The 115,343-nt window shown below is 34.0% G+C and carries 94 protein-coding genes, 1 tRNA gene, 3 rRNA genes and 1 pseudogene (2 of these 99 only partly in view); 24 read left to right on the plus strand and 75 right to left on the minus strand.

Going from position 1 to position 115,343, the window contains the following annotated elements; genetic code table 11:
- From trpA to SYNTR_RS07445, 12 genes are all read right to left on the minus strand, one after another.
- Positions 1-684: the 5' portion of a tryptophan synthase subunit alpha gene (gene trpA, locus SYNTR_RS07390; RefSeq protein WP_156203912.1), read on the minus strand. 99 nt of this gene lie to the left of the window's left edge; only the first 684 of its 783 coding nucleotides appear in the window; its start codon is at positions 682-684; its stop codon lies beyond the left edge, outside the window.
- The gene (gene trpB / locus SYNTR_RS07395) at positions 671-1,867 is read right to left on the minus strand and encodes a tryptophan synthase subunit beta (RefSeq protein ID WP_156203913.1); all 1,197 of its coding nucleotides are present in this window, start codon (positions 1,865-1,867) and stop codon (positions 671-673) included. The genes trpA and trpB overlap by 14 nt, the downstream gene beginning before the upstream one ends.
- The gene (locus SYNTR_RS07400; RefSeq protein ID WP_156203914.1) at positions 1,864-2,481 is read right to left on the minus strand and encodes a phosphoribosylanthranilate isomerase; all 618 of its coding nucleotides are present in this window, start codon (positions 2,479-2,481) and stop codon (positions 1,864-1,866) included. Before SYNTR_RS07400 ends, trpB begins: the two co-directional genes overlap by 4 nt.
- Positions 2,482-2,483: 2 nt before the next feature.
- On the minus strand, positions 2,484-3,257 hold the full coding sequence (gene trpC / locus SYNTR_RS07405) for an indole-3-glycerol phosphate synthase TrpC (RefSeq protein ID WP_156203915.1): 774 nt from the start codon (positions 3,255-3,257) through the stop codon (positions 2,484-2,486).
- Positions 3,251-4,273 (minus strand): anthranilate phosphoribosyltransferase, encoded by a 1,023-nt coding sequence (gene trpD, locus SYNTR_RS07410; RefSeq protein ID WP_156203916.1) that lies wholly within the window; start codon positions 4,271-4,273, stop codon positions 3,251-3,253. Before trpD ends, trpC begins: the two co-directional genes overlap by 7 nt.
- 61 nt (positions 4,274-4,334) lie before the next feature.
- Positions 4,335-4,928: an anthranilate synthase component II gene (locus SYNTR_RS07415; protein ID WP_156203917.1), complete on the minus strand. Its 594-nt coding sequence runs from the start codon at positions 4,926-4,928 to the stop codon at positions 4,335-4,337.
- Positions 4,925-6,397, minus strand: coding sequence for an anthranilate synthase component I family protein (locus SYNTR_RS07420; protein ID WP_156203918.1), 1,473 nt, complete (start codon positions 6,395-6,397; stop codon positions 4,925-4,927). Before SYNTR_RS07420 ends, SYNTR_RS07415 begins: the two co-directional genes overlap by 4 nt.
- Before the next feature lie 147 nt (positions 6,398-6,544).
- Positions 6,545-8,437 carry an aldehyde ferredoxin oxidoreductase family protein gene (locus SYNTR_RS07425; RefSeq protein ID WP_156203919.1) on the minus strand — a complete coding sequence of 631 codons (1,893 nt, stop codon included), beginning with the start codon at positions 8,435-8,437 and terminating at the stop codon, positions 6,545-6,547.
- A 217-nt stretch (positions 8,438-8,654) separates the two neighbouring features.
- A complete protein-coding gene (locus SYNTR_RS07430) occupies positions 8,655-8,864 on the minus strand; it encodes a hypothetical protein (RefSeq protein ID WP_156203920.1) in 210 nt (69 codons plus the stop codon).
- A gap of 208 nt (positions 8,865-9,072) precedes the next feature.
- Positions 9,073-9,187 (minus strand): 5S ribosomal RNA (gene rrf, locus SYNTR_RS07435).
- A gap of 182 nt (positions 9,188-9,369) precedes the next feature.
- Positions 9,370-12,353 (minus strand): 23S ribosomal RNA (locus SYNTR_RS07440).
- Between the two features lie 328 nt (positions 12,354-12,681).
- Positions 12,682-14,259: ribosomal RNA gene (locus SYNTR_RS07445) — 16S ribosomal RNA — on the minus strand.
- Together the 16S, 23S and 5S rRNA genes form the textbook arrangement of a ribosomal RNA operon.
- Positions 14,260-14,655: 396 nt before the next feature.
- Here SYNTR_RS07445 and SYNTR_RS07450 point away from each other — a divergent pair.
- A complete protein-coding gene (locus SYNTR_RS07450; protein ID WP_156203921.1) occupies positions 14,656-15,771 on the plus strand; it encodes an aromatic amino acid transport family protein in 1,116 nt (371 codons plus the stop codon).
- A gap of 95 nt (positions 15,772-15,866) precedes the next feature.
- On the opposite strand, the gene SYNTR_RS07455 is transcribed toward SYNTR_RS07450, so the two are convergent.
- From SYNTR_RS07455 to SYNTR_RS11615, 4 genes are all read right to left on the minus strand, one after another.
- Positions 15,867-17,210: an acetyl-CoA hydrolase/transferase family protein gene (locus tag SYNTR_RS07455; RefSeq protein WP_156203922.1), complete on the minus strand. Its 1,344-nt coding sequence runs from the start codon at positions 17,208-17,210 to the stop codon at positions 15,867-15,869.
- A 34-nt stretch (positions 17,211-17,244) separates the two neighbouring features.
- Complete coding sequence (locus SYNTR_RS07460) at positions 17,245-18,450, minus strand: thiolase family protein (RefSeq protein WP_243140156.1); 1,206 nt, start codon at positions 18,448-18,450, stop codon at positions 17,245-17,247.
- A gap of 857 nt (positions 18,451-19,307) precedes the next feature.
- Positions 19,308-20,699, minus strand: a complete 1,392-nt coding sequence (locus SYNTR_RS07465; protein WP_243140157.1) for a sigma-54 interaction domain-containing protein — start codon at positions 20,697-20,699, stop codon at positions 19,308-19,310.
- Positions 20,662-21,063: a PAS domain-containing protein gene (locus SYNTR_RS11615; protein WP_243140158.1), complete on the minus strand. Its 402-nt coding sequence runs from the start codon at positions 21,061-21,063 to the stop codon at positions 20,662-20,664. Before SYNTR_RS11615 ends, SYNTR_RS07465 begins: the two co-directional genes overlap by 38 nt.
- A 278-nt stretch (positions 21,064-21,341) precedes the next feature.
- Between SYNTR_RS11615 and typA the strand changes: the two genes are divergently transcribed.
- Entirely contained in the window at positions 21,342-23,162 is a 1,821-nt protein-coding gene (gene typA, locus SYNTR_RS07470) for a translational GTPase TypA (protein ID WP_156203923.1), read from the plus strand.
- Positions 23,163-23,177: 15 nt separating this feature from the next.
- Here the strand turns inward: typA and SYNTR_RS07475 are convergent, their stop codons facing one another.
- The 14 genes from SYNTR_RS07475 to SYNTR_RS07540 all read right to left on the minus strand — a co-directional run bounded on the left by SYNTR_RS07475 (position 23,178) and on the right by SYNTR_RS07540 (position 34,196).
- Positions 23,178-23,555, minus strand: coding sequence for a DUF192 domain-containing protein (locus tag SYNTR_RS07475; protein ID WP_156203924.1), 378 nt, complete (start codon positions 23,553-23,555; stop codon positions 23,178-23,180).
- A 4-nt stretch (positions 23,556-23,559) separates the two neighbouring features.
- Positions 23,560-24,729, minus strand: coding sequence for a CpaE/TadZ family protein (locus SYNTR_RS07480; RefSeq protein WP_197079056.1), 1,170 nt, complete (start codon positions 24,727-24,729; stop codon positions 23,560-23,562).
- 219 nt (positions 24,730-24,948) lie between these two features.
- A complete protein-coding gene (locus tag SYNTR_RS07485) occupies positions 24,949-25,110 on the minus strand; it encodes a Flp family type IVb pilin (RefSeq protein WP_156203925.1) in 162 nt (53 codons plus the stop codon).
- A gap of 44 nt (positions 25,111-25,154) precedes the next feature.
- Positions 25,155-26,042 carry a type II secretion system F family protein gene (locus SYNTR_RS07490; RefSeq protein ID WP_156203926.1) on the minus strand — a complete coding sequence of 296 codons (888 nt, stop codon included), beginning with the start codon at positions 26,040-26,042 and terminating at the stop codon, positions 25,155-25,157.
- A 21-nt stretch (positions 26,043-26,063) separates the two neighbouring features.
- On the minus strand, positions 26,064-27,020 hold the full coding sequence (locus SYNTR_RS07495) for a type II secretion system F family protein (RefSeq protein WP_156203927.1): 957 nt from the start codon (positions 27,018-27,020) through the stop codon (positions 26,064-26,066).
- 17 nt (positions 27,021-27,037) lie between these two features.
- Positions 27,038-28,405, minus strand: coding sequence for a TadA family conjugal transfer-associated ATPase (locus SYNTR_RS07500; protein WP_156203928.1), 1,368 nt, complete (start codon positions 28,403-28,405; stop codon positions 27,038-27,040).
- Between the two features lie 20 nt (positions 28,406-28,425).
- Entirely contained in the window at positions 28,426-29,931 is a 1,506-nt protein-coding gene (locus tag SYNTR_RS07505; RefSeq protein WP_156203929.1) for a CpaE/TadZ family protein, read from the minus strand.
- A 39-nt stretch (positions 29,932-29,970) separates the two neighbouring features.
- Positions 29,971-30,651 carry a Flp pilus assembly protein CpaB gene (cpaB, locus tag SYNTR_RS07510; RefSeq protein ID WP_156203930.1) on the minus strand — a complete coding sequence of 227 codons (681 nt, stop codon included), beginning with the start codon at positions 30,649-30,651 and terminating at the stop codon, positions 29,971-29,973.
- A gap of 15 nt (positions 30,652-30,666) precedes the next feature.
- Positions 30,667-31,578, minus strand: a complete 912-nt coding sequence (locus SYNTR_RS07515) for a pilus assembly protein TadG-related protein (protein WP_156203931.1) — start codon at positions 31,576-31,578, stop codon at positions 30,667-30,669.
- Between the two features lie 15 nt (positions 31,579-31,593).
- Complete coding sequence (locus SYNTR_RS07520; protein ID WP_156203932.1) at positions 31,594-32,004, minus strand: TadE/TadG family type IV pilus assembly protein; 411 nt, start codon at positions 32,002-32,004, stop codon at positions 31,594-31,596.
- Between the two features lies 1 nt (position 32,005).
- Positions 32,006-32,521, minus strand: a complete 516-nt coding sequence (locus tag SYNTR_RS07525; RefSeq protein ID WP_156203933.1) for an A24 family peptidase — start codon at positions 32,519-32,521, stop codon at positions 32,006-32,008.
- A gap of 63 nt (positions 32,522-32,584) precedes the next feature.
- Positions 32,585-32,761: a Flp family type IVb pilin gene (locus SYNTR_RS07530; RefSeq protein WP_156203934.1), complete on the minus strand. Its 177-nt coding sequence runs from the start codon at positions 32,759-32,761 to the stop codon at positions 32,585-32,587.
- 238 nt (positions 32,762-32,999) lie between these two features.
- Positions 33,000-33,899 (minus strand): YitT family protein, encoded by a 900-nt coding sequence (locus SYNTR_RS07535; protein ID WP_156203935.1) that lies wholly within the window; start codon positions 33,897-33,899, stop codon positions 33,000-33,002.
- A 48-nt stretch (positions 33,900-33,947) separates the two neighbouring features.
- Positions 33,948-34,196, minus strand: a complete 249-nt coding sequence (locus SYNTR_RS07540; RefSeq protein ID WP_156203936.1) for a hypothetical protein — start codon at positions 34,194-34,196, stop codon at positions 33,948-33,950.
- 217 nt (positions 34,197-34,413) lie between these two features.
- On the opposite strand from SYNTR_RS07540, the gene SYNTR_RS07545 reads away from it, so the two are divergent.
- From SYNTR_RS07545 to SYNTR_RS07570, 6 genes are all read left to right on the plus strand, one after another.
- Positions 34,414-35,805 (plus strand): MATE family efflux transporter, encoded by a 1,392-nt coding sequence (locus tag SYNTR_RS07545; RefSeq protein ID WP_156203937.1) that lies wholly within the window; start codon positions 34,414-34,416, stop codon positions 35,803-35,805.
- A 44-nt stretch (positions 35,806-35,849) separates the two neighbouring features.
- Complete coding sequence (locus SYNTR_RS07550; protein WP_156203938.1) at positions 35,850-37,010, plus strand: THUMP domain-containing class I SAM-dependent RNA methyltransferase; 1,161 nt, start codon at positions 35,850-35,852, stop codon at positions 37,008-37,010.
- A 270-nt stretch (positions 37,011-37,280) separates the two neighbouring features.
- The gene (locus SYNTR_RS07555) at positions 37,281-38,324 is read left to right on the plus strand and encodes a mannose-1-phosphate guanylyltransferase (RefSeq protein ID WP_156203939.1); all 1,044 of its coding nucleotides are present in this window, start codon (positions 37,281-37,283) and stop codon (positions 38,322-38,324) included.
- A 114-nt stretch (positions 38,325-38,438) separates the two neighbouring features.
- Positions 38,439-39,746 (plus strand): phosphomannomutase/phosphoglucomutase, encoded by a 1,308-nt coding sequence (locus tag SYNTR_RS07560; protein WP_320411461.1) that lies wholly within the window; start codon positions 38,439-38,441, stop codon positions 39,744-39,746.
- A gap of 85 nt (positions 39,747-39,831) precedes the next feature.
- The gene (locus SYNTR_RS07565) at positions 39,832-41,007 is read left to right on the plus strand and encodes a glycosyltransferase family 4 protein (protein ID WP_156203941.1); all 1,176 of its coding nucleotides are present in this window, start codon (positions 39,832-39,834) and stop codon (positions 41,005-41,007) included.
- The gene (locus tag SYNTR_RS07570) at positions 40,994-42,019 is read left to right on the plus strand and encodes a hypothetical protein (protein WP_156203942.1); all 1,026 of its coding nucleotides are present in this window, start codon (positions 40,994-40,996) and stop codon (positions 42,017-42,019) included. The genes SYNTR_RS07565 and SYNTR_RS07570 overlap by 14 nt, the downstream gene beginning before the upstream one ends.
- A gap of 163 nt (positions 42,020-42,182) precedes the next feature.
- On the opposite strand, the gene SYNTR_RS07575 is transcribed toward SYNTR_RS07570, so the two are convergent.
- Both SYNTR_RS07575 and pepF read right to left on the minus strand, forming a co-directional pair.
- Complete coding sequence (locus SYNTR_RS07575) at positions 42,183-45,728, minus strand: glycoside hydrolase family 130 protein (RefSeq protein WP_156203943.1); 3,546 nt, start codon at positions 45,726-45,728, stop codon at positions 42,183-42,185.
- A gap of 310 nt (positions 45,729-46,038) precedes the next feature.
- On the minus strand, positions 46,039-47,874 hold the full coding sequence (gene pepF, locus SYNTR_RS07580; RefSeq protein WP_156203944.1) for an oligoendopeptidase F: 1,836 nt from the start codon (positions 47,872-47,874) through the stop codon (positions 46,039-46,041).
- Between the two features lie 289 nt (positions 47,875-48,163).
- Here pepF and SYNTR_RS07585 point away from each other — a divergent pair, with 289 nt between their 5' ends.
- Positions 48,164-48,664 carry an NUDIX hydrolase gene (locus SYNTR_RS07585; RefSeq protein ID WP_156203945.1) on the plus strand — a complete coding sequence of 167 codons (501 nt, stop codon included), beginning with the start codon at positions 48,164-48,166 and terminating at the stop codon, positions 48,662-48,664.
- Between the two features lies 1 nt (position 48,665).
- Here the strand turns inward: SYNTR_RS07585 and SYNTR_RS07590 are convergent, their stop codons facing one another.
- The gene (locus tag SYNTR_RS07590) at positions 48,666-50,033 is read right to left on the minus strand and encodes a citrate/2-methylcitrate synthase (RefSeq protein WP_156203946.1); all 1,368 of its coding nucleotides are present in this window, start codon (positions 50,031-50,033) and stop codon (positions 48,666-48,668) included.
- A 286-nt stretch (positions 50,034-50,319) separates the two neighbouring features.
- On the opposite strand from SYNTR_RS07590, the gene SYNTR_RS07595 reads away from it, so the two are divergent.
- From SYNTR_RS07595 to SYNTR_RS07620, 6 genes are all read left to right on the plus strand, one after another.
- Positions 50,320-52,302 carry a peptidoglycan-binding protein gene (locus SYNTR_RS07595; protein WP_156203947.1) on the plus strand — a complete coding sequence of 661 codons (1,983 nt, stop codon included), beginning with the start codon at positions 50,320-50,322 and terminating at the stop codon, positions 52,300-52,302.
- A gap of 93 nt (positions 52,303-52,395) precedes the next feature.
- Positions 52,396-52,977 carry a DUF502 domain-containing protein gene (locus tag SYNTR_RS07600; protein WP_197079057.1) on the plus strand — a complete coding sequence of 194 codons (582 nt, stop codon included), beginning with the start codon at positions 52,396-52,398 and terminating at the stop codon, positions 52,975-52,977.
- A 112-nt stretch (positions 52,978-53,089) separates the two neighbouring features.
- The gene (locus SYNTR_RS07605; RefSeq protein ID WP_156203949.1) at positions 53,090-53,593 is read left to right on the plus strand and encodes a flavin reductase family protein; all 504 of its coding nucleotides are present in this window, start codon (positions 53,090-53,092) and stop codon (positions 53,591-53,593) included.
- A 181-nt stretch (positions 53,594-53,774) separates the two neighbouring features.
- Positions 53,775-55,319: a MutS-related protein gene (locus SYNTR_RS07610; protein ID WP_156203950.1), complete on the plus strand. Its 1,545-nt coding sequence runs from the start codon at positions 53,775-53,777 to the stop codon at positions 55,317-55,319.
- Entirely contained in the window at positions 55,316-56,809 is a 1,494-nt protein-coding gene (locus SYNTR_RS07615) for a MutS-related protein (protein ID WP_156203951.1), read from the plus strand. The genes SYNTR_RS07610 and SYNTR_RS07615 overlap by 4 nt, the downstream gene beginning before the upstream one ends.
- A gap of 313 nt (positions 56,810-57,122) precedes the next feature.
- Positions 57,123-57,536, plus strand: coding sequence for a CoA-binding protein (locus SYNTR_RS07620; RefSeq protein ID WP_156203952.1), 414 nt, complete (start codon positions 57,123-57,125; stop codon positions 57,534-57,536).
- Between the two features lie 26 nt (positions 57,537-57,562).
- On the opposite strand, the gene SYNTR_RS07625 is transcribed toward SYNTR_RS07620, so the two are convergent.
- From SYNTR_RS07625 to SYNTR_RS07635, 3 genes are all read right to left on the minus strand, one after another.
- Positions 57,563-58,732: a TraB/GumN family protein gene (locus SYNTR_RS07625; protein WP_156203953.1), complete on the minus strand. Its 1,170-nt coding sequence runs from the start codon at positions 58,730-58,732 to the stop codon at positions 57,563-57,565.
- A gap of 103 nt (positions 58,733-58,835) precedes the next feature.
- Positions 58,836-59,918, minus strand: coding sequence for a GTPase HflX (hflX, locus tag SYNTR_RS07630; protein WP_156203954.1), 1,083 nt, complete (start codon positions 59,916-59,918; stop codon positions 58,836-58,838).
- Positions 59,919-59,946: 28 nt separating this feature from the next.
- Positions 59,947-61,863, minus strand: coding sequence for an ABC transporter ATP-binding protein (locus SYNTR_RS07635; protein ID WP_156203955.1), 1,917 nt, complete (start codon positions 61,861-61,863; stop codon positions 59,947-59,949).
- Positions 61,864-61,973: 110 nt separating this feature from the next.
- Here SYNTR_RS07635 and pflB point away from each other — a divergent pair, with 110 nt between their 5' ends.
- Both pflB and pflA read left to right on the plus strand, forming a co-directional pair.
- Positions 61,974-64,202 (plus strand): formate C-acetyltransferase, encoded by a 2,229-nt coding sequence (gene pflB / locus SYNTR_RS07640; protein WP_478210247.1) that lies wholly within the window; start codon positions 61,974-61,976, stop codon positions 64,200-64,202.
- A gap of 2 nt (positions 64,203-64,204) precedes the next feature.
- Entirely contained in the window at positions 64,205-64,948 is a 744-nt protein-coding gene (pflA, locus tag SYNTR_RS07645; RefSeq protein WP_156203956.1) for a pyruvate formate-lyase-activating protein, read from the plus strand.
- A 46-nt stretch (positions 64,949-64,994) separates the two neighbouring features.
- Here the strand turns inward: pflA and SYNTR_RS07650 are convergent, their stop codons facing one another.
- The 10 genes from SYNTR_RS07650 to SYNTR_RS11725 form a co-directional block, all read right to left on the minus strand.
- Positions 64,995-65,237 (minus strand): thioredoxin family protein, encoded by a 243-nt coding sequence (locus SYNTR_RS07650; protein WP_156203957.1) that lies wholly within the window; start codon positions 65,235-65,237, stop codon positions 64,995-64,997.
- A 68-nt stretch (positions 65,238-65,305) separates the two neighbouring features.
- Positions 65,306-66,355 (minus strand): permease, encoded by a 1,050-nt coding sequence (locus SYNTR_RS07655; RefSeq protein WP_156203958.1) that lies wholly within the window; start codon positions 66,353-66,355, stop codon positions 65,306-65,308.
- Positions 66,356-66,571: 216 nt separating this feature from the next.
- Entirely contained in the window at positions 66,572-67,732 is a 1,161-nt protein-coding gene (locus tag SYNTR_RS07660; protein ID WP_156203959.1) for an efflux RND transporter periplasmic adaptor subunit, read from the minus strand.
- A 14-nt stretch (positions 67,733-67,746) separates the two neighbouring features.
- Positions 67,747-70,128, minus strand: a complete 2,382-nt coding sequence (locus tag SYNTR_RS07665) for an ABC transporter permease (RefSeq protein ID WP_156203960.1) — start codon at positions 70,126-70,128, stop codon at positions 67,747-67,749.
- Positions 70,128-70,838 (minus strand): ABC transporter ATP-binding protein, encoded by a 711-nt coding sequence (locus SYNTR_RS07670; protein ID WP_156203961.1) that lies wholly within the window; start codon positions 70,836-70,838, stop codon positions 70,128-70,130. The genes SYNTR_RS07665 and SYNTR_RS07670 overlap by 1 nt, the downstream gene beginning before the upstream one ends.
- Before the next feature lie 152 nt (positions 70,839-70,990).
- Positions 70,991-71,671, minus strand: coding sequence for a YIP1 family protein (locus SYNTR_RS07675; RefSeq protein WP_156203962.1), 681 nt, complete (start codon positions 71,669-71,671; stop codon positions 70,991-70,993).
- A gap of 114 nt (positions 71,672-71,785) precedes the next feature.
- Positions 71,786-72,601, minus strand: a complete 816-nt coding sequence (locus SYNTR_RS07680; RefSeq protein WP_156203963.1) for a slipin family protein — start codon at positions 72,599-72,601, stop codon at positions 71,786-71,788.
- A 19-nt stretch (positions 72,602-72,620) separates the two neighbouring features.
- Positions 72,621-73,958 (minus strand): NfeD family protein, encoded by a 1,338-nt coding sequence (locus SYNTR_RS07685; RefSeq protein ID WP_156203964.1) that lies wholly within the window; start codon positions 73,956-73,958, stop codon positions 72,621-72,623.
- Between the two features lie 115 nt (positions 73,959-74,073).
- Complete coding sequence (locus SYNTR_RS11720; RefSeq protein WP_279285945.1) at positions 74,074-74,208, minus strand: hypothetical protein; 135 nt, start codon at positions 74,206-74,208, stop codon at positions 74,074-74,076.
- A 332-nt stretch (positions 74,209-74,540) separates the two neighbouring features.
- Positions 74,541-74,669 carry a hypothetical protein gene (locus SYNTR_RS11725; protein WP_279285946.1) on the minus strand — a complete coding sequence of 43 codons (129 nt, stop codon included), beginning with the start codon at positions 74,667-74,669 and terminating at the stop codon, positions 74,541-74,543.
- Between the two features lie 196 nt (positions 74,670-74,865).
- Between SYNTR_RS11725 and SYNTR_RS07690 the strand changes: the two genes are divergently transcribed.
- Complete coding sequence (locus SYNTR_RS07690) at positions 74,866-75,063, plus strand: cold-shock protein (RefSeq protein ID WP_156203965.1); 198 nt, start codon at positions 74,866-74,868, stop codon at positions 75,061-75,063.
- Positions 75,064-75,222: 159 nt separating this feature from the next.
- Here the strand turns inward: SYNTR_RS07690 and SYNTR_RS07695 are convergent, their stop codons facing one another.
- The 13 genes and pseudogenes from SYNTR_RS07695 to SYNTR_RS07750 all read right to left on the minus strand — a co-directional run bounded on the left by SYNTR_RS07695 (position 75,223) and on the right by SYNTR_RS07750 (position 91,743).
- Entirely contained in the window at positions 75,223-75,768 is a 546-nt protein-coding gene (locus SYNTR_RS07695) for a GbsR/MarR family transcriptional regulator (protein WP_156203966.1), read from the minus strand.
- Between the two features lie 175 nt (positions 75,769-75,943).
- Positions 75,944-76,810 carry a glycine betaine ABC transporter substrate-binding protein gene (locus tag SYNTR_RS07700; protein WP_156203967.1) on the minus strand — a complete coding sequence of 289 codons (867 nt, stop codon included), beginning with the start codon at positions 76,808-76,810 and terminating at the stop codon, positions 75,944-75,946.
- Positions 76,811-76,910: 100 nt separating this feature from the next.
- Entirely contained in the window at positions 76,911-77,570 is a 660-nt protein-coding gene (locus tag SYNTR_RS07705; protein WP_156203968.1) for a cysteine hydrolase family protein, read from the minus strand.
- A gap of 223 nt (positions 77,571-77,793) precedes the next feature.
- A complete protein-coding gene (locus SYNTR_RS07710; protein ID WP_156203969.1) occupies positions 77,794-78,465 on the minus strand; it encodes an N-acetylmuramoyl-L-alanine amidase in 672 nt (223 codons plus the stop codon).
- 150 nt (positions 78,466-78,615) lie between these two features.
- Positions 78,616-79,590, minus strand: a complete 975-nt coding sequence (locus tag SYNTR_RS07715) for an arsenic resistance protein (RefSeq protein ID WP_156203970.1) — start codon at positions 79,588-79,590, stop codon at positions 78,616-78,618.
- 156 nt (positions 79,591-79,746) lie between these two features.
- Complete coding sequence (locus tag SYNTR_RS11620) at positions 79,747-80,826, minus strand: tetratricopeptide repeat-containing glycosyltransferase family 2 protein (protein ID WP_243140278.1); 1,080 nt, start codon at positions 80,824-80,826, stop codon at positions 79,747-79,749.
- A 225-nt stretch (positions 80,827-81,051) separates the two neighbouring features.
- Positions 81,052-81,564, minus strand: a pseudogene (locus SYNTR_RS11625) (glycosyltransferase family 2 protein); the annotation flags it as partial.
- Between the two features lie 159 nt (positions 81,565-81,723).
- Positions 81,724-82,002, minus strand: a complete 279-nt coding sequence (locus SYNTR_RS07725; RefSeq protein ID WP_156203972.1) for a hypothetical protein — start codon at positions 82,000-82,002, stop codon at positions 81,724-81,726.
- 25 nt (positions 82,003-82,027) lie between these two features.
- Positions 82,028-83,233 (minus strand): hypothetical protein, encoded by a 1,206-nt coding sequence (locus SYNTR_RS07730; protein ID WP_156203973.1) that lies wholly within the window; start codon positions 83,231-83,233, stop codon positions 82,028-82,030.
- A 38-nt stretch (positions 83,234-83,271) separates the two neighbouring features.
- The gene (locus SYNTR_RS07735) at positions 83,272-87,240 is read right to left on the minus strand and encodes a DNRLRE domain-containing protein (protein WP_156203974.1); all 3,969 of its coding nucleotides are present in this window, start codon (positions 87,238-87,240) and stop codon (positions 83,272-83,274) included.
- 300 nt (positions 87,241-87,540) lie between these two features.
- Complete coding sequence (locus SYNTR_RS07740) at positions 87,541-89,883, minus strand: DNRLRE domain-containing protein (protein ID WP_156203975.1); 2,343 nt, start codon at positions 89,881-89,883, stop codon at positions 87,541-87,543.
- 262 nt (positions 89,884-90,145) lie between these two features.
- Complete coding sequence (locus SYNTR_RS07745; protein ID WP_156203976.1) at positions 90,146-91,561, minus strand: ICP22 family protein; 1,416 nt, start codon at positions 91,559-91,561, stop codon at positions 90,146-90,148.
- A 41-nt stretch (positions 91,562-91,602) separates the two neighbouring features.
- Positions 91,603-91,743 (minus strand): hypothetical protein, encoded by a 141-nt coding sequence (locus tag SYNTR_RS07750; RefSeq protein ID WP_156203977.1) that lies wholly within the window; start codon positions 91,741-91,743, stop codon positions 91,603-91,605.
- Between the two features lie 144 nt (positions 91,744-91,887).
- Between SYNTR_RS07750 and SYNTR_RS07755 the strand changes: the two genes are divergently transcribed.
- Genes SYNTR_RS07755 through SYNTR_RS11560 form a run of 5 tightly spaced genes read left to right on the plus strand, consistent with a single transcriptional unit; the run spans position 91,888 to position 97,837 of the window.
- Positions 91,888-92,769, plus strand: coding sequence for a dTDP-4-dehydrorhamnose reductase family protein (locus SYNTR_RS07755; protein ID WP_156203978.1), 882 nt, complete (start codon positions 91,888-91,890; stop codon positions 92,767-92,769).
- Positions 92,770-92,781: 12 nt separating this feature from the next.
- Complete coding sequence (locus SYNTR_RS07760) at positions 92,782-93,846, plus strand: polysaccharide biosynthesis protein (RefSeq protein ID WP_156203979.1); 1,065 nt, start codon at positions 92,782-92,784, stop codon at positions 93,844-93,846.
- Positions 93,843-94,928 carry a non-hydrolyzing UDP-N-acetylglucosamine 2-epimerase gene (gene wecB / locus SYNTR_RS07765; RefSeq protein WP_156203980.1) on the plus strand — a complete coding sequence of 362 codons (1,086 nt, stop codon included), beginning with the start codon at positions 93,843-93,845 and terminating at the stop codon, positions 94,926-94,928. The genes SYNTR_RS07760 and wecB overlap by 4 nt, the downstream gene beginning before the upstream one ends.
- 16 nt (positions 94,929-94,944) lie before the next feature.
- Complete coding sequence (locus SYNTR_RS11630) at positions 94,945-97,041, plus strand: class I SAM-dependent methyltransferase (protein ID WP_243140159.1); 2,097 nt, start codon at positions 94,945-94,947, stop codon at positions 97,039-97,041.
- 25 nt (positions 97,042-97,066) lie between these two features.
- Complete coding sequence (locus tag SYNTR_RS11560) at positions 97,067-97,837, plus strand: glycosyltransferase family 2 protein (RefSeq protein WP_197079249.1); 771 nt, start codon at positions 97,067-97,069, stop codon at positions 97,835-97,837.
- Positions 97,838-97,851: 14 nt separating this feature from the next.
- On the opposite strand, the gene SYNTR_RS07775 is transcribed toward SYNTR_RS11560, so the two are convergent.
- The 6 genes from SYNTR_RS07775 to SYNTR_RS07800 form a co-directional block, all read right to left on the minus strand.
- Complete coding sequence (locus tag SYNTR_RS07775) at positions 97,852-99,831, minus strand: methyl-accepting chemotaxis protein (protein ID WP_156203981.1); 1,980 nt, start codon at positions 99,829-99,831, stop codon at positions 97,852-97,854.
- A 255-nt stretch (positions 99,832-100,086) separates the two neighbouring features.
- A complete protein-coding gene (locus tag SYNTR_RS07780; RefSeq protein WP_156203982.1) occupies positions 100,087-100,929 on the minus strand; it encodes an SDR family NAD(P)-dependent oxidoreductase in 843 nt (280 codons plus the stop codon).
- A gap of 22 nt (positions 100,930-100,951) precedes the next feature.
- A complete protein-coding gene (locus tag SYNTR_RS07785; protein ID WP_156203983.1) occupies positions 100,952-102,109 on the minus strand; it encodes an acyl-CoA dehydrogenase family protein in 1,158 nt (385 codons plus the stop codon).
- Between the two features lie 145 nt (positions 102,110-102,254).
- Positions 102,255-103,013 carry an IS21-like element helper ATPase IstB gene (gene istB / locus SYNTR_RS07790; protein WP_156203984.1) on the minus strand — a complete coding sequence of 253 codons (759 nt, stop codon included), beginning with the start codon at positions 103,011-103,013 and terminating at the stop codon, positions 102,255-102,257.
- On the minus strand, positions 102,988-104,280 hold the full coding sequence (gene istA / locus SYNTR_RS07795) for an IS21 family transposase (RefSeq protein ID WP_156203985.1): 1,293 nt from the start codon (positions 104,278-104,280) through the stop codon (positions 102,988-102,990). The genes istB and istA overlap by 26 nt, the downstream gene beginning before the upstream one ends.
- 156 nt (positions 104,281-104,436) lie before the next feature.
- Positions 104,437-104,853, minus strand: coding sequence for an alpha-helical endospore appendage domain-containing protein (locus SYNTR_RS07800; protein WP_197079058.1), 417 nt, complete (start codon positions 104,851-104,853; stop codon positions 104,437-104,439).
- 175 nt (positions 104,854-105,028) lie between these two features.
- Here SYNTR_RS07800 and SYNTR_RS07805 point away from each other — a divergent pair, with 175 nt between their 5' ends.
- Entirely contained in the window at positions 105,029-105,292 is a 264-nt protein-coding gene (locus SYNTR_RS07805) for a Smr/MutS family protein (RefSeq protein ID WP_156203986.1), read from the plus strand.
- Positions 105,293-105,312: 20 nt separating this feature from the next.
- Here the strand turns inward: SYNTR_RS07805 and SYNTR_RS07810 are convergent, their stop codons facing one another.
- From SYNTR_RS07810 to SYNTR_RS07855, 10 genes are all read right to left on the minus strand, one after another.
- Entirely contained in the window at positions 105,313-105,735 is a 423-nt protein-coding gene (locus tag SYNTR_RS07810) for a putative signal transducing protein (protein ID WP_156203987.1), read from the minus strand.
- 103 nt (positions 105,736-105,838) lie between these two features.
- The gene (locus tag SYNTR_RS07815; protein ID WP_156203988.1) at positions 105,839-106,705 is read right to left on the minus strand and encodes a glycine betaine ABC transporter substrate-binding protein; all 867 of its coding nucleotides are present in this window, start codon (positions 106,703-106,705) and stop codon (positions 105,839-105,841) included.
- Positions 106,706-107,020: 315 nt separating this feature from the next.
- Positions 107,021-107,106: transfer RNA gene (locus SYNTR_RS07820), tRNA-Leu, on the minus strand.
- Between the two features lie 83 nt (positions 107,107-107,189).
- Positions 107,190-108,833, minus strand: a complete 1,644-nt coding sequence (locus SYNTR_RS07825) for an ABC transporter substrate-binding protein (protein ID WP_156203989.1) — start codon at positions 108,831-108,833, stop codon at positions 107,190-107,192.
- 114 nt (positions 108,834-108,947) lie between these two features.
- Complete coding sequence (locus tag SYNTR_RS07830; protein ID WP_156203990.1) at positions 108,948-109,514, minus strand: lytic transglycosylase domain-containing protein; 567 nt, start codon at positions 109,512-109,514, stop codon at positions 108,948-108,950.
- Positions 109,515-109,566: 52 nt separating this feature from the next.
- Complete coding sequence (gene coaE, locus SYNTR_RS07835) at positions 109,567-110,160, minus strand: dephospho-CoA kinase (RefSeq protein WP_156203991.1); 594 nt, start codon at positions 110,158-110,160, stop codon at positions 109,567-109,569.
- A 25-nt stretch (positions 110,161-110,185) separates the two neighbouring features.
- Positions 110,186-110,821, minus strand: a complete 636-nt coding sequence (gene ytaF / locus SYNTR_RS07840) for a sporulation membrane protein YtaF (RefSeq protein ID WP_156203992.1) — start codon at positions 110,819-110,821, stop codon at positions 110,186-110,188.
- Positions 110,822-110,899: 78 nt separating this feature from the next.
- On the minus strand, positions 110,900-111,706 hold the full coding sequence (gene mutM, locus SYNTR_RS07845) for a bifunctional DNA-formamidopyrimidine glycosylase/DNA-(apurinic or apyrimidinic site) lyase (protein ID WP_156203993.1): 807 nt from the start codon (positions 111,704-111,706) through the stop codon (positions 110,900-110,902).
- A 13-nt stretch (positions 111,707-111,719) separates the two neighbouring features.
- Positions 111,720-114,326: a DNA polymerase I gene (polA, locus tag SYNTR_RS07850; RefSeq protein WP_243140160.1), complete on the minus strand. Its 2,607-nt coding sequence runs from the start codon at positions 114,324-114,326 to the stop codon at positions 111,720-111,722.
- A 99-nt stretch (positions 114,327-114,425) separates the two neighbouring features.
- Positions 114,426-115,343, minus strand: partial view of a zf-HC2 domain-containing protein gene (locus SYNTR_RS07855; RefSeq protein ID WP_156203994.1) — the 3' portion only. It continues 183 nt past the right edge of the window; the window shows 918 of its 1,101 coding nt (coding positions 184-1,101); its start codon lies beyond the right edge, outside the window; its stop codon occupies positions 114,426-114,428.

Here is a 115,343-nt window from a genome sequence, read left to right on the forward strand (position 1 = left end):
CCCTATTACAATTGCATCTGCTAAGTTTTTAAACTGTTTTGCTTGTTTAGGTTGTGAAATCCCAAATCCTAGTGCTAATGGAGAATCAGTATACATATTAACATTACTTAAATATTGTTTTATTTCCTCTTCTTCTAAAGATTTAACTCCTGTAGTTCCTCTACTAGAAACACAATATATAAAATCTGCATTTCGCTTACCCACTAACTCCATACGATCTTTTCTACTGCTTGGTGCTAGCATTGGAATAACCTCAACCCCAAACCCTTCTAAACGCGATAATTCATCTAACGGAAGATCTGGTACTATTACATTATTAATCCCTATATCTTTTAACTCGCTCATGCATTTATCTATACCCTTTTTATAAATAGGATTTAAGTATGAAAAAAGTATTATAGGAATATTGGTTGAATTTTTAACTTTATCTATAAAATCTAAACACCTATCTAAATCCAATCCATTATTAACTCCTTGATGATGAAAACGCTCTAGCACTTTACCGTCTGCCACTGGATCTGTAAACGGTACACCTAGCTCAAGTAAATCACAACCACCTTGTTCTAAAGCCTTTATACAGTCAAGACATAAATCCTCATTAGGTATTGCTGACATCATAAATGCTATTAATCCCATTTCTCCTTTATTTTTTAATTCTTTAAATTTATCTTTAATTATTGACATTAAAATCCTCCTCAATAATATTAGCTACTGATTCTACGTCTTTGTCACCTCTACCTGATAAGTTAACTATAATTATTTCATTATTTTTCATTGTAGGTGCCTTTTTTATTGCATATGCAACTGCATGGGCACTTTCTAAAGCCGGTATAATTCCCTCAGTTTGACTTAGAGTTTTAAAGGCTTCAAGTGCTTCCTTATCTGTTATACTTACATATTCAACTCTTTCTTGCTCTTTTAAAAAAGCATGCTCTGGACCAACTCCAGGATAATCTAAACCTGCTGAAATTGAGTGAGTTGGGAGTAAATGTCCGTTCTCTTCCTGAAGCAAAATACTAAGTGATCCATGCAATATTCCACTCGTACCTTTATTTAAAGTTGCACAGTGTTCTTTTGTCTCTATGCCTTTTCCTCCACCTTCAACTCCAATAAGCTCGGTATTATCATGTATAAAATCATAAAATATTCCTATTGAATTGCTACCTCCCCCAACACAAGCAATAATACTGTCAGGTAATCTATTTTCTACTTCTAATATTTGTTCACGGACCTCTTTTCCAATAATAGACTGCATATCACGTACAATCATTGGATAAGGATGTGGTCCTACTACTGAGCCAATCACAAAATAAGAATATTCAAAACTTGCTATATAGTCACGAAAAGCTTCGTTTGTAGCATCTTTAAGTGTTTGACTTCCACTGGAAACCGGTATTACTTCAGCACCAAGCATTTTCATTCTAAATACATTTAGTTTTTGTCTCTTAACATCCTTTGCTCCCATATATACTGTACACTCTAACCCTAGCACAGCCGCTGCTGTAGCTGTTGCTACTCCGTGCTGACCAGCTCCAGTTTCAGCTATTAAACGCTTTTTGCCTATTTTTTGGGCTAAAAGTGCTTGACCAATAGTATTATTAATTTTATGTGAACCAGTATGGTTTAGGTCTTCTCTTTTAAGATATATTTTTGCACCACCTATTTCGTTTGTTAACCGACTAGCGTAATAAAGTGGAGTCTTTCTGCCCACATAGTTAGCTAAATAATGTTTAACTGTATTTTTAAAATCATTATCTAAATTTACTTGCTTATATGCTTTGTCTAGTTGATCTAGAGCTGGTATTAATGTTTCTGGTACAAATCTACCACCATAATTTCCAAAATATCCTTTATTATTTGGCATCATAATTTTTGTGCCTCCTTTACCTTAAAAATAAATTCATCAATCCTTTGTGTATCCTTAATTCCTTGTATAGATTCAACACCACTAGAAACATCTACAGCATATGGTTTAAATTTTTTAACTACATACCCGATATTTGTTGGGGTTAAACCCCCAGCAATTATTACTCTATAACAACTAATAATATCCTCTATTAAACTCCAATCAAACGTTTTACCAGTACCACCTCGTTTATTCAAACTATACGTATCAAAAAGATAGGCAAATACTGACCAATCTTTTAAGTCTAATGGTGTTATTTTTTTATTAACTGCAAAAGCTTTAATAACAGGAATATTAAGCTCTTTTACATAATCTTTATTTTCATCGCCATGTAGCTGTACAAAATCAAGATTACACTCTTTAGCTACTGTATTGACATTATCAATTGACTCATTTACAAAAACTCCGACTTTAGCTATTCCATCACCTATCTTATGATTTATAAATGCTGCCTTCTCAATAGTGATTCTTCTAGAAGATGGTGCAAAAATTTCACCTATTGCCCAAGCACCTGCTTTTTTTGCTTTTAGAGCATCCTCATAGCATGTAATTCCGCAAATTTTAATTTTAGTCATAGCTACGCCTCCCGATAATAGGCTAGCTCTTTAACCTTTGCGGGGATATTATCAGCCACAACAATTGACTCACCAACTAAAACCGCATTTACTCCTGCTTTTTCTAAAAGAACCAAGTCTCTTTGGCTTTTGATTCCACTTTCACTGACTTTAACTATTGAATTTGGAATATATTCAATTAACTCTAAAGTTGAGTCTATACTTACTGTAAAATCTTTTAAATTTCTATTGTTTATTCCAATAACCTTTACTGGTGTATCCAAACATTTATTAATATCTGCTCTATCATGAACTTCTACAAAAGGTTCTACACCCAACTTAAAACATTTTTCAACTAGATTAAGTAGAACATTATAATCAAGAATACGAGATATTAATAATACTGCATCTGCCCCTAGTACTGCTGTTTCATAAAGCTGTAATTCATCAATAATAAAATCTTTACGCAGAATAGGTACATCAACAGTTTTTTTTACTAATGATAAATATTCTTTTTCACCTAAAAAATATTTATTATCAGTTATAACTGATATAGCTGTAGCTCCATTCTTTTCATATATATCAGCAAGTTCAACTGGATCAAATTGATTACATAAAACTCCCTTAACCGGTGAAGCCTTTTTTACTTCAGCTATAACTGATATAACGCCATTTTCTCTTTTTAGTGAATCTAAAAATTTTCTGTTATCTAAACCTGGAAAATATTTTTCTATCTTCAACTCTTTTTTTAAGAGTTTAATTTCTTCCCTTTTTATATTTATAATACTATCTAACATATGACCACCTGATCTCTGCTATAGGAAATCACTGATCTTAAGGTGCTTAAGGCCTTTCCTGAGTCGATAGCTTCTTGTGCAATTAAGATTGCTTCAGTCATGCTTTTTGCTTTATTAGCTATCATTAAAGAAGCAGCCGCATTCAGTAATACAACATCAAGACATGGTCCTTTTTCACCACTTAGTAATTTATAAATAATACTGGCATTTTGCTTTGCATTAGTGCCTTTGATGTCTTTTAATTGAATAGAATTTATTTTAAATTTTTGTGGATCTATATGATAAAATTTAAGCTTGTTTCCATGACACTCATAAACACGAGTTAATCCAGTTGGACTAATCTCATCCATCCCATTACATGCATGTATAACCATTGATCTTTTACGACCTAGCTTTTGTAAGGCTTTAGCCATGGTTTCTTGTAAGTTAACATCGGATACGCCTAATACTTGATAAGTAAGTTGAAATGGGTTTAAAAGTGGTCCAAGAAAATTAAATATAGTAGGAACTCCAATATGTTTCCGTAATGGAGCTAATTTTTTAAGAAGTGGATGATAATATGGGGCAAACAAAAATGTTATACCTGTCTTATCCAGTAATCGTTTGCTGTCATCAGGTGTAAGATCAATTTTAACACCCAAAGCCTCTAGAACATCAGCACTTCCACAAGCACTGCTGATAGCTCTATTGCCATGCTTAGCTACAGAAACTCCACAACTAGCAGTTACTAAAGCCGCTGCTGTAGAAATATTAAATGTGTTTAATCCATCTCCTCCCGTACCGCATGTATCAAGTAGTTCAAAATCAGTTTCTAGCTTTATGGAACGATCTTTTAATCCATTTACAAAGCCTATAATTTCATCTTCGCTTTCCTTGCGAGTTCGTAAAGCAATTAAAAATACTGCAGCCTCAACTGCATCAACATCATTATTTAGTAGTTGTTCAGCTACTTTATATGCATCATCACTTAAAAGATGCTCTCCGCTAATAATGCGTTTAGCATAGTCTCTAAACATATTTTTTCTCCTCTCATCTCTTCTTATCTGTTCTTTTCTCTTCTTCTGTTAAGAAATTTTTTTAAGCTAGTTTCTTAACATTCCAATCGTTCTTCACTTTAATAAAGTTGGCTAATAAGTTTTTTCCCTCTGTTGTCATAATCGATTCCGGATGAAATTGCACCCCCTCTACTGGATATTTGATATGTTTAATTCCCATAACCTCGCTAAATTCACTTCTAGATGTTATTTTTAGGCATTCAGGTAAATTGTTTTCATTAATTATTAGTGAATTATAGCGTGCTGCGGTAAAAGGATATGGCAAACTATGGTATAAGCCTGTTTTATTGTGATATATATTTGATGTTTTTCCATGCATTAATCTTTCATTCACAAATACTTCTGCACCAAACACATAACCTATACATTGGTGTCCTAAACACACACCTAAAATAGGAATCTGATTATAAAACCTAGCTATTACATCTAAGCAAACTCCAGATTGCTCAGGTCCAGAAGGACCAGGTGAAATAATAATAGCCTCTGGTTTAATTTCTTCTATCTCTTCAACACTAATTTCATCATTATATACAACCTTTAAATCTTCACCTAATTCCTCCATATACTGGACAATGTTATATGTGAAAGAATCATAATTATCAATCATTAAAATCATTTTATCTCCTCCGCCATCAAGATTGAAATCATTAGAACACGTGCTTTATGAAGTGTCTCTTCAAACTCCGCTTCAGGTACCGAATCAGCAACTATTCCCGCACCTGTTTGAAAATAATAAGTGCCCTTCTTATATAAAATAGCTCTTATAGTTATACAAGAATCTAGGTTTCCATTAAAATCAATATAACCAACTGAACCCCCATAAAGTCCTCTAGAGTCCTTTTCTATATCTTTAATGAGTTCAATTGCTTTTATCTTGGGCGCTCCTGTAAGAGTGCCAGCAGGAAAACAGGATTTAAATGCATCTAGGTTATCTAATCCCTGTTTTATTTCTCCTTCGACAGTTGAAACAATATGCACAACATGTGAATATGGCTCTAGAACCATAAACTTTTTTATTTCAACAGTACCTGTTTTACTTATACGACCAATGTCATTTCTTGAAAGATCAACTAACATTAGATGTTCAGCTCTTTCTTTTTCATCATTTAGTAATTCTTCTTTTATTATTTTATCTTGATCTTCATTTCCTGTGATTTTACGAGTACCTGCTATAGGTTTATTAATAACTTTATTATTCTCTACTTTAACCTGAGTCTCCGGTGACGCACCTATTAAAGTATAGTCTGAAAAATTGATATAGAACATATATGGAGATGGATTTATTTGTCGCATAATTCGGTAGACACTCCAAGGTAATGCATGGCTTTTTTTACTAAAACGTCTAGATAAAACTACTTGAAACACATCTCCTTGGTTAATGTGTTTTTTAGCTCGGTTTACAAAATTCATAAACTTACTTTTGCTTACATTGCTTTGAAATTTATCAACTATTTCATTATCGTTGTATCTAACATTAATTGAATATTTTTTTTTAAAACAACATTCTGAGTACGCTAAATTATAAATTTCATTTATCTCTTTTATAGCATTTTCATATTGTTCTGTGTTAATTTCTTGACCTTTAAACCAAAACATTATCCTCAGTTTTTGCTCTATACGATCATAAACAATAATTTTTCCAGGCAAGAAAAATTTTTGCCCATATATATAATTATTAATTACTTGGTTTGTGTATTTATATGATGTGTAATCATAATCCCACACTCCAATAAAACCACCTGTAAAGTGGTCAAAATCTAATTTTTTAATTTTGGAATTTTTAAGAAATGACCTTATTTGTTCTTGGGCCGTTGTAGATATGCTATTAGTAATTTCCTTTAATGAATGGAAAGCAATTATTGAGTACCTTCCATTTTCATCACCTATTAAACTTTCTAGTATACAGGAAGGAGAAGTTAAATTTAATTTCTCATATAATAATGAACTATCAAGCTCCTCAACCTTAAATTCACCATATATTGGTATATAATCATATGTTTTTGCTTGGTTATAAAAATCTAAAAATGACAAATAAAAACCAGTACCTACACGAGTACTGGTATTAGAATACATAAATCTACTCATCTCACTCTCTCCTCAACTCATCTCTTAACTCTTCTCATCTAGGTAAAAATTTATTCAATTGTTATTACAAACTCAAGTATATAAAAATATTATTAATCTGTCAAATAAGTTTCACAAATAGTTATATTTAAATTGAGACAGATACACTTAATTTAGGCCTAAGTAATTCAATAATTTTTCCGTAGGTTTGCCATTTTCATCCCATCCACGTTTCCGATAATACTCTTTTTTTAGTACGTCTAATGGAACTCGACTTCTTTTATCTGCTGGTACTTGACATTCTTTCACTAATCTATGTGGTAATCTGTCATCATTTTTAGTTAATCCCATTCTTATATTAAATAATCTTTCAATATTATATCCTCTTTCCCCAATTTTTTTTAGGATAGGAAAAGTAATATTAATTCCTGTTACTGCTGTTAATACCTTTGTATGTGGAAGGGTTGGAATGTGGATTGGCATATTATCAATAATTGAACTATTAATTATTGCTGCACTAAATCCAGAATGCTTTATAACTTTACCTGTGAAATCACTCAAAACAGAGCCACATTCATTTATCAAGCTACTAGGCATTGTAGCATAGGTTGTAAATATACAGGTTCCACCTGCTGATACAGCTTCTAATAAGTCTTGTTGAAGCATTGTAAATTCAGCTTTTGCTTTAGTGGTATAAGGATCCATCCCAAGTCCAAGTCCTTCAAGAAAAATTAAATATCCGCCATTAATATGACATCCTCCACGGTTACTAACTGCATAACCTAGACCCTGCCCTACTGCTCCTCTAGGTTCATAAGCAGCAAGTTCTAATCCTTTAGAATGGATAGCATAATTTTCACCACCCATTATTTCACTCAATCTTTTTACACCTTCAGCTAATAAATCTCCTATTCCTTTTCTATATGCTATGTCATACAATAATTCTTCTATATTCTCTACTTCACCAAATTTTAAATCACAATCCCATAAGCCATTTTCAGATAGTTCCATAGCAAAGCCAATAACCCCTCCGGTGCTTATTGTATCCATCCCTAATTCATCCAAAATATAATTCCATCTAATTATTAATTCTAAATTATTATTTTTTAAATTTGGTCCCAACAGACCAAGAGTTTCTAATTCTGGTCCTCTTACATGCTTTCCATTAAATTCAACTACTCTCGAGCATTTAATAGGACATCCAATACATCCAGTATTTCTTATCAAAAAGTTTTCTTTCATGTATTCACCTGATACTAAATGATAATCATTAAATCTACCATATCTATAGTTTCTTGTAGCCAGTTGCTTATTAGCTTGCATTTTTCTTATTAAATTCGCTGTTCCTAGTTCAGGTAATTCTTTTCCCGTTATAGAATGGTTTTTTAGCAATTTAACAAACTTTTTATTTAATTTTATAGCATCCTGTTTATTAGCTATAGGAGTTTTTTTATTTCCTTCTGCAGTTATAGCCTTCAAATTTTTAGAACCCATGACTGCACCTACACCACCACGTCCTGCAACTCGTTCTTGGCTAAAAATAGATGCATAGCGAACTTTATTCTCACCTGCAGGACCAATTACTATTTTTCCTTTAAATTTAGGAAGTACTGCCTGAGTCGAGCTAGTTGATTTACCCCATAATTCCGTAGCATCATGTATTTTTACAAAGTCTTCTTTTATTTCAATCCATACTGGAGTTTTAGATTTCCCCTTAATTATTAAACCATCATATCCTGCTTTTTTTAAATGTAAGCCAAAACTTCCACCACAATTAGATGAAGTAAGAAGTCCAGTAAGTGGCGATATAGTAGATATGTTAAATCTATTAGAGCTAGGTGTGCCTGAACCGTTAAGCGGGCTTGTAGTAATACATAATAAATTATCAGGTGAAAAAGCATCTATTGGGGTTTTTATATTATCGTATAATATCTTTGCTGCCATAATTTTTCCACCTAAATACATCTCTCTATCATTATCGCTCCATGGATAATCATTAATACTATTAGTTGTTAAATCCACTAGTAATACTTTACCCATGTAACCACCAAGTTTGTTCAATCATATCCCCCCAAAGTATTATTTGTGAATTAAATTTATAAAAACCTAACATCTTACCATTGTTTTATATTATTATTCTTTTAAAATTAAAAATAGTCTTACAGTAAGTAATGTTTAAAATAGGTAAGTACCATTGTAACACTTATTAACAAAATTAAAAATCAAGTTAGAAATATACTAACTTGATTTAAAAAATCATTCAAAATCATATTTATACTTACATATTAAAAGACCACGATGCACCACCAAATAGAATTGCAGCAATAAGAAGCAAACGAAAAGCCTGCCAAAAGGTAATTGTATTTAAATTAAACACATCAGGCATAGTTATGTTCCATAGCCACTGAAATACTGCTACTACTAGGAAAAATATGGCTATAATTAAAAGTAATGCTAAGATAAGATTAGGCATAAATAACATATTCATTTTTTCATCTCCTTATATAAAATATAAATATATATTCTTCACATAAAACAATTATTCTTCAATAATCCTCTTGCCAATAATCGTTGACAAGGAAGCACGGGGACGGTTCTTTTGCTTCCTAAAAAGGAAGCAAAAGAACCGTCCCCGCGCTTCCTTCCTCTTCCTTCTGTTTCTATAAAACTCCATAAAAGGTCAGAAAATAAATAAAACCTGGCGACGACCTACTCTCCCACAGCTTGAGCTGCAGTACCATCGGCGCTGGAGGACTTAACTACCGTGTTCGGGATGGGAACGGGTGTGGCCCCTCCGCCATTATCACCAGGAAATCTCATTTCGTTATTTAATTTTGAATTCTCAATTTTTAATTTTTAATTATGGTTAGGAAACGTAGTTTCCTTTTTATATATAGGCAAACTTGTTTGCCTTCCTTAATTAAGAATTAGCCTCGCTAGAGGCGTTAAAGTTCTTTGAAAACTGCAATACATGATAGGTTGTTCTTAATTTTTAGGTCAAGCCCTCGATCTATTAGTATCGGTCAGCTTAATGCATTGCTACACTTACACTCCCGACCTATCAACCACCTAATCTTGATGGGATCTTACTTCCTTGACGGAATGGGAAAATTTATCTTGAGGATGGCTTCGCGCTTAGATGCTTTCAGCGCTTATCCTTCCCAGACATAGCTACCCAGCTGTGCCTCTGGCGAGACAACTGGTACACCAGCGGTCTGTCCATCCCGGTCCTCTCGTACTAGGGACAGATCCTCTCAATTTTCCTACGCCTGCGATGGATAGGGACCGAACTGTCTCACGACGTTCTGAACCCAGCTCACGTACCACTTTAATGGGCGAACAGCCCAACCCTTGGGACCTTCTCCAGCCCCAGGATGTGATGAGCCGACATCGAGGTGCCAAACCTCCCCGTCGATATGGACTCTTGGGGGAGATAAGCCTGTTATCCCCGGGGTAGCTTTTATCCGATGAGCGACGGCCCTTCCACTCGGTACCGCCGGATCACTAAGCCCGACTTTCGTCCCTGCTCGAAATGTCTCTCTCGCAGTCAAGCTCCCTTTTGCCTTTACACTCTTCGCGCGATTTCCATCCGCGCTGAGGGAACCTTTGGGCGCCTCCGTTACTCTTTGGGAGGCGACCGCCCCAGTCAAACTGCCCACCTGACACTGTCCCTGCACCGGATTACGGTGCTAGGTTAGAATTCCAGCAGTACAAGAGTGGTATCCCACCAGTGACTCCAGTAAGCCTTGCGACCTACCTTCTTAGTCTCCCACCTATCCTGTACATGTACTACCAAAATCCAATATCAGGCTACAGTAAAGCTCCACGGGGTCTTTCTGTCCTATCGCAGGTAACCGGCATCTTCACCGGTACTACAATTTCACCGAGTCCCTCGTTGAGACAGTGCCCAGATCGTTACGCCTTTCGTGCGGGTCTGAACTTACCAGACAAGGAATTTCGCTACCTTAGGACCGTTATAGTTACGGCCGCCGTTCACCGGGGCTTCGGTTCATAGCTTCGCCCGAAAGCTAACCATTCCCCTTAACCTTCCGGCACCGGGCAGGCGTCAGCCTCTATACTTCATCTTTCGATTTTGCAGAGACCTGTGTTTTTGGTAAACAGTCGCCTGGGCCTGGTCACTGCGGCTCTCTCACGCTCATATATGGTTATATATTCACGCTAGCAGAGCACCCCTTCTCCCTAAGTTACGGGGTCATTTTGCCGAGTTCCTTAACGAGGGTTCTCTCGCGCGCCTTAGGATTCTCTCCTCACCTACCTGTGTCGGTTTTCGGTACGGGCACCTGTTTTCCTCACTAGAGGCTTTTCTTGGCAGTTTGGGCTCAGTGACTTCGGTACTATTTTTCCCTTCCCTTAACACCTCAGGCTTTTTGCCAGGCGGATTTGCCTACCTGGCACCCTACGTGCTTGGACGCACTCTTCCATCCGTGCGCTTCACCTACCCTCCTGCGTCACCCCTTCGCTGATAACGGCTTACAGGTGGCACTGGAATCTCAACCAGTTGTCCATCCCCTACGCCTTTCGGCCTCGGGTTAGGTCCCGGCTTACCCTGGGCGGACGAGCCTTCCCCAGGAATCCTTAGGTTTTCGGCGGGCAGGATTCTCACCTGCCTTCTCGTTACTTATGCCAGCATTCTCTCTTCCTAATTGTCCACTACTCCTCACGGTATAGCTTCTGCCTTTTAGGAATGCTCCCCTACCAACCTCTCGGTTCCGTAGCTTCGGTACTATGCTTAGCCCCGTTGAATTTTCGGCGCAGAGCCACTTGACCAGTGAGCTATTACGCACTCTTTAAATGGTGGCTGCTTCTAAGCCAACATCCTGGCTGTCTAAGCAACTCTACTTCCTTTCCCACTTAGCATAGATTTTGGGACCTTAGCTGACGGTCTGGGCTGTTTCCCTCTCGTCTATGAACCTTATCACCCATAGACTGACTGCCATTTTCTAACCTTATGGTATTCGGAGTTTGGGAAGGTTCGGTAACCTGGTAGGGCCCCTAGCCTATCCAGTGCTCTACCCCCATAAGGAATTCTTTGACGCTAGCCCTAAAGCTATTTCGGGGAGAACCAGCTATCTCTGAGTTCGATTAGCATTTCACCTCTATCCACAGCTCATCCACGCACTTTTCAACGTACTCTGGTTCGGACCTCCACGATGTGTTACCATCGCTTCATCCTGGCCATGGATAGGTCACTCAGTTTCGGGTCTACAGCATTAAACTCATCGCCCTTTTAAGACTCGCTTTCGCTACGGCTCCATCCTTTCTAGATTTAACCTTGCTTAATACCATAACTCGCTGGCCCATTATACAAAAGGTACGCAGTCACCCGTTTTAATCGGGCTCCTACTGCTTGTAGGCATACGGTTTCAGGTTCTGTTTCACTCCCCTTCCGGGGTGCTTTTCACCTTTCCCTCACGGTACTCTTCTCTATCGGTCGCTAAGGAGTATTTAGCCTTGGAAGGTGGTCCTCCCTGCTTCCTACCGGGTTCCACGTGTCCGGCAGTACTCGGGGTCTATTTTAAGCTCTAACTTGTTTTTAGCTACGAGACTTTCACTCTCTGTGGTCTATCTTTCCAGATACGTTCGCCTAACTAGTTAGTTTAAGCTTTGAACAACCTGCAAGTTGTTCCTAAATAGCCCCTCAACCCCTATTATGCAACGGTTGCAGCCTTACACATATTAGGTTTGGGCTCTTTCCCTTTCGCTCGCCGCTACTTAGGAAATCTCGTTTTGATTTCTCTTCCTCCGGTTACTTAGATGTTTCAGTTCACCGGGTCTTGCCTCCTTACCCTATGTTTTCAGGTAAGGATGTTAGAGGTTTGCCTCTAACGGGTTTCCCCATTCGGATATCCACGGTTCTACGCTCGCTTGCAGCTCCCCGTGGCGTTTCGCCGCTTGCCACGTCCTTCTTCGCCTCTTAGCGCCTAGGCATCCACCGTACGCCCTTAATATCTTGACCTAATTCACGCTATTAAGAACTTCTCTTCACTCGTTAAGTGAAATTGTTTTTACCTACTCATGTTTGCAGTTTTCAAAGAACTCTACGCACCTAAAGGTGCGAATTTTGAATTTTTAATTCTTAATTTTTAATTGTTATGAAAGCTAAAGCTTTCTTTTCTCAATATATTAGGGAAACTTGTTTCCCTACCTTAATTAAGAATTAAAAATTTAAAATTATTAATTATTTTATTAAAACTTCTAGTTTTAATAAAAGTAAAACGAACAGCTGAAAAGAATTAGCTTCGACCTAGGATATGAAGAACTATTTCATCTTCAGGTCTCCTTAGAAAGGAGGTGATCCATCCGCACCTTCCGGTACGGATACCTTGTTACGACTTCACCCCAATTACTAACCCCACCTTCGACGGTTGCTTCCTCATTTAAGAGGTTGGCTCACCGGCTTCGGGTGTTGCCAGCTTTCGTGGTGTGACGGGCGGTGTGTACAAGGCCCGGGAACGCATTCACCGCGACATGCTGATCCGCGATTACTAGCGATTCCGACTTCATGGAGTCGAGTTGCAGACTCCAATCCGAACTGAGAATGGCTTTTTGAGATTCGCTCCACCTCGCGGCCTCGCTTCTCTCTGTACCATCCATTGTAGCACGTGTGTAGCCCAGATCATAAAGGGCATGATGATTTGACGTCATCCCCACCTTCCTCCTGCTTGTCACAGGCAGTCCCATTAGAGTGCTCATCCGTATTGTTAGCAACTAATAGCAAGGGTTGCGCTCGTTGCGGGACTTAACCCAACATCTCACGACACGAGCTGACGACAACCATGCACCACCTGTCTCAACGCTCCCGTAGGCACTCTCTAGTTTCCTAAAGATTCGTTGGATGTCAAGACCTGGTAAGGTTCTTCGCGTTGCATCGAATTAAACCACATGCTCCACCGCTTGTGCGGGCCCCCGTCAATTCCTTTGAGTTTCAGCCTTGCGACCGTACTCCCCAGGCGGGATACTTATTGCGTTAGCTGCGGCACAGAAGGGGTCGATACCTCCTACACCTAGTATCCAACGTTTACGGCGTGGACTACCAGGGTATCTAATCCTGTTTGCTACCCACGCTTTCGCACCTCAGCGTCAGGGTCAGTCCAGACAGTCGCCTTCGCCACTGGTATTCCTCCTGATTTCTACGCATTTCACCGCTACACCAGGAATTCTACTGCCCTCTCCTGCCCTCAAGAAACCTAGTTTCAGTCGCAACCCCGAGGTTGAGCCCCGGTCTTTCACAACTGACTTAAGTTTCCGCCTACGCGCTCTTTACGCCCAGTAATTCCGGACAACGCTCGCCCCCTACGTCTTACCGCGGCTGCTGGCACGTAGTTAGCCGGGGCTTTCTATTAAGGTACCGTCACTACACCCATATGTTACTCAGGTGTATCTTCGTCCCTTAAAACAGAGCTTTACAACCCGAAGGCCTTCTTCGCTCACGCGGCGTCGCTGCGTCAGGGTTTCCCCCATTGCGCAATATTCCCCACTGCTGCCTCCCGTAGGAGTCTGGGCCGTGTCTCAGTCCCAGTGTGGCCGTCCACCCTCTCAGGCCGGCTACTGATCGTTGCCTTGGTGAGCCTCTACCTCACCAACTAGCTAATCAGACGCGGGTCCCTCCATAAGCGATAGCTTATATCAGAGGCCATCTTTACTATACAAGAGTTTCACTCGTATAGCTTATGCGGTATTAGCACCAGTTTCCCGGTGTTATCCCCCTCTTATGGGCAGGTTACCCACGCGTTACTCACCCGTCCGCCACTAAGTACATTAAACTTCCATCCGAAAATTTCCGTCTAATGACTCCGTTCGACTTGCATGTGTTAGGCACGCCGCCAGCGTTCGTCCTGAGCCAGGATCAAACTCTCCATTAAAATTATCTTTTAACCGTTTGATCGGCTTTAAACTCTTTTTATTAACTGGCCGGTCTTAATTACCTTAAGACCTTTTCGCACTAATTCTTTCAGCTGTTCAGTTTTATCAAGATCGCTGCCGCCTCTCTCTGGCGCGCAAGAATTATAATATCACCCTGCGCGAAGTTTGTCAACAAATAGTTCTTTGGTACATGCTTATAATTGCGGATTTGTATTCCATAAACTTAATTATTCTTTTATTTTCTACTTATCTTCCTTATATATAATAACTCAATATTTATGACTTAATTCAACTGAAACATAAATTAAAATCAAAAAAATTTAACTTCATTTATGTATTTTTCTATATATAAAATTGAAACACTAAAAAAGTAATTTATTAAGAAAGGACTGATTATGATAAATTATAAGAACTTATTTGGATCTTTATTATTTGGTGGTACTGTAATTGGAGCTGGTGTACTAGGACTACCTTTCGCTTTAGCGCAAGGTGGATTTTTTAGTGGGGCTATTCTTTTATTTCTTGGCGGTTTTTTTGCTTATATGACTTCAGCTTATATTGCAATATTAGCATACCAACAGGATAAAATATTGCCAGTACAATTAATATTAAAAAAATATCTAGGTAAAAACATCGGAATATTATCACTAGCTTCTGTAATGTTTATTTCTTATGGTGCTTTAATAGCATACCCTCTCGCGGCAGGTGAAATTTTCTCCACCCTTTTTGGTTGGCCGTTTTGGCTTGGAGCCCTTGGATTTATAGTTGTTATGACTGCTTTAGTTAGTCGAAGGCTTGGACAAAGTAATAAAATTAATTCTGCTGTAGCAATCACCTTAACCGTACTTTTACTATGGATTATTATTCGCTCTATTCCTTCTGTCGAAAATCAAAACCTAATGTTTTTTAGTCCAGGCGGTATTTTTGATGCTTGGGGAGTTGTAGTTTTTGCTTTTGCTGCACAAATGGTTATACCAAACGTTATTTATTATATTAATGCTCCTCTTAAAGATGCACTAAAAGTTATAAAAGGAGGATTAATCGGAGTAGGTGTTTTATATTTTGCTTTCTTTTTCGTAGCCATTGGTGCAATGGGAGAAAACGTTACTAGTGTTGCTACTTTAGGACTGGGAGCCGAAGTAGGAAGAGAAGTTATTGTCGTTGGGCAAATTTTCGCAATTTTAGCTTTAATGACTTCTTTTTTCGGTATTGCCCACTCATTACGTCTAACTTATGAAAGACAGTTCAAGTGTTCGCGCTTAGTTAGTCTAATGCTAATAGTTATTCCAGTTGTAATTTTTGATTATTTTCTTAGTGCAGGAGGAGGCGAAGCATTTGTGCGGGTTTTAGATTATGCAGGTGGAATCGGTTCAGCTCTATATGCTGGGATTATACCAGCAATAATAGTTTTACTTTTTAAAGATAATATTAAATTTCCTTTTGGTGTAATAGGTGCATATTTAACCATTATCTTTTATGGATTAACTTTAATATACACACTATTCTTTTAATTATTAATTTAATTATATTCAAACCAAAAAGGACGGCATAAGCTGCCGCCCAAGAATAATAAATTTGTTAAACGTGTTATCTAATCACAAGCCTTTTATACTAATTTATTGGACTTGCGCCAAATTTTCATTTTTTGAGCTTCCTTTATTAATTCATCTCGAAATTGTGGATGTGCAATATTTATTAATGCCTCAGCCCGCTGCCAGGTTGATTTTCCTTTAAGCATTGCCTTGCCATATTCGGTTATTACATAAAAGTTTATACTCCTAGGATCAGTAACAATCCCGCCGGGAGTTAGAGTTGGCTTTATGCGAGAAATAGTTTCACCATTTTTCCCTGTGGTAGTAGAACTCAAACAGACTAACCCTTTGCCAGCTTGGGACTTATACGAACCAAAAATAAAATCAAGTTGCCCGCCTGTTCCTGAAATATGCCTGACACCAGAAGATTCAGAACATGCCTGACCATATAAATCAACTTCAATAGCATTATTTATAGCAGTTACTTTATCATTTTGTCCAATCACAAAAGGATTATTAGTATAATTTACAGGGAATATAGCACAAACAGGATTCTCATCTAAAAATTCGTAAAGTTTATTACTTCCCATAGCAAAAGTATAAACCATCTTGCATTTATCTATCTGTTTGCGTCTTCCTGTAATACGCCCAGCCTCATACATATCTACATAAGAATCAACTAACATTTCTGTATGGACTCCTAAATCTTTTAGATCAGATTTTGCTATCATCGATCCAATTGCATTCGGCATAGCACCTATTCCTAATTGAATACAGGCACCATCTTCCAATTCTTCCATCACCAACTCAGCTACTTGGTTATCAACATCTGTTATTGGTAAATCAGGAAGCTGAATTAAAGGTTTGTTATCACCTTCAACTATATAATCAATTTCTGATACATGTATAGACTCTCTGTTCCCTCCTAAACATTTAGGAATTGATTCATTCACCTCAGCAATAACAATTTTTGCAGAATCACAAAAAGCCGGAGTCATTGAATTAGAAGTACCATGATTAAAAAAGCCCTGCTTATCCATAGGGGTTAATTTTATCAAAGCCACATCAACCGGAACATAACCTCTTTCATAAAAACTTGGGGCCTCATGATACGTAAGTGGAATATAAAAACAAAGTCCTTTATCATGTAATTTCCTGCTTGCACCACTAAAGTGCCAATCATTATATATAAAATGTTCCTGCTCCGGGTCCACTTCAACTGTCTTAGGAATAAAAGGACAAGTGGTAGTAATAATTTTTACATCATTCAATTCATCTTTGCGTTGAGCCAACGCCCAATCCAAGAAATGGGAAGCCATCACAAATTCACCATAATTAACTGTATCTCCTGATTTGACTGCTTTTAAAGCTTCGTTAGCAGAAACTAGCTTACTTTTATATTCAGCTAAATAACTCATTTATTTATCCTCCTCAATTTTTAAATACAAAGATTTATATATCTTTGCTCCATAAAGAGGCCATAGCAGGACCCCCACCAACACATAAAGAAGCTCCTCCAACTGTCAAACCAAGTCTTTCAATTTCATAGTATAGGCTTACTATGATACGCAAACCAGTACATCCAACTGGATGGCCTAATGCTATACCAGAACCATTATGATTAACTTTATCTAAATTAAGCTCTAAGCCGAAGTCTTCCTTAAGCATTTTACCTACACCCAGCCACTGGGCAGCAAATGCTTCATTAATTTCCCAATACTCTACGTCTTCAAATTTCATATCAGCCTGTTTTAGAGCTTTAGGTATAGCAACAGCAGGACCTAAGCCCATTACTTGTGGCTCTACCCCCTCACTACAGATATTTACTAATTTCATTATGGGCTTCACTCCTAATTCTTGGGCTTTTTCTTTAGCCATAAGAATTACAGCAGCTGCACCATCATTAATACCAGAAGCATTAGCAGCAGTTACCACGCCATCTTTTTTAAAGACTGGAGGTAATTTAGCCATTCCTTCTTGACTAGCATCTGGAATCATATGTTCATCAGTCACAAAATTCTTACTACCCTTTTTACTCTTAATTTCTACTGGTGTTATTTCACGCTCAAATATGCCATCTTGTACTGCTGCAGTAGCACGCTGATGACTCATTAATGCTAATTCATCACATTCTTCACGAGTAATCCCATATTTTTCAGCAATGTTTTCCGCAGTTATTCCCATATGTCCAGGAATTAGTTTGTCTATTAGTGCATCATGCAACATAGCATCTTCAATCTTGCCAGGTCCCATACGATAACCCATTCTTCCTTTTGGAAGAAGGTAAGGAGTATTAGTCATACTTTCAACACCTACTACCAGAGCAACATCGGTTTTACCTAGCATAATATTATGTGCTGCCACCTCTACAGCACGCATACCTGAAGCACAGTTTTGGTTAACATTAATTGCACTACTTCTAACCGGGAGTTCACATGCCATCCCAACTTGGCGCGCTGGCAGTGATCCAGACATATGAGGATAAACCTGCCCCATAGAAATCTCGTCAATAATTTCTGCTGAAATTCCTGCCCTCTTTATGGCATCTCTTCCTGCTGTAATTGCTAACTCATTGGCTGTTATATTTTTTAAACTTCCCATAAAACTGCCAATAGCCGTTCTACATGCACTTACCATTACAACTTCTTTAATCCCCACTACATAATCCCCCTCAAAACTTATTTTTAAAAATAAAGCCCCCTCTTTTTTATCACTACTCACCACCTCTCCATATCTCTTTATTAAAGGAAAGAAACTTGATATGTTATGATAGTTAGAAAAATGCACTAGCTTATCTTTAAAGCTTCATACCTAATTGATTTTCCTAAACTGTTGCAAGAAAGATGCCAGATTTTTTTCAATTTTATTTAAGCCCTGTTTTCCAATACATCTAGTGTAGTTTTGCTGCTAGGGTTGTAAGATATCAGATGGTACAATCGTTTCAATTTGCAACCCTATTTTTTAGCTTTGATGGATAAGAATGCTTTATATCCGATATTTTATTTTGCGTTGCAAACTGATACCTTGTTGTCCGTTAAAGACTAAAACACAAATTATTTTGTTTAACAGTAGCTATTAAAGTCTTGCTTTTATCTATAATTATTTTTTAGTTGCTTCACAAACATGGTTCCACTGCAAAAAGCTAAACTTAGAGTATGGAATCGGCTGAGCAAACATGTTTATCACGCCACTCATCGGTCTTAACCTCCATTTTAGCTAGCACTTATTATCTAAAATGATTTTTTATTTATACTTAGTCGTGATCTATGCACCACGCCTTGCTATTCGGGACTTAGATAAACATGTTTGCTCAGCCTTAAGTTTGTTGTAGTTACTTTTTGCAGCAAAATCAAACATGGTTTTTGCGTAAAAGCAGTAATAAAAAAAAAAATCTTTTATTTATCAAAAAGATTGTTTTTTTACTTAGTTATGTATTTTTAAGCACTTTAAATAATTTGGTCTTTATAAAATAGTGGGGGTACTTACAGACGTGAGGATTGAAAACTTTAAAGCAACTATTTTCGGCAAGAACCAATATTATACTTTTTCAGTTTTCTATAGAGAACAGATTTATTAACACCTAGGTTTTTTGCAGCCTGAGTCTTATTGTAATTACATTGTTGTAAAGCCCGTTTTATAGTTTCAATTTCTTGTTTCTCTACTGCCCGAGCAAGATTATTCTCACTATCATTAGCTTCCTGTTTTGAAACACCTTTAAATAAAGAAGGAAAATGTTCCTCGTTAAGACAAGTTTGTTTGCTCATGTTAGCTAAATTAATTGCTCTTTCTAACAAGTTTTCTAGTTCTCTAACATTACCTGGCCAAGAATAACTTTGTAACAACTCTATAGCCTTTTGTGAGCATTGGGTTACATTTGTTTCTATTTTTTTGTTAATCCTTAAAATTAAATCTTGTACTAGTAGGGGAAGGTCAGAAGGCCTCTTTCGTAAAGAGGGAATACTTACTCTAACAACATTTAGCCTATAATAAAGATCCTCGCGAAACTCCTCGTTTCTTACCATTTGCTCCAAATCCCTATTAGTGGCAGCTATAACTCTTACATCAATCTTAATAGGTTTTATTCCACCTACACGTTCGATTACTCTTTCCTGTAGAACCGAAAGCAATTTAGTCTGCATAGTCAAAGGCATATCACCTATTTCATCAAGAAAAATTGTCCCCCTTTTTGCCAGTTCAAACTTACCTGGCTTGCCACCTTTCTTTGCTCCAGTAAAGGCACCTTCTTCATAGCCAAACAATTCTGATTCCAATAGATTTTCCGGCAAAGATACACAATTTATTCTTACAAAAGGTTCTTTATTCCGCAGGCTAGCATGATGTATAGCCTGTGCAAATAATTCTTTTCCGGTTCCACTCTCACCAGTAATTAAAATTGTTGAAGTAGTATTAGACAACTGTTGAGCCATTGATTTAACCATGACAAACTCACTACTATTACCAATTAAATCTTTAAACTGCCATTTAGACTGGTGTATTTGATAAACTTCTTTTTTATATTTATTTAATTCTTTTTCTGTTTTCAATAATTTGGAAACTAGTATTTTAGCACTAGACATATCCATAAAAAGACTTCTACCTATGGCCCCAATAACTTTACCATTCTTAATAATTGGAGTACGTGTGATTATCGTATCATGTCCATTTATTGTCCATGTATCAACTTCATGCACTTCACCGGTTCTTATTATTTCTGGAAGCTTGGAATGGGGGGTTATTTCTAGAATATGTTTACCTACCACATCTTCTTTGCTCATATTAAGTACATTTAAGTAAGTTTGATTAATAAAGGTTATAACACCTTTTTCATTAACAATAACATATACCATATATGGACATTGGACGAGCGCTTCAGAAACAGCAGGAATTTGTTTTTCTTGTTCCTGCATTTTTTTTTATAAAAAATTTTTCTCTGTCCACATTTAAAAATAGGATCTTAGCTATAGCCCCTACAATTTCACCATCTTTAATAATTGGTATCCGTGATACTATTGTTTCCTGTCCATTAATCGTACAAACATCTATTTTTTCCATTTTTCTAGTTTTAAGTACTTCTAAAAGTTTTGAATTAGGTACTACATCTAGAATATATTTCCCCATTACATCTTCGAATTGTTTTCCTAACATATTAAGATAAGTTTGACTTGCTATTGTAATAATACCTTCTTTATTTACTACAACATAAGCAATGTATTGACTATGCATAAAAGCTTCAATTATAAAGTTATTTTCACGACTTTTTATATTTTTCAAAAGAATATACACCTCTAAGTTATATTTATTAGCATCTTATTATTGCTAATTTAGAATAATTCTTAAAAATATAAATACAAAAAAATTAAATCTTAGATAATAAGTGCTAAGCCAAAATGGAGAAATAAAGACCGATGAGTGGAGTGATAAACATATTTGCTCAGCTGATTCCATAGTCTAAGCTTAGCATTTTGCAGTAAAATCAAATTTGTATTATTTATAGTAGCACTGTTATAATATAAATGCTTTATAAATCTAAATAAGAAGGGAACTACAAAATGTTAAACCTCGAGTTAAGAAATATAGCTATTATTGCTCATGTTGACCATGGAAAGACTACTCTTGTTGATAAACTACTTAAGCAAAGTGGTTATTTTAGAAGTAACCAGGATATACCTGATAGAATTATGGATAGTAATGACCTAGAACGTGAAAGAGGTATTACAATCCTAGCTAAAAACACTAGCATTATATATAACGATATAAAAATAAATATTGTTGATACACCAGGTCACGCAGATTTCGGTGGTGAAGTTGAACGAATCGTAAAAATGGTCGATGGTGTACTTTTATTAGTAGATGCCTATGAAGGACCTATGCCCCAAACGCGTTTTGTACTAAAAAAAGCTTTAGATGCTAATTTATCTCCAGTAGTAGTAATAAACAAGATTGACCGTTCTGATGCTAGGCCTGAAGAAGTCATTGATGAACTTTTGGATTTATTCATTGATCTTGAAGCAGATGAAGATCAGCTAGATTTCCCAGTTGTCTTTGCATCTGCAAAGGCTGGATATGCCAAGCTTGATATAGACGCTGAACCTATGGATTTAAAACCTCTTTTAGATACTATTATAGATAATATCCCTGCTCCTACAGGTGATTCTAATGGTAACCTTCAAGCAATAATATCTTCTATAGATTATGATCCTTATGTTGGTCGTATTGGAGTAGGTAAAATCAATAGAGGTAGTATAGAAAAAAATCAAGAAGCAGTCTTATGTAATACTGAAGATAAAGAACTAACAGTTAAAATTAATAACCTATATACCTATGAAGGATTAAAGCGTAAAGAAGTACAAAACGCTTATACTGGTGATATAGTAGCAATATCAGGTATTGATAACATAAATATAGGAGATACTTTATGCTCAATAGATTTAGTTGATCCAGTATCTTTCGTGTCTATAGATGAACCAACTATTTCTATGAATTTTATAGTAAATGATAGTCCAATGGCTGGAAATGAAGGCACATATGTTACTAGTAGACATTTAAAAGACCGTCTAATGCGAGAGCTTTTATCCAATGTCTCTTTAAAAGTAGAAGAGATTAGTCCTGAAAGCTTTAAGGTGTCCGGACGTGGTGAACTGCATCTGTCTATTTTAATAGAAACAATGCGTCGAGAAGGTTATGAATTTGCAGTAACTAGACCAGAGGTTATTATGAAAAAAGAAGATGATCTTTTACTAGAACCTCTTGAAAGGCTATTTATTGAAGTGCCTGAAGAATATTCGGGGACTGTAATAGAAAGCGTAGGTAAACGCAAAGGTGAGCTTATGGCTATGCAAAATACGATTGGAAGTACTATTAAATTAGAGTTTTTAATACCCGCTAGGGGTTTAATTGGTTACAGATCCGATTTTTTAACAGAAACAAAAGGTAATGGCATAATGAATTATGTATTTGAGGGCTATGTACCACATAAAGGTGAAATCATTTCTAGAAACAAAGGGGCATTAGTTGCTTCGGAAGATGGTATTGCAATAGCTTATGGTCTTCATGGTGCACAAGAAAGGGGAAGCCTTTTTATTGAACCAGGTGTGCAAGTTTATGCCGGAATGATAGTGGGAGAAAACCTTAGAAGTGGTGACATAACTGTTAATGTATGTAAAAAGAAACAATTAACTAACACTCGGGCCGCTGGTGCTGATGATAGTTTGCGCTTAACTCCACCTATTATAATGTCATTAGAAAACTGTCTAGAATTTATAAATGATGATGAATTATTAGAGGTTACCCCCAAATCTCTCCGATTACGAAAAGTTATTTTAGATAAAACTATTCGCGAACGAACTGCAAAAAGACAAAAGATATCATAACTAAAACCGGCATTATTAAGCCGGTTTATTTTCTACCAATAACTCTATCTCGTCACCTATTTGGGTGTTAGTTTTTTGTATTGTGCCCGCTGGTAATTCTACAACCAATACACTTTTCTTTATAAGTGGGCTAATTTTTTGTGGTTTCATTTCATTAATAATATATAAAATCTCATTAGCTTCAGACAAAAAAAGAACATCAATATCAAAGCGCATTCCTATGGTATGAACCATATTACAAGGCTTTAAAACTAGACCTTCTCCTTCTTCCAAAGATTTTTTACCTAATAATCCTACTAACCTACTAAAAAAACTATCAGCATATACTGCAATTTTAGCTAAAAAATGTCCATTGGTTGCATTTATTATTTTAACAACTTTCTTTTTATTCATAATCCTATAAACTCTCAATTAACCGCATCAAATTTGCTATGCTTTTAGATATCGTAGCCCTAGGGTTAAGTTTTACAAGTGGTACTCCTTGATTAAGTGATGATATTACAAGTTTACCATCACTTGGTATTTCAGCATCTATTTTCATATCTAATACCTTTTCAACATCTCTAGGCTCTATACCTGCCACTCCTGATGATCTATTTAATATGAGTTTGGTTTTAGAAAGTAATTCTAATGGTTTGAGTAATTCTAAACCTTTTTTTACGTTTTTAATTGTTGGTAAATCAAGTGTTACTACTAATAAAATTGTATCAGCAGCTTCTAATGCAGCTAATGAATTTTCATCGATAAATGACGGCATATCAATAATAGTATAATGATGCATTTCTTTAAATAAATTAATAACATTACTAACACTATCGGGAGTAACTAGTTCTGCATATTCAGGTTTATTAGGTGCAGCTAAGATTTGCACCCCATTTCTCTCATATATATACTCTATCAAAAGCTCTTTACTTAATTTATCTTCCTGTACTAATTCTGAAATTGTTTTTCTAGGGTATATATTCATGATTACACTAACATCACCGAATTGAACATCAAGGTCAATAACCCCAACTTGTTCTTTATATTTTTGAGCTAATTCAACCGCTAAATTTGTACTAATTATACTCTTTCCTACTCCACCCTTAGCACCAAATACCGTTATCAACTTATTAATATCTTCATTAAGAGCACTAGTTATATTCTCTATTTCAACCTTTTCTTCTCTTGGGGGTGCAGTTGACAATCTTGCACGGTTAAACTCAGCTACGTTTTTAACCGTAGAAATAAGTTCATTAGGTGATATAGGTTTAATAAGGTATTCTTTGGCACCAGCAAGCATAGCCTGTTTAAAATTATGTTGCTCATCATTAACCGAAATCATAATAACACTTATTTGAGGATATTTAAAAGTAATTTGTTTTGTAGTTTCTATACCATCGATTGTAGGCATGTTTACATCCATTATTATAATTTCGGGTTCCATATTATCTATCTTATCAAGGACATCTTTTCCGTCCTTAGCTTCTCCCACAATATCAATAGAATCATCTAGTTCTAATAATTCTTTAAGACTAGCTCTCATATGTTCATTATCATCTGCGAGTAATAGCTTTATTTTCTTCATAGTGAAATTGCCTCCCAAAGTGGACTACACTAGATATTAAAATGAATATTATGTATTTTTTCAAAACTTCACTACTATAATATCACAACTCAAAATAATAAGTAGGTAGTTTTACCAGAAAAATAGAATTATTACAAATAGTATATTAAACAAAAATAAACACCCTACTTATTAAAAAGAAAAGCAGGGTTAGTTTTCATCAAATTATAAATTGTTAAATTAAAATCCATCAATAACTTCTACAAAAATATCATTCACAGCATCACCCAAAAAATTCAAAACACTAACAACTGCTAAAGCTATGAAGGCTAAAATAAAAGCATACTCTACCATTCCTTGTCCTTGTTCTTCATTGATAAATCTTTTTAACATTTCCAACATTTTTTCAACTCCTTTATTTTATAGATATATCCTACATTATTTACTTAAAGTGTTTCTATTAATTGAATTACTGCTGGTCCTAAAAGCACTATTAATATAGTTGGGAAAATAAATAATACTAGTGGTATTAATATTTTAATTGGTGCTTTTTGCGCTGCTTCTTCCGCTCTCATTCTTCGATTATTTCTCACTTGGTCTGCTTGTAGTTTCAAAACATTTCCTATACTAACTCCAAGCTGGTCTGCCTGAATAATCGAACCAATAAATGTTGATACATCATCAACTTCCACCCTATTAGCCATATCTCTTAACGCTTCTCTTCGCGGTTTACCAATATTTATTTCTTGTAAAACCTTTTCAAATTCCTTTTTTAAAGGACCACTAGTTTTTTCTACTACTTTTTGCATAGCACCATCAAAACCAAGTCCTGCTTCAACACTTACACTTAATAAATCCAAATTATCAGGGAGACTTTTAAGTATTTCTTTTTTCCTTTCTTTTTCCTTTGATCGCAAATACATTGAAGGTAAATAGATTCCTATCAACAGTAATAGAGCAATAGCAAATATACCCCCAATAATTACTCCTATTAGTAATGCTATAACTACAGATATAAACTTAAAAGCTATAAAACCTTCCACTGTTAATCCATTAGGATATCCGGCGTGCATTAACTGCTTTTCATATATCAGCTTTTTCTCTTGTGGAATAAAATTTTTAAAAACATTGGTTATAGACTCGGCAATAGGCTTAAACATTCTATCCTTTAATGGTTGATTTAGTTCAGGCGGAAAAAATTGATCGGCATCTTCTTCTACATAACTTTTCAATCTATCCATTGTAATTATTTTTTTATAATTAACATGGTACAATATGCCTATCACAATGCTAGAAACCATTATTGTTACTAATATAAGTATAAGTGCTTGCATAATAATCCCCCTGTCATTGACCTATATTTCAATATCAATCATTTTTCTTATCATAATAATCCCAACCACTTGGAAAAAGGCTGCTGCACCTATAATTACTAAACCCCTTGGGTCAGTAACTAAAACCATTAAATAATCGGGATTAATTGATAACATTGCTAGAATCAGCGCTACCGGAATTAAACCAATAATTATACCAGAAAGTCTTCCTTGAGCTGTTAGAACTTGCACTTCCCCTTTTATTCGCGCTCTTTCTCTAATAGTTGCCGCAATGTTATCAAGCACCTCTGCTAAGTTTCCTCCAACTTGCCTTTGAATCAATATACCTGTAACAACCATATTTAAATCATCACTTTGTACCCGCTTATCCATGTTTTGCAAAGATTCTTCATAGCTAACACCTAGATCCATTTCCCTTAATGTCCAGTTAAACTCAACTGAAATAGGATCGGGTAATTCTTTTCTAGCTGAATCCATTGCTTGTTGAAAGCCAAAACCAGCCCTTAAGGCATTAGACATAATAATTAGTGCATCTCCTAACTGTTGATTTATTTTTTGAATTCTAGCATTTTTTTTATAATTTAAATAAACCTTAGGAATAAACAAGCCAATTAAAAATAAAGAAAATGCAAACCAAAAGTTAGCAGTAATTAGCAATATCAGTAAAGGGATTACAAATATTAGTATAAGGCATATTGTTAGATACTCTTCACCTCTAAGTGGTATGCCTGCTCTCATTAGCTCAACTTGTATGTTTTGAGTATAGGAACGAGCTGCAAAAAGCTTAGAAACTCTTTCCAATAAAGCTAATAACAAAACTCTAGGTTCAGGAGATTTCTTAATGGGCTCTTTTTTTTCTTTTTCTACAAGTGATTCAAGTCGTTCCTGATAAATACTTTTACGAGTTACTACACTTACTATCCCCATTACTAGGCAACCAATCATAATAACAACTAAAATACTTATAAAACCTGCCATAAAAACACTTCCTCTAATTAGGCTAATTTATCTACATCAGGATTAAAGAAATCCATACTCAAGTTAATACCAGCTGCATTAAGCTGATCAACACATTTAGGTTTTATACCGGTAGGTCTATGCTTACCTCTAACCCTACCTTTTTCATCTATACCAGTTTTTTCAAATAAAAATATATCCTGAAGGGTAATTATATCTCCCTCCATACCTATAACCTCAGTTATATGAGTAATTTTTCTAGAACCATCTTGAAGACGGCTTTGATGAACAATTATATCAATAGCAGCAGCAATCTGTTCACGTATTGCTTTTACTGGTAGCTCTATACCTGCCATTAAAACCATAGTTTCAAGACGAGATATCATATCACGAGGTGAGTTGGAGTGACCAGTAGTTAATGAACCATCATGTCCGGTATTCATTGCCTGTAACATATCAAGTGCTTCACCACCACGAACCTCCCCTACTACCAGTCGGTCAGGGCGCATACGCAAAGAGTTACGAACTAAGTCCCTAATGTTAATTTCACCTTTATTGTCAATATTTGCAGGTCGTGTCTCTAACGATATTACGTGATCCTGATGAAGATCTAATTCTGCAGCATCCTCAATAGTAACTATTCGTTCATTTTTCGGAATAAATGATGAAATAATGTTTAGAGTACTAGTTTTACCTGCTCCTGTACCCCCTGATACTACTATATTTAATCTTCCTTCAACACAAGCCTCAAGAAATTTTGCCATAGAACTAGTCATGGTATTACCTCTAATTAGATCCTCAGCCTTTAAAAGCTTTGATGAAAACTTCCTTATAGTTAAAACACAGCCATTTAAAGCTAAGGGAGGAATTATTGCATTTACCCTTGATCCATCTGGAAGACGAGCATCAACCATTGGTGAACTTTCATCAATTCTTCTTCCTAAAGGTGATATTATTCTCTCAATGACTGTATATAAATGATCATTGTCTCTAAATATAACATTGGTTTTTTCAAGCTGACCATTTTTTTCTACATAGACATCTTTAGGCCCATTCACCATAACCTCAGAAATGGACTCATCCTTTAATAAAGGAGTTATAGGCCCAAACTCAAAAACTTCATTTAATACATGATCTATTATTTCCTCTTTTTCCTGTCTAGTAAAATGTCCTTGCTCTTTTTCTATACACAGTTCTGCTATTTTTTTTACTTCTTCCTCTGCTTTTTGACGATCTACCTCTTCATCCTTAATATTAAAAAAATCAGAATCAATATCATTTACTACTTCACGATGTATTTTATGAATTAAATCATAATGCTTTCTTATGCTAATTTCTTTTTTATTATTTTTTGATGATTGTTGTAAAGTAGTATTTTGATTTTGTAAGCGGCTTAAAAGTGACACATTCTCACCCCTTATTTAGTTTAATTATATCCTTCGACTATGGACATAAGGCTTTTAATATTTTTAGATATTTCTGCTTTAGGATTCATTCTTACAAATGGCACCCCTCGATTTAAGGAAGTAGTAACCAACTTACCATCACTAGCTATATCAGCCATAACTTCCATTTCTAATACTTTTTCAATTTCTACTGTGTCAATACCATTAGCACCCGTAGAACGATTAATAATTAATCTAGTTTTTGATAGTAATGATAAAGATTTAAGAATATCTATACTTTTTTTCATATTACTAATTGTTGGTAAATCTAGTGATACAACTAAAAGAATTAAATCTGAAGCCTCTAACGCAGCTAAGGTTTTATCATCTATAAATGAAGGAGTATCAATAAAAATATATTCGTGCATTTTTTTAAATAACTTAATAACCTGTTCAACTCCGTCTGGGGTTACCAAATCCGCAAATTCTGGTTTGTTAGGGGCAGCTAATAATTTTATTCTATTACTTTCATAAAGATATTCTTCTAATATCTCTTGAGTTAAATCCTCCTCTAGTACTAGTTCAGAAAATGTTTTTTTAGGGTTAACATTCAAAATTACACCTATATCACCAAATTGAATATCTAAGTCTATTAACCCTACTTTATTTTTATATTTTTGGGCTAGTGCTACAGCTAAATTAGAACAAACTATGCTTTTGCCTACCCCACCCTTAGTTCCAAATACACTTATCACCTTAGGATTTTCAATTTCTATATCAGGACTATTTAAATCTTCCTTACTATCTAAAAAGTCATTTTCTTGTTCCTCGATGTTATTTTCTAAAACACCATTAGTAGACTCTTCACTAATTTCAACCTCAGTAGAAAGCGAATTAGTTTCCTCCTCACGTTTGCCATTTAATCCGGTAATGTTTTTCACAGCAGATATTATACTGCTTTTAGAAATAGGATTTTTAAAATATCCCTTTTCTTCTTTAGTAGCAACATTTTCTTCAACTTGATTATCAGCATATATATGTTTGTTTTGTGGAATATTTTCCACAGTGTAATCAGGTATAGTCTTAATTGCTTCTTGGGTAGAGTTTGTAGGGGCATCCTTAGAAACACTTAATTCATCATCAAGTTGATTTATATCTACTCCTAGTCTTTTACGACTAAATGTTGCAACTGTTTTAATAGCCCTAATTAAATCATTTGGTACTATCGGCTTAATCAGATATTCTTTAGCCCCTGCCTGCATGGCCTCTTTAAAGTAGTGTCTTTCATCATTTATGGAGATTAATATAATGTTTATATCAGAATAATACTGACTAATTAATCGAGTAGCTTCTAAGCCATCAATAACAGGCATGCCCACATCCATTACAATTACCTCTGGCTTTATAACCTTTATTGTTTCTAAAACTTCCTTACCATCTTGGGCTTCACCGATAACACGGATAGCATTATCTGATTGAAGCATTTCTTTAATAACAAATCTCATATACTCATTGTCATCAGCTAGTAATAATGTTATTTTTTCCATTTTAAAAATGCCCTCCCAAATGAATCACTACCTTAACTACTAGTTTAATAATTCTTCTAATTCAAATGCCGGTAAGGTTACTGTTGAATCATCAACTGGTGAACGTAGTAATAATCTTAAACTTCCTCTTTCAGACGCTATTACAAGTTGCTGGGCATCTGTAGGTAAAACTGCTAATGTAATAGTTTCCTCAGAGCCCTGAGAACCATCAATGCCTGTAGCTAAAACTTCAATATCCTGTAATGTAAAAACACTATAAGTAGTAGGTTCTATATCTACTGTAGCTAATATATCTACACTGTCTCCTGGTCTAATAAAACCAGATACACCACTAATACTATTTATAGGGATGGAAACAGCACGCTTAGATTCCGGAACTGTATAGGAAAGTCTATCTACCTTGTCTGTAGATGATAAAAGCTTACCACTAAGCACATGCTCTCCAGTAAATATGTCATTTACTGCTATCATTCCTACAACTGAATCTTTATCTGCAACTACATCGGAATGAGTAAATTTAGCTGGCACCTGCTCTACAGTGACTTGTGAGCTGTTTATTACTGTATCCTTTTCGATGTTTTCTACAGCTGTTACTACATCTATTAAATCATCTGGTTCATAACGCACCTTTACTTCTTGAATATATTGATAAGTTAGAATTGCGGCTAAAAATCCGCACACAGCTGCAATTATCCAATATTTTTTCGATCCTTTTAACAACTTGTTTCCCTCCCTTTATTTATAAAGCTCAACTCCATATAGTCCAAAATCCAATCCATTAGGATCTATATCTCCAAGTGTTACATAATCTATAAAAGTCCCTCTTATTTCCTTAGGTCCATGATGATATTGTTCAACAAAAAACGCGGCAAAGCTTAAAACTCTAACTTTTTCAACTTGCCCTGAGGAATTAACTTGCTGTATATCAACTACAGGAACAATCATAATACGTGAACAGCCAGGTTTATGTGATTCGGGTGTACATCCATGATTACAATCAGCAACTAAAGTTTCCACACTTTTCATTGTTGACATATTTACTCCTCGTTCTCCATCTATAACATCAGCAACCTCTATTGTTCCTGGATATCCCTCTTCAATATTTTGTTTAATTACTGAAGTTCCCGTTCCACCTAGTTCTAATAAATAACACCATGAACCTTCACTCGCATTATCAGGCCTTAAAACTGTGGGTTCTCCTTTTTGAATATTAGACCATAATACACCAAAGGGTCTAATACCAGCTGTTCCTACCAAGGGTCCTGTTCTCGCTGTTGCTGTAGCTGGAACTTCAGCAGAATCATAGCCTAATACCCTTGCAAATAGCAGATTAACATCTCGATTTGCTGTCCCTGTAATTTTTTCATCTCCATCTAACTCAAATGTAAATTCACCATCAGATAACCCATTACTACGTGCATAGTTTTCTGCAACTTGCAGAGCACTAGATGTATTATTGGGGAGTTCTTGTGCTCCCGCTAGTACGGCACTATCCAAAGCATTTACTAATTTAGCCCGATTAACATATAGTAACCCTGCATCAGTTACTAATGCAGCAAAGCCACAAAAAGTCATCATAGCTGCAGCAACCAACACCAACACTGTACCCTTTTCTTCTTTTACTAGTCTTAAAAAAATGCTCTTCACTTTATACACCTCACTCTAACGCTCTACTCGCATAGTATAGTTTGCTGATAGTGGAAAAGGATTAGGTAATACCCCAGAAATAAATGGCATTATAATAGGAACTGTATAATCTACATTAACTTCTAATGCTTCCCCTTTGCTTCTCTGAGAATAGGTAGGAGTTATAGTTATGGTCACGTTTTCTTCATCTAACCAAGTAATGTTTTCATATATAAGCTCTTCTATTTGGGTATCGTTATTACCAACAACACCATGCCTTACTCCATCACGAGCTAAGTTGTTTATAACCATTAAAGAGCCAAATATTCTGCCAAACTCAAAAATACCCATAAAGAATAACAACAATATGGGTATAACTAATGCCATTTCTACTAAAGCCTGACCTTCTTCTCTTTTTGTAAATTTTTTTCTTATCTTTTGTATCATTTTACCACCAGCCTTTAAAAAAGGTTGCTAGTACACCTAACCCTATAACTACACCGTAGGGAAAGTAAATTCTATTTTGTTCTTCCCCATTTATATCTGTTATTTTGGCAACACCAGCACGAGCTAAAATAGCTCCTCGATAGATTCTATTTAATGTTTCCTTCAATCGATTTTTAAAGAGTAATAGTATGATAGCTACTACTCCACCAAATAATGCAGTCCATAAAAATACGTTAAAAGCAAAAACACTACCCATTATAGCTCCTATCATGCCTAAAAGCTTTACATCACCAGCCCCCATACCACCCATAGCAAAGGGCAAAAACATTAAAACAATACCCGCCGCAAATCCTTTTAGGCAAAACAGGAACCCAGCTAAGCCATCTGTATATATATGAAAAGACAACGCAAAAACCAAACCAATAACTATTAACCAGTTAGGTATACGTCGTTCTTTAATATCAAAAATCATCGCTATTATAACTAAAGCTGCTAATACATAAATCAGCATCATCATTCCCCCAAAAGAGAAAAATAAAGCCCTACTTTAGGTGAAGCAGGGCAAGAACATAATTTAACTCTATTCTCCTTCTCCTGATAAAGTTTCTGCTACTCCAGTAAATGTGTCTAAGACTCCATCACCAATCAATTCTAGTGCTCCAATAGCAACTATCGCTACCAACGCCAAAATCAACCCATACTCAACCATACCCTGACCTTCTTCTTCTTTAAATAATCTTTTAATTATTTCCAACATTTTGTCGCCTCCTCAAAATAAATGGTATTTTTTATCTTGATTTAATGATAATTGTAAATAGATGAAAAAACTATCAACTAGAAGTTTCATTTTTTAACCCAAAATAGTCTCTATTAACACAAAGGAACATGGTCCTGTATTGTTAAACAATACAGGACCATGTTCCTTTGTGTTGTTTTATTATTAATCTTGTACTGAAAGGAAATTTGGTAGTTTGCACTATAAGTAAACTACTTTACTAAAAATCAAAATCCGATGATTTAAAACCTTGTCCAAACACTTCAGAAGATTCACTTATAATCATAAATGCTTCATCATCAACTTGTAAAACCATTTCTTTTAAACGGGGTAGTTGGCTCCTACCTATAGTCACCATTATAATATGTTTTTGGTCTCCTGTGTAAGCTCCACTTCCAGAAATGTATGTACAGCCTCGATTGATATTTTTAATTATTGTATTAGCAATATATTCATATTGTTCAGAAATAATAAAAACTGTTTTGGATTTTGCTGGACCTGCCTCAACCGAATCTATTACTTTTGAGGTGACTAAAATTGATATAGCTGAAAAAAGGGTTAGCTCTAGACTAGCAGTAAATAAGAAAAGTAATATAACTAATAGATTAGTTACAAAAAAAGTATCACCTATAGCATAACCTCTAAAGCGTTTAAATAGTACAGCTATAATTTCTAAGCCACCTAAGGAGCCTTTGCTACGAAAAGCTAATCCGATACCTAAACCTGCTAATGCACCTCCAAAAATAGAAGCTAGAAAAAGGTCGGTTATGTTAAAGCTAAAGGGTTCGGTTAGCGGTAAGAACAATGATAAAGATAAAGTTCCAATAAGACTATATAATGCAAATCGCCTACTTACATATTTATATCCAGCAATAAAAATAGGTACATTCAGGATTATATACCCTAACCATACACTTAATCCGGTTATATATTGAAGTATAATAGCTACTCCTGATATACCTCCGGTTAATAATCCTGCAGGTATTATTATGGTTTGAATAGCTACTGCTAATAATAAAGCACCAGCTATTATTAGCAATATGTCTTGCCAATATATTCTTTCTATATATACTCTACTTTTTATAATTGTTGTTATCTCCTTTCTATAAAAGTACAACAATTATAAATAGTATTTTAAAAAACTTATATTTTTACACCGTTAATTTGTCTATTTATCGTTTTTTTGTGCGTGCTCCCCTAATTCCTGCAGTAGTTTATTCATTTTATTTTCTAAATTCTCTAGTCGCTTGTAATTTTTGCTCAACCTTACCTTTTGTTTTTCAATAAACAATGGATCTGCTTTTTTAGCCTTTAGTTTTTCTATATTTTCTAAAGCAACAGGAATATTATATTGCTTTAAATCTTCTATTTTTTTATGTGTTTGTCTTAACACTTCCAGTTTTTCTTCTTTGTTCATTTATATCACCTCGATAATTATAACATTTAGTTAAAAAACTAATTCTATAGTTATATTGTTTTTCTTATCAATAGGTTTTATATTAGATAAAGCATTTTATTATTAAAAATTTACCATAACTACTTAGCATTTGCTATTAGTTTTAGATTTTCTAAACCATGAAAGTTATGCTTTAATCGTAAAATGTAAATTTATTTACATAATATAAGGTGTTAATATGAGGTTTAAAGGTGATTTGGAAAAAGATAATATAGGAAAACTTCTACTTACATTATCCTTACCAGCAATGATAGGTATGACAGTTAATGCATTATATAATGTTGTGGACACCTTTTGGGTAGGAAAGTTAGGTCCTGAAGCTATAGCTGCATTAACTATTGTTTTCCCCATCCAAATGATTATGGTAGCAATCGCTTCTGGTACTGGTATAGGGCTTACTTCATTAATCTCGCGCCGTTTAGGTGAAGGTAGAAAAAATGATGCTAGTAACATTGCAGAACACGGAATTTTATTGATTATTATATATGGATTGATTATACCTATTTTAGCAATACCTAACGCAGAAAATTTAGTAATATTTTTTGGCGCCACTCCAGAATTAATAGAACTTGCTTCAGATTATGTTGCAATTGTTTTAGCAGGTAGTGTTTTTCTTTTTTTTGCTATAATGTCAGGCTCTATGATACAAGCAGAGGGTAATGCAGGAACACCTATGAAATCAATGGTAGTTGGTGCAACAACCAATATGATTTTAGATCCTTTTTTAATTTTTGGTATAGGTCCCTTTCCTGCTTTAGGTGTGCAAGGTGCAGCTACTGCCACTATTATTAGTCAATTCATAGCATGTTCAGTTAACTTTAAATATTTATTCTTTAATGAAAGCCATGTTAGGCCAGCATTACTAACCCTTAGGTTAAATCCATACATTATATTAGATATATATAAGGTTGGTTTCCCTTCAATGGTAATGCAAATAATGAATAGCGTAATTGTCGTAATACTAAATTGGATACTTGGTGCTTATGGTTTTATTGCTATAGGTGCAATGGGTATATTTTTTAGAGTACAAGCATTAATTTTTATGCCTATAATGGGATTAGTTCAAGGTTTTCTCCCTATTGTCGGGTATGCCTACGGTGCAAAAAGACTAGATCGAATGAAGCAAGCTATCAAAAAAGCTTCCACTGTAGCTTTCATTATTATGACTATAGGTTTTTTAGCATTTCAATTAATACCTGAAACTTTAGTTACTATTTTTAATGATGATCCCAATTTAGTAGATATTGGGGTTGAATGCATGCACTATATTAGTATTTTGTTACCATTAGTTGGTCCAGCAATAATTTTATCAAGTACATTCCAAGCTGTAGGTAAAGGATTTACTGCTATGTGGCTTTCTCTTTTAAGACAGGTAGTACTCTTAATACCATTTCTATTTATATTACCAAATTACTTTGGATTAAAAGGTGTGTGGATATCATTTCCGGCATCAGATATAATTTCAATAGCAGTAACTGTACTAGTAATATATCTTTTCCTAAATAAATTAGAAACTAAAGGTTTTGAAAAAGTCCAAAACACAAAAACTATTACAGTACCTAAACGTTGATCACATAAACAAACGATAAATTTAAAAATATAAAGGGGTATTCCATGAGTAAAATAGAATTTATTGCAACTGCTGCATTTGGATTAGAATCAATAGTAGCTCTTGAACTTAAAGAACTCGGCTATAATGATACAATAGTCGAAAATGGAAAGGTTACCTTTACTGCAAATAAAGATGCTATCGCTCGTTGTAATCTATGGCTTCGATCTGCTGATAGGTTACTAATCAAAATAGGAGAATTCAAAGCAACCTCTTTTGATGAACTATTTGAAAAAAACCGAAAACTACCATGGTCTGATTGGATTCCGGAAAACGCCAAATTTCCAGTAGAGGGTAAATCTATTCAATCTCAGTTGTTTAGTGTTTCAGATTGTCAAGCTATAGTTAAAAAATCTATAGTAGAAAAGATGAAAGAAAAATATAAACGAAAGTGGTTTAAAGAAAACGGACCTGTTTATAAAGTCCAAGTAGCACTATTAAAAGATGTGGTTACATTAACTATAGATACTAGTGGGATGGGACTTCATAAAAGAGGTTATAGAAAGCTTTCAGCAGAAGCACCTTTAAAAGAAACACTAGCAGCAGCCTTGGTTAGAATTAGCCGTTGGAAGCCAGATAGAGCATTAATTGATCCATTTTGCGGTTCTGGCACTATTCCTATTGAAGCTGCAATGATAGGCCGAAATATAGCACCTGGAATTAATCGGACATTTGCTGCTGAATCCTGGAACCAAATACCTTTAAAAATATGGAAAACTGCCCGAGAAGAAGCAAAAGACTCAATAGATAATTCACAGCCACTAGGCATCCTAGGTTTTGATATAAATAAATCAGTATTAGATTTGGCTCGATACCACGCACAACAAGTTGGCCTTAAAAATGTTTTAACTTTTCAACATCAATCAGTTAATGATCTAAAATCTAAATATAATTATGGATATATAATTAGTAACCCTCCTTATGGGGAAAGACTTTCAGAAAAGAAGGATGTTGAAAAAACTTATGCACAAATGGGTAAGGTTTTTGAAAGTTTAGAAACATGGTCATACTATATTCTTACAGCACATGAAGGTTTTGAAAAACATTTTAGAAGAAAGGCAAATAAGAAAAGAAAGCTTTATAATGGTAGAATACAATGCTACTATTATCAATTTTATGGACCTAAACCTACTGTATTAAAAGGGCCTTTTGCTAAAAAAGACTAAAGTTTATTTAATAATATGGTTCTGCTAAAAAATTTAACTATACTTTTTGCAGCAGAACCATAATCAAATTTTTTCTCCTCAATTTGCATATCAATAATTTAACAATTCTTAAATTTTATCTCCAAACTTATAGAAATCTTCTTTTATAGCCATACTAATAAACAAATTATAAATATATTAATTTAAATATCACTTAATTATTTATTCCTAAGGAATAAGGTTATACAACAAGGCATAAAATAATTTGACCAGTATTGTGGAGGTAAAAATATGATTTCAGTTATACTTGCTGGTGGCAAGGGTCTTAGATTATGGCCTGAAAGTCGACAAGTTCGACCTAAGCAGCTTTGTAAATTTATTGATAATCGTTCTATGTTAGACCATACAATTGACAGATTAACATATGCTGGCTCTGACAAAATAATAATCATAACTAGTGAAGACCTTCAGGAGAGTATTGAAAGTGTAATAAATCAAAGACCCGATTCACACAAAATAGAAGTTTTAAGTGAACCGGAAGGTAGAAATACTGCTCCGGCTGTTGGTCTTGCCCTTTCAAAATATGCCACTATGACTGATGAAGTTATGGGTATATTTCCAGCCGATCATCATGTTATGGATTCTGATGGATTTAAAGACACACTACAAAAAGCAATTGAAGCTGCTAGAAAAGGCCATTTAGCTACTGTAGGAATATCACCAAATCGGCCAGAAACAGGTTATGGCTATATTGAAAAAACCAAGTGGGAAATTGGACAGATACCAGATGTATATGAAGTAAAATCCTTTTGTGAAAAACCCGATATTGAAACAGCTCAATCGTACCTATCAAACGGAAAACATCTATGGAATGCCGGTATATATATCGGCTTAGTTGACACTTTTGTTAAAGAATTTGAAAATCACCTACCTGATATCTATGGCAGATTTTCTTCTGGGTTAGATAATTATTTGCAATCCTATTCAAACTTACCAGATATAAGTATAGATTATGGGATAGCTGAAAAATGTAAGCGTATGGCCGTAGTTTCAGGAAATTTTGGTTGGTGTGATTTAGGCAGTTGGACCGCTTTAAGCGAATTATACGAACCGGATAATGATCAAAATATATGTACAGGTGAAGACATTATTGTTTTGAATAGCAAAAATTGTATAGTTAAGCAGCAGGAGAAAACAGTTGTATTATATGGGGTAAATGACCTTTTGTTAGTTGAAACAGATGATGTCATTTTTATATCAGATAAAAATAAATCTCAAGAGGTACGTTCCATTGTTAACAACCTTCAAGAACAAATGCGACACGACTTAATTTAAAATAGTCGTGTCTAAATTTTTTATTCCAATTTATAGGAGGCGATTTTTATTAAGAACATTTTTAGGCAATATGATATAAGAGGAATAATTGATCAAGAGCTTACTGATGAAACAATACGTAAAATTGCTAAAGCTTTTACTTCATATGCCAAAAAACATGGACAAAACACTATATTATTAGGAATGGATAATCGTTTCTCATCTCCTCACGTAAAAAATTTAATTTGTGATGAAATAATAAATTTGGGTTCTGATGTTATAGATTTAGGACTTGTAGTTACACCTATATTTTATTTTGCTTCCAAACACCTTAATATTGAAGCGGGAATTATGATTACAGCTAGCCATAATCCTTCTGAATATAATGGATTTAAAATGCTACTTGGAGATGGAACTATACACGGCGACCAAATTCAAGAACTTAGAAATATGGTTGAAAATGAGATTTTCATTTCATCAACTACAAAAGGAACATATAAAGAACATGATATTAGTCCTGCATACTTTGAAATGATAAAAAACAAAATTAGCTTAGGCCCGAATATTCCAAAAATAGTCGTCGATTGTGGTAATGGAGCTGCTTCTTTTTTTGCACCAGAAGTATATCGAAGTCTAGGTTGTGAAGTTGTAGAACTATATTGTAAGTCAGATCCCTCATTCCCTAATCATCATCCTGATCCAGTTAAACCAGAAAATATGACTGACTTAATAGATACTGTACAAAAGCATAATGCTGATATAGGAATAGGTATTGATGGTGACGGAGATAGAATAGGGGTTGTTGATGCAGAAGGCAACCTAATCTGGGGTGATATGTTAATGATTTTATTCTGGCGTGATATCTTACCTCGTTACCCTGGGTCAAAAGCAATTGTAGAAGTAAAATGTTCTCAAAGTCTAATCGATGAAATTGAAAGATTAGGGGGAGAGCCAATAATATTTAAAACTGGCCACTCGTTAATTAAAGCAAAAATGAAGGAAATTGATGCAATATTCACAGGTGAAATGTCTGGACATATGTTTTTTGCTGATGAATATTATGGTTTTGATGATGCTTTATATGCCGGTGCTCGTTTAATTTCTTTACTTTCTTATAGTGATCAAACAATAACTCAGATGCTGTCTGATGTTCCTAAATATTTTTCAACCCCTGAAATTAGAGTAAAAAGTACTGATGAAGAAAAATTTGAAATAGTAGATAAAGTATTAAAACATTTTAAAAATAAATACGAAATTATTGATGTAGATGGAGCTAGAATACTTTTCCCTGAAGGATGGGGATTAGTAAGAGCTTCAAATACTGGACCAGAACTTATTGTTAGATGCGAAGGCAAAACACCAGAAGCACTAGAAAGTATTAAGGAAGAACTTTTTTCATTATTAGATAATTTGCTAAAAGTACCTATGACTGCTAGTAAATAGTTTGGCATTATATGGTAAATATATGTATGAATTATATTAGCAGGTGGAACAATAATTGTTAGAACAAAAAACAAGGAGTGATTATATGGCAATTGTTAATCTAGGAACTTATCCTCCTAAACAATGTGGTATTGCAACTTTTTCAAATGACTTACGAAACAGCCTTACTATACATGATAACGATGTAAAGGTAATTGCAATATCTGATAACAGTTATTCCTATCAATATTCCGAAGAAGTTATTTTTGAAATTAACCAAAATCAAAAAAAAGACTATATTAATGCAGCTCACATGGTTAATAGATCAGATGATATCGAATTAGTAATTTTACAACATGAATATGGCATTTTTGGAGGAAAAAGTGGTCAATATATCTTAGAATTCACTAAACTACTCAGAAAACCATATGTTTTAGTTACTCATACAGTACTACCAAAACCAGAACGCCATAGAAAACAAGTGCTTAAGCAAATATCTCGCAAGGCTTCAGGAATTGTATGTATGACCGAGCAGTCAAAAGAATTATTAGTAAATTTATATGGAGCAACACCTGAAGTAATTAGTGTTATAGGTCATGGAGTTCCAGAATTTAAAGGTGGCTCTCAAGCAGAGTTAAAAGAAAAATATAACCTTACAGGAAAGCAAGTGATAAGTACCTTTGGACTAATCGGTCCAGGAAAAGGACTAGAATTAGGCATCAAAGCTGTTAAAAAGGTAACACAACAATATCCCGATGTATTATTCTTAATTTTGGGTCAAACTCATCCAATGCTTAAGAAAACTGAAGGAGAAAAGTATCGTGAAATGCTAGAAGATTTAGTTGAAAAGCTTGATCTAAAAGATAATGTAAGATTCGTTAATAAATATTTAACAGATGATGAAATAGGCGAATATTTATATGCTACTGATATATATTTAAGTCCATATCCAAATAAAGACCAAGCAGTTAGTGGAACTTTAGCTTTTGCTGTAGGTTGTGGTCGGGCAATAGTTGCAACAGCCTATTCTTACGCTAAAGAGGTTCTTTCTGATAATCGAGGTTTAATGGATGAAAAAATAGACCCAGATAATTTAGCTAGATTAATGGTACAAATTTTAAGTGATGAGGAGCTTAAAGAAACATTACAAAACAATGCATTAGCACTTGGCAAGGAATGGACATGGCCAAGCATAGGGATGAAATATACGGATATGTTCCATCAGATAATTAATGGTGGTAATAGACAGGAGGGTTACCGATACAATTATGCAGAATTATAGACATTTACTAGAAATGACCGATGAAACAGGTATGCTTCAATTTTCAAATATAGACATACCTAATCCAGCTAGTGGCTATACTCTAGATGACAATGCTCGTGCATTAATGGTTGCTATAAATATGGGGCCTTCTGGAAAAGAGTATGCCCTAAGATATGCCAACTTCTTATTTAATGCACAACAACAAGATGGAAGCTGGTCTAACTTTTATATTCACGGTCAATTTCTTCCCTATTTTGATTCACAGGATAGTGTAGGACGCGCACTTTTAGCATGTGCTTTAGGTAGATTAAGTAAAATTCCTGAGATTAAAAAGTTATGTGGTAAAATGCTAGAAAATAATATTCCGAAGGTGCATGAATTTAATTCACCAAGAGCAATTTCTTATGCTCTTATCGGATTATGCAAAGGAAAAATTCCAGGCTATTCAAAGAAAAAGCTTAATGATTTAGTATTACAGCTTTCTGATCAGCTTATAGCGATGTACCAAAAAAATAACACCGATGAGTGGCATTGGTTTGAAAACTATTTAACCTATTGTAATGGTATCTTGCCCAATGCAATGTTTAGCGTATATGGTTTTAACGGAGATAAGAGAGCATTAAAAATTGGACATGAATCTTTAAGTTTTCTAAATAACATCCTATTTGAAGAAGGTTATTTAAATATAGTAGGTAATAATGGGTGGTATCACAAAGGCCAAGAATTGCCTAGGTTTGATCAACAACCAGTAGATGCCGCTTCTATAGCATTTGCCTGTTTAGAAGCTTACGAAACTATAGGAAAAAAAGAATATCTTGATTTAGCTAAATTAGCCCATCAATGGTATTACGGCAAAAACTACCATAATATCCCTCTATTTAATGAAAAAACAGGAGGCTGCTATGATGCCCTTACTGAAGAGGGAGTAAATCTAAATCAAGGAGCCGAAGCTGTATTATCACTACTTTTAACCGATTTAGCTATAGAAAAAGCACAAAATGTTCAATTAAGCGAAGAACAACCAGGGTAAATTTTTCTTAATTGTAGTAGGGAGACATTCGTTTCCCTTTTTATTTTTATGAAAGTATAAAATACGCAGACAACACAGATGAGTATTTTATTAGAAAGGTTGTTCCTAATAGCAAAAAAATAACCCCGTAACCTTAAAATGTTACGGGGTTTGTTTTTTAGCGTTATATTTGAGGTATTCTAAATTTTTCTGGTATCATGTCTGCTACAGTTCCGGTAGCTACACCTATACTTGTATCAGCAGCACCATAATAAACTAATACTAAATCATCATCTTCGAGTATTTCCTTATCAGTACCGGGCACTGCACCACAAGTATATACAACGTTTGGAACCCATGCTCCACTTAATCCTATTTCATAATCCTCTTCAGGCTCTAAAATAGGATTTGGTGATCTATATAGAATCTTTTCAGGATCATTTATATCTGTAAGTAGAACACCTAGCCTATATACATAGTTATGGTCTACTCCATGATATACTAATAACCAGCCATACTTAGTTTTAATTGGTTGTGCACCAGCTCCAATTTTCAACGAATCCCACATGCGACCTGGGCGTGGGCCTATGATTATAGCATGTTTTTCAGTACATGGGAATTTTACTTCATCCATATAAGTTACCCATATACTTGGATCAATTCTATGATATATAGCATATTTACTACCATTAACCCTTTCAGGGAAAATAATAGCATTTTTATCCCAAATATTTTTAAAAGCAAGACCTTTTCTTTCCCATTTATCATAGTATCCAGCTTCAAAATCTTTCACCTTTATAGAGGCGGCTGCTATTTGTGCAATAGTTCCATCATAAGCTGTATATAACATATATATATCATCTTCAACAATTACTAATCTGGGATCTTCACATCCCATACTTTCCTCTGGAGTTTCAGGTGATAATACAGGATATGGTAACCTTTCTAAGACTTTATATCCATCAGTTATAGCTAACCCTATATATGAAATATCATCATCACCAACAGCTCTATATAAGAGATATACTTTATCTTTTATTCTAAGTGCACCAGGGTTAAGAACATATTTACATTCCCAGCTATGTTCAGGAATTACTTCAAGCATCGGGTTTCCTTCATATCTTTTTAATGTTCTACTTGGCTCACTTGTAGTTTCCTGAATTACCACAGTTACATCTTTAGGTCGTGCTGGTAACAAAGTATCTAGTAAATTGGTATTACTTTTACCTGCTTGAATTAGTCTCCAAACTGTGTGTATTATTTCATCTAGATCATACCCTAACTCTTGATATAGGGCTTCTAAAAACTCATGATTAAACCATCTGGCTTCAACGCTCGTTGTTGCTGGTGTTGGTATTTTTAGTCCACCCTTAAAACTGTAACTTGCCCAACTCCATGCTGTACAAGTTAAGAATTTTTCATTTTCAAGTAGTTGACTTACTCCATATCCATCTGCCATTAACCTGAATAGTTGTGCTTGTTCTCTGTTGTTGTTTTTATCTAATTTGTCAGCAACTGCCCTTAATCTGTCAACAAGAATACGATGATTGTAATTTTCGAAAACGTTATGAGCGGAAAAGTCATCTCCTTTTTGTAAACTAAGAAGTGAATTCCTAACCTTTTGACCGATGTTTTTCCTCTCTCTAACAGTTAGTCTGAATAATTCTGAATAGTTTTCCGCTACTATTAGTCTTCTAAGAATATTCAAAAAGTATCTAAGTTTTGGATATTTTCCACCTTTATCTCCATCTAGTGGTTTTATCGCTATTCTAGCTGTAATTCTATTTAAGTTTGAGATTTTAGTATAAGATAAAACTCCGAACCTTAAATCATCTTTTAAAATAATTGGCTTAATCTCTACTTCTTCGAAGCTTTCTGGTTTAAGATTGTCCACTAACCATAACAAATCACGATCTGAATACGTCCAGCTTTCTACCAAATTAGCATAGGTTACTGCATCACGTGGATTCATGTTTTCTATTAAATCATTAGGACTATAATAACCCATAGGAATCATTAAATTAATTGGTGGAAATCTCATTAGCATTTCACGTAAAATATCTGATTTTATAGTAAACATTTTTTCATGTGGAACTAATTCTAACAAATTATTTACAAATTGCTCTAAACCTTCTTCTGTATACAAGTCTCCAGGAAGTAGACTATCTAAAGATTCTTCAATATTTGCCATAAAACTTTCCATAGAATCTATTATCTGTGCAGGCTTAGAGTCAAATGGGAGATGTAACCCTTCAGTTAAAAATTGATTAAATCTATTTTCATAACGTTGACGTAGCACTTTAAATATTCCATCTGTATGAACTATTCTTTTATCCTTACCCACAATTTGCTTAGGAATTACTACTGGCTTGTTAGGCACATATTCCATATAAGCTAATGGTACTAGTGGTGGTTTAGTTTGTTCTTTTTTGGTTAGCCAAGCCTCACTAAAATGACCTTTCATACTCCAAAACTTATTTGTTAAACGCTTATTAATAGTTTCCATTTTATTTACTAAGAATTCATCTTTTTCTTCATGAGAAAATTTATTTATAACATCATTTATAGACGTCATTTCTAATGCATAGCTAGCTACTCTTCCATTATAAACTGCAGTAAGTGCTTCGGTTATATTTTCATGTGACTCGGAATGATAAGTATAAGCCAAAGCTAAATTGTAAATACAAGATATCCATAGCTCATCACTAAGATAAAAGCCTTCATTAGGAAATTTTTTTATACGGTCTAACTCTAATCGATGTTTTAGAGGAAGATATTCGTTTAATAACCTGCTATGTTTTTCACAGCCAGATCTAAAGCTTGTCAGTAAATCATCTATAGAATAATGAACTATATCCGGTTTTTCTATATCACTTTTTGCTAATATATCCGCTACTTTAACTATCAATCTATCCTGAAGCCATATTGCACTATCGCGTTTAATTCCTTCAAAAACAGTTAGAGCAATTTCTGAAAATTTTTGATTTCTTTTTTCTAAGTCATAAGGATTTATAGAGCCCCCCAAATTCACTTCACAGATAGATTTGTTTAAGCATACAGCTCGTGTAATAAGCCAAAAATCAATTCCATATCCCATAATCTTATCTGTCCAAAACTTTGTTTCACTAGCAAGCTCTTCGACAAAATCATGAGTAATAGCATAAATTCCACCTAATGGATCAGTAACCTTGCTTCCATAAAAAGCTTCCAGTATAGGAGCAGCAAACATATGCGTTATACTATCAACTGCCATATGACGCCTTCTACTACCTATTACTAAATCATACTGACCTTGAATAGGACTTAATAGGCTATCTAACCATAAGTAATCAATCCCCGTTCCTGTTTCACTAACCATATTAGCATCAAAAAGCAAAACATCTGCTTCTATTTTTTTAGCTATATTAAGTATAGCTTTAATACTCATACCTCTACCCGATGCTTCTGCAGGCATATTAAATGCAATGTGTGGATGCCTTAACTTTAAATCTTTTACGATATTTAAGGTTTCCTCCCCACATCTTCCATCCCCAACTCCAACAATCAATTGCCTTGTACCAATCCAAGATTGTAATACTTCATCAATAGAATTTAAAAGTTTAGCTAAGTTTTCTTTTTCATCACAAAAAGGGATGCCAATTACAATATCATAATCACTGTATTGGTCTACTTGTGGACTAATCTCTCTTATTTTGTCATCAAATATAGATTCAATATTTGAATGGGTCACTTATTAAAACCCCCTTAAAACTTTGTGTTCTTTAATAATTATGCTCAATATCCAATCATTATATTTAAGGAGATTTATATTTTATTAAAAAATAAATTTTTGCATTAAACTAAACTTTGATTCCACTGCAAAAAGCTAAACTTAGACTATGGAATCGGATGAGCAAACATGTTTATCACGCCACTCATCAGTCTTTACCTCGATTTTAGCTTAGCACTTATTATCTAAAATGATTTTTTATTTATACTTAGCTGTGATCTATGCACCACGCCTTGCTATTCGGGACTTAGATAAACATGTTTGCTCAGCCTTAAGCTTGTTTGTAGTTACTTTTTGCAGCAGAATCAACTTTGATAAACATTTCATCTAATTCCTCAACCAAATTTCCAAATTGCTCTAAAGCAAGCTCAATAGGTTCGGGTGTAGTTAAGTCTACTCCGGTGTTTTTCAAAAGGTTCAAAGGATAATCAGAGCCTCCTGCTTTCAAGAAGTTAATATAATCTCTTAAAATATTAGGTTCACCTTCAATTATCTTTTGTTTTATAGCACTAGCAGCAGAAAAACCTGTTGCATATTTATACACATAAAAAGCTGAATAAAAATGTGGTATTCTTGACCATTCAATTCTTACCTCATCATCTATTACCACATCAGGCCCAAAATAAAATTTATTCAGTTCATTGTAAATGTTACTTAAAAGCTCTGATGTAATCGCTTCACCTTTTTCCGCCCTTTCATGCATAAGCTTTTCAAATTCAGCAAACATAGTCTGTCTAAAAACAGTCCCTCTAAACTGCTCTAAATAATGATTAATTAGATTCATTTTTTCTTTAATATCTGTACTATTTTTCAGCATATAGTCGCTTAATAATAGCTCATTAACAGTAGAAGCAACTTCTGCAACAAATATCGTATATTGGCTATTAACAAAAGGTTGATTTCTATTTGAATAATAACTATGCAGTGAATGTCCTAGTTCATGAGCTAAAGTAAAAACATCATTTAATTTATCATCATAATTTAGAAGAATATAAGGATGGGTGTCATATGAACCCCACGAATATGCACCACTGGTTTTGCCTACATTTTCATAAACATCAATCCACCCAGAATCTAATCCTTGTTTTAATATATTTAAGTAGTCATCTCCAAGTGGTTGTAGTCCAGCTAATACTATTTCTTTAGCTTTCTCATAGGGTATCTTTACTTTATATTCTTTAACTAAAGGTGTATAGAGATCATAAATATGTAGCTCATCTACTTCTAATACTTTTTTTCTAAGATTCATATATCGATGCAAATGGTGTAAATTGTTGTGAACTGTTTTTATTAGATTTTCATAAACATCAACTGTAACATTATCTTGGTCAAGGGATGCTTCTAATGCTGAATTATATTTTCTAGCTTTGGAATAAAAAATATTTGTTTTTACACTACTACTTAAAGTAGTTCCTAGGGTGTTAAATAATTTATTATAACTACTATATAATGCTTTAAAAGCATCTTTCCTTACCCTACGATCACTACTCTCCATAAAACGACCAAAGTTTCCTTTGGTTAGTTCAACATCATTTCCCTCTTCATCTTTTATTACCGGGAATTTAATATCAGCATTATTTAACATAGTAAAAATGTTAGATGAAGATGTGGCAATTTCTGCAACCATAGCCATTAGTTTTTCTTCTTCGGGAGATAAAATATGTTCTTTTTGTCTTGTTATAGTATCAATAAAATGACTATATATTTTTAAATCATCATTATCATTTAAGAATTTTTGCAACTGTTCATCAGAAATACTTAAAATCTCAGGCACTATAAATGCTGATGCACTTTTGGCTAAAACAGTTAAACCTTCTGCTCTATCAAATAACGTCTTGTATTTATCATTGGTATTATCCTCATCTCGTCGCATTTTAGCATAAAGAAAAAGCTTACTTGTTTTCCGGTCAATTTCATCTGATAACCTTAAAACTTCTAGCAATTGCTCTGCCGAATTCTTTAAAGTATTTTTATAACTTTGTATTTGTTGAGCTAATTCTTTAACTTGATTGAAATCTTCTTCCCATAAATTTTCATTAACATAAATATCCTCTATATCCCATTTATATTTTTCATCAATTTCTTTTCTTGTCTTAGCTTTACTCAAAATAATATCCTCCTTATACAATATAGTTGTTGTTATGAGTCAAGCGAGTCAAAGGGGACGGTTCCTTTTGACTCAGGTGAATGAGTCAAAAGGAACCGTCCCCTTTGACTCGCTTGACTCTCTTTGACTCGCTTGACTCTCTTTGCATTACATTATGCTTCATTATAATATTCCTCAATTGTAGCATTTATATTTAGATAAAAATATTGTACTGCTTTTTTAAGGGATTAATTTACTGTAAACTAGTATTTGACAAATGAAGTTGGAAAATTAAATAGGAAGTGATTTAGTGACAGGCTTTGTTTTTTGCCCTTTTTGTAATGATCCTTTAAATAAAGGTATTATAGATAACTACGAGCGTAATTATTGCTCTAGTTGTTCATATGTTCATTATATATATCCAATACCTGCAACTGCAGCTATTGGACAGCTAGAAAATAAAATTTTACTCATAAAGCGTGGAATGGAGCCCGGAAAGGGCGTATGGACATTTCCTTCGGGATTTATGGAAGCTGGGGAAACACCCGAAGAAAGTTGCCTACGCGAGTTGTTTGAGGAAACAGGTATGGAAGGAGAAAGCCTTAAACTAATAAATGCTTATCATGAATACTCCCAAATGTACGGTGATCTCCTTCTTTTAGTCTACCATGTTATTTTAAAGCCCGGCATTCCTTATCCAGGCGATGATGCTGATGAAACTGAATTAGTTCCTATCGATGATATAACTGATTTAAAATTTAGGTGCTTTAATTTAGCGTTTAAAGAATTAAAAAAACCTAATAATATTTAGATCACCTATCCTTTATAGGTATATAATCTTTTTGTTCAACTACACTCTTAAAAGCAGGCCTTATTATTTTTCCTGCATTTACTAGCTCCTCCATACGATGAGCACTCCAACCCACAATCCTTGAGATGGCAAATAATGGTGTATATAGTTCAATGGGGATATTTAGCATCCTATAAATAAATCCAGAATAGAAATCCACATTAACACTTACACCTTTATACATTTTATGCACCTTAGCTATTACCTCTGGAGCAAGTTTTTCTACTTTTGAATAGAGCTCAAATTCTTCCTCTAAGCCTTTTTCCTTAGCAAGCCTATAGGCGTACTCTTTTAAGATAACTGCCCTTGGATCAGATATAGAGTATACAGCATGACCTACTCCATAAATTAATCCAGCACGATCAAAAGCCTCTTTATTAAGTAATTTAAAAAGGTAATCTTCTATTTCTTCGTCTACATCCCAATTTTTAATTTGTTGCTTCATATCTTCAAACATTTGAACAACTTTTATGTTTGCTCCACCATGTTTGGGGCCTTTAAGTGACCCTAAAGCTGCAGACATAGCAGAATAGGTGTCAGTACCTGTCGATGTAGTGACACGTGATACAAATGAAGAATTGTTTCCCCCACCATGCTCTGCATGAAGCACTAATGAAAGATCTAGTATTTTTGCCTCTAGCTCAGTATACTTACTGTCAGATCTAAGCATATGCAAAATATTTTCTGCTATACTAAGTTCTGGTTTAGGACTGTGAATATACAAACTATTTCTTCCATGATAATGTGAACATGCCTGATATCCATAAACAGCAAATGCTGGCAAACAAGAAATTAACCATAAACATTGCTTTAATACATTATTAATTGATATATCATCAGCTTTATCATCAAAGCTATATAATGCTAAAACACTTCTTGCTAAAGCATTCATTACATCTTTACTTGGCGCCTTTAAAATAATATCACGCGCAAAATATTCTGGTAAATTTTGATAGCTTCGTAATACATCTTTAAAGTTTTCTAGTTCATTTTCGCTTGGTAATTCACCAAAAATTAATAGATAGATAGTTTCTTCAAATCCATAACGATTATCATTTAAAAAACCTGCAACAATGTCATTAATATCAATACCTCTATAAATTAGCTTACCTGGCACAGGTACTAAATCTTTTTCGTCCATAATATATGAACGAACTTCCCCTATTTCAGTTAAACCTACAAGCACTCCCCATCCATCTATGTCACGAAGACCAACTTTAACCGAATATTTAGAAAACAACTCTGAATCTATCTTTGTGTTTTTTTCAAGCAGATTAGCATGATCATTTATAAATTGTTTTTCAAATTTTCCGCCAAAAATGCTTTCCATATGGCTCTCCTCCTTTGTCTTATATTATCTTTATAACCTAAAAACTTTAAAAAATAACTAGGAAATATCTTCTATAATTATATTTAATAATACATTAAGTCGGCTGTAAATATATTACAGTACATTATGTTTAGATTAACAACTTTTAAAAAACCCTAATATTATGTGTATTACTCAATATTACATCTTATATATAGAAAGTTTGTCAATATTCATAATAAATTAAAATAACTTAGGCAGCAAACTATTCATTATTGGCTCATACAATATTTAAGGGGATTAATTTATGAACAAAAACCAATTTACACCTAATTACTACTATTTTGGTAGTAGAAAACTTAAACTTGAATTCCCTTTTATGAAGGGGAATGATATAAAGATTTTGCAATCATTATTAGGATTAATGCCAAATTTTATTGTTAGTACAAAAATTATGACTAATGGATTATTTGATACTAATACGCATAAAGCCGTAAAAGAGTTCCAAAAATATTTTAAGTTAAAATCAGATGGTATTGTTGGAGTAAATACTTATTATGCTTTAGGTCATCGTATTAAAAAGTTTTCCCGTAATGAACCAGTTTTTTCTTCCCAATTATTAAAAGAAGCAAGCTCTGGAGCAGATGTTAGCATACTTCAAAACAGATTAGCTGCATTCCGCAAAACTTATCTTAATCGGCCCGCAACGGGCAAGTTTAATGTAAACACCAAATTGGCTGTTAAACGATTTCAGCATGATTTTCCCGATTTGACCCCTGACGGTATTGTTGGCCCCGAAACGTTTAATAAAATTTTTTTATGGGCTCCTTTAGGTGGAAGAATACTACACCAAGGTCGTAATGGACTTGATACTTATTGGTTGCAACTCTATTTGTTTTATCTAAGATATTTCAAACAAAATCCTAACGGTTTTTTTAATGCATATACTGCAAAATCAATTGAAAAGTTTCAAGCCGATGCTAATATCAAAGTGGATAGTGTAGTTGGTCCACAAACATATTTAGCACTAGGAACTAGTATTGCTTTTCCTCAAAATGAATACTTTTATATGGTAAAAAAAGATGATTCATTATTTAAAATAGCTTCCCTTTTTGACAAAAAAAAAGAAGAAATTATAAAATTAAATAACCTTAATCCTTCTGATTGTACTATACATCTTGGGCAATTACTTCTTATACCTCCACCAATTACATTTCATGTTGTCAAAAAAGGTGAAACCTTAGGAACAATTTCAAAAAAATATTCAATATCAATAGAAAACTTAGAATTAGCAAACTACTTTTCACCAAAAATTTTTTTACTACCAGATGAACTTTTAGTCTTACCAGGCTATCATCATAAATTTAAAGGAAAACTAGTCTACATACAAGTTAATAATATGTTAAGTGAATTAAGAGTTTTTAATTTAGAGAAAATGCAATATAAAACACTAGATTTTATAAAAAATTTAAAAACCCCTCAGCTTTTTTTAAGTAAAGATAGAAAAAAACTTAGTGTTATTATAAGTAGAGATGGTATTGACTATATCCGCAACTACGACATTCATACGGGTGCTTATAATGAAATAAAAGCACCTATAGATATAGAGTATCTTGATTGGTCCTATGATTCTAAAAGTTTAGTAATAAATAAGGCAATGATAATAAATACCAAAACCGGACAAGAGTTATTTAACTTTAAAGGAGAAATGCCTCAATGGTTTACAGATAATAAAAATATTTTATATTACCGTGATAATGCTTTTAGAAAAATAAACTATCAAACAAATGTAGTTAGACATGTTTGCACTTCACTAGACAAATCTATTTGGTTTTCCCGTTTAAAAACTAATGATAATAATAAGTTTTTCTATTTTGCTTTTCTTCCCTCTAGAAGAGTTACATGTACATTCATTTATGATTATAAGAAACGTCTTGTTAAAAATATTAGTCGAAATGACTATTTTGGCACTTGGTCAAGAACATTAAATTATCTTATATTATCTGGTAGAGACTATTATGGAAATTTCTTCCCTTGGTTTTATATGAATATAAAGCTATTTAACCAAGAAGGTAAATTTTTAAATAATCAGCTATTTGCTAAAGGAATCGACCTCAATGATAACAATTTTGATATAAATGATACTTCTTTTTTAGCAGTTTTATATAATCCTAGTAAATTCTATTCAATACCAGTTATTTCAAGAGATATTTATTTAAAAGATATACAAACACAACTTTTAACTAAATTAACACTGTCAAAAAATGCTTATAATCCAATTTTTTTATAAGAATATTGCTAAATCCCCTTAAGACTTGGTTTTTAGTACAATATCTAATATAATTTATAAATAACATTTTTTTCCTTGAAAGGGGCGGATATTTTGAAGCGTATTACTTCACTTTTCTTAGCAGGACTTGCAGCATTACTACCAATTGCTATTTCTTTAGCAATATTTATCTGGCTATTTAATTTTATTGACAATATACTTGAACCTATCTTAACTTATTTTTTTGGACAAGCTATACCTGGGATCGGCTTTTTAATTACAATTGTTATTATTATATTAATTGGTTTTGTAGCAACTAGCTTCATTGGCCAAAAATTACTAAAATTTGGTGAAAAAATACTATTTAAAGTGCCACTTTTAGGAAAAATATATGGCACCATAAAAAAAATAATTGATTCAGTATTTTCATCTGGAAAAGATTCTTTTAGGCAAGTAGCATTAATCGAGTTCCCAAAAGAAGGGGTATATTCTATAGGTTTTATTACTAATGAAGATTTTAATTTTGGTGATGATAACTGTTATTCTATTTTTATCCCCACAACCCCAAATCCTACTAACGGATTTTTTATTCTTGTCCCTAAACAAAAGGTTAAACTATTAGACATAAGTGTTGACCAAGGTATTGAGTTAGTTATTTCTATGGGTATGATTAAAAATGAAGTAAATGGTTCATAAAAATTTATATTTTTATCACCATTTAAGTCTTTATTAAATAAGAATAGAGTATATTAGATATTTTATTGCATATTATTTATTTTAAGAATGATTTTGAGAGAGGAGTTTAATAATGAAAATAGATAAAAAATATGTTGAATATGCTAATGATTTTCTAGGTAATTTGACCAAAGGTGCATTTCTTACTGTAAAGCATAATGAAAAGTTAAATACCATGACTATAGGTTGGGGATCCTTAGGTTATATGTGGCAAAGACCAATAGTCATGGTAGCAGTTAGATATTCACGCTATAGTTATGAATTAATAGAAAAAGCTAACGAATTTACTGTAAGCATACCACTTAATTCTGATCTTAAAAAAGATTTAGCAATAGCGGGAAAAAAGTCAGGTAGAGATATTAATAAGTTTAAGGAATGCAATATAACTGCACAAGATAGCAAAACGATTAATAGTCCTATTGTTGATGAATGTGATTTGTTTTTTGAATGTAAGGTTGTTTATAAACAGGCAATGGAACCCGGTACTTTAGATAAAAGTATACGTGAAAAATTTTATGCCACCCATAATTATCATGTTTTATATTATGGGGAAATACTTGACTGTTATAAAAAGTAAATCTAAAATACTACGTATATTATTTACCTCTAATTAATTTATAATAGTATTTTAATTTTTCATTAGTTTTATAAAGGGTTATTGATAATAGTTATCAATAACCCTTTATAACATGAGGAAGTGAGTCAAAAGGAGCCGTCCCCTTTGACTCATTTTGGCTTTTTTTGAGTAGGGGGTTTATATGTTTTACAGTATCCTATTTACTACACAGGAACAACACAGGGCGCCGCGACAAACAGAAACGCCGGCTTGCTTCAAGGACTTGAACCTTGACCAAATATTTACACCAATCTTGGAATCAAAAAAGAAATTTGAGCTAGAGAGTTTCTTTTACACCGCGTTACATGACCCAGAAATCATTATCTACCGGCAGAATGTAATGCGGGAGCTAGAAGATGACAAACTCTGTGCCCTGTTCACAGAATTTTCTAAAACAGTCTATGACCTAGGCCAATACATGAATAAGATCCGTTCTTCACTGAACTCCAAAGACATTTGGCATAACAATTATCTTACACGAGGACAAATGTTGGACTGCGCAGACAGGTATTGCCGCGCGATTTCCGCGCTTTCGGACGGGCTTTCCAAACTGACGCTTTATTCAGCAGGACTTCGCAATTTTGCGGAATATCTCTCCGCATACTGCGCGTCGGAAGGCTACACGGAGCTTCACTCTCATGTAAAGCGACTTCGTGACAAACTTTCCACGGTGGAATACTGCATGCTTATAAAAAACGGAACCATTCGTGTACGTAAATATGAGAGACAAGCCGACCACTCCAAACAGATACTCGCAATCTTTGATAAATTCAGACAAGGTAATGTAAAGGACTACCGGCATGAGCTCCCGGAAGAACCCCATGCAACTCACGTGGAAGCCGCCGTGTTAGATATGGTCGCGGAACTCTACAAGGATATTTTTGCTGTCCTAAATGACTTTTGTTCCAAGTATTTTCATTTTGAGGACGAAACAATTTTACGTTTTTCCCGTGAGATACAGTTTTACCTTTCTTGGCTCGATTATATCCGTCCTCTCAGAGGAGCGGGACTGCCGTTTAACTATCCAAAGCTTTGTAATACAGCAGAGCACCTTTATAATTTGGATATGTACGATCTCGCACTTGCCGCTACAGCACAAGAAAAGATCGTAACCAATAACTTCGAGCTGAACGCACCGGAGCATATCATTGTTGTAACAGGCCCCAATCAAGGCGGCAAGACCACCTTTGCTCGTGCCTTCGGTCAGGTACATTTTCTTGCCTCGCTTGGCCTGTGCGTACCAGGCCGCGAGGCGGCGCTGTACATGTTCGACGATATTTTTACCCATTTTGGACGGGAAGAAGATTTGTCTACACTGAATGGAAAATTAGCAGACGATCTTGTGCGGCTCCATGAGTTGCTTTCTAAATCTACAAGCCGGAGCGTTATAATCATCAACGAGATTTTCGCTTCCACAACACTTTCCGACGCGCTTTCCCTCGGCGGGCATATGATGGATGCTATCTCAACGCTGGAAGTTCCCGCTTTAGTAGTAACTTTTCTCGATGAACTTGCTTCCTATGGCTCAAATACGGTTAGCATGATGAGTACGGTTAAAGAAGAAAATCCGTCTCAGCGAACTTATAAAATAATCAGGAAGCCACCTGATGGTCTTGCCTATGCCATGTATATTGCCGGGGAACACGGTCTGACCTACGAAAAACTTAGCAGGAGGCTTGGAAGATGAAAGCATATTTAATGTTTTGCGACAGGGACTTTGATATAAAGACCGAGTTATGCTTCGGGAAGGAGACACTAACTGCCGATCTTGAGCTAAAACACATACTTGCAAACATGGCACAGGACGATAAGGCAATCCATGATGCCTGCGAAGCCGCGTTATTTCGTCCGCTACAATCTACGGAAGAAATTGAATACCGTCAAAAAAACCTGTATGATGCACTCCAAAACCCTGATACCGTACGGCAGCTCTATGAAATAACCGTTAAAACTGAAAATAAAAGAAGAAGCTCACTGTATTGGCTATCTTCCGCAAATTTGTCTAGCACCTTTTCAAGTGCTATCGAGCTTTTGAAGATATATACCGAAATGCTTATGGAGTTGCGTTTAGTTGCGGACAGCAAACTGTCTAGCTTTCAATCATATGGTTTTCGGAATCTACTTACTATGCTTCAGCGAGAACTAGATGACGATTATTTCGCCGAGGTGCGTGCTCATTTGAATAACCTGAAGGACGATAAAGGTACGCTAATCAGCGCCACGCTCGGAAACTATTTGCAAGGTGTTGGCTATGTGCTTCGCCAAAATAACCGCAAGGGCTTCTGGCGGCGCTGGTTTTTTGCACCGTCATTTACTATTGCAGAGCGCGACCATGCCGGAGTAACAGACCTTGGCAAGCGCCGTGACCGCGCCATTAATGAGGTGACGAACGCGTTGGCGCAGGCCGCCGAGCATCTGGAGAGCTTCTTTGCTATGTTGCGAAGTGAATTAGCGTTCTATGTCGGGTGTCTCAATCTAGCTGATAGCCTGCAAACACTTGGTATGCCAATCTGCATCCCAAGCCTGCTTCCCTCGGACAGCAAAGACCGTTATTGTCGAAGACTTTACGATGTGAGCCTCGCGCTCACAAAAAATACCGTCGTTGTAGGTAATGAGCTGGACACCACTGCTAAGCAGCTGTACCTTATCACCGGTGCAAATCAGGGCGGCAAAACTACATTTCTGCGAAGTTTAGGACAGGCACAGCTCATGGCGCAAAGTGGGATGTTTGTAGGAGCAGATGATTTTTTTGCGCCCATCCGTCGCGGTGTATTCTCCCACTTTAAGAAGGAGGAAGATAATGCCATGAAAAGCGGCAAACTGGATGAGGAACTTGCTCGCATGAGCGAGATAGCCGACCATCTAGAAGAAGGCGCACTGATGCTGTTCAATGAATCCTTTGCCTCCTCTAATGAGCGTGAAGGCTCGGAGATTTGCCGTCAAATCACGCAAGCGCTCGTCGAAAACGGTGTGGAGGTGTTTTCGGTGACGCATCTGTATACCTACGCCACTGCATTCCTTGGTGACAAGAATACGCAGTATTTACGAGCACAGCGGTTGGAGAACGGTGAGCGCAACTTTAAGCTCGTGCCAGGCGAACCTTTGCAGACAGCCTTCGGAGAAGACTTGTACCAAAAATTTTTTGGCCAAAGCGAAGTATCTGAGAGGGATCGGTAGAGCTAGAAAGACAACAAAAAATGATGAGCTTGTTAGCTATAACAGCAATCTGAAATACTACCTTTAGAGCAGAATCGAGGATATCATGAATCAGCCTTATACGCTATATGATTGTCATCAGGGGACTAGGCAACGGATTTAACTTCTTCCGAAACTACATATAAAAACCCCCCCGTATTTAGGCTGTGCACCCACTAAATAGATTTGACTTGTTTTTTATTATTTTTCTCTAAAGAATTATATAATTTGTATGGTTAATTAATAATATATTAATACTAAAGAAGATTAATAACATAATAAGGAGCTGTTTTCTATGACAGTTGTATATGATTTAAAAAAGCTCAAAGAAGTTTTAGATGATACACAGACAATTGCAATTGTAGGATTGTCTAAAGACGAATATAAACCTAGTTATAGAGTGGCAAAATATTTGAAAGAGAAAGGATATAAAATTGTACCAGTAAACCCCAATATTGAAGAAGTACTAGGTGAAAAATCATATCCTAATATCGCTTCTATTCCTTTTGACATTGATTTAGTAAATATTTTTAGACGTATGGATAAAGTATATCCATTTATTGAACAAGCGGTTGAAAAAAAGGTCAAATATATTTGGTTACCCTTTGCCGTTTTTAGTAACGCGGGTTTAAATTTAGCAAAAGAAAATAATATTTTTATGATTCAAAACCGCTGTGTTATGGAAGAGCATCGTAATTTGTTTAAGTAATAAATTTTCTCAGAGTTAGAAAAAATTTAACCAATATTTTCTAAAAATAATCGAAATACATTAGCTCCACCTATCATTGTTCCTAAGGTACTACCTAAGTTTGTCAAGACAACTATGAGCAAAATTCTAGTTAAGTTATTTCTCCAAAAACCTTTTACGGTCAATACGTCCTCTGCGAGCTTTTCAAAATCTTCTACCCTTGGGCGGCGGATAATTGCTTGAACAATTCCAGCAAACCAACCTGCTGCCATTAAAGGATTTAAGGAGCTTAGTGGAGCTACTATAAATGCTGTGAATATGGTGATTGGATGTCCAAGTGCTAATGCAGCACCTGTAGCTGATAATAGTCCATTCCATAATATCCAAGTTATTGTCTGATCTACTCCAGCAGACGGATTAGTATAAAATGTATATCCAATAATAGAAATAATTAATAGTGGTATTGCCCAAGCAATTATTTTAGGAGTTTTGGATTTGGGAGGAAGTTGGTCTAATGCTTTTAAATCCTGTTCTTTTTTAATTTCCTTTTTTATACCCGGGACATGAGCTGCCCCTACGACAGCAACAACCTTATTACCAGAAGCTTTTTTAATCTTCTGAGCTAAGTACTGATCCCGTTCATCGACCAAAGGAATCTTTAACTGGGGAAAGACTTGAGTAAATTCCTCTAGCATAGCATTAAGCATATCTTGAGATTTCATTTTTTCCAGTTCTTCTTCAGTAATTTTTTCATCACTAAAAATACTTAAAAAGATCACAAAAAGTAGTTTTAATTTCCCTAAAAATCCAATATTGTGCCAAACTCTAGAAAAAGTTGTCTGGATACTTCTATCAGCTAATACTAGATTTGCACCTATTTCTTTGCTTGATTCAATACCTTGAATCATTTCTTGGCCTGCTTGAATACCTAATTGTTTTGCTAATCGCTTTTGCGTAGAAGATATAAAAAGATTTATTAATAGAAATGTGGATCTTTTTTCTTTAATAACCTTAAAAATATCCATCTGTTTCCAATGGTTAGGATTGATAATAGATTTATATCTTTGCTCATCTAATTCTACACAAACGGAATCAGGTTTTTCTGTTTCAATTACTTCTTTTACTTCTTCTGCACTTTGTTTAGATACATGGGCAGTTCCAATTAGGATAATCTCCTTGTTATCCTCTAAATATAGTCTAGATATATTTTGAGACATTAGTTACCTTCCTTTACAGTTGTTAGTGGTTTGATTTTAGCAATTATATTTTACCAAAGTAGAAAAGGGTTTGTTGTTTTTTTCAACCTATTACTACAGTTTTTCACTCAGTCACTATTCTATCAATAAGTTCATTAATACCATATCCTTTAAGTGCAGATATATAAATTGTGTTTTGATTATCTTGGTTTTCCCCATTAATCAAATCAGCTTTATTAAATACTGTAATAACATTTTCCATATTAGCACCTAGCTCAACAAGAACTTCTTTCACTACTTCAATTTTATCTAAATAACTTTCATCGGTAATATCTACAACGTGAAGTAATATATCAGCTTCTACAGCTTCCTCTAGTGTAGATTTGAAAGCTGCGACTAAGTGATGAGGTAAATTTTGTATAAAGCCTACTGTATCAGTTATTAACAATTCCTGTCCTGCTAATGATATTTTTCTAGTAGTTGTATCTAAAGTCTTAAAAAGCTTATCATCAGCTTCTACCTGGTTTTTTCCGCTAGGATGAGATTTAACACATAAAGTATTAAAAAGTGTTGATTTACCAGCATTAGTATAACCTACTAAAGAAACAACTTTTATTCTTGAACGTTTTCTTTGTTTTCTCTGTTGCTCCCTACTCTTTTCAACTTTTTTAAGATTATTTTTTAAATCTTGAATTCTCTTTCTTAAATATCTCTTATCTAATTCTAGTTTTTGTTCACCAGCACCCCTTGTACCTATGCCACCCGCAAGCCTACTTAGCTTTGTACCTTTACCAGTTAGACGAGGTAATTGATATTCTAAACTTGCTAATTCCACTTGAAGCTTACCCTCTCTAGATCTTGCTCTTTGACTAAAAATATCGAGTATCAACATAGTTCTATCAACTATATTCCTCTCGAGTAGTGTTTCAAGATTCCTTATTTGTATAGGACTAAGCTCATTATTAAAAATAACCGTATCGACTTCTTTTTCCTCACAATAATGAATAAGTTCCTCGATTTTACCTCTACCTATATAAGTAGAACGCTCTGGCTTAGTGCGGACTTGAGTTATAGTTCCAAGCACCTCGGCTCCCGCAGTATGACACAATTCCTGAAGCTCTAATAAAGAACTTTCAAAACTAATGGTATCATTTTGGGGAAGTTTTAATGCTACTAAAACAGCTTTTTCTTTACTTGATTTCTTCATTATTAATCTCCCTATTAATTTCCTTTATTTATAGCTCCTCATTTAGCTCATCTATTTGTAATGAAAGTTCTTCCCACTCATCATATTTTACATTATATTGCTCTTCAATTTCATGATAGTAGAATGTATAGGATTTAGCTTTTTCTTCATTGTTATAAGTATCTGGATCAGATAATACTTCTTCAATTTTTGTTTTTTCTTCTTCTATTTGAATAATTTCTTCCTCTATAAGATTTAGCTTTTCATTTAGCTTGCTAACTAATTTTTCTTTTTCCTTTTTTTCATTTCGTGGCTTTGCTACTTTTTTTTCTGCTTTTTCTTGTTTTTTTAATAGGGCTTCTTCGTTTCTAATGCGATTTATCTTTTCCTGATAATATGAATAATTACCTGGAAAGTACTCGATATTTCCATTTTCCATACTTAAAATTCCGTCAGCTATTTGATCTATAAAGCTACGGTCATGAGATACAAAAAGAATTGTACCTGGAAATTCTGTTAATAATTCTTCAACTAATTGACAGCTTTCTATATCTAAATGGTTGGTAGGCTCATCAAGAACTAAGAAATTAGCCCCTGATATAATTATTTTTAGTATAGCAATACGTGCCTTTTCACCACCACTTAGTTGATCAATAGTTTTAAATACATCATCACCACTAAATAACATTTTACCTAAGTAGCTTCGAGATTCTTGAATAGTTATATCAAAACTAGTTAAAAGCTCATCTAATAAAGTATTATATGGATTTATTGTTTCATACTCCTGTGCAAAATAAGCTAATTTAACTCTATTGCCTATCTTAATTACTCCATTTTCAGGATAAATTTCTTTAATTATAGTCTTTAAAAGTGTAGTTTTACCACAGCCATTCGGCCCTATCAAAGCAACTTTCTGACCTTTGGTAAGTTTAAAATTTATATCCTTAAAAATAATATTATCTTCAAAAGTTTTTTCTAACTCTATAACTTGTAAAACCTCATGAGCACTATTATTTGTGATATTTATTTGCCAATTACTCATTTGTTTTTTTCTATCAGCTTCTAATCTCTCCATACGTTGTAGCTGAAGCTCACGTCCCCTAGCCTGTTTTGATTTTATTCCCGCTCTGTATTTTCTTATAAATTCTTCAGTACGCTTTATTTTTTCCTGTTGTTTTTTATATGCTCTTGCAAATGTCAAATCTTCTTCTGCTTTGAGCTTTAAGTATTTGGTATAATTTCCAAAATAAGAATTTACTTTATTGGTATTAAGTTCTAATATTCTAGTACAAATATTATCTAAAAAGGTTCGATCATGTGAAACTATCAATAAAGTGCCTGAATAGTTATTTAAAAAATCTTCTAACCACATTATAGAGTTTATGTCTAAATGATTAGTTGGCTCGTCTAATAATAATAAATCTGGATTTAATGCAAGTAATCTTGCCAAGTTGATTCTAGTTTTTTGACCACCACTAAAATCTTTATAGGGTTTATTAAAATCTTCTTTGTTAAACCCTAATCCTATTAGTATTTTTCGTGCTGTAGATTCACAGGAGTATCCATCTGCACGTTCATACATTTCTGTAACTTTAGAATATTTATTTAGTAGTTTTTCTAGTTGATTTTCTTCGGCACAAGCAATTTGTTTCTCTAATTCGTGCATTGTTTGTCTATATTCAATTAATTCAGAATAACTTTCCATTACTATATCCCATGTAGTTGTATTATTGTTTTTCTCGGGCAACTGCTCAAGATAGCCATATTTTATCCCATTTCCGATTATTACATCACCAGAATCTGGGGGCATTTCTCCAGACAAACACTGCATTAGTGTAGACTTACCCACACCATTAGGTCCTACTAATCCAACACGCTCGTTTTGGTTTATAGAAAAATTAATTTCATTCAATATTTTAATGTCATTATACGATTTAGTTATTTTATTAGCTTGTATAACTATCATTTTTTCACCTACGATTATTTAAATAAAAATTTATTATATACAGTGACTAATTTACCATGGTAATTCAAATAATAAAAGATAAATCTTATATAATTATAGAAAGGATGTTAATTTTGAAAGCATGGGATAATTTTAGGCCTGGATTATGGATGCACGAAATAAATGTACGTGATTTTATACAAAAAAATTATACTCCCTACGATGGTGATGAAAGTTTTTTAGAATCACCCACTGAAACTACCAAAAATTTATGGGACAAATGTACAGAACTCCTTAAGGAAGAACGCCAAAAAAATGGAGTTTATGAAGTTGATGCTGAAATCCCTATTAATATTACTAGCCATCCACCTGGATACATTGATAAGAATTTAGAAATAATATTTGGATTGCAAACTGATAAGCCTCTAAAAAGAGCTATAAATGTATATGGAGGACTTCAACATGCAGAAAAAGCTTGTCAAGCTTATGGTTATGAGATTAACAAAGATATTAAGGAATTTTTTCAAAAACATAGACGCACCCACAATGATGGAGTATTTACTGCCTATACAGAAGAAATGAAATTAGCTAGAAAAGTAGGTATTATTACTGGGTTACCTGATTCTTATGGTAGAGGAAGAATAATAGGTGATTATAGAAGAGTAAGTCTTTATGGTGTAGATTTTCTTATTGAGGCAAAAAAACTAGACCTGTCATTATTAAGCAAAGAAATGAACGATTACAATATTCAGTTGCGTGAAGAAATTTTTGATCAATTACAATCCTTAAATGAGCTTAAAGAAATGGCCTTAAGCTATGGTTTTGATATTTCAAAACCAGCAAATAATACTCATGAAGCAATTCAATGGTTGTATTTTGGATTTCTAGCTGCGATTAAAGAGCAAAACGGAGCTGCTATGAGTATAGGAAGAATTTCTACTTTTCTAGACATTTACATTGAAAGAGACTTAAAACAAGGTCTTTTAACCGAAAAACTAGCTCAGGAAATAATTGATCAGTTTGTAATTAAATTAAGATTGGTAAGGCACCTACGCACACCAGAATATAGTACTCTTTTTGCTGGAGATCCCAACTGGGTTACTGAAGCTATTGGCGGAGCTGGTGTTGATGGAAGACATTTAGTAACTAAGAGTAGTTATAGAATACTCCACACTTTAGAAAACTTAGGCCCTGCCCCAGAACCCAATATGACAGTACTATGGGCAAAAAATTTGCCTCGTAACTTCATGAAATATTGTAGTAAATTATCTATTAATACATGTGCTATTCAGTACGAAAATGATGAAGTAATGAGACCATATTACGGTGATGATTACGCTATTTCCTGCTGTGTATCAGCTATGCGTTTGGGCACTCAAACACAGTATTTTGGAGCACGCTGTAACCTAGCAAAGCTTCTACTATATGCTATAAATGGTGGAATAGATGAAATAACTAACCAACAAGTAGGAGTTGAAATGCCCGTTTATGATGGAGAATATCTTGAATTTGAGGAAATAATGAGACGGTTAGAGATTCAAATGGATTGGTTAGCTGGATTATATGTAAATGCTATGAACGTAATCCATTATATGCATGACAAATACGCCTATGAAAGAATTGAAATGGCATTGCATAACACCGATATAGACCGATTTATCGCCTTTGGCATGGCAGGTTTATCAGTAGTTGCAGATTCCTTAAGTGCAATAAAATACGGTAAAGTGAAAGCAATTAAAGATGAAAGAGGATTAATTACTGACTTTGAAGTAGAACAAGATTATCCTAAGTTTGGAAATGATGATGATAGGGTAGATATGATTGCAGTTGATTTAGTTAAAAATTTCTTGCGCAAAACACAAAAATACCCTACTTATAAAAACGGAATTCACACACTATCAATCTTAACAATAACTTCTAATGTAATGTATGGTAAGCATACTGGTACTACTCCTGATGGTCGCAAAAAAGGTGAACCTCTTGCTCCAGGAGTAAACCCACTTCATGGGCGGGAAGAACATGGAGCTATCGCAGCGTGTAATTCGGTAGCAAAAATACCATTTGGTTTTGCTCGCGATGGTGTTTCTTTTACATTTTCAACCGTTCCTTCATCACTAGGTAAAACTCTTGACGAGCAGACAGATAATCTAATCGGCCTTATGCATGGTTATTTTATACAAGACGCTCACCATATAAATGTTAATGTAATAAATATAGATACCTTAAAAAAAGCTATGGAGCAACCAGAACAATATCCCGACCTAACTATCCGAGTATCAGGATATGCAGTTCACTTTACTAAACTTAGTCGTGAACAACAGGAAGAAATAATACAACGCACTTTTTATAAGAGGATGTAGTTATGACTGGGAAAATCCATTCAATAGATTCTTTTAGCACCTTAGATGGTCCTGGTATTAGAACCGTAATATTTATGCAAGGATGTAACCTAAGATGCAAATACTGCCATAACCCTGATTCTTGGGACCCAAAAGCTTCTTCAGCTAAAGAATATACAGTAGAAAGTCTAATGGAAATAATTTTTAAATCTAAACCATTTTTTGAAGCGTCAGGTGGAGGTATAACCTTTTCAGGGGGAGAGCCTTTATTGCAAGACGATTTTATTAAAGAAGTTTTTGCAGAGTGTAATAATAATAATATTCACACTGCTTTTGATAGTTCACTATACGTATCTAATAAAGCTGTACTAAATGTACTGGATAATACCGATACAGTTTTAGCTGATATCAAACATATTGATACAGAAAAAAGCAAATATTTAACTGGGGCAAAAAACAATTTAAATATAGAAAACTTAGAAATAATAAATAAAAGAAGTATTCCTATTTGGATTCGATACGTTGTAATACCAGGTCATACTGATGATATAGATGATATAAAAGTAATGTCGGAATTTTTAGCTAATCTAAATAGTGTTGAACGTATCGATTTATTACCCTATCACACATTGGGTAAACACAAATGGGAAGTTTTAGGATTAAGGTACGAACTTGAGGAAGTTGATCCACCGTCAAATGAAAATTTAAAACAAATCCAAATAATAATTAAAGAAATAACCAAAAAAAATGTAATCACACAGGAATAAAGTCGATGCTAGCTTAATAAGCATCGACTTTATTCACATTATCTTTCTAGCTTAATTCTTCTTTTATTAATTTCTCTATCTCCGTTTTCTTCGGTGCCTTCCCGGATACCTTGACTTTATCATTTATAACTAACGCAGGAGTTAACATAACTTTATAATCCATTATTTTATTAATATCTTTAACTTTTTCTACATCTGCAGCTACATCCATTTCCGCTAAACAATTAATAACATCCCTTTCAAGTTGATCACACTTTGCACAACCTGTACCCAAAACTTTAATTTTCATTTTTTAATTCCTCCTTATGATTTATTTTCATTCGTACTAACCTCTCATGTTCGCAGAGATACAAAAACTTAAACAAAAAACGTTCCGTAAATCCATCCTGTTATACTTGCCGAAATAACAACACAAATAAAATATGCACCAGTTTTTCTAAGTCCTAATATTTGATTAACAACTAGTAAGTTAGGGATACTAACTGCAGGTCCTGCTAGTAAAAGAGCAAGAGCCGGTCCAGGATGCATCCCTAAATCCATTAAACCTCTTACAATAGGCACTTCCGTCAAGGTAGAAAAATAAAATAGTGCTCCCACCAATGAAGCAGCTATATTAGCTGTAACGCTATTATTTCCAACATAATTGGCAATCCATTCTGGTGGAAGAACTGCTGTTACCATACCAACTATAAAAATACCAATCAATAGCATTGGTACAACAAGTTTTGCTAAACTCCATGTTTCACTCATCCATGAGCGAAATTCACCCGGCTCAAAATATCTTTTTACCATATATGCTACAACAGTTATTAAAATTATATCTAATGCAGCCTTAATCCAAAAATCTATATTACTAGTACTGATTATAAGAATAGCTACTAATGTTCCAAAAAATACAGCTAAAAAAGAAATCGGTTTTTCGCTTTTTTCATCTGGTATTTCAAAATCTACTTGTTCTCTAAACTGCTCTTCCTTACTAAACACAATTGCCATTATTAGTCCAATAACTATAGCAAATGCTACAGCACCTATTGCACGTGCTGCCCCCATATGCCAACCTATCGCTACCCCTGTTAAGGAAATTGCTAATATGTTTATAGCTGGTCCAGAATACAAAAAGGTTATTGCTGGCCCTAACCCTGCCCCCATCCTATATATACCACCAAAAAGTGGCAGGACAGTACATGAACAAACCGCTAATAAAATTCCAGATACTGAAGCTACAGAATAGGATACAATTTTTTTCGCTTTATGCCCAAAATATTTAATTATTGCACCTTTTGTAAGAACAACCGCCATAGCTCCAGCTATAAAAAATGCAGGAACTAAACATGATAATACATGATAAGAGAGGTAGTCAAAAAGCTCGTTAAAACCACCTTGAATCAAAGTATATAATACTTCCATAGCTTTCCCTCCCTTCACTACTCAATATGAGTTAATTGTATAATTATATTATTATATATGCAATAAATTTTTTAAACACCTCATAATTTTTTTATTTGTAATTTTATCAAAAATAGTTAATTGAATTATGTTCCATGGTTTTTGTACACATAAAAAGACTGCAGTTTACTACCTGCAGTCTTAGGTATTATCTAATACTATTGTTATAATTCCACTTTATTTTATTTTTACTCTTGTATTAGGGGATAAATCTATTCTAGTATCTGTTATAACTTCATCACCAAGATTTAATCCTTGTTTTATTTCAATATTGTAATTATCAGATAAACCAGTTTCAACATCGTTATATACAACTCTACCATCTTTTACAAATCTAACTTGTTTTTCTCCATCAGATAAACTCATAATAACCTCTCTAGGCACCTTTAAAACATCTTCTTTACTTTGTGTATAAATAGTTACAGTGGTTTCATAACCCGGTTTTAGGTTGCCAGTACCTTCTAAGGAAATGATGACAGGGACTCTGCGCTGCGCTACTCCTAATGCAGACATCTTTTCTTCCGCCCTTGGATATACTTTTGTTACTTTTCCCCATAAGCTTTCATCACCTAATACAGGGGCAGTTAGTTCTACTTTTTGCCCTAATTCTATTCCTCCTAATTCATCACTTAATATGTGGGACTTAATTTCCATTTGTTCATCAACTGCAACTGTTGATACTATTGCTCCTGGCATTAGTACCTGCTCCTTACTTATAGGAAGACTCATTATTGTTCCATCAATAGGACTTGTAATAGTTAAATCTAGTTCATTAGTTCCTAACTCTCTATATGATTGATTTAAAACATCAACTTGTTCATTGGCTGCACTGAGTTGCTCATTTGAGTTTGTAAGACTTTGGTTTATTGTATCTACAGCTAAAACGGCTTCATCATACTCCACCCTGCTTATGGCATTAGCTATATATAGTTCTTCCATTCTGTTTAAATGTTTTTCAGCTTCACTTAGCTCACTTTGCAGGTTATCAATAGTAGCCTTAATTTTGAGCTTAGCACTTCTTGCCTGTGCTAACTGGCTCTTTATATTACTTTTTTGTATAGTTATGTCGGAATTTGATAATAATGCTATTGTTTGACCTTCACTTACATCTTGACCAACTTCTACTAATATATCTGCAACTCTACCCCCACTTATAGTTTGGAGGTCGTAGTTAGTCACAGATTGTACTATACCTGTATCGGTAACTGTACGTTGAATATTACCTTCCTTAACAGCTATTGTCTCAATACTTACTGCTGAGGTACTTATAGCTATTACCACTACTAAAATAATAGCTATTATTCCTGCTCCCCATAAAAACTTCTTGTTTTTTAACATAACTACTACCTCCCCTAATCTCTATTCTTTAATACTTCGACCAAATCTAACCTTTTAATGCCTCTAACAGCCATTCTATGGGCAATTATCACAAATAAAATTGTTGCAAGCACTGACATTATATAAGTTAGAGGATATACAACAATTGGGAAACTATAAATGTCTGTATTCATTGACTGCATAAATGCAGCCGCAAGCATCCTACCAAAAGGTAAGCCAATTAGTACTCCGATTATCACTTGGATAATATTTTCTTTAAATAAGAGATTTGAAACTTCCTGATTAGTATAGCCAAGAACTCTAAGTGATGCTATTTCACGCTCTCTTTCGGCAAAGTTAATTACAGATGCATTATAAACAATAGCAAAACCTAAAATTAAGGCAAATACCACCAAAATACCTACTGTAACAACCAACATTTCCATCCATTCATTAAAGTTTTCAAATTCTTCGTATATATTAGATATTACTGAAATAGTAAGCATTTCACTTAATTGATTTTCAACCGAAGTTTCCATGCCTTTTTCAATTTTTAACATGGCACCAGTTACTAAATTATACTCACCTAGAATTCTATTAACATCATCTATGTTCATATATGAACCAGAACCTAGTAGTTGTCTATTGTGTCCTACAACTTTTACTGATTCTTTTTTGTTTTCACCAACACCGAGAGCAGTTTCTACTATGACTTCATCTCCTGTTTTTACTCCCAATCTATTTGCTGCTCTTTCACTCACAATTATCCCTTGTTTAGGAACAGTAATTATTTTTTCATTACTATCGACAAGTTTTCTCATAGTTAAATCTTGTGGATAACCTGATATTAAGTCATCTTCAATCTGACCTTGGTAATGTATCTTAGCTGGCAAATCAAAAAATGTTTCTACTTTTAAAATCCCATCTATATTATTAAAAACTAATAATTCGTTTTTATTTATTGGAGTTTCGAAGCGCACCATAATATCATAATTGTTTTCTTCAATATAATGTTTATTAGATAACTCATTAATTGAATCATTCATAAAAAATGATATTATTAATAAACTTATAGCAAAAATAATACCTATAACAGTTACTGCAAAACGTCCTTTGTTTTTACTAATACTTCTTAGACTCATTTTCCAACCTGAATTCAATTTATTCCATAAGAATGGGTAGTTTTCTAAAAAGCTTTTGGAGCTTGCTTTTGGTGGTTCAGGTTGCATAGCTTCTGCAGGTTGAATATTAATAATTTTTCTAACTGCAGACCAGCTAGCAAAAACAGCAATTACTATACTTAAAACAAAGCCATTTATCACAGCTGTCATATTAAAAACACTCATTTGTTCAGGAAAATTAAAGAACATAGCAAATAAGTCAGAAATTATCCCTGATAAAAAGATAGCAATTAAAGCACCCAAGGATGCCCCTAGTAGTGCAACGGCCACTGCATATAATATATAGTGCCACATTACTTGATTACTGTTATAACCAATAGCTTTTAAAATACCAATTTGTGACCTATGCGTTCTTACCATTCTTCTAAGTATAATAAATTGTATAGCTCCAGCTATACCTAAAAATATTACTGGCATTGCAGTAGACATTGATTCTATTTGCTCTAACTCAGCTTCTACCATTGCATGACTTAATTGGTCATCAGCAGGATAAGCTGCTAATCTACCATAAGGATCTAATATATTTTCAATCTCTTTTATTACTTCTTCACGGTCGGCTCCTGAATTAAACTCAACTATAATTTGGTTTATTTGTCCATTCATATCAAAGATGTGCTGGGCTTGGTAGTAAGGTATCATTAATACACCGAAATTAAGTGGATCTGGAAGTAAACTAGCACTATCTTTCATAGGATAAACAAATTCAGGACTAGTAGCCGTACCTACCACTGTTAAATCAACTTTAGTTGCTTCAGCTATAATAGAAATAACACTACCTGAAGATAACTCATTAGCTTCAAAAAATTGAGGCTCAACAAGTGTCTCAATTAACCCACTAGTAGAGTGTTCTTCAAACATACGCCCACTAAGTACATAAAGACTATTAAGTTCTTCTTCCATAGGAAATGAATAAGAAGTTATACGGGCAGTTGCCCTTTGATTATCTTCTCTTAAAATAGAAACATCTTGCTGAATTCTACCAGTTACTTTACTAACACCTGATAAGTCTTGAATTTGCCTTTCAATATTTTTAGGGGCTTTTACGACATGAAAATAATGGTCTGCAAAATTATGCTCTTCATAAAAAGTTTGTTGAGAAGATTCTAGTCCATAGTAAGCACTACTCATTGATACATAAACTAAAATACCAACAGCGATTACTGCTGCAACCGCTAAAAACTGCCCTTTAGTAGCTATAATTGTTCTTAGCAGTTTTTTAAGAAAAGTCTTATTCATTACCACTCTATCCTTTCTGGGGATAGTGGTGACTCATTAATAGTTATTTCAAATATTTCCCCATCACGCATTCTTACCACTCTATCACCCATGGCTCCAATTGCAGTATTATGGGTTATTACTATAACAGTACAACCTTTTTCAACATTAATTTTTTTAAGTAATGAAAGAACTGTTTTACCTGTACTATAATCAAGTGCTCCAGTAGGTTCATCACATAATAAAAGACGTGGGTTTTTCACTAAAGCTCTAGCTATAGAAATGCGCTGCTGTTCTCCTCCACTCATCTGTGAAGGAAAATGATTCATTCTATCGTATAGTTCAACATCTTTTAAGCATTCATTTACTAATAAAGGATTATCAACCAAATCTGCTGCAATTTCAACGTTTTCCTTGGCAGTTAAGTCTGGAATCAAATTATAAAACTGAAAAACAAAGCCAACTTCTTCGCGTCTAAATCTGGTCAGAGAAGCTTCGCTAGCCTGAGTTAAGTTTCGATTTTTATAGTAAACTTCACCACTACTAGCTTGATCCATCCCACCTAATATATTTAGTAAAGTACTTTTTCCCGATCCACTAGGACCTAAGATTACTAAAAACTCGCCTTGATAGACTTCTAAAGTGGTATGTTTTAATGCTTCTACCTTAACCTCACCCATAGTATAAACTTTACTAACTTTATCTAAATGCATTAATACATTTTCACTCAAATATTCGTCCTCCCTCCCCAAAAAAATAGAGGAGTTTTCTCTACTCCTCTATGATACAATATGGTTTATAATATTTAATAGTATTTATTTTAAATTATTAAAGAATTTATCAAAAATACTTTAATATATTGTCAAATACGTTATTATTTTATTTAGCCTACTGCTAAGAAGCTAGAAATAAGCACCAAACCAAACCATAGACTAAATAAGAAAATACTAGTTGTTTTTACTTTTGTTTTCATTGCAATTGCTGAACCTAATGCAACTAAATATAAGGACCAAATATAAAAGGGATCTAAACTTTTTGCTACTTCCGCTATAAATAACGGAGTATCTTGAGGTAATAGGATATATAGACTAGTTAAAAGTTTATCCATATCAAAATTCTCTACAGAAGTAAAAAATATAAAAGGAAATTTTAAAATATCCGAAAGTAAAGAAGGAAAATACGCATAAACACCTACTGCAAAAAAGCGTTTCAATTCTACTGTTCTGCCATCAAAAAGGTTATACAATTTAAACAAAACACCACATATAAAAGCAAATCCAACAGGGGCTAAAATTGCACCTATAATTCCAGCAGCTAACATAAAATTTCGAACAGAGTCAGCTATTACATCTGCTTCATAATTTAATTCAAGCAATACGTACTCATTTATTATTGAGAAAAGAGGAAAAATTAAAAATAAATTAACCAAAATAATTATTACTAAAGCAGAAAAAATATTTGGTTTTTGATAAACATCTAAAAAGACCTCCTTAGGGTTTTTAAATATCCCTATTATCCTTTGCTTTACATCCATTGGTTCATGTTTTTCATACTGTAAATCCACAAAATCCCCCCATATATTAACAAGTATTTTAGCATACACCTTTGTCGATATAAAGCACCAGTCTATTATTAAATTTTAAAGGCCAGGCAAATGCCTGGCCTTTAGTATGTTTGTTTATTCAGCTTTTTCTTCAGAGTTTTCTTCTTCACTTTGTAATTCATCTATTACTTTTTTAACACCTGATTCTGTGGTAGGTAACAAACTTCTTAATTCCATTGGTAATGGGAATAATACAGTTGTATTATTTGAATTTGCAACTTCTGAGAGTGAGCGTAGCATTCTAACTGTTAATGCACCTTCCTGTTCGGATAGCATACGACCTGCTTCTGCAATACGCATTGCTGCTTGGCTTTCCCCTTCAGCTTGAATAATAGCAGCTCTTCTATCTCTTTCTGCTTGAGCCTGTCTAGCTAAAGCTTTTTGCATTTCATTTGGAAGTACTACGTCTTTTATTTCAGTAGCTGTTACTTTTATTCCCCATGGGTTAGTAGTTTCATCTACTATTTGTTGCATGGTTTGATTAAGCTTATCTCTTTCTGATAAAACTTCATCTAAATCTGCGGTACCTACAACACTTCTTAAAGTTGTTTGGGCTAATTGATTGGTTGCTTCATGATATCTTTCAACATTTACAACCGCTTTATCTGATTCAACAACCCTATAGTATAATACTGCGTTTACTTTACAACTAACATTGTCTTTGGTTATAACTTCCTGTGGTGGAACATCAAAAACTATAGTACGTAAAGATACCCTTTCGATTTTATCAATGACTGGAATTATAAAAAATAGTCCCGGTCCTCTTACATCAACTAATCTACCAAGCCTAAATAAAACTGCTCTTTCATATTCAGGGATAATCTTTACTGCCATACTTAAGATGACAAAAATAAGCACTAGAACTACTAAGTAGTCAAACAAAATAGCCATTTCTATACCCTCCTATTTATTATTCTTCTTTATTACTTAATGGTTCTACAACCACAAGCATCCCTTGCCGGTCAACTGCTTTTACTGATACTCCTTCTGATATAGTACTACCATCACTTGATGTAGCACGCCAAATTTCACCCTGTACCTTAATAAGCCCTTTGGGATTTAATTCTTCAATAACAACAGCCTCATCAAAGCTAAATTCTTTTTTTCCATGCACTACATTCTTCTTTCTTAAACGAACAATATTAGTTAATATAAGGAAAACAAAAAGAGCACTAATTAAACCAATAGATACTGCAAGTACTCTAAAGGTTCCAAACCACTCATTTGGCATCATAGGCTCCATCGGCAAGAAAACAATCCCCAGAACAATACTTACCACGCCTCCTATCCCAAGTATTCCATAAGCTGGTGTAAATGCTTCTGCTATTAAAAGAACTAATCCTAAAAGTATCAATAAACCCGCTAGTAAGTTAACTTCAAATAAACCTAAGCCATACAAGCCTAAAAGTAGGCTTATTCCTCCAAGTACCTCTGGTACAAAAAAACCTGGGGAATTAAATCCTATAATTAGCCCATATATTCCAACCATCATTAGGATTACCGCTATTTGTGGATTACTAACCAAATGAGTTATTTGTTCTACCGCATTTTTTTCTAATGCTATTATTTCTGCACCAGCTGTATTTAGTGTTATTATTCCAGCTTGGGTTGTAACCTCACGTCCATCTACAATTTCAAGAAGCTCTGGTAAGTTATTAGCTACTACTTCGATTATTCCCTCTTCAAGTGCTCTATTATAAGTAAGGCTAAGATTTTCAGTTACAAACTTTTCCGCAATATCTCCAGGCCTTCCTTTTTCTTCAGCTATACCCCTAACATGCTCAGCTAACAAATTAATAGTTTTTTCATCTGCTGCCTGAGTAGATTCAGTTGCCCCTCCCATAGTAACAGGCATAGCAGCTCCACATGTTGTACCTGGTGACATAGCAGCTATATCACCACTAATTAAAATAAATGTTCCTGCTGAAGCAGCAATTGCTCCTTGAGGGGTTACATATGTTATTATAGGAATATCTGTATTAGTTATGTCTTCAAGCATTTCTAAAGTAGCATTAACTAATCCACCTGGAGTGTTTAGTAGTATTACCACAGCCTCAGCTTCTTGGGCCTCAGCAACTTGAATAGCCCTTGATACCTGTTGTGCAGTACCTGCAGTAACTGTGTCATCTACTGTAACAGTTATTACCTGAGTTTGATTATTCTCACTATATGCTATAGGTGGAAATAATAGCATAAGTAAGAATAAGAATAATATTAATTTAAAAAATTTAAGTATAGATTTATTCATAATTTTCACCCACTAATTCAATAAAGAAAAAAGATATTTTTACCTTCAATGCTAATTTTATGATAAACTGCATTCTTTAGCAATTAACTTCATTGATGAATTGCTAAAATAGATGTTACCCCCAATATTGATAAATGATCATTTGTTCAGCACATTCTATACACATATCAAGACCATGCTGACTTAATTCTGTTAATTGTTCTTCATCAATTAGGTTGCTGCACTGTCTGCACTTGTAACTATTATCCATATCTAGCATACCTCCTATTTAATTTTATACCTTTATTATCTAATAAACCAATAATATTATACTATTAGTTGATTCTTAAAAAAGTAACTACAAAAAACATAAGGCCGAGCAAACATGTTTATCTAAGTCCCGAATGGCAAGGCGTGGTGCATAGATCACAGCAAAGTAATAAATAAAAATTCATCTTAGAAAATAATTGCTATGCCAAAATAGAGATAATAGCTTTTCGCAGTGAAACCTTTAGTTACTTTTTGCAGAATTTAAATAACTGTCAATAAATAAGAAAGTACCCTATAAAGCTTAACTTTATAGGGTAGCTTTTATTATCTCCTCTAATATTGACAAATTATTATTTCCTCAGCACATTCCATACACATATCTAACCCATGTTCACTTAATTCCATTAGTTGTTCTGGCTCAATTGAGTTATTGCATTGATTACATCTGTTCTTATTATCCATTCTATTACCTCCTAGTTAATTTTTATAAGTTTATTATTTATTAAACCCAATAGTATTATGCTTTTATTATATAAAGACTTCATAACAAAAAATTATTTTATTTCCATCTGATATCAAAAAAGGATAAATATACAATGTAAAAATAAAAGCGCATATGGAAACAATACTAATACAATATTTCTAGGAGGTTATTAAAATGATTGGAACAGTTAAATGGTTTAGTAATAGTAAAGGTTATGGATTCATTCAAAACGAACAAGGTGAGGATGTATTCGTACATTTTACAGCTATAGATTCTTCAGGCTATAAAAGTTTATCTGAGGGACAACGTGTAGAATTTCAGATGACTAATGGTCCTCGTGGGCAACAAGCTGCTAATGTAAAAGTTGTTTAAATACTTTTTATTAAATAACTTTATATTAAATAAATTAACAGCCCCAATAAGATGTTAGGGGCTGTTTTATAATTGCGAAAACCAGCCTGTGGCTCGGCAAAGCTTCGCAAAAACAACCGGTCTTTTTAAGTCTATTAGTAGAAGTGCTATTTCAACAAATTAGTCCTCTATTTGTTTTTTGGGGTAGTAATTATATATATCATCTGATTCTAATGCATATGCAAATCGCTGTAGCCACTCATAAAATATAAATGCCTTCTCCATATCTTTTAAATCTTGATTAACTTCTTCTTTCACCCTATCAGATTCAGGGTTAGTAGCAATTTCTTCAAGCAAAGGCTTTACTTGTTCAGCTGCCTTCATATAAATATTTCTTTCTTGGCGCATGTTATTAACAAAAAATGAAATAAAATTTTTAAAAAAATCCTTTTCTGCGATGTAATAATCTTTCCTACTTCCTTTTTCCCAAACCTTAATCACCATATCCAACTCTAATAACTTGCGCAAACCATTGCTAACACTCCCTTTACTCATAGCAACATTTTTAGCTATACCATCTAAGGACATTGGTTCACGAGAAAAATACAAAACTCCATAAATTCTACCTATAGAAGGTGTAACACCGTAAACAACCATAGTTTGAGCTAAAGCACTTATCATGATATCCCTAGTTTCCTCTATTTGTGTTAATTGATTTTTTCCCATAGTAATACCCCTTCAATTTATTTAATTTATTTTAAATGTTTTACACAATTTGTTTTATTTTAAATTTTTCCCTGAAAATATGCAATTATATTTTAATAATAAAAAATACGAGGATAACCCTCGTATTTTTTATATCATTATATATACTGTTTATTTCATATGCTCTACTTATTTATTATTGCAACCAGCTGTTAACAATATCTTCATTTTCAGCAACCCATTCTTGTGCAGCTGTTACCGGTGTAGCACCCTCATCTTGGGCTAAATCCATAGCTCTTGCTAACTCTTCAGTTTCAAAGTAGACATTATCAAGAAATTCTACAACCTCTGGTTGCTCATCCCCATAACCTTTACGTATTATGGTATCAATATGCTCTTCATCAGTAAAAGAGTTCTTTGGTTCATCAAGGAATTTTAAATCAAATCTACTAAACTTCCAATGGGGGCTCCATGCAGTTATAACAACCCACTCTTCTCTAGCTATTTTACGATCTAACTCAGCAGTCATACCTGCATCACTACTTTCAATAAGTTCAAAATCAAGGTTATAGTCAACTATAGCATCTTCAGCATTAATCATAATTCCTGTACCAGCTTCAATTCCAACTATTTTTTGATCAAATTTGTGTTTGTAATCATTCATTTCTTTTACTGAATCAATAGTCACATATTCTGGTACTCCAAAGCCTACTATAGCACCCTCCATATTAGGGCCTAGGTTCTCGAGACTATCGGCATGACGTTCCACATATTCTCCATCTGTAACTGGTAGCCAAGCACAAACTGTTACATCAGCATCTCTATTAGCTAGCGCCTCATATATAACTACATTTGAACCTACAGGTATTAATTCAACATCATACCCCATTTCACTTTCGAGCACTTCTGCTACAACATGTGAAGCTGCAGTTGCACATGACCATTCAACATATACAATTTTTACAGGCTCTTCATCTTGTGCAGTAGTACCACATCCAACTACACTAAAAGCTATTAAAGCTATAATTGTTAATAAAGCTATTTTACTTCTCATTTTTAGCATTTTTTAATTTCCCTCCTATATGTTTTAACAGTTTGCTATCTATTTTTTGCCAAACACACCTCCCCATTGGCTAGTTTGCAAACTCTTTTATACTACCTTTTTATTTATTTAATTGTTGAAAAACCTCTGCGATGTTGTTATCATCAAATTTTAATTCATCTGGCTCTGTCCATTTCCAAGCTTTATAATTTTTTCCGTCTAGTTTTTTAATAAGTTCTTTTGTATCGTAAACCTCTATTCCATAAACCCAATTAGACATTATAAGAATAGAAGACATGTGTGCACCAATGTTAGTAGTTGAACATATATCTTTAACTAAGTTAACTTGGTAGTCATTGGCAAAAGCATCAAATACGCTAGTCATTAAACAACCATCCGTTACTAAGCCTCCAATGATTAAATGCTTTGTATTTAAACTTTTTAATGTAAGATCTAGGCTTGTTTGGTAAAAACCACTCCAACGATGCTTGTCTATTACTATATCCTCTTGCTCCGGCTTTATTTCATCAAATATTTCTATACTATCTGTATTTGAATTATAAAAAATAGGCTCACCATTTTTATCTAATGGATCTTTATATGCAAGACCAACACAGTCTTGCCTGTTAATATGACGAGTGTAAATAATAGGGATTTCTAATTTTCTACATTGGCTAATTAACTCCTTAGTATTACTAATTACATTATCAAGTTCTAATAAATCATATTTGGTTTCTTTTTGTAGGTCTATTAGTAGAAGTGCTGTTTCATTTAATTTCATTTTTTATTCCTCCATTTTATATATTTAACTATTATATTTGTTTAATTTGTTTAAAATATTTTAAACGTTTTGTATATAATATCTTTAAGTGTTTTCATGTGCAATTTTCATATCATTAGCTGAAATAAAAAATACGAGGATATCACCTCGTATTTTTTATTTGGCTTACAAATACTTTTAAATAGTCATAAATACTACAGATTAAATATAATTTTATATTTTATTATTTCTCACCTAATGATTTACGCAGTATTTTTATAAAATTTAGTACAACTCCCAATACGAACCATTTACTAGCTGGCTCATCTGGTTCATGTTGTTTAATGTCTATTAAACCTATTTCACTAGCTTCTTTCATTATATTAACTTTCCATTCAGGTACACTCACATTATCCTCTCCTTTTTTAAGGTCATTAAACAATCTATCCCAAGAAAAATTTTCACCTGGGCAGTTAGGTCGGTTTACACTATCAATACGATAGTGGCCAATAATATGATCTCTTGTAACTGGTATCTCCCACTTATCAATTAGCTTATTATGAAGCCATAAAGTAGCTTGGTATTGTTTTTCAGTTAATGACTCACCTGCTAAAGCTTCATGCTCTATAGTTAAAGTATAGGCATTAGGATTAGTACCATCATATAAAATCCAGCTTGGTTGGTTTACCACTCCATTAGTAAAGGCTGTATCCTCATCCTTGACTAATTGAAATATCTCTCCATCTTTAGTTACTAAATAATGAGAACTAACTCTTGCATTAGGATTTTGCATCCAGTGTAAGGTGCCTGGGTATAATCCATCAGTTATATGATTTACTATCGCTATAGGCTTGCGCCCATTTCTTCCCTTTCTATAATTTGGAGTTCCCACCCATTCAATTTTAAATTCTGCCATTTTCTCACCTCTATATAATTATATGAAATATACTAATTTTTGTTGTCTTGCGGAAATTTAAAAAACTGCTGCTATAAATTTAGTAAAATATAAAGGATGATTACAAAATAAAAAGTAAGTAAAATTATAATAAATAAGAAGTGACAGAACTTATTTTGACCATGGTTTAAATAAAAATTGAGGCTTTTCCTTAATATCTAAGAATTTAATAAACCCTGCCCCAAATTGACTCTGTACTAATATAGCTACTGCCACCATAATAGCAGCATTAGTTCCAAATATAGTAGTTGCTAAACCTATTGCAATAGCTAAATTTCTATGTGCAGTACTAAATACAAAAGCAATAGCTTCTTTTCTTTTGAAATACAGCTTACCTATTATCATCGATATTAAATAATTCATTGTATAAAAAAATACTTGCACAAAAAAAGCAAGTATTAAAATACTAGGTTGATTAATTAATGTGTGTGAATTTAAACTTATACTAGAAAAAATAATATATACCATTCCCCATGCGCTTATAGCTGGAAATATAGGCTTTATTCGTTCTTCAAAATACTGTTCTGTAAACTTTTTTAAAAGAATATGGTAAGTTATTAATCCAAGAATTAGGGGAATAAGTATAACTAACCCTATAGTTTTTAATATAGCAAAAGTATCTATTAGCACATGATTTCCAACCATAACCAGTAAATACCATGGAGCTAATATAGCACCTAAAATAATACTAAAAACCATAATCTTAATTGTAGTGGTTACGTCTCCACCCGCAATTAATGTATATACTATAGCCATATTAGATGTTGGTAGTATTGCAAGTACAGCTAGTCCAGCAAATAGCTCTGGATGATTGAAAAGAAAAATACTTCCTATAAAAAAAGCTGAAATGGGTATAATTACAAAATTCATTACCAAAGATGCTACTAGCAGTAATTTATTATTTAGGTTTAATACTTCATTTAATCTAAAACCAATCATACTAGGGAAAACCATAAGCATAGTTATGGGAATAATAAATTGAGTCAAAGATGTAGTATCTATAAATAACCCAACATTAAAACCTAAAACTAACGTAATAACTACAGATAAAGCAATATTATTTTTTGGAGCCATTATTATTTTCATCTGACATCACCAGTTTTATAGTTAAGTTAGGTTTTGTTATTAAATACTAACTATGTAAAGTAAATAATAGAAATAATCGTTTTTTTATAAAACAAATAAAGGGAGACTAGCAGTGTCTCCCTTGTTCCTCAAACTATTTTAATTTAATCTTTTATTTTAATTTAATCTTTTCTTTAAATATTCCCTATTCTGTAAAACATTTTTATTATTAGGAACATATTGTGCAGCTAACTCATTATGTTTATAGGCTAATTCATATTGTCCAAGCCGATCGTAACAAACGCAAAGCTGTATATGAGGAACCCACGTCCATGAAGCATGATCTATATAACCACGAACTTGTTCTGGCTTTTCTAGTTGAGTAGCCAACTTATACCAAAATATAGCTTGTTTATAGTTTTCTTTTAGACTAAATAAATTGCCCAATCTACAACAGAGCTCCGCCCTAGGAGTATCATATAAAAATGATTTAAAAATATAATATTTAGCTTTTTCATGGTCACCAAGCTTAATAAAACAATCTACTAATTTTCTACATGCTGATATGTTATCCTCTACCCACCCCTGTTCAGTTTCTAAAAATTTCTGATACCATTCTATGGCCTTTTCATACATTTGATGATCCATTAATTCATTAGCATAATAATATTGATCTCGTGGGGAAAAATCTTCACCATTAACTAACCGTTTTTCATAAATTCTAATATTTCTTTTTGAATCATGCGACTCTCGCTTATGTGTTATAGCAATATCACTATCCAAAACTTTACCATGTACTGCTAAATATTCATGTACTGCTCCAATCCATTTAAAACCTTTAGAACGTTTTACTAGACGGTTTCTTCTAAGACTACTAGTTACATTTCCATTTTCATCAAATGAAAGATTATAATTCATAGTAACCGAATCATAAACAGGATCTAAATTTTCTTTTAAGGAAAGTAATTTTAGGCCGTCTTCTTCTGTTAAAATATCATCAGCATCTAACCAAAGTATATATTCCTTTGTAGCAAGACTAAAAGCAAAATTTCTAGCAGCGGCAAAATCATCTATCCAAGTAAAATCATATATTTTTTCTGTGAAAATTGAGGCTATTTCTTTAGTTTTATCAGTTGAACCTGTATCTACAATAATAATTTCATCTACAATATTTTTAACACTATTCAAACAACGCGCTAAAACTTTCTCTTCATTTTTTACTATCATACATAAACTAATTGTTATAGGAACCCTCATCTTTAAAAGATAATCTGTTATATTAAATCCCCATTTATCAATGGCTTTTTGTTTGTTTTCCTTGAGTAGTTTATTAAAATAATCTATATCAGCTGTAGGTAGAGATAGTGGGTTGATATAATAAACAAAAGAATCGAGTGCTATATACAAAGTATAATCTTTATTGATAGCTCGTAAGCAGAAATCATCATCTTCGTAAGTTCCAATACCAAACCGTTCATCAAAACCACCTAGAGCTAAAAACACTTCCCTTTTAACCAGCATACAATGACTTAATAATCTAAAGGTCTGTTTAAAAAGCCCTAGATTTTGATTGTGATTTTTTTCTGCAAATGAATCTATTTCTATTATATTTTTAGATGGTAATTGAATACATTGATGTCCACTGACATCATTACTTACTGGCCCAACTATTCCCGCATTAGGCTGAGTTGTTATGCATTGCATCATGTTACTTAAAGAGTATTTAGTTAATATACTGTTTTGACTCATAAACAGTATATAGTCTCCGCTAGACAACTCAAACCCCTGATTATAGCTCTTTGCAATGCCTACATTTTCCGAGTTAAAAATAGTTTTAATATCCATTTTAGCTTGCAAATATTCTATAGTTTCTTTTGGTGAACCATTATCAACTATAATTAATTCGTATAAATCAGCATACTTTTCAATACGCTCAAGAGCTTTTTGAATCATTTGTAAATGATTATGTGTTAATAAAACTAAACTTATTTTCATAAATTCACCTTCAATAAATATTCGTAACTAGTTTATTAATAAAATATGTGAATAATGAAACCTTTTTAATCTAATAAATATTTATATTAATGGGCTGCCTTGAAAATACAAAAACAGCCCCTAATGAATTAGATTTTAATATTTAAATGTAAATTGCTATTAGAATATGACAGCATTTAATGCTCTAATAAGTGCTTGTGCACTGTCAATATTTGTACCGGAAACTGTAATTCTTATTTCATACGTTGTGGTACCAGCTCCAGGTAAATCAACCCAAGTTAAATTAGGAATTTCAGATAGAACTCGCACTACTCCTGCCCCACTGTCATCTTCTCTTTCAATTGTTAAAGTTGCAAGAGCATTAGTGCCATCGTGTAAGATATAAGTTATTGTATAATCATAAGAAGTACTGGTAGTTGTTGTTACTTCAACTTCCACAATGACAGCCCTTAATAAAAAATTTTTACCAGCTTTCTACAACCCTAAATACTGCATTCACTGTGTTATTACCACTTGCACCTATATCTGCTACTGCTAAAGTAACTGTTGCATCAATAGGTAAAGTAAAATCTAATAATTCAGCAGTAGCTACAACTCTACTAAAGAATCCTCCTCCTGCTGTAACACCCTGGAAAACCACTTCTCCACCTGTAATAGTTTCAGAAGTTCTATTTACTAAAAGAGCAGTTTCATCATTAGGAATATTAGTAGTAACAGTCGGAAACGTCTCAAATGCACCATCTATAGTACCACCTAATAAAACCTGATAGGATAATTCTGTTGTAGAAATAATATTAATTTCTTCTAATTCAACTTGAACCGAATTAGGCCTACCTGTAGCAGGAAATTCTGCCTTTCTAACAAAAGATATAACAGGTCTTAGGGTAGATGTTACATTAGTAACAGTCCTTCGTTCTGAAGTCACTCTAAAAGTAGGGGTGTATTTCCCTATAATAGTATATTCTCTACCACCAACAAATAAATCAAAGCTTTCACTTGTACCATCATTGTCAATCTCTGCTCTTAATGGTTGATTAGGATCTATTATACTTGTTAAGCCAATCGGAACATATCGATGTACAGTAATTACTTTTTGAGCTAATGTTGTAGGATTAGGAAGTACTACCTGAAATTCAATTGTTCCATATCCGTACCAAGTAAATAATATTTGATAAATATTTCCTTCACTTAAGTCTAATGTAGCCCCACTTGGCCCTGTTCCATCTAGTGGATCAACATTCCAAGCAGATCGTGGAATCTCAGTGTCTACTCCACCTCTACGAATAACCACAAAAATATCATTACTATCAACTCCAAAAAAGAAACCATTTTGATTATCAAATAAACCCCATCTTGCAACTTGATTTCCTATTGGCATGTTAGGAATCCTCACACCTATGCCAGCTTCTCCTGCAAAACCCGGTTCATATCTGCCCCTTAATGCACTTTCAAGAATAGCTGAGTCTGTTCCATCAGCAGTTGTACTTACTACATATTCAGTAGCATTATTTGTAACTGTTCCACTACCAGTTGTAAAAACAACATCTCTTAAATTTGATACTCCGTAAACCGAAGTCAGTTCCACAATAGGAGTTCTTTTAGCTACTCTTAATTCATTAAACTGTGAGTTAACTGCTGGACCAATATTAGCTATTATTATATCTGACACCAGTTGACCTCCTCTCAATTAGAGTATAAATATATAAATTACCATTCTTCAGTAACCCTAAATACAGCTGATACAGTATTACTACCACCTGCTAAATTTCCAACCGCAAGTGTCACAATCTCATCATCAGGGAGTTCAAAGTTAAGCAAACTAGCTGATGCTAATACACGGTTTATTCCACGAGCACCTGCTGCTAATCCTTGCAATATCACTTGACCACCTGTAATAATTTCAGAAGAGGTAATATTAACAAGTAGAGCTGTTTCATTATTAGGAATATTTGTAGTAGCTGTTGGGAAGGTCTCAAAAGTGCCATCAATAGTTCCACCTAATATTACTTGATAAAAAATATCTTGGGATGTAACTAAATCGATCCCCTCTAAATCTACGCTAACAGAATTTGCTCTTCCTGAACCTGCAGGAAATTCTGCTTTTCGTTGAAATGAAACAACTGGTGTAATAGTTGCTGCAGCCGTTACAGTTCTTCTCTCTGAAGTTATTCGGAAAACAGGCCCATACTCACCTATTATGCTATATTGCCTACCTCCAACAAATAATTCTATTGGAGTCTCAGTTCCATTGTTAGAAACTTCAGCACGTACTGGCAGATTTGGATCAGCTAAACTAGTTTCTCCGCTTGGTGTGAATCTGTTAACTGTAATAACCTCTTGAGCTAAAGTTGTGGGATCTGGTACTACAACTCTGAATTCCAAAACACCATATCCATACCAAGTAAATACTAGCTGGAATATATTTCCATCTGATAAATCAAGCGTCGCTCCACTCGGTCCTGTTCCATCTAGTGGGTCAACATTCCAAGCAGATTGGGGAATTATGGCATCTACTCCTTCTCGTCTAATAGCAACAAAAATTCCATCGGCAACACTTTGACCAAAGAATAATCCGTTCTCATCATCAAATAAACCCCATCTAACAACCTGATTACCAACAGGAGCTACTGGAAGTCGTATTCCTATCCCTGCTTCTCCTGCAAATCCAGGTTCATATCTACCTCTTTCAGCAGTATCCAAAATAGCACTATCTGTACCATTAGTTGTTGTACTTAATACAAATTCTGTACCATTATTGTCTACCTCTCCTGCTCCTTCAGTAATTACAATATCTCTTAAATCAGATAATCCATATACAGAAACTAATTCTATTAAAGGGGTTTTTTCTGCAGTTCTAAGCTCATTAAATTGTGAGCTAACATCAGGTCCAACATTTTCTATAGTTGCCTCTTCATCAAATGTCCCCGTTGCGCCTGTTGCTCCGGTTTCGCCTGTCGCTCCGGTCTCTCCGGTTGCACCTGTATTACCGTCTTCTCCGTCTTCACCTGTTGCTCCAGTCTCTCCAGTTGCACCTGTATTACCGTCTTCTCCGTCTTCACCTGTTGCTCCAGTCTCTCCAGTTGCACCTGTATTACCGTCTTCTCCGTCTTCACCTGTTGCTCCTATTTCTCCGGTTGCACCAGTGTTTCCATCCTCGCCTGTTGCTCCAGTCTCTCCGGTTGCTCCAGTGTTTCCGTCTTCTCCGTCTTCACCGGTCGCTCCTGTTCCTCCAGTTGCACCGGTATTTCCATCCTCACCTGTCGCTCCGGTCTCTCCGGTTCCTCCAGTGTTTCCGTCTTCTCCTGTTGCACCAGTCTCTCCAGTTGCACCAGTATATCCATCTTCTCCGTCTTCACCTGTTGCTCCAGTCTCTCCAGTTGCACCAGTATATCCATCTTCTCCGTCTTCACCTGTTGCTCCAGTCTCTCCAGTTGCACCAGTATATCCATCTTCTCCGTCTTCACCTGTCGCTCCGGTCTCTCCAGTTGCACCAGTATATCCATCTTCTCCGTCTTCACCTGTCGCTCCGGTCTCTCCGGTTCCTCCAGTGTTTCCGTCTTCACCTGTTGCTCCTGTTCCTCCGGTTGCACCTGTATTACCATCTTCTCCGTCTTCACCTGTTGCTCCTGTTTCTCCGGTTGCTCCAGTATTTCCATCTTCTCCGTCTTCACCTGTTGCTCCAGTCTCTCCAGTTGCACCTGTATTTCCATCTTCTCCGTCTTCACCGGTTGCTCCTATTTCTCCGGTTGCACCAGTGTTTCCATCCTCGCCTGTTGCTCCAGTCTCTCCGGTTGCTCCAGTGTTTCCGTCTTCTCCATCTTCACCGGTTGCTCCTGTTCCTCCGGTTGCACCTGTATTTCCATCTTCTCCGTCTTCACCTGTTGCTCCAGTCTCTCCAGTTGCACCTGTATTACCATCTTCTCCGTCTTCACCTGTTGCTCCTGTTTCTCCGGTTGCTCCAGTATTTCCATCTTCTCCTGTTGCTCCTATTTCTCCGGTTGCTCCAGTGTTTCCGTCTTCTCCGTCTTCACCGGTTGCTCCTGTTCCTCCGGTTGCTCCAGTATTTCCATCTTCTCCGGTTGCACCGGTCGCTCCTGTTCCTCCAGTTGCACCGGTATTTCCATCCTCACCTGTCGCTCCGGTCTCTCCGGTTGCTCCAGTGTTTCCGTCTTCTCCTGTTGCACCAGTCTCTCCAGTTGCACCAGTATATCCATCTTCTCCGTCTTCACCTGTTGCTCCAGTCTCTCCAGTTGCACCAGTATATCCATCTTCTCCGTCTTCACCTGTTGCTCCAGTCTCTCCAGTTGCACCAGTATATCCATCTTCTCCGTCTTCACCTGTCGCTCCGGTCTCTCCAGTTGCACCAGTATATCCATCTTCTCCGTCTTCACCTGTCGCTCCGGTCTCTCCGGTTCCTCCAGTGTTTCCGTCTTCACCTGTTGCTCCTGTTCCTCCGGTTGCACCTGTATTACCATCTTCTCCGTCTTCACCTGTTGCTCCTGTTTCTCCGGTTGCTCCAGTATTTCCATCTTCTCCGTCTTCACCTGTTGCTCCAGTCTCTCCAGTTGCACCTGTATTTCCATCTTCTCCGTCTTCACCGGTTGCTCCTATTTCTCCGGTTGCACCAGTGTTTCCATCCTCGCCTGTTGCTCCAGTCTCTCCGGTTGCTCCAGTGTTTCCGTCTTCTCCATCTTCACCGGTTGCTCCTGTTCCTCCGGTTGCACCTGTATTTCCATCTTCTCCGTCTTCACCTGTTGCTCCAGTCTCTCCAGTTGCACCTGTATTACCATCTTCTCCGTCTTCACCTGTTGCTCCTGTTTCTCCGGTTGCTCCAGTATTTCCATCTTCTCCTGTTGCTCCTATTTCTCCGGTTGCTCCAGTGTTTCCGTCTTCTCCGTCTTCACCGGTTGCTCCTGTTCCTCCGGTTGCTCCAGTATTTCCATCTTCTCCGGTTGCACCGGTCGCTCCTGTTCCTCCAGTTGCACCGGTATTTCCATCCTCACCTGTCGCTCCGGTCTCTCCGGTTGCTCCAGTGTTTCCGTCTTCTCCGTCTTCACCGGTTGCTCCTGTTCCTCCGGTTGCACCTGTGTTTCCATCTTCTCCGGTTGCACCGGTCGCTCCTGTTGGTCCTGTCGTTCCTGTTGCACCAGGTTCAATTTCGAATTCAATAACTAACCTTGGCCATTGAGAACTATCCATAAATCTTGTACTGTAAAAGCCCACTAGATTATTCATTACTTCGTCACCAGTTAAAAGCATTCCATTATTTACTATAGAGCCATCTATCCAACCTTTTACTAAGTCTGTTATATCCATTGACACAAATCCTATTGGTGTAGTATCTGATATTATAACTGTACCATCAGGAATAATACTAAACGGTGGCTGATTATTCCAGGTTACAAGGTTTTCGTTCCAATTAGCTAATGCTCTAAGTGCGTCTACTGGTATACTTCCGGTTACTTCATTACGATACATAAATAATTGTAATTCTGCTGATGTTACGTTAATTGTTGTTGGTATATCACTGAGGTCAAACTGTATTAATGATCTATATATATCTTCGGGTAATTGAAAGTTACTTGCAAAAAGAGAATGACTAGTAACAAAGTTGTCATTTGGAAACCATTCCGATATATACACATCTTGAAACGGTATTAATGTTATTGAGGACATAATACACCTCCTTATTTTTGAAAATATAATTTAAGGACACTCTATACTATATGAAATAAATGTCATTTGGGTTAATGTTAATGCTTATTATTGTTTCTGATGCATTAACATGAATTAGACTAATAATACTTTTATTTATGAATATCTAATGCTTGAATAAAAGAATGAAGGCAGGGGTATAGACATAACTCATACCCCATAAAGATTTGCTAAAATTAGGAAAAGAGTTGATGAATGCTAATTTCCTAAATTGAATATGAATCTAATAAAATCATTCTTATAATTTTAAAAGAAATTTTATTAAGGAATTACTATATTACCAACTATTTCAAAAACATCTAACGTTAGTCCTATAGGAGCACCAGTACTAAAACCAATGGGGTAATTAGGATCTACTGTATAGCCTATACTTCCCCAAGGCTGTGCTACATCAAATGTATTAAAAAAAATTTTAATTTGTTCAAAGTTTGGCTCTGCACTTCCTCCGAATCTATAATCCAAAAGCACAGCTAAGCGATCAATGTTTGGATTAACAATAATGTTTTCTTCTATTATTATAGAATTAAATTCAGCAAAATTAGCTATTGGAAGGAAAATTATAGAACTTCCACTTCGGTCTTCATGATCTATTTGGTTGTTTTTAACCAGTAACTGCTCTATGTTTTCCCAAAGGAATGTATTAAACAAAACAAATTGTGTAAATCTTGTAGAAATGTTATCTCTAATAATAATTGTTCCACTAGTAATTTCATTGCCTCCAGTTTCGTAAGTGATAGAAGCTAAGCTATTTTCATCACCTTGAAATGTATTACGTGATATTAATGTATATCCTTGAGTAGCAACAATATTTAAAGAGTTTCTGTTTCCAGTATGAATAAATTTACATCCAACAATAGATAAGTTTGAAGCGTATATAAATCCATTTCTTCTTCCGCCTTCAATAATACAACCACTTATTGTAATGTTTTCGTAAAAATCTGAAGGAAATCCTTTTAATGATATTTGAAAAAGCCAGTTGTCACCAGTTGTCATTGTTGGCCCGATTAAATGAAGATTTTGAATAATAACATTATCAGAAGCAATAATAAGACTTACTATCAAAGAAGAATCAAATTGTATTATTGTATTGTCAGCTGAATAACCCCGAATGGCTATTGGTTGAGTAATCTGTATCTGAGTCCCTTGTGTATAAGTTCCTGGAAAAATAATTATTTCGTCAAATGGATTTGATGCTACTATAGCAGCATCAATATTAGGATAAAACATTAACTGTGTAGCGTTATAAATAGTGTTAACTATAAGACTAACATTGTTTCTAATAGTTATATAAGTTAAATCTTGATTATCTGCAAACTGAATTTGTGCTCCGGGAGCTATTGATTGAACACTAACTGCGGTTGTTCTAGACACAGCAGAACCACTTAAATCATATATACCTGGAGTCAAATTTATATTGCTAATGTCATTATTTTGAAGTGCTGCTAACAGTTCTGGGGACGTACTTACATTGACACTCGTTTGTTCATGCAATCTTTGTATAAAAATTGAGCTTGTTACATTAACCGCACTTCCTCCCTGTTCCGTTTGCAGAGCAACAGTAGTATTTGATACATAATTTCTAAGGTTTAAAATAGATGTACTAAAAACTGATAAGATAACCTGACCAGTATTTTGTTGATTAGTATTTCCTGAACCATAAATTGTGCCTGGTACAAGTGAATTATTGAGAAATAGCGCAAATTGGTTAATATCTGCCCCAGTTATAGAAAAAGTAACAAGATAGTCACCTGGTGTAGAAATTACAATATCATCTGATCCAATAAGGTGTCCTATTCCACCCAGCATTATACCTTTAGTATCAAAAGCTACATTATTATTCACCTCTACAACTTGATCAGTATTGTTATAAATATAGGCATAATCTGTAACAAATGCATCAGCCCCAGTAGCCCCGGTCTCTCCTGTTAATCCTGTTACTCCCGTTTCTCCAGTTGCACCTGTTGCTCCGGTTTCTCCAGTAGCACCAGTCTCTCCTGTTGCACCTGTTGCACCTGTTGCCCCGGTGGCTCCGGTCTCTCCGGTAGCTCCTGTTTCACCAGTTGCTCCAGTGGCTCCAGGTTCTATTTCAAATTCAATAACTAACCTCGGCCATTGAGAACTATCCATAAATTTTGTACTGTAAAAGGCGACTAGATTATTCATTACTTCGTCACCAATTAAAAATATCCCATTATTTACTATAGACCCATCTATCCAACCTTTTACTAAGTCTGTTATATCCATTGAAACAAATCCCATTGGTGTAGTATCTGATATTATAACTGTCCCATCAGGAATAATACTAAACGGTGGCTGAGTATTCCATGTTACAAAGTTTTCGTTCCAATTAGCTAATGCTCTAAGTGCGTCTACTGGTATACTTCCGGTTACTTCATTACGATACATAAATAATTGTAATTCTGCTGATATTACATTAATTGTTATTGGTATATCACTGAGGTCAAACTGTATTAATGATCTATATATATCTCCAGGTAATTGATAGTTACTTACAAAAAGAGCATGACTTGTACTGAAATTATCATTTGGAAACCATTCCGTTATATACACATCTTGAAACGGTATTATTGTTATTGAGGACATAATAAACCTCCTTATTTTTGAAAATATAATTTAAGGACACTCTATACTATATGAAATAAATGTCATTTGGGTTAATGTTAATGCTTATTATTGTTTCTGATGCATTAACATGAATTAGACCAATAATACTTTTATTTATGAATATCTAATGCTTGAATAAAAGAATGAAGGCAGGGGTATAGACATAACTCATACCCCATAAAGATTTGCTAAAAAGAAATGCGTTATATGACATTTATTATAAATTGCTATCCTATTTTCTTTAAGCTATTTGTATGATAACAAGATGTGCTGAAACATCTCTCGTTCCTCCAGCTAAAGGAGTAATTGTTAGTGCTCCTGGATTGCCTGCAGGATTTTGCACAGTAAGTATTGAATTTATGGCTGTTGTTTCCACAAGGGCCACTCCTACTATTTGAGAAGTACCTGTTGCTCGCCCGACCACCGTATAGTCTAGGTCAGTTCCATCGAGTGTTAGAATTAATTGACCCGCTTCACTCACACTCACCTGAAACAAGACTTGATAAGTGCCAATTTCAGCTAAATTAAATGTGCTAGGACCAGTACGGAAAATAATAGTCCCGCTAGTAGGTCCATCTTGTGGAAATTCTACATCTCCACCGACAGCAACTGTTGCTGCATTATCGGGTGGCATTAACGCATAAAAATCTGCATAGTTTAATATTTCACCGGTTGCTCCTGTCGCCCCAGTCTCTCCGGTTGCACCTGTATTTCCATCCTCACCTGTTGCTCCAGTCGGTCCTGTTGGTCCTGTGTTCCCATCTTCTCCTGTTGCTCCGGTCTCTCCTGTTGCACCAGTGTTTCCTTCCTCTCCGGTCGCCCCAGTCTCTCCGGTTGCACCAGTATTTCCATCTTCTCCTGTTGCTCCGGTCTCTCCTGTTGCACCTGTATTTCCATCCTCACCTGTTGCTCCAGTCGGTCCTGTTGGTCCTGTGTTCCCGTCTTCTCCTGTTGCTCCGGTCTCTCCTGTTGCACCAGTGTTTCCTTCCTCTCCGGTCGCCCCAGTCTCTCCGGTTGCACCAGTATTTCCATCTTCTCCTGTTGCTCCGGTCTCTCCTGTTGCTCCTGTATTTCCATCCTCACCTGTTGCTCCAGTCGGTCCTGTTGCTCCTGTATTTCCATCTTCTCCTGTTGCTCCGGTCTCTCCTGTTGCACCAGTGTTTCCTTCCTCTCCGGTCGCCCCAGTCTCTCCTGTTGCACCAGTGTTTCCTTCCTCTCCGGTCGCCCCAGTCTCTCCTGTTGCACCAGTGTTTCCAGCTTCTCCTGTTGCTCCGGTCTCTCCTGTTGCTCCTGTTGCTCCGGTTTCTCCAGTAGCTCCGGTTGCTCCTGTTACTCCGATCTTAAATATTGCCTCTTCTATTGTTCTAACTTCTTTCTTAATTTCTTTTAATCCATATACTGGATTTGTTAACTCGTTTTTTATATCTTTCTGGTTATTTAATATTTTTCTTAATATTTTTATTCGTACACCCTTTTTCCTTTTTTTAACTTTCTTGTTTTTTGTTACTTCACGTTCAATAATTCTTATTTCTCTCTTAATTTCTCGCAAACCATAAGCAGGATTACGCAACTCATAATTAATTTTTTTTAACATACTAAGTTTAACATCTGTTTTAGTGCTTTTACTTTTTTTACTCTTCTTAGACTTTTTGTGCATTAAGTTCTCCCCTTAAAATAAGTTTATATACTTTATGCAATTTAAAAGGCTAAAGTTACTTTAACAAGTGAATATGATTTCTCATCTGGCAGTATGATATATCTCGCTCTAAGTGCGTCTACCGGTATACTTCCGGTTACTTCATTACCATCCGGAAAAGGTATTAAAGTAGTTGTGGGCACAATACCATCTACTTATTTTGAATAATAAAATTAATATAATCTAAGATAAAAAAGGTACTTTTATAAAGAAATGAGCATATTGTAACATTAGGTGGAAAAATAGATATTGATGTTTATTATAACGAGATAAAAAGGATGAATGCTATGAAAATACTAGTACTCGGAGCTACTGGTATGCTAGGACATAAACTGTTTATGCATCTTTCAAGTTACAAAGATTTTAGTGTATTTGCTACCGCACGAGACCCTAATATCTTGCATAAAAATATTCCTACTAAGATGCAAAAAAATATTATACAAAATATGGATGCCAAAAATGTTTATAGTATTACTAATGTAATTAAGTATTTTAAACCTAATATAGTAATAAATTGTATAGGAATAATTAAGCAAGGATCATTAGGAAGTAATAATATAGCAAATATCGAGATTAATGCCCTTCTTCCTCATAAAATTGCTACGGTATGCAATGGTATTGGGGCTAGATTAATACATTTTAGTACTGATTGTGTTTTTAGCGGTAAAAAAGGTAATTATGTAGAGACTGATGAGCCTGATGCTAAAGACTTGTATGGAAAAACTAAAATGCTAGGTGAAGTAGATTATCCCCATTGCTTAACCTTACGCACATCAATTATAGGGCATGAATTACAATCAAAATTGGGCCTTATTGAATGGTTTTTGTCTCAAGAGGATATCATTAATGGCTATACAAACCATATATATACTGGCTTTCCTACTATAGAACTTGCAAATATTATTGCCAAATATATTATTCCCCACGAAGAACTACACGGTATTTATCATCTTTCTACAAATCCTATATCCAAATATGAATTACTTAAATTAGTAGCAGATATTTATAAGAAAAAAATCACTGTTAAACCATATGATGCTACTAGTTGTGATCGTTCACTTATCTCAAATAGATTGCAAAAAATAGTGGGGTATTCTCCACCATCTTGGCGTGATTTAGTTGAAAAGATGTATCAAGACTATTTGGTTTCATCTTATAGTAATTATTAGGGGGCACTTTAAATGTCACTTTTCAAAAATAAAGTTGTACTTATAACAGGTGGAACCGGTTCACTCGGTAAAGTTCTTACACGTCGCTTATTATCAAATCCTAATGATCTTCCTAAAAAAATTATAATATTTTCTCGTGATGAAGCTAAACAGCATGCGATGAGGGTAGATTACAAGCAGAAAATACAAGCTACTGATGAAATTATTTATGAGGACTTTAAAAAATTAGTTGAATTTAGAATCGGTGATATTAGAAATTATCATTCAGTTTGTGCCGCACTCGATGGAGTTAACATCGTTATAAACACCGCTGCATTAAAACAAGTTCCTACCTGTGAATACTTTCCTTATGAAGCTGTTCAAACAAATATAGGTGGCGCAGAAAATATTGTTCGTGCTATACGAGAAAATAAACTAACAATAGATACTGTGGTAGGAGTTTCTACTGATAAAGCCTGTAAGCCAATTAATGTAATGGGAATGACTAAAGCAATACAAGAAAGAGTCTTTATAAATGCTAACATTAGTATACCTTCAACAAGATTTATTTGTGTTCGTTATGGAAATGTATTAGCTTCACGTGGATCTGTAGTACCCCTGTTTCGTGAGCAAATAAAAAATGGTGGACCAGTTACAATTACAACCACAGATATGACAAGATTTTTATTGTCATTAGATAAAGCAGTTGATACCGTTATCGCTTCAATTGAAAATGCATATCCCGGTGAAATATATATTCCAAAAGTTCCATCAGCACGTATTTTAGATGTGGCAACTGCACTGATAGAAGATCGTAATATAGAAACAATTATAACTGGTATAAGACCAGGAGAAAAAGTGCACGAAATATTAGTTTCTTATGAAGAATCACAGCATACCGTTGATAGAGGTATTTACTATGCAATACAACCTATGCTCCCTGAATTGTTACCATATATCACCAAGCGCAACATGCTACATAAGGAATACAGTTCAGGGGATTCGGTTTTAAATTTAGAAGATACTAAACAACTACTATATGATCATAAGCTTAATATAGATGCCCCTTTTAATTATGAAGGAGAATTTTTGCGATGAAAATAATGACTATACTAGGTACTCGCCCTGAAATTATTCGTCTTAGCAAAATTATTCCTCTTCTAGATAAATATTATAATCATGTATTGGTCAACACAGGACAAAATTTTGACCCAAAATTAAATGACATCTTCTTTAATGAACTAGGAATTCGCCAAGTGAATTATTCATTAGATTGTAATTATAAAAAAGGTATAGAACAAATTTCTTATATATTAACATCCTGTGAAAATATTCTATCTTTAGAAAAACCTGACCGTATACTAATACTTGGTGATACTAACAGTGCACTATCAGCAATAGTAGCAAAGCGAATGGGTATTCCAGTATTTCATATGGAAGCAGGAAATCGCTGTTATGATGATCGTGTTCCAGAAGAAATAAATAGACGCATTGTTGACCATTGTAGCGATATTCTTCTTCCTTATACAGAACGTAGTAGGGCAAATCTTTTAAGTGAAGGTATACCAAGCCATAAAATATTTGTAACAGGTAATCCAATTAAAGAAGTGCTAGATTATTATGCAGTAGATATTCAAGCTAGTAAGGTACTTGAAAAACTAAATATTAAAGCTAAACCCTATTTTTTAGCTACTCTACATAGAGCTGAAAATGTGGATGTTTCTTATCGATTAAACAAGTTCATGGAAGCTTTACACTTATTAAATCTTGAATATGAAATACCTGTAATTTGCAGTTTGCATCCTCGTACACGGTCAAAATTAAACAAAAATAATCAAATACTGAACAGAAATGAAATAACTTTCATTGAGCCTATAGGCTTATTTGATTTTATTAAACTTCAACAAAATGCACATTGTGTTTTAAGTGACAGCGGAACAGTTCAAGAAGAATGCTGTATTATGGGTATCCCAAATGTGACTTTAAGAGATGTTACTGAAAGACCGGAAACAGTTGAAAATGGCAGTTGTATTATATCTGGATGTGAACCGGCAGATATAATAAATGCTGTAGAAATAGCTGTTAACCTTGAAAATACATGGAGTATTCCTGCTGAATATACAAACAATCAAGTTAGCACCAGCGTAGTGAAGATAATTTCTAGTGCTTTACCACAGTAATATGGAGGTGGAATATTTGGATAATAAACATTTAATAGATCTTAGTAAACATAATGGTCTAATTTGGCATGAAGACTTTATCGTACACCTAGCTAGTATCGTACGGCCGAAGGTTTATGTAGAGCTAGGATTATATAAATGTGCTCTTTTTAATAGAATTATTCCTTATGCTGATAAGTTGATTGGAGTAGATGTAAATCCAGATGCACAAAACTATATGCAAAAATCTGATAAAACCTATTTTTTTAATACTACTACTGAGGATTTTGCTAAACAATTAGAAAATGAACCTTTGCAAATAGATATGTTATTTATAGATGCTAATCATGCACGTGAAGCTGTATTACAAGATTTTAGGTCATACTTACCCTTTGTTGCTCCACATGGTTTAATACTTTTACATGATGTACACCCAGGACAGCAATATCTTATTCAGCCTGAATGGTGTGGCACAGCCTATCTTGCAGCAGAAGAACTATCTAAACACCGAGATGAATATGAAATGATGACTATTCCAGTTTCACCGGGACTTTCAATTTGTAGAAAACGTAAAACTCAATTATCTTGGAAAGAGGAAGAAATTCGTAAATCATCAAAACAGTACAAAATTGTATGTATATGCCAAATATATAATGAACTGATTAAAGGTAATTTAGAAAGATTCGTAAAATATATAAATCCATTAGTTGATGCTCTTGTAGTATACGATGATGGCAGTACTGATGGTAGTTATGAATATATGTTAACTCAAACACCTTATGTTATAAGAGGTAGTAAAAATGACTTTGTAAACGAAATGAGTCACAAACAAATTTTGTTGGAAGAAGCATTGAAACTATCTCCGGATTTTATTTTATGGTTAGATGCAGATGAAGTGCTAACAACTGATGATAAGGAAAAAATACAATCATTATGTGCACTTTGTGATGAAAAAGATGTTGATGGATTAGTATTTCATGAGTTAAACCTGTGGCGAAGTAATACATGGAGAAGAATCGATAGCCTTTATGATAGTGGTTGGTTTGTACGATTATGGCGCGTAACACCTAATATGCAATTTGAAAAACCACGTCCAGGATTACATCAAAGACCTTATCCACCTAGTATTCGAAGATTATACTGGTCAGATTCTGTTAAAGTTTTACATTATGGTTTTTCTTCAAAACAACGATTGGCACACAAATATCTTGTTTACCAAGCTCATGGACAAAAGGGTTATGAAATGTTGGATCGATTAATAAGTGAAGAACAATTAGTTTTAGAAAAAGTACCACAAGAGTTATTTCCACAAGGATTATGGGTGGAAGAAGCAAAACCAGAACCTTTAACCTGGGAAGAATCGCTAGCTTATGTAGAATCATATCGAGAAGAAGTTTTCAAGCCAGCTTTTTCTATCATATGTTTAATTTACAAAAGTATTGGCTGGTTAAAATTTGTATATGAACAAGTTCATAAATATACAGATATGAAAGATAAGGAATTCTTTTTTGTAGCCAATGATGCTACTGACGAAGTTTTAAGTTACTTACGTGAAAATAATATACCTCACTATGAGTTCAATAACACTAAAGAACAACAAGCAGAATGGTACGTAAATAATGTCTATCGAGCATATAATTTTTCAGCAACAAAAGCCAAAGGTGATTTTTTAATATTCATTAATTCTGATATGGCTTTTAGTCCAGAATGGTTTGACAATTTATTAATCACTTATAATGGTAAAAATTGTGTATGTTCACGTTTAGTTGAATCAGGCAAATTACCTAGTGGTTTATACGGTATTGAAAATGATTTTGGACGTACCTATGACACATATCAAGAAGAAAACTTCCAAAAATATGCTCTTTCTATCAAAGAATCCAAAGTTGAAAATGGTGGTTTATTCATGCCTTTGTTAATTCGTAAAGAGCATTTTGAAATGGTTGGAGGTTACCCAGAAGGTCAAGTTCTTATAGGAAGTGATATATATAACCCGGTAATTGCTAAACCGGGAGAAGCTTGTGTCTCAGGCGATACTGTACTTATGCAAAAACTAAGAGAAGTAGGAATTATGCATCAAACAGCATTTAACAGTATTGTTTATCATTTTCAATGGGGAGAAAAAGATAGCTAATAAAATAAATTTAGAAAGGAAGAATATGAGCTGTACGGTATCTATAATCATAACCACATATAAAAGACCTCATCTACTTAAATGGGGTTTATATTCTTTAGCTAAACAAGCCATGCCCTATGATTATGAAATAATTATTTTAAATGATGGAGTTATTGATGAAACTGAATCAATTTGTGAACAGTATAGTGAAAGACTAAACATAAAATATATCTTTACTGGTCAAAGAAACATGAATGGTATTATGAAATGGCGTGTACCAGGTTTTGCGATTAACATAGGTGCGAAGATATCGAGCGGAAAAGTACTAATACTCTCCTGTGCTGAAATGTTTCATCTTAATGACTGTGTTATACAACTAACTATGCCAGTATTACGTAATGAAAAACTAATGGGCATACCTATTGCTAGGGATGATAGAGATGGTTCGTTTTTAAATAATCTAGAAATGACAAATGGAAGCTTTGACCGGACTGCCTTTTATAATAATTATATAAGATTAAATACTCACCTACCATTTCTTACTTCAATAAGTCGTAAAGAATTTTTTGCTATAGGTGGCTATGACGAAGATTTTACTGGTATTGGTTATGATGATAATGATTTAATGTTAAGACTTACAAAAAATGGCTGCAGTTATTATCAAACTGCAGCCGAAACTATTCACCTTTATCATGAAAGGATATGGTTCGCTAGAGAAAACTCCCCCGAAACTAAGTTTAATCGTAATTTGTTTTATAAAAAACAAAATCAAATTGTTCGTAATTCTAATAGGGTATGGGGTAAATTGTATTAAATTAATTACTAATATTATTCAAGTTTGAATTCATTTAACAGACTTCTTAGCTCACTTGATAATTTATCTAGTCTATCTGCCATGGATACAATGTTTTCTATAGCTGAAAGCTGACTTTGGGCTGTTGCAGTCACTTCTTGGGCTGAAGCTGCTGATTCCTCCGTAACTGCAGAGATGTTTTCAGTAGCCATAACAATTTCATCAACAGATTTCATTGTTTTATCAAAAGTACTTACTATTTCTTGAATTGATTCATCTATGCTTTGAGCACCAGCTTCAATTTTATTAAATGCAGTAAGTCCGTTCTCAAGAGAATCCCCTTGTTCTTTTACCATTTTTTCTACTTCATCTACCTCTTTCACCACATCTGCAACTTGGGTTTGTACCTCTTGAATTATTCCAGCAATATTTAAAGTTGCTGCTCCTGTTTCCTCAGCGAGTTTCCTGACTTCTTCAGCTACAACTGCAAACCCTTTACCTGCTTCTCCTGCACGTGCTGCCTCAATAGCCGCATTTAAGGCTAAAAGATTTGTTTGTTCTGATATAGAATTAATTAAATTAATTACCTCACTAATTTCTTTAGTTTTAGCGTCTAATACCTTTATTACCTGTGATACATCCCCTGTGCTCGTTACAGTGTTAGTCATTTTCATTTTTTGTTCATCCATTAAATCTGTAACTGTTAAAACTATTTCTTTAAAATTAGCAGTTTGCTCTGATATGGCCTTGGTAGTATTTTCTATATTTTTTATAGATGCTGCAACATCATGCGCTATTTCACTAGTTTTTTCTGCATCTTTAGCTTGGGCATTAGATGCTGAAGCCACTTGTTCAGCACTTAAATTTACTTGCCTAGAAGCTTCACCAGTTTGGTTAGCAGCACTTAGAATATCAGTAGATACCTCATTTAAATCTTTTGAACTATTATCTACTGCTTCAACAATACCTCTAAGGTTATTATTCATTTCACCAAATGAATTCATTAAAATGCCAAACTCAGATTTATCATCGCTATGAATTTCTTGGGTTAAATCTTTTTGAGAAAGAGTTTTTGTTACTCCAACCATCTCTATAATTGGCTTTATAAACTTTCCACTTATAAACCACATTATTATACCCAGTAATAATAGCACAACTCCGGTAGTCATAGCATTTCTTACAAACATATCGTTTAAAGTATGAGTGATTTCTTCTAAAGGAGCATTTACCGCTAAAGACCAACCTACTTGCTCTATCGGAGCATAAGCTATAAATCTATCTTCACCTTCTAAAGTATAACTAGTTACTCCCGCTTGCATTGCAGTCATTTGATCTGCTATTTCAGCCACTTCTTCCCCTTGGTCAAACATGCTTTTTTGTAAAATATAATCATGACTGGGGTGTACTATGTATTGCCCTTCCTTGTTTATCATATAAACATATCCAGTTTCTCCTAGCTGAATAGCACTAATCCTATCTATTAATTGATTAGCAAGCACCGCTCCACCTAAAACACCAACCGGCTCTCCATCTCTATAAATAGGTGACGATACTGGCACAACTATATTGCCAGTATTTCTAGAAACCACAGGGTCAGACACAGTCGCCTCACCCTCTAAAGCACTAATAAAATACTCTCTATCAGATAAATCTAAAGTAGAACCATCATCTAAAAAGGCTTCACCATGTGTATTGATTACAAATAAATTTTCATACTCTTCTCCTAAGACATTCATTTCTAAGGATAATAACTCTACGACCTCTTCTACTTCCATAGTTTTAGCACTATTTAAGTTGGCTAAAATTTGGATTTCTTGAATTTTGGAATCAATCCAAAACTGTATTTCACTAGTAGCTGCCCTAGACATTATTTCTCTTCCTTGATTTTGGGTCTGTTCTGTAAATAAACTTTTAGCGTTTAAATATGTAACAACACCTTGTGAAATAGCTGCTGTGAAACAAATAAACAAAATCCAGGCTAAAAATTTAAACCTAAGACTATCTGTTAATCTCATAATTAACCTCCCCTAAAATCTCCAACAGGCTATGATTCAATAATTAGTATAACAAAAAAAAGAGGGGGTTTTACTAAAATTTAATACTTTGTTGCAAAATATATATTTACGTAATTTTATGAAAATGATAAATCTTTTTAATAGTTTTAGCATGTATGTCTAACGGCATGAAAAGTTATTTACTTTAACAAGAATAAAGCCGTTATTTAACGGCTTTATTTTATATATGATAAAGAAGAGGTGGTTTTAAAAGATTTATATAGCACTTGGACGATTTTGTTCTAATATATTTTTCATTCTCATTTCAATAATTGGCTTGTATTCTGGATGAGTCATTATAAAGAACTCATCATCTTCTACAGCCTTAATTATTATTTCAACTGCTTTATCAGTTGCCATACCACCAGTTACTGATTGTTCCATAATTTGAGCTTTAGTTTTATAGTCTTCACTTTGATAATACGGATCTTTATTAGGATCATTTTGTAATTCCTGCGGACGGTGACGATCTGAATTGTGTAAATCAGATACTACAAATCCTGGGCAAAGTGCTGAAGCTCTTACTTTAGCACCTGCAAGCTGTAATTGTAGGTTTAAAACTTCAGTAAGTGTAACTGCTGCATGTTTACTACTTACATAAACAGGGGAGTTAGGTGAAACTAAAAGTCCTGCAACAGAGGCAGTATTAATGATACGACATTCTTTGTCCTGCTCTATCATTCTTGGCACAAATGATTTAATTCCATGCACAACACCCATAACATTAGTATCAAATGCCCATTTCCAATCCTTTAATGATTGTTCCCAAATATTGCCCACAACTGCTACACCAGCATTGTTGTAAAATATATCAACTGTTCCAAATGTATCATAGGTTTTCTTAGCATAGGCTTCCATATCTTCATAGTTTCCTACATCAAAAACTGCAGTTACAATTTCTGTACCTTTTAATTCTGCTACAAGGCTTTCTAGGTTTTTAGCATCTATATCAGATAAACTTAATTTTGCTCCTTTTTTGGCATATTGAATAGCTAATTCTCTTCCTATACCATTTGCAGCACCGGTAATTGCAATTACTTTTCCTGTATATTTACCCATTTTATTGCCTCCTTTAGTTTTATTACACCATTTTGTTTCTTATCATATAGCCTATTTGTTCATTAAGTGCTTCTACTGAAGCACCACCTATTGCTAATACCTTGGCATCTCGCCAAAAGCGTTCAACACCTGTGTCTACTATAGTGCCAACTCCGCCAAATATTTGTATTGCCTCTCTAGCAACATATTCAGATACTTCAGCACCTTTAACCTTAAGCATACGTCCTTCTGCTAATGCAAGATGGCCTTGGTCTTTTAAAGCATAAGAGCTATATACTAATGCTCTTAAAGTTTGAATCTCGGTAAACATCTTTACTAGTTTATGCCTTGTTACTTGCAGTCTATCGTACATGTTTTGCCCTTGTTGTTCTCTCTCTAGACTATAATTAAGTGCCATTTCATATGCTGCTTCAGCCATACCTAGTCCCATTGGTCCACAACTTAAAAATTCATCCCTTACACTTACAAACATAGCTCGTAGAGCACCATTTAAAGGACCAAGTAAGTTTTCTTTAGGTATGCGACAGTTTTTAAATGAAATAGTACCAGTTGATGAACCATGCCAGCCAAGCTTTACCTCAGGTTTACTTACTTCAAAACCAGGGGTATCAGCATCTATAATAAACGCACTCATACCTTCTCTAGTTACAGGGTCTACCTTATCGTCTGTAACTGCTAATACTACATAAGCATTAGCATAGTGAATGTTACTTATTAACACTTTCCCACCATTAATAACCCACTCATCACCATCAAGCACTGCTTTGGTATTATGTTCTATATGGTTAGAACCACCTGCAGACTCAGTTGAACCACAAGCTAATATAATTTCACCTGTTGCTGCTGGTTTTAGATATTTTTCTTTTTGCTCAGGTGATCCAAGCATATTTAGCATTCCACCAGCTAATAAGCTATGGGCTCCGATTGCTACTGCTAGTACAGGTGAACTTTTTGATAATTCTTCAATTATTAACGCAAGAGTTGTATTGTCTCCACCTAAACCACCAAATTCTTCTGGAAATGTTACTCCTAAGAAACCTAGCTCTCCAGCTCTCTTAAATAACTTCAATGGAAATTCATCTTTTTTATCAATTTCTAATGCCACAGGTTTTACTTCGTTTTCTACAAATTCCTTTGCAATATTTTGCATAAGTTGTCTTTCTTCATTCATATACCACATAATATATAACCTCCTATTAATGCACTTATCTGTTTGTAAGAAGAATTAAAGAAACATCCCCCCTTTGTCTCAACCTTAAACTTCATGGAGTGTTTATAAACGTCAATAAAAAAATGAACAAAAATGCAAATATTTTTATGTACAACTAATCTTCTTTTTGACCAACTTTTGATAGAGCTTCTGCAGTTCTATATGAACTACCAAGTATATTTACAATGCTAGAATGATGTACTAGTCTGTCTAAAATAGCACTAGCTAACATGTTATCAGTAAAAATATCGGTCCAATCTGATAAACTAATATTACTAGTTACTATGGTGCTTTTTTTCTCGTATCTACGATCAATAAGCTGGAAAAACATTTTTGCCTCTTGCTCACCGATAGGCAAATATCCGATTTCATCGATTATTAAAAGCCTATATTTAGCAAAATGCTTAATTCGATTTTCTAACTTGTTTTCTAGATGAGCTTTCCTAAGTTGTTCAATTAAATCATGGCATTTAATAAAATAAGTGCTTATACGTTTTTTAGCTGCTGCAATACCTATAGAAGTGGCCAGATGCGACTTTCCGACTCCGGAATTTCCGATCAATAGAATATTGCTGTTAGTCTCTAAGAATCTTAAACTTTCAAAATCTAAAAATTGTTGTTTATTAATTTTAGGTTGGAATTCAAAATCAAAATCTTTGAGTTCTTTTTGATGTGGAAATCCAGCTACTTTAACCATTGCATTGGTAGCATTAAAGTTTTTAACTTCTATCTCTTTAGAAGTAAGTTCGTATAAAGCATCTATAACGCTTATTTTCCCATCATTTATTTGGTCTAAATAATTATCTAACTTAATACTCATCTGGGTTAACTTAAGCTCTTTTAAATTGTCATGTAATATTTGATAATTGCTCATTAAATTTCTCCAATTCCCTTAGATGCTGTATAGCATATTCTTCAACCCCATCATGTTTTCTAAATGTTTGTTTTAACATGTCTAAATGATGCTGTTCTGTGTATGTTATTTTTTTGTTTTCCATGATTTCATGGACAGTAATAAGTTTTTTGTTATAATAGACATGCAAGTTATTTTCAATTATTTTTATTGTTACTTTCTTTCCAATTAAGGTTGAAGGAACTGAATACATTTTCTTTTTGTAAGAGAAAAGTGCATTTGTATTTACATTCACCTTTATGGAAGAAAGCTTATAGGAAGAACATATTTTTTCTTGTGGTAAAGGAAAAAGATGTTCTCTTTCTTTTTTGTACATAAGTATAGGTGGTATGCCTGTACTCTGACAAATTCTAGTATTAGCCTCGTTTGTTATCTGCTCTAATTTTTCATGTAATTGTTCGATATTATCTAACACTCCGTTATAAGTCATTATTTCATCTATAATTTTCATAGGATTCTCTACTTTTGCTTTAGTTTGAGGCCTTCCTTTAATACAAGGAACTACTTTAAATCCATAATCATCTGCAAATTGCTGAAATTTAGGATTAACAGTACCATCTGATAATTCTGTTCTAGCTTTTAACATCATTGTAGTAGCATTATCTATAACTAACTCCTTAGGCACACCCCCTATTGTTTCAAAAGCATTAGCTAAAAAGTCTACAACACAATCTAAGCTTGTTGATAAGTAAATAAGCCAAACTTTTTGCCTTGATGCTGATAATACTAAGCTTCCTACATTTATAATTATTTCTTCACTATTTCTAAACCTAAATTTAATTTTTTCTTTCCAATCAAACTGTGCTTGTTTACCTAGTTCTGTTTCTGTTTTAATTGAATTTGAATTACCTTTTGGTTTAAAATAATTAGCAAACTCTTCATGCTTTAGTATGTAGTAATTAAAGTTATTCCTGGTGCATTTTAATCCATGCTCTCTTTGTAAATATCTAAACAGATGATCTTTGTAATAAAACATTTGAGATGATTCATCAGATAGTAATTCTTTTATAATTTCATAGTAGTCATCAATCACAGATTTTTTCTTTTTTCTTTCCTTTTTATCAGCTCCTATGTAATATTTTTTAACTGTCCTTCTATCAACCCCCAAATTCCTTGCTATTTCACTAAAATTTGGCTTATCCAAGTTATTTGCCTCCACAAGTGTTTTAAGTTTCGGTAAGTCTTTTACTGAGTTAATTTCAATATCAGTAATTAATTTTATTTTCATTTCTCATCACCCAGTAAAACTATAGAAACTTATGTGATTTTTGTACATAGTTATTTTTGCATTTTTGGACATTTAAATATTAGCATTTATACCCAGCAAAGAAGAACAAATAATCGACAAGATTACCCATATCTATTCCGCCTATTATAGCCATCTTTATTCACCTCCTTGTACATTAGTAGGGTTATTAATGTCCTGTTCCTTTTTGTATGAGTAGTAAGCCACATCAGTATCTGAATAAACAACATTATTAAAAATTCCTGTAGCTGTTACGGTATTTTTATGAACTATGATTTTAATTTCTTTCATTGCATCAAGCACATTTTCTAATTTAAATTGAAGTATTATTTCTTTTTTAATTATAGTTTGCATCATTCTATTGATACTTTTTTGAAAGTTAATGGTTCCATTCGTATCGACTTGTTGAGTTAATAGCATTTCAGCTATTACCTGTACTTTTTCAGCTTCCGCATTAATTAAGTGTGCTAGGGCAGTTTCTTCTACAGCTATAGATTCCAGTAAATCTATTAATGCTTGCTCTTGTGTTACTTCAGGAATAATAGGAACACTCATAATATCACTTCCTTTCGGTTATACTCATGATATTATATGGCAAAAAATGATATAGTGTTACATTTATAACCATTAATGAAAATTGTTTCATATTTATATAAAAGTAATAGGATTGACATTATAAATTGACACAATTAAAGTTATAAAAAAGATACTATTTAGGGTGGTATATTTAATGTCTAAAAAAAATATAGTTTTGGATTTACACCCAATTTTTAATAAGGGATATGAAATAGATAAGGCGTTAAGTAATGCCTTTAATGAAGCTGAAGATATAAAGGCTAAAGAGTTAGAAATAATCTGTGGTAAAGGAAGCGGGCAGTTAAAGAAAAGAGTACTACGATTTTTAGATCAAAAACACATAAAAGAAAAATACCATCGCATAAAAAAAGACCCTAACAATTATGGTAGAGTCTTCGTTTATTTCCGTTGGAAGTAGTTTAGCTCATTATATAAACACTATGGAATAATGTCTAATATATATGAACCGAAAAAAACAATAAATAAAAAAATTAAAAAAAGCTTAAGATATACACTACTTTTATCTTCCTCAGTTTTAATTTCTTCAGAATAATCCATTCTAGAAGAATTATAATTATAATCATATTTATCTTCTTCAATCTCTAGATAAATATCTCCATTCAATTCATCACCATGCTCCATATGAGTTAAAATTTCAATAGCTTGTTCAAGTTTAGATGAAGGTACATAAATATCAATTCGAGTATTTATAGCTGAACCCATAAATACTTCTAAATAAGCACCAGCCCCAGGAGTCTTTCTCATTACAGGAATTCCTTCTTCATCCAAAATATTAGCAATAAGATTATATTCATCTATTGAAACTACACTTTTTAAAAATTCCCACTTGTTATTTTTCATAAAAAACTCCTTTGGAACATTTATTTAGTTATATTATTACTTATTAGTTTATTAAAAAATTAATACTGCTGCAAAATATTAATCCATGTAATTTTTATTTAGCCTAATTAGTAATCCACTCATCTATTAAATCACGATTTTCATTAACCCAAGCATTAGCACCGTTTACTGGGTCTTCTTCTTCTTCAATAATTGCCATTAAGTCACTAAGATTTTCATCTGTCATAAACCAATTATTCATCCATTGCACAACATCTGAAAAATCTTCTGCAAATCCTTCTCTAGTAATAAAGGCAATATCATCTCCATCTCCATATATGTTATTAGGATCATCAAGATGTTTTAAATCATAGTAAGCATAAACTCGATGGGGCTTCCATAATGTTACTGCTATAGGCTCTTTGTCTTCATATGCTTCACCTAAAGCTTCAATCATGGCAGGTTCGGATATTTCTACAACTTCAAAATCTAATCCGTATTCTTCTATTGCTTTTTCAGTAAGTTCATTTATATTTGAACCAGGTTCAATCCCAATAATCTCGTTATTAAGTATATCCTTTTTTTCATTTAATTCACTTATACTATTAACCTCTACATAAGATGGAACAACTAACCCATATCTAGTCTCCTTATACCACTTATCCTGAATGTCAAAATCAGCGCCATACTCCTCAATCAAGATATTATCTTGAGGAATCAAAACTTCCATCCCAATATCAAGATTGCCTTGTGCAACTCCTTGAAATAGCATCTCTTTCCCGACTTCAATTACTTCAACATTATATCCATTTTCTTGTAGTAATATTTGCCACATATTAGAAACTTCAACATCTGCTATCGAATCTTCTGCTATATTATTTACCCCTATCCTAATTGTATCATCTCTATGGTCAGCATCTGGAGCACATGCAGATAAGATAAAAATTGTTGATATTAATAATATAGCTAATAAAATTGAATTATTTTTCATTATTAAACCTCCAATAATTAGTTTTTTAATATTATTCTTTAAAACACCCCCATTAACTTTAAAAAGCATCAGCTATTTTGTATACTAAAAACATTTCGTTTATCATGTCAAGGTTGTGTATTAAAGCATATAATACAAATTTGCAAAATATCAGCATAGTATAAAAGAATACTTTAAAAGATTCACAATTTCAAAAAACAGGGGGCTTATAAAAAATTTATTTTTAATATTATTTTACCTATTAATATACAAAACATCCTAGTTTACCAGAAAAATAAAAAAGCCATGGTTAATCCATGACTTATAAGAACTGTATGGTGCGGTGGGCGGGACTTGAACCCGCACTCCTGTTAAGAACTAGTCCCTCAAACTAGCGTGTCTGCCCGTTCCACCACCACCGCATATCATTTTGTTGTTATTCTGACAAAGGACATTATACAACAGCGTTATTATAATTGTCAATTATATTAAGTTATTTAAGTATCTACACTTCTCCATTAGTGCTAGGTTTTTCATTATCATCTAAGGAAGGTTTTAATAACTCAACTTTATACCAGTCCACCATTTCTAAACCATTTAAAGTTAAGTTTCTTACGTTTTCACCTACTATAGCAGCTGACTCTTTTTGAAATAGCCATAAAAAGGGTGAATCATCAATAATTATCTCTTCAGCCCTATTGAGCAATTTTACCCTTTCTTGAACACTCTTAGTCTCTGCACGTGATGCATCAAGAATCTTATCTACTTGTTGGTTGTGATATCCTGAAAAGTTACTTTTACCTTTTTGGGAACTGTGAAACATATTATATAGAAAGGTATCAGCATCTGGGTAGTCGGCTTTCCAGCTTATTCTGAAAAAAGACAAGCTCATATTGTTCAGTTGTTTTTTATAGTAATCCCAATCCATTTCTTGTAATTGAACTTCAATTCCTAATTGAGCAAGTTGATCAATTACTGTTAAGGCGACCATTCTGTGGCCATCATTTTTGTTAATTGTTAAAGTTAAAGGACTAAGCCCTTCCCCTAAAGGATAGCCTGCTTCTTCTAATAACTCTTTCGCTTTATCTGGATTATAGCTATAACCAGGCATTTGATTATTATAACCTGGCAATCCAAAAGGAATAACACCTTTGCTAGCTCGATAAGAGTCACCTAAAACAGTTTCTATTATTACATCACGATCTATACCATAGTTTAATGCTCTACGTAAAAGATAGTTATCTGCAAAAGGAGCTTTATTGATGTTAAAACCTAAAGAATAGGTTTCATATAAAGGACGATTAATAAATAAATCTTTATATCGAGAATGATCTTTTAAGTTTTTCACTTCCTTTAGAGGAACTTGATTTAAGTAATCAAGTTTACCTGCTTTATAATCACCAAATGCTTGAAAAACGTCTTCATAAACGTCTACATTAATAGATGCTATTTTGGGTAGACCCCTGTGATACCTATCATTTATTTCTAGAATAATTTGACCAGATTCATTTTCTTCTTTAAATATAAAAGGACCAGTTCCTACAGCTGGTTCCACCTCATCTTGGGTATCAAAAACATAGAATAATGGATGAGTTAGATAGTGCATAAATGCAGCATTGGGCTCATTAAGTTCAATTTTTAATGTCCGTTTATCTATTGCTTGTATACCTGCTATATCTGCAGTTTTTCCCTCAAGCCTTTCTTTAGAACCGCTTATGGGCATTAACAGGTTAATATTATCCCAATCCTTTGTTGTTGAAAAATTATACTCCCAAGAATCTTTTACATCCTGTGCAGTCAATAATTTACCATTATGAAACCTTATATTAGTGTTTATGTTAATAGTAATTGTTTTGCTATCACCAGAATATTTCCAATCGGTAGCTAATAGCGGCTTTAATGATTTAGAGCTTTCATCATAATACACTAAACTTTCGTACATAGTTGAAGCTAAAATTTTTTCTTCTTGTGTAAATACATTAGCAGGTTCAAATGTTTCTACATTACCAACTAACCCTATATTAAAAGGGCGTGTATCTAGACTAGCTGTATATAATGTCTGATTTTTTATGTGAATAATTATACCAATTAATAATGCTAGTCCGATAATAGAAACTAGTAAAGCCATTTTCTTTTTATCTAAGAACATTGTAATTGTACCCTCCTCTACTCAACTTGTCTTAGGACATTATATTGAGTAAAGCGGGTAAATATTACTAATGTTAATAATAGTTATATATTGATTTTTTATAAGAATGAAAAACTATGAATTATATATGGCATGATATGCTTGGTAATTTTTTAATACGTTTTTTACATACTTTCTAGTTTCACTAAAGGGTATTTGTTCTACATTATCTTCAGTACCATCCCACTGCCCTACTTCAATCCAATTCACAACTTTACCTCTTCCTGCATTATAAGCTGCTATAACTATTGGTAGCTGTCCATCAAATTCTTTTTTAAGACTAGCCAAGTACCAACAGCCAAAATCAATATTGATCTCTGGTTTGTGAAGTTCATCTATTTGAAAGTCTTCAACACCTCTTTGCTCTGCTATCCATAATGCTGTATCTGGCATTATCTGCATAAGCCCTTTAGCTCCAACCGGAGATTCTGCAGTAGTTTGAAATTTACTTTCAGCTCGAATTATAGAAAATATTAGATAGGGATCTATTTGATACTCATATGCAGAAGAAAAGATTAAATCTTTGTGAGGCTGAGGATAAAAAACAGTTATCCATCTAGGAAAGGTAATTATAATAAATAAAAATATTAAAATAAATAGCCATATAAATATTGATGCTCTAGGCTTACGAAATCTAGACAAACTTATATCCTCCCCAACAAAAATTTATCTAATACAATTTTATTTTACAATTTTATAAAATTTCATTGTAATATTTGGTTGCTATTCTTATTGTTTCCTCTTTACCTTTCCTATTGTCAATAACCCTATTAGCTCTTTTTGCTTTTTCATCTAATGACATTTGAGAATCTATTCTTTTTATAGCTTCTTCCTCAGTAAAGCCATCACGTAACTTTAACCTTTCAATTTGGGTTTCACGATCAATCCATACTACCCATACCTCATCACATATATGCTGTATATTTATTTCATATAATAATGGTATTTCAAAGACTACTACAGCATTTGGTTGGCTTTTATTAATAGCTTGAATTTGGTTTTTAAAACTTTCTATTACACGAGGATGTGTTATATTATTTAATTTTTCTAATTTTTCAGGATTATTAAATACTAGTTTACCTAACTCATCCCGATTTATGGTTAAGTCGTCATTTAATATTTCTTGACCAAAGGTTTTTATTATTTCTTCATATGCGGGTTTATCGGGTTCAATAATTTGATGTGCTAGTTTATCTGCTTCAATAATTATAGCTCCAAGATCCTTTAAAGCATTAGCAACTGTACTTTTTCCACTAGCAATTCCACCTGTTAATCCTATTATTTTCATGCTAACACCGACTTTTCTGTTAAATTTAATTTAATCCAATTATACCAAGTATAATCAAGATTAAACCAGGTAAAATAGACGATACTATTTTTATTTTCTCATTTATCATTAGTTTACCTAGAAATAAACCTCCATTTACTAGTAAAAATTTGAGAATTCCTACACAAGTTGCTGTTAAGATTACATTAAATCCAGTCATTGCTGCTCCTATACCAGCACCAAAAGCATCTAAAGCTAATGCTACACCTAGAAAAAACGCCTCTTTAGCACTAATAACACCTGAATCATCAAAATCTGCTGTTGAAGGTTCTTTAAGTATATGTACTATTATTCCAAGAGGCTTTATATTAAATTCTAATAAAAGTTTTTGTTCATCTTCATCCAAACTATTTATTCTATCTTTTACTCCTTGAAATAAGAAATAAATTCCCATAATAATTAATATAACAGCACCTACACTAGCAGCTACCTGTGGACTGAGTAGGGATGCAATGCCCATACCAAATAACATAGAAATAGTTACTGCCAAAGCTGATGCCATAGCTATAACTATTAATGAAGCAAAAGGGATTTTTATATTCCTAACTCCATAGGCCAATCCTACAACAAAACCATCAGCACTAACAGCAACAGCAAAAAGGAACACTATTAAAAACTCCATATAAGCCACCTCTACCCATTGTTATATATATATCTACTATATGGATAAAGCTATTAAAGTGTTCCCTTGGTAGCCTGTCTAGTTTTGGCAATTATCACAATAGTGACTAGTTCTACCACCAATTTTTTCTCGGGTTAAAATCTGTGTACAAACAGGACAAGGTTCATTAGTTTTACCATATACTTTTAGGTAGTTTTGAAAATGTCCTGATTCATTATACCCATCTCTAAAATCTCTAAAGGTTGTCCCCCTATTTTCTATACTAGTATTTAAAACCTTTCTTATTGCATTTCTAAGTTTTTGGGCTTCCTTTTTGGTTAATGTGTTTGCGGGACGGTTAGGACGAACCTCTGCCATGTATAAAGCTTCATCAGCATAAATATTTCCTATTCCTGCTATTAGACGTTGATTTAATAATAGGTTTTTAATCGGTGTTTTTCTTTTCCTAGTTAATTCATAAAGATAATTTGCTGTAAATTCATCTGATAATGGTTCTTTCCCTATATGAGAGAAAAATCCTTCCATATCTTTAACTAACCATACTCCACCAAAACGCCTAGGATCTTGATATACTATCTTTGTTTTATTATTTAATGTTACCACTAAATGTACATGAGACTCGGCTATATTAGCATCGACATTCATAATGTAACATCTACCACTCATTCCCATATGAAGTATAATATACATATTTTTTTCTAAAACTATAATTAAAAACTTCCCTCGGCGGTTAATATCTATTATTTGTTTTTGAGGAATTTTTTCAGGTGAGTAATCTTTTTGCCTAATAATATCTTCTCGTCTAAACTCTACATCAAGAATAATTGTATTTTTAATTTTATCAAAAGATTTACGTATAGTTTCAATCTCAGGCAATTCAGGCATTATTTTTCCTCCGTTATTTCCATTCTTCCATCTCGTACCAATTACGTCCTATATTTAAGGATACTTCTAAAGGCACCTTTAAGCTATAGGCATTTTCCATAGCTTCTTTTACAATAGCTGTAGTTTCCTCAATTTCTTCTTTGGGAACTTCTAGCAGTAAGTCATCATGAACTTGTATTAATAGCTGTGATTTCAGTTTTCTAGTTTCGATTTCATCATTTATTTTTAGCATAGCTAGTTTTATTATATCAGCTGAGCTCCCCTGTATCGGTGTGTTAAGAGCCATTCTCTTAGCAAAAGACTGTACCATTTTATTTTTAGCATTTAAATCAGGTAAATATCTACGACGTTTTAAAACAGTTTCAACATAACCATGTTTTTTCCCAAACTCCACTATATTATCCATGTATTGTCGTACTCCTGGATAGGAGTCTAGATATTCCTCGATATACCTTTTGGCTTCCTTTCTACTAACTCCTGTATCTCTAGATAGACCAAAATCACTTATACCATAAACAATTCCAAAGTTAACTGCTTTAGCTCTACGTCTTAAATCTGAATTAACATCAGATATATCTACATTAAAAATTTCAGAGGCTGTACGTGTGTGTATATCTATACCTTTTTTAAACGTTTCTATTAGTGTTGCATCCTCGCTTATATGTGCTAGTGCACGAAGATCAATTTGAGAATAGTCGGCAGATATTAAGTACCAATCATCTTTGGCAGTAAATGCATTTCTTATTCTGCGCCCTTCCTCCATTTTAATGGGAATATTTTGCAAATTTGGTTCAACACTTGAAAGTCTGCCTGTAGTAGTTAGAGCTTGTTTGAAAATGGTATGTACTCTACCCGTATCAACATGAATAAGCTCTTGTAATGCATCAACATATGTTGATTTGAGCTTACTTACATGCCTATAATCTAAAATATAAGGTATTATCTCATGCTCATCGTATAGTTCTTCTAATACTTCAGCTCCTGTAGAGTAGCCAGTCTTTGTTTTTTTGACTACCCTTAAACCTAAATCTTCGAATAGCACTTTTCCTAATTGCTTAGGTGAGTTAATATTGAAACTTCCACCTGCAAGTTCATATATCCGTTCTTCATCTTTAGAAAGTCTAATCGAAAATTCTTCAGATATGGTTTCTAGTATTTTTTTATTCACTTTTATTCCTGCAATTTCCATTTTCCCCAAAGTATTTGATAATGGTATTTCTACATTGTATAATAAGTACTTTAAATCTTGGGGTAAGTCTTTGATTAATACTTGATATAAATCCTGAATTTTTATAACTAAGCACTCGGGATTATCTTCTGTAACAGTAACATTAAGATATTGTAATATCACATTACTTAAAGACTCATTTTGTATTTGAGAATCATTAATATAAGTAAGAAGCATGGTGTCACATTCTATACCTCTAAGCTGTATACCATATCTACTCAACAATACTTGTACAAACTTCTGGTTGTGGATAAGTTTTTTAATATCTTTAGCTTCAAAAAATGGTTTTAACCAGGAAATTTTATAATTAATTTTTTCTCCTATATTTAAGCTATACACTTGTTTACGAAACTCTATATATATTGATTTAAGATTACACCACATAGGGTGATGATAATCAGTTTTAAAATATAAGGATAGTAAATCGTCTTTACTTATCTGCTTTATAAGTTTTTCTACATCTTCTTCACATTCAAGCTCTATTACATCTATTTTTTCAAGCTCCTTAGCTGTTGATCCGGCTTTCTTGTTTAAAGTCGCTAAAAAATTATTAAACTCTAATCGTTTGTATATTTGAATTAAATTTTCATAATCTGGTTCACTCTTTTGAAATTCATCTATTTCAATATCTAAATCCATATCTCTAACTATTTCAGCTAGCTCACGACTTAAAAATGCCTTATCTCTATTTTCTGCTAATCTCTCTTTTAGTTTCTTCCCACTTACTTGGTCTAAATTTTCATAAATATTCTCTAACTTATTAAATTGTTTAATAAGTTTTATGGCAGTTTTTGCGCCTACTCCTGGAACACCAGGTATATTATCAGATGAATCCCCCATTAAAGCTTTAATTTCTATCATTTTTTCTGGTGGTACTTCCCACTTTTCTATCACTTTGTTTATATCGTATAACTGTATATCTGTAATACCTTTTTTAGTCATTAAGACTTTTACTGAATCAGAAACTAACTGAAGATTATCACCATCACCAGTAACTATAATACTACTCACACCTTGAGTTTCCGCTATTTTACTTATGGTTCCAATTATATCATCTGCTTCAAACCCTGGAACTTCAATGTATTTTACTTTAAGTGCCTTTAAAACATCCCTTAGCAATTGAAACTGAGGAGTAAGTTCATCAGGGGGAGCAGACCTATTAGCTTTATAATCAACAAACCTTTCCGTTCTAAATGTTTTCTTATCCATATCAAAGGCTACTACGATATGGGTTGGTTTTTCTTGCTCAACTATCCTATTATACATAGTTAAAAAACCATATACCCCGTTGGTATATATACCTTCTCTATTATGCAAAAGTGGAAGCGCATAAAAAGCTCTATACAATAGGCTATTCCCATCTATTAGCATCAATTTTTTATCAGACATCATCTACACCACCATATTTTATTTATCCCTATAAAATTCAATAGGACAGGAATTATTTCCTGCCCTATGATAGTATATCCAATTTTATTTGTCTTAATATATTTAAGGTTTCATTTCCTCTATAAGATAAACTTCAACAGTTACCATATTTACCTCTTTTTCTATAGCTTCTTTAGTATTTGCCCATTTAGCAATATCATTTTCTATAATTTTTAGCTTATTTTTTTCTTCCTCTGTTAGTTCATCCTTTTCAGTAATTTCTTTTTTCTGATCTTCCAATGAATTAATTTGTTCAACTGCGTTTTCATACTCCTGTGTAAGAACTATTTTATCACTAACCGAGGTTCCAACCTTACCTAATGGATCTAATTCCTCTATTACTTTGTCTTTCTTTTCTTCTTTAACTGTTATTGAAACTATTTTAACATTATTACTATCAAAAGCTTGCATAGTATTTCTATCAGAAGCTGGCAGATGATATTGACCAGTATTTGCTTCTGCTATTTTTATAACTTCTCTAATTGAATCTTCTATGTTTTCTACTCTAACTTTTGTTGTTACAACATTAACTTCCTTAGGTTCAGGTTCTTTTGCTATTGTTATAGGCTTATCATCTTCTTCATCTTTTATATCTTTAGGTTCTTCTTTTGTGCTTTCATCTTCATCAATTGTATCCTTATCTTCATCTGGTGTTATGGGTTCTTCATCAACTTCTCCCGGTATTATGTCCGAACTAGGGTCTTTATCTTTATCTTCGCTCATTTCCCATTGCAATTTAACTCGATTTATAATATCTTCTACTGCTATTTGTGGTTTTTCAGATTCACCCTCCATCCAGTCTTCTACTGAAGCCACAATTGATTTAAAAGGTATAAAGCTACTTGCATAGATACCTATAGCCAAAGCAACACCTGCAACGCTTGCTGCAACCCATCCTGGTCTTCTCGGGGTTTTAATGTCCTTATTTCCGAAGACTTTAACCTTCTCATGCATTAAACGTTTCTTTAAATCCTCTGAAAA

It is taken from the genome of Candidatus Syntrophocurvum alkaliphilum (assembly GCF_009734445.1).
GTDB classification, from domain to species: Bacteria; Bacillota; Syntrophomonadia; order Syntrophomonadales; family Syntrophomonadaceae; genus Syntrophocurvum; species Syntrophocurvum alkaliphilum.

Bases quoted from the DNA above. Each gene is read 5' to 3' on its own strand.
- coaE (WP_156203991.1), bottom strand. From the start codon at position 110,160: ATGAAAATAATAGGATTAACAGGTGGAATTGCTAGTGGAAAAAGTACA.
- wecB (WP_156203980.1), top strand. From the start codon at position 93,843: ATGAAAATAATGACTATACTAGGTACTCGCCCTGAAATTATTCGTCTT.
- pflA (WP_156203956.1), top strand. From the start codon at position 64,205: ATGACTGGGAAAATCCATTCAATAGATTCTTTTAGCACCTTAGATGGT.
- istA (WP_156203985.1), bottom strand. From the start codon at position 104,280: ATGAAAATAAAATTAATTACTGATATTGAAATTAACTCAGTAAAAGAC.
- SYNTR_RS11620 (WP_243140278.1), bottom strand. From the start codon at position 80,826: ATGAGGGTTCCTATAACAATTAGTTTATGTATGATAGTAAAAAATGAA.
- SYNTR_RS07420 (WP_156203918.1), bottom strand. From the start codon at position 6,397: ATGAGTAGATTTATGTATTCTAATACCAGTACTCGTGTAGGTACTGGT.
- SYNTR_RS07695 (WP_156203966.1), bottom strand. From the start codon at position 75,768: ATGGGAAAAAATCAATTAACACAAATAGAGGAAACTAGGGATATCATG.
- SYNTR_RS07635 (WP_156203955.1), bottom strand. From the start codon at position 61,863: ATGATAGTTATACAAGCTAATAAAATAACTAAATCGTATAATGACATT.
- SYNTR_RS07745 (WP_156203976.1), bottom strand. From the start codon at position 91,561: ATGCACAAAAAGTCTAAGAAGAGTAAAAAAAGTAAAAGCACTAAAACA.
- SYNTR_RS07815 (WP_156203988.1), bottom strand. From the start codon at position 106,705: ATGAAAAATAATTCAATTTTATTAGCTATATTATTAATATCAACAATT.
- SYNTR_RS07475 (WP_156203924.1), bottom strand. From the start codon at position 23,555: ATGAATAAAAAGAAAGTTGTTAAAATAATAAATGCAACCAATGGACAT.
- SYNTR_RS07665 (WP_156203960.1), bottom strand. From the start codon at position 70,128: ATGAATAAGACTTTTCTTAAAAAACTGCTAAGAACAATTATAGCTACT.
- SYNTR_RS07530 (WP_156203934.1), bottom strand. From the start codon at position 32,761: ATGTTGGAAATAATTAAAAGATTATTTAAAGAAGAAGAAGGTCAGGGT.
- SYNTR_RS07570 (WP_156203942.1), top strand. From the start codon at position 40,994: ATGCAGAATTATAGACATTTACTAGAAATGACCGATGAAACAGGTATG.
- SYNTR_RS07555 (WP_156203939.1), top strand. From the start codon at position 37,281: ATGATTTCAGTTATACTTGCTGGTGGCAAGGGTCTTAGATTATGGCCT.
- trpD (WP_156203916.1), bottom strand. From the start codon at position 4,273: ATGTTTAGAGACTATGCTAAACGCATTATTAGCGGAGAGCATCTTTTA.
- SYNTR_RS07655 (WP_156203958.1), bottom strand. From the start codon at position 66,355: ATGGAAGTATTATATACTTTGATTCAAGGTGGTTTTAACGAGCTTTTT.
- SYNTR_RS07595 (WP_156203947.1), top strand. From the start codon at position 50,320: ATGAACAAAAACCAATTTACACCTAATTACTACTATTTTGGTAGTAGA.
- SYNTR_RS07450 (WP_156203921.1), top strand. From the start codon at position 14,656: ATGATAAATTATAAGAACTTATTTGGATCTTTATTATTTGGTGGTACT.
- SYNTR_RS07400 (WP_156203914.1), bottom strand. From the start codon at position 2,481: ATGACTAAAATTAAAATTTGCGGAATTACATGCTATGAGGATGCTCTA.
- SYNTR_RS07550 (WP_156203938.1), top strand. From the start codon at position 35,850: ATGAGTAAAATAGAATTTATTGCAACTGCTGCATTTGGATTAGAATCA.
- SYNTR_RS07430 (WP_156203920.1), bottom strand. From the start codon at position 8,864: ATGAATATGTTATTTATGCCTAATCTTATCTTAGCATTACTTTTAATT.
- SYNTR_RS07605 (WP_156203949.1), top strand. From the start codon at position 53,090: ATGAAAATAGATAAAAAATATGTTGAATATGCTAATGATTTTCTAGGT.
- SYNTR_RS07485 (WP_156203925.1), bottom strand. From the start codon at position 25,110: ATGTTGGAAATGTTAAAAAGATTTATCAATGAAGAACAAGGACAAGGA.
- SYNTR_RS07760 (WP_156203979.1), top strand. From the start codon at position 92,782: ATGTCACTTTTCAAAAATAAAGTTGTACTTATAACAGGTGGAACCGGT.
- SYNTR_RS07565 (WP_156203941.1), top strand. From the start codon at position 39,832: ATGGCAATTGTTAATCTAGGAACTTATCCTCCTAAACAATGTGGTATT.
- SYNTR_RS07525 (WP_156203933.1), bottom strand. From the start codon at position 32,521: ATGATGATGCTGATTTATGTATTAGCAGCTTTAGTTATAATAGCGATG.
- typA (WP_156203923.1), top strand. From the start codon at position 21,342: ATGTTAAACCTCGAGTTAAGAAATATAGCTATTATTGCTCATGTTGAC.
- trpB (WP_156203913.1), bottom strand. From the start codon at position 1,867: ATGATGCCAAATAATAAAGGATATTTTGGAAATTATGGTGGTAGATTT.
- SYNTR_RS07690 (WP_156203965.1), top strand. From the start codon at position 74,866: ATGATTGGAACAGTTAAATGGTTTAGTAATAGTAAAGGTTATGGATTC.
- istB (WP_156203984.1), bottom strand. From the start codon at position 103,013: ATGAGCAATTATCAAATATTACATGACAATTTAAAAGAGCTTAAGTTA.
- mutM (WP_156203993.1), bottom strand. From the start codon at position 111,706: ATGCCTGAATTGCCTGAGATTGAAACTATACGTAAATCTTTTGATAAA.
- SYNTR_RS07415 (WP_156203917.1), bottom strand. From the start codon at position 4,928: ATGATTTTAATGATTGATAATTATGATTCTTTCACATATAACATTGTC.
- SYNTR_RS07785 (WP_156203983.1), bottom strand. From the start codon at position 102,109: ATGTGGTATATGAATGAAGAAAGACAACTTATGCAAAATATTGCAAAG.
- SYNTR_RS07625 (WP_156203953.1), bottom strand. From the start codon at position 58,732: ATGTCTCAAAATATATCTAGACTATATTTAGAGGATAACAAGGAGATT.
- SYNTR_RS11725 (WP_279285946.1), bottom strand. From the start codon at position 74,669: ATGGATAATAAGAACAGATGTAATCAATGCAATAACTCAATTGAGCCA.
- SYNTR_RS07495 (WP_156203927.1), bottom strand. From the start codon at position 27,020: ATGGCAGGTTTTATAAGTATTTTAGTTGTTATTATGATTGGTTGCCTA.
- trpC (WP_156203915.1), bottom strand. From the start codon at position 3,257: ATGTTAGATAGTATTATAAATATAAAAAGGGAAGAAATTAAACTCTTA.
- SYNTR_RS11560 (WP_197079249.1), top strand. From the start codon at position 97,067: ATGAGCTGTACGGTATCTATAATCATAACCACATATAAAAGACCTCAT.
- SYNTR_RS07755 (WP_156203978.1), top strand. From the start codon at position 91,888: ATGAAAATACTAGTACTCGGAGCTACTGGTATGCTAGGACATAAACTG.
- SYNTR_RS07545 (WP_156203937.1), top strand. From the start codon at position 34,414: ATGAGGTTTAAAGGTGATTTGGAAAAAGATAATATAGGAAAACTTCTA.
- SYNTR_RS07810 (WP_156203987.1), bottom strand. From the start codon at position 105,735: ATGAAAAATAACAAGTGGGAATTTTTAAAAAGTGTAGTTTCAATAGAT.
- hflX (WP_156203954.1), bottom strand. From the start codon at position 59,918: ATGAAGAAATCAAGTAAAGAAAAAGCTGTTTTAGTAGCATTAAAACTT.
- SYNTR_RS07540 (WP_156203936.1), bottom strand. From the start codon at position 34,196: ATGAACAAAGAAGAAAAACTGGAAGTGTTAAGACAAACACATAAAAAA.
- SYNTR_RS07680 (WP_156203963.1), bottom strand. From the start codon at position 72,601: ATGGCTATTTTGTTTGACTACTTAGTAGTTCTAGTGCTTATTTTTGTC.
- SYNTR_RS07775 (WP_156203981.1), bottom strand. From the start codon at position 99,831: ATGAGATTAACAGATAGTCTTAGGTTTAAATTTTTAGCCTGGATTTTG.
- SYNTR_RS07455 (WP_156203922.1), bottom strand. From the start codon at position 17,210: ATGAGTTATTTAGCTGAATATAAAAGTAAGCTAGTTTCTGCTAACGAA.
- SYNTR_RS07520 (WP_156203932.1), bottom strand. From the start codon at position 32,004: ATGATACAAAAGATAAGAAAAAAATTTACAAAAAGAGAAGAAGGTCAG.
- SYNTR_RS07505 (WP_156203929.1), bottom strand. From the start codon at position 29,931: ATGGAAAAAATAACATTATTACTAGCTGATGACAATGAGTATATGAGA.
- SYNTR_RS07780 (WP_156203982.1), bottom strand. From the start codon at position 100,929: ATGGGTAAATATACAGGAAAAGTAATTGCAATTACCGGTGCTGCAAAT.
- SYNTR_RS07715 (WP_156203970.1), bottom strand. From the start codon at position 79,590: ATGAAAATAATAATGGCTCCAAAAAATAATATTGCTTTATCTGTAGTT.
- SYNTR_RS07705 (WP_156203968.1), bottom strand. From the start codon at position 77,570: ATGAAATTAAATGAAACAGCACTTCTACTAATAGACCTACAAAAAGAA.
- SYNTR_RS07490 (WP_156203926.1), bottom strand. From the start codon at position 26,042: ATGCAAGCACTTATACTTATATTAGTAACAATAATGGTTTCTAGCATT.
- SYNTR_RS07800 (WP_197079058.1), bottom strand. From the start codon at position 104,853: ATGAGTGTTCCTATTATTCCTGAAGTAACACAAGAGCAAGCATTAATA.
- polA (WP_243140160.1), bottom strand. From the start codon at position 114,326: ATGATGTCTGATAAAAAATTGATGCTAATAGATGGGAATAGCCTATTG.
- SYNTR_RS07615 (WP_156203951.1), top strand. From the start codon at position 55,316: ATGAAAGCATATTTAATGTTTTGCGACAGGGACTTTGATATAAAGACC.
- SYNTR_RS11720 (WP_279285945.1), bottom strand. From the start codon at position 74,208: ATGGATAATAGTTACAAGTGCAGACAGTGCAGCAACCTAATTGATGAA.
- SYNTR_RS07480 (WP_197079056.1), bottom strand. From the start codon at position 24,729: ATGAAGAAAATAAAGCTATTACTCGCAGATGATAATGAACATATGAGA.
- SYNTR_RS07620 (WP_156203952.1), top strand. From the start codon at position 57,123: ATGACAGTTGTATATGATTTAAAAAAGCTCAAAGAAGTTTTAGATGAT.
- SYNTR_RS07805 (WP_156203986.1), top strand. From the start codon at position 105,029: ATGTCTAAAAAAAATATAGTTTTGGATTTACACCCAATTTTTAATAAG.
- SYNTR_RS07685 (WP_156203964.1), bottom strand. From the start codon at position 73,958: ATGAATAAATCTATACTTAAATTTTTTAAATTAATATTATTCTTATTC.
- SYNTR_RS07825 (WP_156203989.1), bottom strand. From the start codon at position 108,833: ATGTTCTTAGATAAAAAGAAAATGGCTTTACTAGTTTCTATTATCGGA.
- SYNTR_RS07735 (WP_156203974.1), bottom strand. From the start codon at position 87,240: ATGTCCTCAATAACATTAATACCGTTTCAAGATGTGTATATATCGGAA.
- SYNTR_RS07740 (WP_156203975.1), bottom strand. From the start codon at position 89,883: ATGTCCTCAATAACAATAATACCGTTTCAAGATGTGTATATAACGGAA.
- SYNTR_RS07590 (WP_156203946.1), bottom strand. From the start codon at position 50,033: ATGGAAAGCATTTTTGGCGGAAAATTTGAAAAACAATTTATAAATGAT.
- SYNTR_RS07710 (WP_156203969.1), bottom strand. From the start codon at position 78,465: ATGGCAGAATTTAAAATTGAATGGGTGGGAACTCCAAATTATAGAAAG.
- ytaF (WP_156203992.1), bottom strand. From the start codon at position 110,821: ATGGAGTTTTTAATAGTGTTCCTTTTTGCTGTTGCTGTTAGTGCTGAT.
- SYNTR_RS07650 (WP_156203957.1), bottom strand. From the start codon at position 65,237: ATGAAAATTAAAGTTTTGGGTACAGGTTGTGCAAAGTGTGATCAACTT.
- SYNTR_RS07700 (WP_156203967.1), bottom strand. From the start codon at position 76,810: ATGCTAAAAATGAGAAGTAAAATAGCTTTATTAACAATTATAGCTTTA.
- SYNTR_RS07660 (WP_156203959.1), bottom strand. From the start codon at position 67,732: ATGTTAAAAAACAAGAAGTTTTTATGGGGAGCAGGAATAATAGCTATT.
- SYNTR_RS07465 (WP_243140157.1), bottom strand. From the start codon at position 20,699: ATGCAGGAACAAGAAAAACAAATTCCTGCTGTTTCTGAAGCGCTCGTC.
- SYNTR_RS07610 (WP_156203950.1), top strand. From the start codon at position 53,775: ATGTTTTACAGTATCCTATTTACTACACAGGAACAACACAGGGCGCCG.